Raw genomic sequence first — 113,243 nt, 5'->3', positions numbered from 1 at the left:
CGCCCCGGCAGCCTCACCCGCCGCGGCCGGGCCGGCGCGGCGGGGCGCTCCTGATCCGGTCCACCGTCCGAGCGAGGCGCCGCGCGGCCTCGCGCAGCCGGTCCGGCGGGTGCGCCGCGTAGCCGACGACCAGACCCGGCGGGCCGGGCAGACGGCGGTGCCAGGACAGCGGATGCGTCAGCACCCCCGCGGCCCGCACGCGGTCCGCGAGCTCCGTGTCCGCGACCGTCCCGGCCGCCTCCGGGAACGTGATCAGCAGGTGCAGTCCGGCCGCGATCCCCTGGACGCGCGCGGAGGGCAGCAGCGCGGTCAGCGCGGACAGGAACGCGTCCCGGCGGGCGCGGTACCGGCTTCGCGTGAGCCGCAGATGCCGGTCCAGGTCGCCGCCCGCGATCAGCCGGGCGAGCACCAGCTGCGGCAGCACCGGCGAGCCCAGATCGCTGGCGTGCTTGGCCGCGACCAGTTCGTCCTGCAGCCACCGCGGGGCGATCAGCCAGCCCAGCCGGAAGCCCGGCGCCAGCGTCTTCGAGACGCTGCCCGTGTGCACCACCCGGTCGGGGGCCGACGCCTGGAGCGCGGGCACCGGCGCCCGGTCGTACCGGTGCTCCGCGTCGTAGTCGTCCTCGACGACCAGCCCGCCGGCGGCCGCCCAGGCGAGCAGCTCGCGGCGGCGCTCCGGCGCGAGCACCACCCCGGTCGGGAACTGGTGCGCCGGGGTCAGCAGCGCGGCCGGGACGCCGGTCCGGGTCAACGCGCCGACGTCCAGGCCATGTTCGTCCACGGGGACGGGCACCGGCCGCACGCCCCAGTACTCCAGCGTGTCCACGACGCCCCGTGAGCCGGGGTCCTCCACCGCCGCCTCCGTGACGCCCCTGGCCCGCAGCGCCTGCGCGACCAGGGCGAGCGACTGGGCGACGCCGCCCACCACGAGGATGTCCTCCGGGCCGGCGCGCACGCCCCGGACCCGGCCGAGCCAGCCCACCAGCTCCCGCCGCAGCACGAGCGAGCCGCGCGGATCGCCGTACGCGAACTCGGCGGCCGGCGTCGCGCCGAGCACCTGCCGTTCGGCCCGCAGCCAGGCCGTGCGCGGGAAGGCGGACAGGTCCGGCAGGCCGGGGGAGAGGTCGATGTCCACCGCCGGCGCGAACACCCCGAGCGGCAGCCGCAGTCCGCCTCCCGGGCCCCCGCCGGCCGGCGCCCCGCCGAGCCGCACGGACGGCCCGGGCGCCGGGGAACTGCCGGGCCCCGTGGACGGACCCGGCACCGGGGATCCGCCGGGCCTCGTGGACGGCCCCTGCACCGGCGACCCGCCGAGCCGAACGGCCGGACCCGGCACCAGGGAACCAGGGGCCGGCGCGCCCGCAGCGCCCGTCCCCCGCGGCTCCCACGGCTCGACCGCCGGCATCGCCGTGACCCGCGTGCCGCCGCCCGCGCGCCCGCTGACGAGGCCCTCCTCCGCCAGCCTCCGGTACGCCTCCACGACCACCCCGCGCGACAGCCGCAGGTCCGCCGCCAGCACCCGGGTCGCGGGCAGCCGCGCGCCCGGGCGCAGCCGCCCGTCGGCGATCGCCGCGCGCACCGCGTCCACCAGCCAGCCCGTCAGCCCCGTCGCCGGAGCGGCCGCGCGCCGCAACTGGAGGAAATCCGCGCCCTCTTGGGTCTCTTTGGTCCTGTCCACGAGGCCACCGATGGTACTGGCCGCCGGACCATAGGGAAGATCGAATGGAGCCACGCACCGCACCGAGCACCGCAGTCGTGGAGGTCAGCCCCCGTGAACAGCATCCAATCCGTCGACGCCTTCGACCAGTGGCTCCGGACCGACTTCGTCGCCCTCAACACCCGCCTGGAGGAGGGCTACACGGAACGAACGCCCACCGCGCCCGCGGCCGCCGCGGCCGACGGCCTCGCGCAGCGCCTCGCGCGGGAGGGCGCCGAGCTGATCGGCCGGATCGCCGACGCCGGCCGCGCCGTGCTCGCCGCCGACGACGCCGACCGGTACGAACTCCTCGGGTCGCTCGGCATGTACCTCGCCGCCTGCCGCCGCCACGAGACGGACGGCCCGCCGGCCCCCCGCTCGACGCACGGAGCGCACGGCCCGCAGTCCGCCGCCTGGCCGCTCGCGACCGCCCTCGGCACCTCCCTCGGCGTCGCCCCGCGCTTCGTCTTCGCCCACCAGGCGCAGTACAACCGCGCGGCCGGCGACCGGCTGCGCACCTTCACCTCGCTCGACGACGAGCACACCTTCATCGTCCACAACGCGCTCTCCGCCCTCGCCTACCGCCGCACCGCCACGGCCCTCGGCGGCATCCGGACCCTGGGGCCCTCCAACCCCATGACCGAGTACCTGCTCCGCGAGGCCCTGGCCGGCCTGGACGACGCCATGGACTTCGGGACGACCCTGAGCAAGAACCTCGACGTCGACCGGTTCTTCCTCCACATCAGGCCGTACTTCAAGTCGTACCGCGTCGGCGCGGCCGAGTACCGGGGCGCGAACGCCGGCGACTTCGCGGCGATCAACGCCATCGACCTGCTCCTCGGCCTGTGCTCCGCGCACGACCCCTTCTACCAGGCCGTGCTCGCGGAGAAGCAGCCCTACCTGCCGCCCGAGGACCGGCCCGCCCTGCGCGCGGCGGTGCGCGCCGAGCCGCTGCTCGACGTCTTCCTGCGGGAGGCGGACGAGCGGCCCGTGACGCCCCGGCTGCGCGAGAACGTCCGGCTCCTGCTCGCCCTCTGCGTACGGCACGGCGCCGTGTCCTCGTTCCACCACCACCGGCTCGTCGTCCCCTTCCTCCAGAAGCCGGCCTCGATGCACCCCGAACCCGAGGACCTCACCTCCAGCGGACCGCCCCTCGACGTCGTCGTGGCGCAGCTGGCCCGCCTGGTCGACCTGCGCACGGCACGGCGGCGGGCCGGCGCCTTCGGCGCGCGGGACCGCCTCGACCGGCTGAGGGACGCGGCCGGGCTCTGAGCGGCGTCCGGCACAATGCCCCCATGCACCCTGTGAGCGATGACGACCCGTACCTGTGGCTGGAGGAGGTCTCGGGCGAGGCCGCCCTCGCCTGGGTGGCCGAGCGGAACGCCGAGACCGAGGCGGCGCTCGTCGCCGACCCCGGCTTCGCCGGCCTGAAGACCCGGCTGCGCGAGGTGCGGGACGCCACGGACCGGATCCCCTACACCACGCGGCGCGGCGCGTACCTCTACAACTTCTGGCAGGACGCCGAGCACGTCCGCGGCCTGTGGCGCCGCACGACGCCGGAGCAGTACCGCAAGGACGAGCCCGAGTGGGAGGTGCTGCTCGACGTCGACGCGCTCGCCGAGGCCGAGGGGGAGAAGTGGGTGTGGGCCGGGGCCCGCGTCCGGCACCCCGCGTACGACCGGGCTCTCGTGCTGCTGTCCCGTGACGGCGGCGACGCGGTCGTGGTCCGCGAGTTCGACATGGCCACGCTGACCTTCGTCGAGGACGGCTTCCGCGTCCCGGAGGCCAAGACCAGGATCGGCTGGATCGACGCCGACACCGTCTTCGTCGGCACCGACACCGGCCCGGGCTCGCTCACCGACTCCGGCTACCCGCGCACGGTGCGGCGCTGGCGGCGCGGCACCCCGCTGGAGAAGGCCGAACTGGTCTTCGAGGCGGAGCAGGGCGACGTGGCCGCCTGGGGCATGCGGGACAGCACGCCCGGCTTCGAGCGGGACTTCGTCGGCCGCTCGCTGGACTTCTTCCACAGCGAGACGCATCTGCTGACCGCCGACGGGGAGCTGGTCCGGATCGACGTGCCGGACGACGCCGAGGCGTACGCCCACCGCACCCACCTGATCGTCGAGCTCAAGTCGGAGTGGCTGGGGCACCCGGCGGGCTCCCTGCTCGCCTTCGACTTCGACGCCTTCCTGGCCGGCGACCGCACCGCCGAGGCGCTGTTCACCCCCGACGAGCGCACCGCCCTCGCCGGCCAGTCCTGGACCCGGCGCCATCTGATCCTGGAGATCATGCGCGACGTCAGCACCCGCATCGAGGTGCTGACACCCGGACCGGACGGCTGGACCCGCGAGCCGCTCGCGGACGTGCCGGCGCTGTCCGCGGTGAGCGTCACCGACACCGACCCCGACGTCTCCGACGAGTACTTCCTCGACGTCTCCGGCTTCCTGCAGCCCTCCACGCTGTACCGGGGCGAGATCGGCGCCGGCTCGGAGCAGCTGAAGCAGGCGCCGGCGCGCTTCGACGCCACGGGACTGTCGGTGCGCCAGCACTTCGCCGTCTCGGACGACGGCACCCGCGTCCCGTACTTCGAGATCGGCCCCGACCGTGCCGTCACCGGCCCCGGCCCGGCGCTGCTGTACGGCTACGGCGGCTTCGAGGTCTCCCTCACCCCGTACTACAGCGGAGTCACCGGCCGGGCCTGGCTGGAGCGCGGCGGCACGTACGTGATCGCCAACATCCGGGGCGGCGGCGAGTACGGCCCCGCATGGCACCAGGCCGCGCTCGGCGCGCACCGGCACCGCGCCTTCGAGGACTTCGCGGCCGTCGCCCGGGACCTCGTGGCCCGCGGCGTCACCACCCCGGCGATGCTCGGCGCCGAGGGCGGCAGCAACGGCGGACTGCTCATCGGCGCGATGCTCACCCGGTACCCCGAGCTGTTCGGCGCGCTCGTCGCCGAGATGCCGCTGCTCGACATGGTCCGCTTCCACAAGCTGCTCGCCGGCGCCTCGTGGATCGCCGAGTACGGCGACCCCGACGAGCCGGCCGACCTGCCGCACCTGCGGGACCTGTCCCCGTACCACCACCTCGCCGCGGACCGCCCCTACCCGCCGGTGCTCCTGATGACCTCCACCCGCGACGACCGCGTCCACCCCGGACACGCCCGCAAGACCGCCGCCCGGCTGCGGGAACTCGGACACGAGGTGCTCTTCCACGAGAACACCGGCGGCGGCCACGCGGGCGCCTCGGACAACGAGCAGAACGCCCACAACGACGCGCTCGTGCACACCTTCCTGTGGCAGAGGCTCGCCGGCTGAGAGCCGTATCACGTGGACGAGGCGCCCGGCCGGCGAAACCCGGCCGGGCGCCTTCCGTATGCTCCCTCGAACAAGTCCACGAGATTCTTCGGCGTTTTCCGTTATCCGGCCCGACCGCCGAGGTCTCCCAGACACAGGGAACGACGTCAGGCGCGACAGGCAGGGTGAGTCAGGGATGAGCGGACAGCACGGCACGGAACTGGTCAGGGCGGCACAGGCCGGCGACCCGTGGGCGCGGGACCAGCTCGTCGCCGCGTACCTGCCCCTCGTCTACAACATCGTCGGCAGGGCGCTGCACGGCGGCCACGACGTCGACGACGTCGTGCAGGACACCATGCTCCGGGCCCTCGACGGCCTCTCCTCGCTCCGCGCCCCGGACAGCTTCCGCTCCTGGCTCGTCGCCATCGCCATGAACGCGATCCGCAGCCACTGGCACGCGCAGCAGACCGGCCTGCGCACCGGCGTCCTCGACGAGGCCCGTGACCTGGCGCACCCCGGCGGCGACTTCGTCGACCTGACCGTGGTCCGGCTCAACCTCTCCGGCCAGCGGCGCGAGACCGCCGAGGCCACCCGCTGGCTGGAGCCGGACGACAGCGCGCTGCTCTCGCTGTGGTGGCTGGAGTGCGCGGGCCAGCTCACCCGGTACGAGGTCGCCGTCGCCCTCGACCTGTCTCCCGCGCACACGGCGGTCCGGGTGCAGCGGATGAAGGAGCAGCTGGAGACGGCCCGCGTCGTCGTCCGCGCCCTCGCGCAGAACCCGCCCTGCCCGACGCTCCACTACGAGCTCGGCACCTGGGACGGCCGCCCCTCGGCGCTCTGGCGCAAGCGAATAGCCCGCCACGCCCGCGGCTGCGCCCGCTGCGCCGGCGTGTGGAGCGGCCTCGTCCCGGCGGAGGGCCTCCTGGCGGGCCTGCTGCTGGTCCCCCCGACGGCGGCCCTGCTCGCGGCGGTACGCGAGGGGGCCGGGCTCGGGTACGGGCTCGCGGGGGCGTCGGCATCGGCGTACCAGGCATATGACGCGTACGAGACGTCGGGAACGTACGAGCCTTCCGGGACGTACGTGTCCTCCGCGACGTACGAGCCTTCCGGGATGTACGAGGATTCCGGGACTCACGAGCCTTCCGGGACGTACGAGACACCCGCGTACCACGCGGACCCCGACGCCCGCGACGGCGGAGGCGACGCGACGGAGGAGCCGGCCGCCGTGTCACCGTCCGCGTCCGCCGACGGCGCGGGGGCCCGGGCCGGCCGGGGGGCGCGGCGCAGGCGGCAGCAGGAGCGGCGGAGGCGCGACCGGCGCCGTGCCGTGGTCGCCGCCGGCATAGCCGTGGTCGCGGTCACCGGCGGCACCTTCTACCTGAGCAGCGGCCCCGACGAGGACGTGACCACCGTGGACGCGGCGGACGCGCCCGCCGCCGGGTCGGGCCTGTCGGTCGCCCCCGCCGAGGCGTCCTCCTCCTCGGCCGCGCCGACGTCCCCCACCCCCTCCGCCTCCCCGACGCCCACGAAGAAGCCGTCGCCGAGCGCGACCCCTCCCGCCAGGCCGAAGCGCACGGTCGCGCCGACCGTCCGCCCCACCACGCAGCCGCCGCGGCCCCGCCCCACGCGCGAGGCGACCAGCGGCGGCGGAGGCTCGGCCGCCCAGCAGGTCGTGGCGCTGGTGAACTCCGAGCGGGCGAAGGCCGGTTGCGGCCCGGTGACCGGCCACTCGCTGCTGGACAAGGCCGCCCAGGGGCACTCCGAGGACATGGCGGCCCGGGACTTCTTCGACCACACCAACCCCGACGGCGACGGCCCGGGGGAGCGCATCACGGCCGCCGGGTACCAGTGGTCCACGTACGGCGAGAACATCGCCAAGGGCCAGCGCACCCCCGCCGCCGTGATGGACGCCTGGATGAACAGCCCCGGCCACCGGGCCAACATCCTCAACTGCTCCTTCAAGGAGATCGGCATCGGGATCCACGACGCCGGCGGCCCCTACTGGACGCAGGTGTTCGGCGCGCGCTGACCCGGCGCTTCGTCAGGGGCGGGTGCGGACCGGGTGCTTGCTGAGGATCGACACCCGGTTGAACGCGTTCATCGTGATCGCCACCCACAGCACGGCGGACAGCTCCTCGTCCCCGAACACCTCCCGGCCCTCGGCGTAGGCACGCTCCTGCAGCAGCGCGTCCTCGGGGGAGGTGGCCGCCTCGGCCAGGGCCAGGGCGGCCCGCTCCCGGGCGGTGAACACCTCCGTGTCGCGCCAGGCGGCGAGCACCCCCAGGCGCTGCGTGGTCTCACCGGCCCGCAGCGCCGCCCGGGTGTGCACGTCGAGGCAGTACGCGCAGCCGTTGATCTGCGAGACGCGCAGGTTGACGAGCTCCACCAGGATCCGGTCGAGTCCCGCCGCGGCGGCGGTCGTCCGCACCGCCTCGGCCGTCTGCATCAGCGCGTGGTACGCCGTGGGGCTCTGCTTGTCGAGGTAGACCCGACCCGTCACGGGTGTGCCCGCGGTCTCGCTCACCGTTCACTCCTTCGTCGTCGTCGCCGTCCGCAGCGGATCATACGGACAGGGCTCTCGCCTTCGGGCCCGGAGGGTGGGGCGTCCGGAGGGGCGGGGATCATGGGGAGAACCGTCGACCGAAAGGCACGTCATGACCCAGCAGGCCACCGCCCCCGTCGTCCGCCACGTCGAGGACCGGCACCGTTACGAGATCCTGGTCGGCGGCGAGCGCGCCGGCCTCACGGCCTATCGCGACCGGGACGGGCAGCGCGTCTTCTTCCACACCGAGACCGACGAGGCGTACGCCGGTCAGGGGTTGGCCGGGATCCTCGTCCAGGAGGCGCTGACCGATGTGCGCGCCGCGGGGCTGCGGATCGTGCCCGTGTGCCCGTACGTGGCGAAGTTCCTGAAGAAGCACGAGGAGTTCGCCGACATCACCGATCCGGTGACGCCGGACGTCCTGCAGTGGCTGGACGGCGTGCTGGGGCGCTGACGGCGGCCTCCGCGTTGCGGGCGCCGCGGGGCTCGCGCAGGCTCGACTCGGGGCCGTGACCGGCCCGCCACGCCCTGTCAGGACACGAGAGGCGGCACTCGATGCCTTCGCGACTCAACCCGTACCTCACCTTCGACGGCGACGCCAAGCAGGCCATGGAGTTCTACAAGGAGGTGTTCGGCGGCACGCTCAGGTCGCACACGTACGCCGAATTCGGCGAGCAGGCGCCTCCCGGGTACGCGGACAAGACCATGCACTCCATGCTGGAGACCGACGCCGGCTTCACGCTGATGGGCGCCGACAACCCGCCCGGCAACGAGTTCAAGCCCGGCAACACCCTCTCGATCAGCGTCAGCGGCGAGGACGAGAGCGAGCTGCGCGGCTACTGGGAGCGGCTGTCCGAGGGCGGCACGGTGGCCGTGCCCCTGGAGAAGCAGATGTGGGGCGACGTCTTCGGCATGTGCGTGGACCGCTTCGGCATCACCTGGATGGTGAACATCGGCGAACCGCAGGGCTGACCCTCTCCCCGCCCCTCCGCGCGACCGCACCGGCCGCTCCCGACCTCCGCACCGGAGGCCGGGAGCGGCCGGTGCGTCGTGTTCTCCGCCTTCCTTCGCGGGCGCAGATAGCCACCGCTTGCAAGTAATGCGCGCACGCAAGTATTGTCGTCATCTGTAACTCCCCTGCGCAAGCATTTCTGGAAGGTGCATCGTCATGCCACTCGCGCTCCTGGCCCTGGCCATCGGGGCCTTCGGGATCGGCACCACCGAGTTCGTGATCATGGGCGTGCTGCCCCAGGTCGCCGGCGACTTCGGCGTCTCCATCCCCACCGCCGGCTGGCTGGTCACCGGCTACGCCCTCGGCGTGGTCCTCGGCGCCCCGCTGCTGACCGTCCTGGGCGCCCGGACGTCCCGGAAGAAGATGCTCATGATCCTCATGGGCCTCTTCGTGGTCGGCAACACGCTCTCGGCCCTCGCCCCGACCTTCGGCCTCATGCTGGCCGGCCGGGTCGTCGCCTCGCTGGCCCACGGCGCGTTCTTCGGCATCGGCTCCGTCGTCGCCGCCGGTCTCGTCGCCCCGCAGAAGCGGGCCTCCGCCATCGCCCTGATGTTCACCGGCCTCACCGTCGCCAACATCGTCGGCGTCCCCGGCGGCACGTACATCGGCCAGGCCCTCGGCTGGCGCGTCACCTTCGGCGTCGTCGCCGTCCTCGGCATCGTCGGCCTGCTCGGCGTCGCCCGGCTGGTGCCCGAACAGGGCCGGCCCGAGGCCGCGAACGTCCGCGCCGAGTTCGCCGCCTTCAAGAACGTCCAGGTCCTCCTCGCCATGGCGATGACCGTGCTCGGCTTCGGCGGCGTCTTCGCGGCCATCACGTACATCACGCCGATGATGACCGAGATCGCCGGCTACTCCGAGGGCTCCGTCACCTGGCTGCTGGTCCTGCTCGGCGCCGGCATGTTCCTCGGCAACCTCATCGGCGGGCGCCTCGCCGACCGCGCCCTGATGCCCATGCTGTTCGTGAGCCTGGCCGCCCTCTCCGGCACCCTGCTCGCCTTCACCGCGACCGCGCACAACAAGGTCCTCGCCGCGCTCACCCTCACCCTGATCGGCGCCCTCGGCTTCGCCTCCGTGCCGCCGCTGCAGAAGCGGGTCCTCGACCAGGCCGCGGCCGCCCCGACCCTGGCCTCCGCCGCCAACATCGGCGCCTTCAACCTGGGCAACGCCCTGGCCGCCTGGCTCGGCGGGATCGTGATCGCCGCCGGACTCGGCTACACCGCGCCCAACTGGGTCGGCGCCCTGCTCTCCGGGGCGGCCCTGCTGCTCGCCGTCGTCTCCGCCGCCCTCGACCGCCGCGCCCCGGCCGCCGCCCCCCACGAGCCGGCCGCAGCCCGCGTCCCCGTCACGGCCTCCCACTGACCCCCGCCCCCGCACCCCCCTCCGCACATCCGCAACGCACCAAGGAAGCACCATGACCACCGCCGCCCCCGCCGTCGCCCCCCTGACCGTCCAGGACGCCGAGGCCCTGATCACCGCCGCCCGCACGGCGGCCGAAGCGGCCGGAGTCCCCGTCGCCGTCACCGTCCTCGACGCGGGCGGCCACCTCCTCGCCTTCCGCCGCGACGACCGCGCCGTGCTCATCGCCGGCGAGACCAGCACCCGCAAGGCGTACACGGCGCTGCAGCTGAACGCACCCACGGCCGACCTCGTCGACCTGGTCAAGCCGGACGGCCCGTTCCACAGCCTCCCGACCGCCCTCGACCGCCCCCTGCTCTTCATCGCCGGCGGCGTCCCCGTCCACCGCGACGGCCGGCTGATCGGCGCCCTCGGCATCGGCGGCGGCGCCCCCGCCCAGGACCACGCCTTCGCCACCACCGCCCTCACCACCCTCGCCTGACGGCCCGGCCCGGAGCCCTCTCACTCCCGCGTCGCCCTGCGGTCCTCCCGCAGGGCGACGTACACGGCCCAGGCCACCGACACCAGCGGCACCGCCACCACCGCGCCCACCACCCCGGCCGCGATCGAACCCGCCACCACCGAGACCGCCACCACCAGCGGATGCAGCCGCACCGCCCAGCTCATCACCAGCGGATGCAGCAGATGGCCCTCGATCTGCCCGATGACCACGATCAGGGCCACCACGATCCCCGCCACCACCGGCCCCTTCGACGCCAGCGCCACCACCGCGGCGACCGCCAGCGCGATCGGCGAACCGATCAGCGGCACGAACGCGGCCAGGAACTCCAGGAGCGCCAGCGGCACCGCGAGCGGCACGCCGAGCAGCCACAGCGCGACACCGACCAGCACCGCGTTGACCGCCGCCACCAGCACGATCCCGTGCGTGTACCCGGTGAACGTGCGCCAGGCGGCCCGCCCGCCCACGCCCACCCGCTCGCGCACCGAGGCGGGCAGCTGCCCCGTGAACCACGCCCACTGCCGGTCCCCGGAGTGGACGAAGAACACCGAGCTGAACAGCGCCAGCGCCAGCGTCGTCAGCACCGCCACCAGCCGGTGCGCCCCGCTCAGCGCCTCGCTCAGCACCGTCGAGCGGTGACTCGACAGGAACTGCCCGATCTTCCCCTGGACGTCCGACAACGCCTCCGGGTTCAGGCGGAACGGCGGCCGCTCCAGCCAGTTCTCGATCCGCTCGATCCCCTGCCGGAACTCCCGCACCAGCGTCGTCCGGTCCTCCGCCACCGCCTCCCCGACCAGCGCCAGCACTCCCAGGACCAGCGCGATCCCGCCGAGCAGCGTGAGCCCGACGGCGACCGGGCGCGGCAGCCCGCGGGCGACCACATCGGCCACCGGCCGCAGCAGAGCGGTGATCACCAGGCCCAGGAAGACCGCCACGCCGATCTCGTGGAACCGCCCGAGCACGGCGAAGAGGCTGTACACGAGGGCCCCGACGACCAGCACCCGCCACGCGTAGGCGGCGGCCGTGCGGAGGAACGGGGCGACCGGCGGAGGCGGGGCGGGCTGCATGACCGACGACGTACCACCCGGAGGGCTCCCCGCCACGCTCCGGGCCGCGGATTCGCCCCCATCGGCCCGGGATTCGCCCGACCGGTGCCGTCGCGGGGCGCCGGGGCCCCGGAGCGTCGAGGATCGGGGGATGGGTGTCGTGCTGCCGGTCGTGTTCGCGGTGTTCGCCGCGGTCAGCAACGCGCTCGCGACCGTGCTGCAGCGGCGCGCCGCGCTCACCGTGCCGCAGTCCGACGGCTTCCGGCCCGGACTGATCCTCGACCTCGTGCGCCGCCCCCTCTGGCTCGGCGGCATCCTCGCGGTGATCGCCGCCGGAATCGGGCAGGCCGCCGCGCTGGCGACCGGGCCGCTCTCGCTCGTCCAGCCGCTGTTCGTCCTGGAACTCCCGCTCGCCCTGCTGATCGCCTCCCTGCTCTCCCGGGAGCGGCTGCCCTCCGCGCTCTGGCTCGCCGTGGCCGCGGTCGTCGGCGGGCTCGGCCTCGCCCTGGTCGCCGCAGCGCCCGCCGGGAACCGCACCCACGTGCCCCTGGACCGCTGGGTGCCGGCGCTCGTCGTCTGCTGCGTCGCCGTCGTGGCGCTGGCCGCCGCCGGACTGCGCCGGCCTCCGGGCCGCGCCCGCGCCGGCTGTCTCGGGGCCGCCACGGCGATCTGCTACGCGCTCACCGCCGCCCTGATGAAGACCTCCATGCACATCCTCGACGACCAGGGCCTCACCGGGTTCCTCACGAGCTGGCAGACGTACGCCTTCTGCGCGGCCGGCGTCGCGGCCCTGCTGCTGCTCGAACACGCCATGCAGGGCGGCCCGCTCGTCGCCTCCCAGCCCGCGCTGACCCTCGGCGACGCCACCGTCAGCCTCGCCCTGGGCATCCTGCTGTACGAGGAGCACGTACGCTCCGGCTGGTGGCTGCTGCCCCAGCTGGCCGGCCTCGCCCTGATCGTCCTCGGCGTCCTCGCCCTCGCCCGCCACGGCGCGTCGGCGGCCTGAGGCACGAATGCCCGGTCACAGCGGCGACGGCGCCGCGTGCAGGACGCGCCCGGGGGCGGCGACCTCCGCCGCGTACAGCCGCACCAGCTCGGGCATCCGGAAGACCCGCTCCGTGACCGGCTCCACCAGCTGCGCCTCCACCAGACCGTCCAGGGCGCAGGCCGCCCGGTACGGATCGGTGCCGAGCAGCGCCGCGACGTCGGCCACGTCGAACTCGGCACGGTCGTACAGGCCCAGCAGCTGGAACGCCCGCACGGAGCGGACCCGCGCCGGCAGCGGGGCGCGCAGCAGCTGCCGGTAGCTCTCGGCGATGCAGGCGCGCACCGACACCCCCTCCGCCCGCAGCTCGTCGAGCCGGTGCGCCCGGTCCCGCAGCCGCTCGGCGAAGCAGGCCAGCGACCACTCCGGGCGGGCGACCAGACGCGCGCCCGCGAGGCGCAGCGCCAGCGGCTGCCGGCCGCACAGCCGGGCCAGCTCCACGGCCGCGAGCGGCTCGCGGGCGAACCGCTCGCCCGTGCCGGTCAGCGCGAGCAGCCGCACCGACGCGGCCTCGTCGAGCGTGCCCACGGCGATCCGGGTGGCGAGGAGCGTCGGCAGGCTGGAGCGGCTGGTCGCCACCACGGCGCAGGCCCGGTCGGCGGGGATCAGCGGACGGACCTGGGCGGCGTCCCGGGCGTTGTCGACGACCACCAGGACCCGCCGCCCGGCCACCGCCGAGCGGTAGCGCCGGACGGCCTCGGCGGGGGAGTCGGGGATCTGCGCGGCCGGTACGCCCAGCGCCCGCAGGAAGCCGGCGACCAGGTCGTGCGGGCGCGGCGGCCGGCCGTCCGGAGCGGCCGCGGCCAGATCGGCGTACAGCTGGCCGTCCGGGTACAGCGGCGCCAGCTCGTGCGCCAGCCGCACCGCCAGCGCCGACTTGCCGTACCCGCCCGGCCCGTGCAGGACGACCGTCGGGGCGCTCACCGTCGTGGCCGGGCCGGGGGCGGCCGCCGCCGCCCGCGCGACCGCCAGCTCCCGCTGCCGCCCCACGAACGGGCCGCTCTCCGGGGGTAACTGACGGGGCGGCGCCCAGGAGCCGCCGGCCGGCACGGAACCGGAAGCAGGGACGGGACCAGAAGCGGAAGTGGAAGCCGAGCCGTTGGCCGGCACCGCACCCGCCGCCGGACGCCCGAGCGCCGGGTCCCGGCGCAGCACCGCGCGGTGGATGCGGCACAGCTCCTCGCCGGGATCCATGCCCAGCTCCTCCCGCAGCGTCTCGCGGGCCTCGTCGAACGCGTCGAGCGCCCCGGCCGCGTCCCCGCTGCCGTACAGCGCCAGCATCAGCCGCCCCCGCAGCCGCTCGTTCAGCGGATGCAGCGCGACGACCTGCCGCAGCCGCTGCACGACCCTGCCCTCCCGGCCCAGCGCCGACTCCACCTCGACCAGCTCCTCCACGGCGCTCACGTACGCCTCCGTGAGGTGCTGCGCGAACGCCCGCAGCGCCACGCCCTGGCTGACGTCCTCCAGCGGCGCCCCGCGCCACAGGTCCAGCGCCTGCGCGTACGCCTCCGCCGCCGCCGGCAGCCGCTGCTCGGCCGCCGCCCGGCGCGCCCGCGCCACCCGCGCCCGGAAGCGCGGGACGTCGAACTCGGCGTCGTCGACCCGCAGCACGTACCCCGGGCGCGAGGTGGTCAGCCGTGCCCCCGCCGGGCGCAGGTGCCGGCGCAGCTGCATCACGTACGTGCGCAGATTGGCCACCGCCGAACGCGGCGGCTCGTCGCCCCAGATCTCCCGCAGCAGCGTCGGCACCGGCACCGCGCGGCCGCCGTGCGCGAGCAGCATCGACAGCAGCACCCGCTGCTTGTCCGCGCCGATCTCCACCGGCTCGCCGGCCACCCGCAGTTCGAGCGGCCCGAGCGCGCGGAACGTCACCGTACGGACTCTCGGGCCGTCGCCGTCCGCCGTGTCCTCACCGGCTCCGCTCATGCGGCGGGCGTCCGGCGCTCGCCGAGCCGTCGCACCACGGTCCCCAGCAGTTCGCCGCCGGGGTAGTAGCCGCGGTGCCGGGAGTCGATGCTGTCCGGGTTGTCGCCGCGGACCACCAGCGCGTCCGCCGGCACCCGTTCGCCCGGCGCGGCCCCGGCCGTCCCCTCGGGCGCCGGATCGCCCGGCAGCGCCGTCACCCGCTTCACGTTCCAGCCGGCGCCGTGCCGGTCGGTGCCGTACCCGCCGTCCCGCTCCGACGTCGGCGGCGGCTTCAGCACCACGACGTCGCCGCGGCGCACCCGGGCCAGCGGCCGGCGCCGTACGACCACCCGGTCCCCGTCCCGCAGGGCCGGGGCCATGCTGTCCCCCCGTACCGACACCACCACCACGGACGTGCGGATCCGTACGACCGCGATCGCGGCCCCCACGACGAGCACACCCGCTCCTGCGCACAGCCATCCCCCGCGCAAACTGAAGCCTCCTCAGGGATCTACCTCAGGGATCTTCGAGCGATCAGGCATCCTCCGTCCCTCCCGCCACACGTGTCAATCCCCGTAACAGGGCTCGCCGTTCACCGCTGTATTCCGGCTGTACGCCTCGCTGTACGGCCCGCTGTACGCCCCGTTCGTAGGGTCCTGAGACGCACCGATCCACCTCCCGACGCAATGGAAGGGGCAGACCGTGAAGGCTGTCAGGAACCTCGGGGACAAGATGCTGGAGAAGCTCGCGCCGAGCGCCACCGCTCAGGCCGACACCAGCTTCTACAAGTTCTGCTACTGCAGCGGCATCTACTACTACCGCCGCCTGTGCCACGTCGTCGGCGGCTACACCAGCTGCGGCGCCTGCTACCGCTCGGGCGAGTGCTGAGCGGACACCCACCGAAGCGCTCCGGGGCCCCCGCGGCCCCGGAGCCACGGACCGTACGCCGAGGAGCCGACGCGTGTACTACCTCGGGCTCGCCGCCCGCCTCCTGCTGGTCCTCGTCTTCCTCGCCGCGGTCGTGGGCAAGACCCGGCGGCGCCCGGCCTTCACCGGCTTCGCCGCCTCCCTGGCCGCGCTGCGGCTGTTCCCCCGCGGGCTCGCCACCCCGGTGGCGGCCGCGACCGTCGGCGCGGAGGCGCTGACCGCCGTCCTGCTCGCCGTGCCGGCGACCGCCGCGGCGGGCCTCGGCCTCGCGATCGCGGTGCTCGCCGCGTTCGTCGCCGGCATCCTCGCCGCCCGGCGCGGCGGCCGGCTCGTGCCCTGCCACTGCTTCGGCGCCACCAGCGCCCCGCTCGGCCTGCCGCACGTGATCCGCAACGCCCTCCTCGTCGCCGTCGCGGCCGTGGGCCTCGCCGCCCTGACGGCCGCGCCCGGCGCCGTCCATCCCGGAGGGCTCGCGCTGGCGGCCGGCACGGCGGCGATCGGGGCCCTCATGGTCGTCCGCATGGACGACCTGCTGGCCCTCGTGCCGACCACTCGCTGACTGGAGTCAAGGAAATGGCCTATCTCGTCGTCGCGCTGGTGCTCGTCGCCGCGCTCTGCGTCTTCCAGCTCCTCGTCCTCTTCGCCGTGCTGCGCCGGCTGCGCGAGCACGAGAGCAGGTTCGAGCGGCTGGCCAGGTCCGCCGGCCCGATGGACGCCTACGACCCGAACGAGCTCGTCGGCCGCCGGGTCCCGGAACTCGCCGAGCACACCGGCGGCGCCCCGCGCACCCTCGGCTTCTTCTCCGTCGGCTGCGAGGCCTGCCACGAGCAGGCGCCCGCCTTCGTGACCGCCGCGACGGCCGGGGACGCCACCGCGGTCGTCGTCGGCGCCCACGCCGACGAACTGACCGGACTCCTGGCCGGAGTACCGGAGATCGTCACGGGCGAGGACGGCGACCGGCTGATGAAGGCCGTCGACATCCGGGCCTTCCCGACCTTCCTCCAGGTCGACGCCGAGGGCGTGATCCTCCGGGCCGGAATCGCCGTGGCCGAGCTGCCCGCCCCGGCCCCCGCACGGTGACCCCGGCGCCGGACGGAGCGCCGCCCCGCCGCCCGCGCGTGCTGCGCCACCTGCGCACCGCCTGGGCCGCCTGCTGGGACGCCGCCCCGTGGATCTGGGCCGGACACCTGCCGGTCGCGGTGGCCGCCGGACTCGTCCCGCCGGCCACCGCCTGGCTCACCAAGCTCCTCGTCGACGACCTCACCGGCGACCGCGGCGACCACACCCTCGCGTACGCGGCGGGCCTCGGCGCGGTCGGCCTGTTCGGCGCGCTGCTGCCGCACCTCGCCGAGTACCTGCGCGGCGAACTCGGCCGCCGGATGGACCGGGCGCTGCGGGACCGGCTGCACACCGCCGTCAACGGCTTCCACGGCCTGTCGCGCTTCGAGGACCCCGAGCACCTGGACCGGCTGCGGATGGCCGCCCAGGCGTCCGGGGGCTCCCTGTCGCCGGTCACCGGCGGCATGGCGGAGACCGGGCGCAACGTCGTGGCCCTGCTCGGCCTGCTCGCCACGCTGTTCGTGCTCAGCCCCGTGATGGCGGTGGTCGTGCTGCTGGCCGCCGTGCCGGTGCTCCTCGGACGGCTCGCGCTGTCCCGGCGACGCGTCGGCATGCTGGCGGCCACCTCCTCCGCCATGCGCAAGGAGCTGTTCTACTCCGCCCTGCTGACGGAGGAACAGGCCGCCAAGGAGGTACGGCTCTACGGCCTCGGCGGTTTCTTCAAGGACCGCATGCTGGGCGAACTCGCCACCGTCCAGGGGGCCGAGCGCCGCCTCGACCGCAAGGACGCCGCCGTGCAGGGCGGGCTCGCCGCGCTCTCCGCCGCGGTGGCCGGCGGCGGACTGCTGTGGGCGGTGGGCGCGGCGCTCGCCGGCCGGCTCACCGTCGGCGACGTCACCGCGTTCGTCGCGGCGGTCGCCGGTGTGCAGGCCGCGCTCGTCGGCCTGGTCGCCGGGCTCGCCCAGGCGCACGAGGCGCTGCTGCTGTTCGGGTACCACGTGGAGGTCACCGAACTCCCCGACGACCTGGCCACGGGCGCCGGGGCGCGCGTGCCCGCGCTGCGTCAGGGGATCGAACTGCGCGACGTGTGGTTCCGGTACCACGACGACCACCCGTGGGTGCTCAAGGGCGTCGACCTGTTCATCCCGTCCGGCCGCTCGGTCGCCCTCGTCGGCCTCAACGGCGCCGGCAAGAGCACACTGATCAAACTCCTGTGCCGGTTCTACGACCCGGTGCGCGGCTCGGTCCGCTGGGACGGCACGGACCTGCGGGACCTCGACCCCGAGGAGCTGCGGCGTCGGATGGGCGTGCTGTTCCAGGACTTCATGAACTACGACCTCACCGCCCACGAGAACATCGCCCTCGGGGACCTCGACCTGCTCGACGACCGCGACCGCGTCCGGGGGGCCGCCGAACTGGCCGGCGCCCACGAACTGGTGGCCGCGCTGCCGCAGGGGTACGACACCCTGCTCAGCCGGATCTTCTTCGCCGACGGCCCCGCCGAGGACGACGATCCCACCGCCGGCACCGTGCTCTCCGGCGGCCAGTGGCAGCGGCTCGCCCTCGCCCGCGCGCTGCTGCGGCAGAACCGCGACCTGCTGATCCTGGACGAGCCCAGCGCCGGTCTCGACGCGCGCGCCGAGTACGAGGTGCACGCCCGGCTGCGCGCCCACCGTTCCGGCCGCACCAGCCTGCTGGTCTCCCACCGGCTCAGCGCGGTCCGCGAGGCCGACACGATCGTCGTGCTCGACGACGGCCGCATCACCGAACACGGCACGCACGACGAGCTGATGGCGTCCGGTGGGGTCTACGAGCGGCTGTTCACCGTGCAGGCGGAGGGGTACGTGGACCAGCCGGAGCGGGAGCCCATGGCGGAACCAGACCGGGAAGCGGAACCGGACCGGGAAGGGAAACCGGAACGGGCGACGGAACCAGCATCCGCGGCGGTTCCGGCCGCGACGGCCGGCGGGACACGGCCGCACCCGGCCGGCCGCCCGTAGGGCGTCGCCCCACCGCCCCGGCCGGCACACCGACGGTCCCCGGCCCCGACCGCAGGGGCGGGGCGGCGGGCTCGTACGCTGGCCCGACCGCCCGTGCCGCCCGCACCCGTGAGGAGCCTTCGATGCCGCGTCTGCCCGGACCGCTGGGCCTGCCCCGGATGCTGCGGCACTTCGCGGCGACCGGGGCCGGGCTGCCCGCGGACGACGAGGTGGAGTTCGACGCGCCCGACCCGAGGGTGCGCGAGGCTTGCGAGGCCGTGCGGCAGGGGCGGTTCGAGCCGGCCGAGCGACTGCTCGCCCGCACGCGGGAGTCCGGCAGCTGGGCCCTCCGGGGCGAGGCCGCCGCGGAGCTGGCCGGGACGCTGCTGGAGAGCCCGGGCCGGCTCGAGGACTGGTGGGCCCGCAGGCCCGCGGACCCCGACGTGGCCCTCGTACGCGCCGAGGCGGCCGTCGACCGGGCCTGGGCCGTACGCACCGGCGCGCGCGCCTCGGAGGTGTCCGCCGAGCAGTTCGCCGGGTTCCGCGCGCTGCTCGAGGACGCCGTGCCGGTCCTGGAGGAGGCCGTCGCGCTCAACCAGGGCGACCCCACCCCCTGGGTCGTGGTGCTCGCCCACGACACCGGTTCGCGGGCCTCGCGCGAGGTCTTCGAGGACCACCTCGCGAGCGCCCTGGCCCTCGACCCGCACAACTGGGCCGCGCACACGCGGGCGGTGCAGTACCTGGCCGCCAAGTGGTACGGCTCGCACGAGGAGATGTTCGCCTTCGCCGAGCGCGCGGCGGCCGCGAGCCCGGCCGGCCACCGGCTGCGCGGCCTGCCGGTCGTCGCGCTCTCCGAACTCGCCCTCGACGCACGCCTCGACGGCGACGCCGCCACCAAGTACGGCCCGCTCGCGCGCGAGCGGGTCGACCGCGCCATCGACGGGGCCCGCGCCCTGTCCGCCGCCCGCCCGGCCGGCGACCGGCACCTGGCGGCCGTGCGCAACCACCTCGCGTGGACGATGATCCGCGACGGCCGGCCCGCCGCCGACACCCTCGACGTGTTCCGGGCGATCGGCCGCCACGCCACCGCGTACCCCTGGGCCTACCTCGGCGGCGCCGCCGCGTTCCTGGAGTTCCGTACCGGCGTCCGCGCCAAGGTCGCCGCGGAGACCCCCTTCTTCGGCGGCGCCGTCCGCCCGCCCGCGCCCGGCGCAGCCGAGACGGACGCGGGCGGCGCGCGCCGCGAACTCGCCCTGGTCCCGGCCACGGTGCGCCAGGTCACCGAGGCCGTGGCGCTCACCGGCGTCACGTACCGCATGGCACCGCTCGCGCGCACCGGCATCACGCTCGTCGAGCCCGCCCCCTCGCAGGAGGCGGCCGGCGGGCGGTGGCGGTCCGGTCTGCGCCGGTCGCTGCTCGGCGAGGGCGACCTCGTCCGGCTGGCCCGCTCGTTCACGGCCGGCGAGCCGTGGCCCGTCCTCGTGGTGTCGCGGGTCGCCGACCGCTACGGCCTGAGCCTCGTCCGGGCCCGCACGCTCGTCACGAGCCACTTCTGGGACGGCCCGGACGGCATTCCCTCCCACGACGAGGCCGACGCGGTCGCCGCCGCGCTCGTGGCCGCCTTCCCGAAGGGCGACCGCAAGCGCGTCACCGCCGCCCTCCGGGCCCCCGGCCGGGACCGCGGCCCCCTCGACGCGGTCCTCGCCGCGCTCCGGCTGCCCGCCCTGCCGGAGACGTACGGCGAGGGGTACGAGATCCTGGCGGACCTCCCCGAGGCCAGGCTCGTCGCCCGGCGCGGCCTGGGCTCGGCGCTCCGGAGTTCCCTGAGCGAGGACCCCGCCGACCCCAAGAGCGAACTGCCGCCCCTGGGCCTGTGACCTCGACGCACCGACGGACCGACGCACCGACGGACCGACGCACCGAGGGCCCTGGCGCCGACGTCCGGTGCGGTTCAGTGACCCCGCGGCGCGTACATGATCACGGCCATGCCGGCCAGGCAGACCAGCGCGCCGATCACGTCGTAGCGGTCCGGCCGGTACCCGTCGGCGACCATGCCCCACGCCAGCGAGCCCGCCACGAAGACGCCCCCGTACGCGGCGAGCACGCGCCCGAAGTCCGCGTCGTCCTGGAAGGTGGCGACGACCCCGTACAGACCCAGGGCCACCACCCCCGCGCCGATCCAGATCCAGCCCTTGTGCTCACGGACGCCCTGCCAGACGAGCCAGGCCCCGCCGATCTCGAAGAGGGCGGCGACGGCGAACAGGGCGACGGAACGGACGACGGTCATGATCGGGAGCCTAACCGGGCCGCCGCCGCCGGCTCAGCCGGCCTCGTCGGCCGCTGCCGCGCCGCCGGGCCCGCCCCGCTCCACCGCGACGAGCGCCGCGTCGTCCCCGAGCCGTCCGCCGACGTACGCGGTCAGGTCCTCGGACAGCCGCCGCAGCAGCTCCTCCGGTCCGGCCCCGGCCCACGCCGGGAGCCGCTCCGTGAGCGGGTAGAACGCCCGCGACGCCCGGCCGCGGGCCTCGATCACCCCGTCGGTGTACAGCAGCAGCACGTCGCCGGGGCGGAACGGGAACGACTCGACGACGACGTCCGGGGAGAGGACCGCGCTCAGCCCGAGCGGCGGGCTCGGCGCGGCGCTGCCGAGCGTCACCACTTCGCCCTCCCGCAGGACCAGCGGCGGCGGGTGCCCGCAGTTCGCCACCCGGATCACCGGCTCGTCGTCCGGGACGTCCAGGACCAGCGCGGTCACGAACGCCTCCTCGCGGGCGAACTCCGCCTCCGTCCCCCCTTCGGCCGAACTGTCGGACGGTCCCTGCGCGGTGCCCACGCCCGCCTCCAGGCTCGCCACCAGCTCCGGCAGCTCGGCCGCCCGCCCCGCCGACACCCGGAACGCGCCCATGACCAGCGACGCCTCGCTGATGGCGTCCAGTCCCTTGCCCCGGGCGTCGCCGATGAGCAGCCGGGTGCCGCCGGCCGTACGCGCGGCCGCGTACAGGTCGCCGCCCATCAGCGCCTCCTCCTCCGCGGCCAGGTACAGCGAGGCGATGCGCAGCGGGCCGGCGCGCCGGGGCAGCGGGTGCAGCACCGCGCCCTGGGCGGCCCGGGCGATCGAGCGGAGCCGGGTCACCTTCCGCTCGTGCTCCTCGCGCAGGTGGGCGAAGAAGGTCACCGCCACGGAGATCAGGACGAGGGCCAGGATCTGGTACGTGTGATTGAGGTCCGTCAGGCTCGTCCGGACGACGGCCACGACGACCTGCGCGAGCACCGCCACCGCCCCGACCAGGGCTGTCGTCCGCGCCCCCGCGAAGGAGGCGGTCAGCGCGGGCGCCGCGACCAGGAACGGACCCAGATGGACCTCCGGCGGCGCCAGGATGTCCACCACCGTCACCGTGACGATCAGCGCGAACGAGAACGCCAGGAGCCAGGGCACCGCACGGCGCCGCGGGACGCGCGGGGGGTCGTGTCGCTGCGAGGAGTCCATGTCACCTGGATACAGGAGGCTGGGCGGAGGGGCCCGGCGGAATTCGGCTGCGGGGCGGGCACGGGCCTCCTACGCTGAAGAAGGGGCGTTCGTGGTCCCGTGGGGTCGGAGGAGCAAATGAGACGACGGCATCACTTCCACGTCGACCACGCGGGCCACTCCGTCAGCGTCACCGTCCAGACGGGCCACACGTCCGTCGTGGAGGTGCTCGTCGACGGCAAGGAGACCGGATACGCCACCACCCCGCACGACCGCCCCGTCGTCGTCGACGTCGAGCTGCCCACCGACCCGCCGACCCCCGTCGCCGTCCACGTCACCCCCGGGCCGGGCATGCCCCGCTGCTTCCTCGCCGCCCCACCGGACGCCGAGCCACAGGTGATGTCGCCCCGCCACTACTGACCCGCCCGCACGCCACCAGCCCGAGAGAGACGGTTCACGATCCTGGACGGCACCACGTACGAACCGGTCCGCTCACTCGCCGGGCTGCTGCAGAGGGGCAGGGGGCACGGAGCAGCCCAGGCACTCCGGGACCCCGTGGCGGCCGCGCCGCTCGTCGGCGGGCTCGTCGCCCACGACTGGGCGTGGGACACCGGCGACGACCGCGAGCTCTACACGGCACGGCTGGTCCGCGACCTGCACCTGCCTCTCGACCCGCTGGTCACGCTTCTGTCCGACGCCGACGGGGACGCCTGCGCGCGAGGAGCCGGAATGCTGAGCCTGCTCGCCCGGGGCGGCTCGGCCGAGGCACGCGCGACGCTCCGGACGTACATCGGCGCGGGTGAACACTGGGAGGACGTGCTGACGACGGTCGCCGGCGCCTGGCCCGTCGCGTGGTGGGACGACCTCGCCGACGTCGTGCGGTCCCGGCTCGGCGGAGAGCGGCCGGCCCTGTGGCGCGCGGAACCGTGGAAGCACTGGCGGGACCGCCTCCCCGTCCGGTTCGCGGAGCACCCCGGCCCGCGGCAGGAGGTCGAAGTCGGCCCGCGCACCGACCGGTTGCTCGCGGTGCTCGCCGACCCGTCCGAGGGCGACTCCGCCAAGGGCCGGGCGCTCCATCGGCTGGCCGGGCGGCCGCCCGAGCCGGCACTGCTGCCGCTGGTCCCCGGCCTGGGCTCCGCCGACGGCGAGCGCCCGCTGCCGCTGCTGGGGCGGGTGGTCGAGCGCCTCGGTGCGGTCGCCCTGCGGTACGCGCGGGAGTGGGCGCGCGACGCCCGGCCGTGGCTCCAGTGGACCGGCCTCGACGTGCTCGCCCGGCACGGCGAACGCCGTGACCTGCCGCGGCTGACGGAAGCGCTGGAGCAGGAGTGGCGGGACGGGAATTGGTGCGGGCCCGCCGCCCTCGCCGCGGGCCTCGCCCGCCACGGGTCCGCGGCGGCCGACGCCGTCCCCACGCTGCGGAGGTACTGGTGGCACACCCCCCACTCCTGCGAGCGGCCCGCCTACCTCAAGGCCCTCGCCGCCATCGACCCCGCCGGCCTGGAGTCCGTGCACGTCGAGGTGCTCTGGGACTGCGAGGCCGAGTCCCGGCTGCTCGGCATCGCCTCGGCTCCGGACCTGGCGACCGTGCGGCGGCGGCTCGCGTACCTGGCCGAGGACCCGATGGAGGAGCCGGAGGTGCGCGCGGCCGCCGAGTCCCGCCTGAGCGAGGCTCGTTGAGGGCTCAGCGCTCCTGGTCGGCGATGCGGGACAGGAGCCGGGTGTAGCGGTCGCGGCGGTCCGGGCGGGACCGGGACTCGGCACGCCGCAGCGCCGGGACGGCGGCGGGTCCCAGGTGGACGAGGCCCTCCTCCGCGGCCCGCCGGACGGTCGGGTGCGCGTGGTCGAGCAGCGCGGTCAGCGCGGGGACCACCGTCTGCCGGCCCGCCCGGGACAGGACCCGGACCGCGCCGCGCACGACGTCGGGCTGCGGGTCGTCGAGCAGGACCTCGGTGAATGCGAGATGGGCCTCGCGGTCGAGCAGCGTGCGGGACGTGCGGTGCGCGAGCAGCCGGATGCCGGTGTTCGGGTGGGTCAGCAACTCCCGGAGCAGGCCGACCAGTTCAGGCTGTTCGATGCCCGTCCTGCGCTCGGTGACCTGGGCGAGGGCCCGGCGGATGCGGTCGGGCTCGCCGGACCGGAGCATCAGGACCAGTTCCGCGCGGTCGAGCGGACGGAGCGTCGTCGCCGGGGCGCGCTCGCGCAGCGCCCGCAGCGCGTCCGCGTCCCGCTCCGCGGCGTCCGGGCCGCGCAGCGGGCCGCCCACGAGGACGAGCCCGGCGTCGGGGTGGCGCTCGTGCAGGCGCGTCAGGGCGGCCGTGCGCAGGAGGGGGCGGCCCGCGAGCAGGTCGAGCAGTCCCGTCGCACCCCTGGCGATCCTGTCCTCCACGTGCGGGACGAGCAGGTCCGCCGGCAGACGGCGCAGGGCCGCGGCCGCGTCGGAACGGGCCGTGACCGGCCCGCGCTCCCACAGGTGGAGCAGTACGGGCAGCAGCGGCGTCAGCTCCCGCGCGCCGAGGTCCTGGGCCAGCCGGGCGAACTGCTCGGCCCCCTCCGCGCGGGCGAGCAGAGCCGCCGGATCGGCCTCGGCGAGGGCGCGGCGCAGCGCCGGGAGATGCACGGAGTCGGGCTCGTCCACGCGGCCGCGCAGGTACGCGTCGAGGACCGCGGCGCGCGCGGCCGGCTCGGGCCAGGCCAGCAGGACGCGGGCGGCGGTGTTCCGCTGCTCGGGCAGGTCCGAGCCGAGCAGCGCGCGCAGCCGTTCGTGCTGGGCGGCGGAACGCGGCTGGTCCAGGTCCGCGGGGCTTACGTCGCGGGGCGCGGCGGGTGCCTCGTGCGCCGTCTCCGCGAGGGTCCACGCCGGGAGCCCGAGGGGCTGAAGGTCCGTCATCCAGTCGAGCGCGGCCGCCCGTACGGCCGGCGCGGCGTCGGTCTGGACGTCGATCAGCGCGGCCAGCAGGGCGCGGGAGTCGCGGACGTCCGACCGGTCGCGGAACGCGGCGAGCCCGTCCACGGTCCGGACGGCGGCGGCGAGTTCACCGCGCCAGGAGGCGTGGGCGGACGCGTCGGAGGTCGTGTCGGGGGACGTGTCGGTCACCCCGAAGGTCTCCCGCAGCAGTCGCGTGCGCACCGCCTCGGGCTCGGCGGAGAGGGCGGCCGCCGTCAGTTCGCGGTCGAGGTCCGCGCGGACCACGACCGCGCCGCACAACTGGAGCAGCGGGAGCGTCGAGCGCCGGCCCGGGGGCAGCGGCGGCAGGGCGCGCAGCGCCACGGCGAGACGTCCGGCGGCCGCGCGCGGCAGCTCCGGGGCGACGGCTTCGAGCAGTTCGATCAGCCGGTCCCGGAGCTCGCCCTCCGCCTCCGCGAGACCGTCGAGCAGCACCGTGAGGGACCGCGCGAAGGCGGCCCGCTCGTGCGGCGGCCAGGGGGCGGGGCAGATCTTCGGCAGCAGCCGCAGCACCGCCGACCGCGCCCCGGCCGAACGACCCGCCAGCTCCAGCCAGTCCGAGAGGTACGGGCGCAGCTCGGCGAGCCCCACGGGGTGCCCCCCGGGCAGGTCGGCCAGGGCCAGCGCGAGGTCCGGGTCCCAGCCCCGTTCCGTCAGCCGGCGCAGGTAGGCCGCGCCCGCGTCGGGCGCGGGTCCGCAGGAGAGGGCCGAGAGCAGCCGCGTGCGGACGCGCTCGTCGGACTCGCGCCGCGCGGCGGCCGAGACGGTCGCCGCGCAGGTGTCGCCGAGCAGCGCGCGCAGCGCCGCGACGAGCAGCTCGCGCAGGCCCGGGTTGTCGGTGCGTCCCAGCCCGTGCAGGAGCCGCGGCACGATCGCCGGGGTGCCGGCGGTGGCGAGGGCGCGGGCGGCGGTCTTGCGCACGTTCATGTTCGGGTGGTCGAGGCAGGCGGCGATCCCGCCCGCCGCCCAGCGGGCCCCGGCCTCTCCGAGGGCGGTCACGGTCTGCCGTACGGTCTGCGGATCCTGAGCCGGGCCGGTGAGCGCGAGCAGCCCCGCCGACAGCGCCGCGACCCCGTCGCCGGAGGAGTCCCGGGCGAGCAGTGCGACGACGTGCTTGCGGACGTGGCGGTCGGGGTGCCGCAGCAGCCGGTGCACCCGGGCCCGTACGGTCCGGTGGGGCGCGCGCGGCAGGTGGAGCAGGACCGCGAGCAGGACGGCCTGCTCGGGGGCCGTCACCCCGTCCCGCTCCACCAGACCCAGCACCAGTTCGGCGGCCACCGCCTGCCCCGCGGCCTCGGCGTCGGCGGCGTCCAGCAGCGCCGGCGGCCGGATCCGGCCGCGTGCGTGCAGCCGTCGCCCCAGCCCGCAGAGGGCGTCCACCACGTCCCGCGGCACCGCGTGCTCGCGCCGGTCGGGGTCGTCCGGCTCCGGCACGGCGGCCGGGTCCCCGGCGATGCGCAGCAGGAGGTCGGCGAGGACGGGCAGGGTGCCGGGGCCGCCGTGGTCGGCGAGGCGGCGGAACGCGTCCACCGGCCGGAGCGGGTCCACGTGCGAGGCGAGCACGGCGAGTTCGCGCTCGTCGGGCCCGCCCAGGTCCGCGGCGATCCGCGCGGGGAGCCGGTCCGGGTCCAGGCGGACGAGGACGCGGTGGCGCAGCCCGGGGTCGGTGTTCAGGAGCCAGAGCAGTTCCAGGGCCCGGTCCTGTACGGCGCGCAACTCCGGGGTCACGTCGACCGGTTCGTCCCCGTCGAGGCCCAGGCGCTCGGTCAGGGCTCGTACGGTCAGCTCGCCGCCGACGGCCTCCAGGGCGTCGAGCGCGTCAGCCGGGGCCTTCGGCAGGACGGCGAGCACGGCCGGCTCGGTCCCGGGGTCGCGCAGGGCGCGGAGCGCGCGCAGGAAGGGTCCCGGCGCAGGGACGCCGGGGAGCAGCGCGGCGAGCTCCGCCGCGACCGGGAGCCCCGTCGCGCCCTGTCCGTCCAGGGCCACCAGCAGGTCGAGGCGGCGCTCCCAGCCGGGGTCGTCCGGAGCGGCGTCGAGCAGCAGGCGGAGCAGGGCGTGGCGGCTGGTGTACAGGATCGTCGCCGCGTCGCGCGCCGGGATCGCGTGGTCGGCGAGCGCCAGACCCAGGACGGCGGGGACGTCGGCGTCGGTGGGGAAGTGGCCCCGCCGGTGCATCGCCCGCAGGCAGTCCACCGCCGCCCCGCCCAGCAGCAGCGGGTCCTCGGCGGCGAGCGCGAGGACGGCGGCGACGTCGTCCCGCCGCGCCGTCTCGCCGTACCGCGCGAGCGCCCGCTGCCGCACCCGGCCCGGCCGGTCGCGGTCCTCGGCGGTCCGGCGCAGCAGTTCGCCGTGGCCGTGCGCCTCGGCGGCCGCGAGCGCGGCCTCGGCGGTCAGCGCCGGACCGTCGAGCAGGGCGGTCAGCCGCCCCGCCGGCAGCGGCTCCACCGCCGCCCACGGTTCGCCGAGTTCGGTCAGCGCGCCGGCCACGACGGCCTCGGCGGGCGAGCCGAGCAGGCCGGTGAGCACGTCGCGGACGAAGCGGGGGCCGAGCACGTTCGCCCGCAGGCCCTCGCGGGCCAGCCGCAGCGCCTCGGCCTCCAGGACCGGGTCGCCGCCGGCCGCGAGCCCCTCCACGAGCGCGGCCGGCCGCCGTACCGCGCAGATGTCCGTCGCCCGCACCGCCTGGTACAGCGGCTCCCCGCGCTCCTCGCGCTCCAGGGCCTCCGGGCCGCGTTCGAGCTCCGCGCGCAGCAGCGCGACGCGCACGGCCGGGACCAGTACCTCCGCGGGCCACTTACGCCACTCCGGAAGCGTCTCCGCCGCGCCGTCGGCCACGGCGAGCGCCTGTTCGGGGGAGCCAGGAGGAACGTCGGCGGGCAGCGGGTCCGGAGGCGTGATCACCCCGGGATCGTACGATCACCCGCCCGCCCCGGCCACGCCCTTTTTCCGCCCCGGCGCGCGCTGTTCGCCGCTACGGGGCGGCCTCCCGGCCGACCGCCTCCACCAGGGGCAGCAGCCGGTGCGGGACCCGTTCGCGCAGGGCCATCTCGGTCCGGGTGCGGACCACGCCGGGGAGGTTGATCAGCCGCTGGATCACGTCCTCCAGGTGCTCGTTGTCCCGGGCCACGACCCGGGTCAGCAGATCGCCCCCGCCGGTGATGGAGAACGCCTCGACGATCTCCGGGACGGCCGCGAGGGCGTCGCCGACCTCGTCGAGATGGCCCTGCGTCACCTCGATGTGCACGAAGGCGAGCACCGGATGCCCGAGGGCGGCGGGGGACAGCACGGGCCCGGTGCCGGTGATCACGCCCTCCCGCTCCATGCGGTCGATCCGGGCCTGGAGGGTGCCCCGCGCGACGCCGAGGATCCGCGCGTACTCGCGCACGCTCGTGCGCGGCTGTTCGATCAGCAGCCGCAGGATGCGGGTGTCCAGGGCGTCGACGGCCATGCCGCGCGGTCCTCCTCATGGCCAGGTGTCCGGTCCTTCGACCGTACCAATGGCCCAGTGGGGACGCCGCGCGGACCGGCCCTACCAGCCGAAGCGGCGGTCGATCTCCGTGGCGAACTCCTCGAAGGTCAGCACGTCGTCGCCGTTCTGGTTCGCGGCGTCGAACAACGCGGAGGCGGCGTCCGCGTCCCCGAGACCCCAGAACGGCAGATCACCCTGAGCGGCCAGCGTCGGCCCCTTGGTGCGCAGCGCACTGATCACCTCGAACCGCGTGAGGGTGCCGTCGCTGTCGAGATCCAGCGCGTCGAAGAGCTTCCGTGCCTTCACACTCATCGGGGGTTCCTTTCGGGCCGGGCGGTCACGGGATAGGACGTACCAGGGGCCCCGCGGGTTCAGCCGCCCCCGGCCGCGAACCCCTCGGCGTCCCGTCGCGCCCGCTCGCGCAGCTGGTCGGCGACCTCCGCCCAGGCGTCGCCGGCCGCGCCGGCGAGCGTCAGATCCGCGCGCTGCCGGTGCAGTTCCGCCACGGGGTCGGGGGCGCCCATGGCCACGGTCTGCAGACTTCGCAGCGCCCCGTCCCACGGCCCGCCGGCGCAGGCGCCGGCCGCCTCCACGGCGGCGGTGAAAGCGTCGATCGGCAGCATCGCCGCGTCCTCGGGCAGGACCTCGTCCCCGTCCTCGGGGTCGAGAGCGTCCTCCTCGTACGCCGCGGCCCGCTCCTCGACCGCGTCGCTCAGCGCCCGGATCCGTTCCGGCGCGTCCCCGCCCCAGCACGCGTCCAGCAGTTCGGCGACGGGTCCGCCCTCAGGCCCCAGCACCCCCGCGATCCGCTCGGCCGCCGCGAGCCCCACGAGCACGGCCGCCCCCGGCGCCAGCCGCCCCAGCGCCCCCCGCCACTCCTCGAACTCCCACCGCTCCCCGCTCATGCCCCACCTTTCTTCCACCGCGGACCCTACGTCCCTCTCACCTGGTCTCCGCCGCGACGCCCGCCCGCCGCAGGGCCCGAGCGAGCTGCTCCATCTCCGGGCGGGTACCCGTGAGCCGCCCCGCCAGTGCCCGCTCCAGGGCCTCCCGGACCTCCGCGAGGCCGAGGCCCAACACCGCGCGCAGGACCCGCATGACGGACGCGCGGTGCGCGGACGCCGGTACCCGCAGCGTCGTCGACCCGTTCGCGGCGAGCAGCCGCTCGCGCAGCGCGTCGTCCGGCGTGACACCGCAGATCGCGGCCGCGGAGCCGCACGCCGCGCAGGAGTACTCGGTGTCCCAGCGCGGACGGCCGCTCCACAGCAGGTGGGCGGCGACCCACCGCGCCGCGGCCCCGCAGGCGGGGCAGGCGGCGGCGTACTCGACCGACTGCAGGTGAAATTTGTCGCGCGCCAGCGCCCTACCGGTGTCCACGGCCGAGACACTAGGCGACGCCCCCGCGCGCTTCCCGTTCGGTGCCCGTGATGCGTTCGAGGTCGGTGAGGAGGGCGGTGAGCCAGGAGGTGGCGACGTAGTACGCGGGCGGGGCGTCGCGCGGGTCGCTCGGGGAGGGGGCCGGGTCGCGTGGGGGGACCGGGGCCTCGGGGGTGTCGCCGCCCGGGTCGACGGCGGCCGAGACCAGGAGCATGCGTCCGGCCACCCGGTCGCCCAGGCGCAGGAGTTCCGCGGCGGCCCGTGGGCCCAGGGGCGGGGCCACCACCGGGCCGGCCGGGCCGGCGGGCGGCGGGGGCGGGACCAGCAGCCGGTCCGAGCCCCACAGGGTGTGGTGCCCCATCATCAGCGCCGCCTGCCAGTCCGGTTCGGCCCGGCCGCCGCCCACCCGCAGGACGCCCGGGCCCCGGCCCGCTCCCTCCGGTTCGCTCTGGAACTGGGCGAACGCCGACTCCGCGAAGATCAGCCCGCGCTGCAGCGACCGGTGCCCCGGCGCGGTGGCCCGGTGCTCCCGCACCCCGCCCACGACCACCGCCGCCACCGTGGCCACCACGATCTCCGCCGCCGCACGGATCAGCGCCGCGCCCGAGCGCCGCAGCTCGTCGTGCGCCCCGCGCGGCCATGCCAGCAGCCCGAACACCGCGCCGATCGCGCTGCCCGCCAGCACCTCCAGGAGCCGGAACTCGGCGATCCGCCACGTCTCGTGCGCGAGCTGCGCGAACGCCAGCGACACGACGACCGTGAACAGCCCCTGCGCCCAGCCCACGCCCTTGACCGGCCCCACCGTGAACGCGCCGAGCATCACGAACGGCAGGATCACCGCGTACACCGTCGTGTCGGCGCCCGCCGCGATCAGCAGCCCGGCCGCCGCCAGCGCCCCGACCAGGGTTCCGGCCAGAGCCTGCCGCACCGTCACCCTGGTCTCGGCGACCGTCGTCCGGGTCAGCGTCAGCGTCGCGAGCAGCGCCCAGAAGCCGTGCGGCAGCGTGTCCACCCCGGCGACCAGCCGGGCCGCGGCCAGCGCCAGGCCGATCCGGACCGCGTTCTGGAAGTGGACGGACCGCAGTCCCGCGTTGCCGGCCAGCCGGTGCCACCACAGCCGCGGCGCCGGCAGACCCGCGTACCAGAAGCGGCCCGGCGAGACGACCGCCCCCGCCGCACGCCCGCGCACCGCGAGCGAGGCGGCCATGGACAGGGCCAGCGTGGCGTCGACGATCTCCAGCAGCGAGGCCCGCCGCCGCAGCACGGCCGCGCCGACCGCCGGCCCGGCCGGCTCCGCCGCCAGCGCCGTGCGGACCCGGCCCAGGTCCTCCTGCGGCCTCGGGTCGTCGGCCGGCCCCCGCGTCAGCCGGAGCGCCGTCGCCTCCGTCACCCGCGCCACCGCGTCGAGCTCCCCCTGCCCCGCGCCGGGGCCCGGCGGCGGCCCCAGCAGCGCCAGCCGGCTCAGCACCGCCCGGGCCGCCAGCCCCGCGTGGGCGAGCGCCCGGTCCCGCAGGCCGGGACCGGCCGGCCGGTCCGCCTCCGCCGCCTGCGACGGCCGCAGCTCCCGCGCCGCCGCGTGCGCGGCGCGCACGTCCCGCGCGCTCAGCGCGTACGGCGGCGCCGCGAGCGCCCGCGCGCACCGCCCCGCGAGCCGCGCGGCCGCGGCGACGCGGTCCGCGTACGACGGACCCGGCGCCTCCGGGAACAGCAGCGCCTCGGCCAGGAGCAGCAGCCCGAGCCCCGCCGCCGCCCCGCCGAGCCGCTCCCCGAGCGAGCCGGGATCGTACGGCGGGAAGCACGGCAGGATGTACAGCAGTTGGAGACCGGGCGCCGCCCCGGCCGGCCGGGGCCCGCACACCGCGAGGAAGGCCAGCGCGAACCCGACGACCAGCATCCCGGCCACCGCGGTCCACGTCCGGACCGCGAGGTACGTGCCGAGCGTGACGAGCAGCCACGACCAGGGCGCGGCCCGCAGCATCACGGCGGCCCGCTGCCGCCCGGTGCCGGGGATGCGGGAGAGCCCGCCGAGGGCGATGGGCGCGAACAGCGCGTACGTGGCGGCGGTGGTCGAACCGAAGCCGTACAGGAAGACGTAGAAGCCGCCGCCGGCCGCCGCCGTCACCCGCACCGCCCGCCGGGCCGCCCGGCCGTACCCGGCCGGGATCACGGTCCGGGACGCCCGGGGCGTCCGCGACCCGCTCGGCGCCTTCACGACACCGGCCATGCCACCAGGATCACCCGACCCCCGCCCCCGGCGCGCGGGCGCGACCGCCGGCGGCGCGCCGCCCCGGCCGTCAGTGGTCCTGCCGCGCCCCGTACGTGAGCCGCCGCGTCCCGGGGGTGCGGGTGGCGACGCCCTCCGGCGCCGGCTCCGTCGCGCCCGGCCCGGTCGCGGTCAGCGGGATGGCCAGGCTCTGGCACATCCGCTGGGCGCGGGCGAGGGCGCTGAGCGTCGCGGGGGAGGGCGGGCCCACGGGAAGTTCGACGACGACCGCGCTCGGACGGTGGGCGGACACCAGCGCCTCGATCTGCAGGGCGGCCGCCGCGCGATTCGTGATGTCGAGGTCGCGCAGGATCGTGACGCGCAGCACGCCGTCACCGTCGAAGACATGGCTGATGATCATGGCCCACCTGCCGTTCAGACCCCGGGGGTTCGGCGTCCGTACGCTTCGGCGCGCCGCTCTCTGTCGAGGATAAGCGTGCCCCGCCCCCAGGGGCCCGTACGCGCCGTCGTGCCGCCCGCCCAATCCATTGGCACACCGTCGGCCGAGCCTCCGCCCGTATCCCTGGGCCATTGGCCCAGTGATCCGCGGCTCTGTTGAGCCAGTCGTGTCCGCGCCGTTATCCTTGCAGCATCCAACCACTTCCAGGCGCCGCAGCGCCGGACGGCAACGACGCCGCCTCCGGACCGCGGTGCTTTCGTCGTGTCCGTGCGCGCCCACCACCCCGGGCGGCGACGGCGCGGCGCGCACCACTGCAAGGGGGGCGGCGCACCGCCGTGAAGAAGATGTTCGTGGCCCCGGACCCGGGATATCTGAGACTGCGTACCTCGCTGCGTGCCGTGCTCGGCGTCTGTCTCGCCGTCGCGGCCGCCCAGGCGGCCGGACTGTCGCTGGTCGCCTCCATCGTCGCCGGCCTCGCCGCGCTGCTCGCCCTCTTCACCGTCACCGACGCGAGCGTGCGCGCCCAGGCCGTCACCACCGCGCTGCTGCCGGCGGCGGGCTTCCCCGTCCTGGCCCTGGCCACGACCCTGCACGGGCTGCCGCAGCTGCGCGACGCCGCGTTCGTCCTCGTGGTCTTCTGCGGGGTCTACGCCCGGCGCTGGGGCCCCCGGGGCCACGCCCTCGGGATCTTCGCGTTCATGAACTTCTTCAGCACGCAGTTCCTGCACGCCGTGCCCGCGCAGCTTCCCGAGCTGTACGCGGCGGTGGTCCTCGCCCTGGTCGCCTCCGGTGCGACCCGCTTCGTCCTCTGGCCGATCGAGCGCCGCGTCCCGCCGCCCGCCGCGCCGCCGGCGCTGCCGGGCACGGGCCTCGCCCGGGCGACGACCCGCCAGGCCGTACAGGCGTCGGCCGCCTCCGCCGTCGCCCTGGTGGCCGGACAGTTCCTGTCCGACGAGCGCTGGTACTGGGCCGTCGGCACCGTCTGGTGGATCTTCGTCAACACCACCTCGCGCGGCGAGACCCTGGTCCGCGGCTTCCGCCGGATCCTGGGCACCGTCGTCGGCATCGTGTTCGGCGTGCTGGTGGCGATCCCGCTGCACGGCGCGCCCGGGCCCACGGCCGTGCTCGTCGCGGTCTGCGTGTTCGGGATCTTCTACACGGCGGCCGTGTCGTACTCCTGGATGATGCTCGCCGTCACCGTCATGGCCAGCGCCCTGTACGGACTGCTCGGCGTCCTCGACGCCGGCCTGCTGGTGCTGCGGCTCGCCGAGACCGGAGTCGGCGCGGTCTGTGCCGCCCTCGCGGTGGCGCTGGTGCTGCCGATCACCACGCACGCCACCAACCACGCCTGGATCCAGCGGGCGCTGCACAGCATGCACGCCGCCACCGCCGAGGCGATCGCCCGGCTGGCCGGCGACCGCGAGGGCGACCCGGCGCCGCACGCCGCGGAGCTGGAGCAGCTGCTGGTCCGGGTCCGGATGGCGCTCGCCCCGCTGCTGCACCCGCTGAACCCGTTCCGCGCCCGCAAGGCCCGCGCCCGGCACGTGATCGCCCTGCTCGACGACTGCGCCCGCGAGGTGCGCGGTCTGGTCGCCGTCGCCGCGGACCCCTCCGCCGCGCACGATGCCCGCCTGGCCGCCGCCTGCTGGCGCGTGGAGGAGGCCGTGGAGGCCCTCACCGCCGACGAGCTGGGGTGCTGCCGGGTGGACGACTCCGCCTCCACTGCCGTACCGCAGACCGCGCAGGGGATCGGCGAGCCCGCGCTCGCCCATCTGCACGGACTGGAGAAGGCGCTCGCCGCCCTGGCGACGCCCCTGAAGTCCTCGCCCCGCGACCCGATGGTCTCCGCCTGACCCGTCGGCAGAATCGGCCTCGTCGGCCGAGTCGCCCCCGTTGGTCTAGACCGCCTGCTACCGTCGCGCGCAGACCGAGCGCGCGGAGGGGAGAGGCTGTGACCGAACAGGACGCGGTGGGCGCACCCGACGGAGGCGGGGGACCCGCCGGCACCACAGGAGCGGCCGCGGCGGACCGCCCGGACACCGCGGCGACCGGTGAGGGCGCCCGCCCCGCCGGGAACGCCCTGCGGGCGTACGCCGGCTCGTTCACCGGGGCCGGGGGACGGGGCGTCGTCGCCCTCTCCGTCGACCCGCGCACCGGCGTGCCGACCGTGACCGGGGCGACGGACGCCGTTCCCGAGCCGTCCTTCCTCGCGCCCGCCCGGACCGCCCACGGGCGGCCCGTGCTGTACGCCGTCTCCGAGACCGAGGACGGGGCCGTGGCCGCGTTCGACGTCTCCGGTGACGTTCCGCGCCCGCTCGGCGGGCCCGCGGCCGTGCGCGGCTCCGGACCCACCCACCTGTGCGTCGCCGCCGGCCACGTGCTCACGGCGAACTACACCTCCGGCAGCGTCAGCGCCCTGCCGCTCGCCCCGGACGGCACGCCCCGGGCCGCCGCCGCGGTGCTGCGGCACGAGGGCGCGGGGCCCGTCGCGGACCGGCAGGCCGGTCCGCACGCCCACCAGGTGCTCCCGGACCCGTCCGGGCGCTGGATCCTCTCCGTGGACCTCGGCACGGACTCCGTCCGGGTCTGCGCCCTCGACCCCGAGTCGGGCGCCCTGCGGCTGCACGGCGAGCACGCCCTGCGCCCCGGCAGCGGGCCGCGGCACCTCGCCTTCCACCCCGCCGGCGGCCACGCGTACGTCGTGCACGAACTCGTCCCGATGGTCACCGTCTGCCGCTGGGACGCCGAGGCCGGCGCCCTCGAACCGCTGGGGGAGACCCCGTTGCGTCAGCCGGGCCACCCCTCCGGGATCGTCGTCGCGCCCGACGGGCGTTTCGCCTGGACGGCGGTGCGCGGAGCCGACACCGTCGCTGTCCTCGCGCTGTCCGCGGCCGGGGACGCGGCGGAGCCCGTCGCCGCCGTGCCGTGCGGCGGCCACTGGCCCCGGGACCTGACGCCGGACCCCACCGGACGCCGCCTGTACGTCGCCAACGAGCGCTCCGGCGACGTCACCTGGTTCGACCTGGACCCCGCCACCGGGATCCCCGCCCGTGCGGGCGCGCTCCCGGTCCCCGCGGCGACCTGCGTGGTCTTCGCCTGACCCACGCCGCGGACACTCCGCGGCGCCCGTACCGCGGACAGACGCCGCAGGGCCCGTACCGCGGACAGACGCCGCAGGGCCCGTACCGGAGACTCCGGCGCGGGCCCTGCGGCTGATCGTGCGGTGTACGGGAACGTCAGTGGGCCGGGGACCCCTGCTGCAGCGTGATGCCCTGGACCGCCGCGTACTGCGACAGCACCAGCTTGCCGATCGCCGGGTACGAGCCGAGCGGCTCGGAGGAGGGGCAGCCGGCCTCCTTCGCGGCCTCGTCGAGCAGGCCCTCGGCCAGCTCCGGGCCGACCAGGTACGGGGCCAGCGCCAGCTGCACCGAGCCCGCGCCGCGCAGCTGCTCGGCGACGGAGGCGATCGAGCCCTCCTGGTCGAGCGCGGCGGCGATCACCGGGACGGCGAGGCGCGCGGCCAGCAGCATGCCGGTGATGCCGGCGGCCTGGACGGCCTCCTCGCCGCCGACCGTCGCCAGGATGATGCCGTCGGCGGCCGTGGCCACCGTGAACAGCCGGGCCCGGTCGGCGCGCGCCAGACCGGCCTCGGACAGCCGCACGTGCAGCGCCTCGGCGAGCAGCGGGTGCGGGCCGAGCACATCGGTCAGCTCCGCGCCCGAACCGCTGCTGAGCACGGACTCGCGGATGCGGCGCATCAGCGCGCTCTCCGGGCCGGCGAGCAGCGGGACCACGACCGCCGGAGCGCCCTCGGGGGCGCTGACCTCGCGGCCGGCGGCCACGGCGAGTTCGTAGCGCTCGTTGCGCAGGGCCGTGACGGCCGTCAGCACGGTGCCCAGCGTCGGGTACTCGGTGTCGTCGCCGTCCACGTAGCCGATCGCGGCCTCCAGGCCGGGCAGCTCGGAGCGGGCGATGCTGACGACCTCCTCGGCCAGGGAGCGTATGGCCGGGGTGGGCGTGCCGGGAACCGCCAGGACCAGCGTAGGAGCGCCCTCGGGCGCCGCCACGGGTTCGGGTCGGCGGTGCCGCCCGGTCTGGCGGGGTCGCGGCATTCGTACAGGCAGGCCGGAAGCGGGCCCAGTGGGGGAGCTCATGGCGCCGCATGCTACTGGTTTCGCCCGTCGGACGGTTCGGTGAGGTGCGACTGGGCGTCGGATGCCCGCCTTTGTCCGGCCTGCTCCTTACGTGTTCAATGCTCGGGTACGTACAGCAGCCGGGGGTCCTCCGGCAGCCGGAGCGTCCCGGCGGCCAGCGCGGCGGCGAGCGCCACGGCACCCGCGAGCGGGTCTCCGGCCGCGGCCGCCCGCCGGGCGTGCGGCAGTTGGGCCGCCAGTTCCTCCTCCAGCGGGACGAGCAGGGGGTCCCCGAGCCGGAACAGGCCGCCGGTCAGCGCCACTTCGACGCGCGCCGCGCCCTCCACGCCCGCCGCCGGGCACACCGCGGCCGCGGACTCGGCGATCCGCGCCGCCGCCTGGCGCAGCAGGCGGGACGCCACGCGGTCGCCCTCCTCGGCGCACCGGGCCACCTCGGGCGCGAACGAGGCCAGCACGGCGGGCCGGTCCGTGCGCGGGTACAGCGCGCCCGGCAGCCCCGCCGCCGGGCCGAACCGCTGCTCGGCGGCGGCCAGCAGCGCGCGCGAGCCGCCCCGGCGTCCGTCGTGCGCCCGCAGCGCCGCCTCGAGACCGGCCCGGCCGATCCACGCCCCGCTGCCGCAGTCGCCGAGCAGGTGGCCCCAGCCGTCCGCGCGCCGCCAGCCGGTCAGATCGGTGCCGAGCGCGACCAGTCCCGTCCCGCCGGCCACCACCGCGCCCGGCCGCTGGCCGAGCGCCCCCGCGTACGCGGTGACCGCGTCGGCCGCCAGCGCGAGCCGCCGTACGCCGAGCGCCTGCCGCAGCGCCCCCGGAACCTCGGCGCGCAGCTCGTCGCCGAGCGTCGCCATCCCGGCCGCCCCGACCGCGACCGCGACCATCCGCCCGCCGTGCCGCCCCAGGAACCCGTCCACCGACGGCAGCAACCGTTCGAGCAGATGACCGGCCTCGATCCCGCGCGGCCCGGTGCGCACCGGCTCGCGGGTCGACTCCGTCTCCACCACCCGGCCGCCGGCCGCCTCCGCACAGGCGATCCGCAGCCCGGAGCCGCCCGAATCGACGCCCACGACCCACTCGCCCACCGCAGTCCCGTCCACGTCGCGCACCCTATCCCCGCGGCGGTCGGCGCTGTCGGTGTAGGCCGGTAGAGTGACGCGCCGTGGCAGCACGACCGTTGAGTGAACTGGTGGAGCCCGGCTGGGCTGAGGCGTTGCGTCCCGTCGAGGGCCGTATCGCGGCGATGGGCGACTTCCTGCGCGCGGAGATCGCCGCCGGGCGGAAGTACCTTCCCGCGGGCGAGCACATCCTGAGGGCCTTCCAGCAGCCCTTCGAGGACGTACGGGTGCTGATCGTGGGTCAGGACCCGTACCACACGCCGGGGATGCCGATCGGCCTGAGCTTCGCGGTCGCCCCCGACGTGCGCCGGCTGCCCCCGAGCCTGGAGAACATCTACCGGGAGCTGAACACGGACCTGGGCCTGCCCCGTCCGTCCAACGGCGACCTCACGCCCTGGACCCGCCAGGGCGTCCTGCTCCTCAACAGGTCCCTGACCACCCAGCCGCACAAGGCCAACAGCCACCGCGGCAAGGGCTGGGAAGAGGTCACCGAGCAGGCGATCCGCGCGCTGGCCGCCCGCGGCAAGCCGCTGGTCTCGATCCTCTGGGGCCGCGACGCCCGCAATCTGCGGCCCTTCCTCGGTGAGCTGCCGGCCATCGAGTCGGCGCACCCCTCGCCGATGTCCGCGGACCGCGGCTTCTTCGGCTCGCGCCCGTTCAGCCGCGCCAACGAACTCCTCGCCCGCCAGGGCGCCCAGCCCATCGACTGGCGCCTGCCGTAGGGGGCCCCGGCGGGCGCACGAGCGCCCGCCGCAGGACCTCCGCGGCGCTCAGCCGATCACCGCGGCTCTGACGCAGAGCACGTCGGGCAGGTGCTCGGCCAGGAGCTGCCAGGTGTCGCCGTCGTCCGCGCTGGCGTACACCTCGCCGTTCCGGTTGCCGAAGTAGACGCCGGTCGGGTTCGCGTCGTCGGTGCGCAGGGCGTCGCGCAGCACCGTGCCGTAGTGGTCGCCCTGCGGCAGCCCGGAGGACAGCGGCTCCCAGCTCGCGCCGGCGTCGGTGGTGCGGTAGACCCGGCAGCGCCGGCCGGCCGGGACGCGGTCCTCGTCGGCGTTGATGGGGAAGACGTACGCGGTGTCCCCGCGGTGCGGGTGGGCGGCGACGGCGAAGCCGAACGTGGACGGCAGCCCCGCGCCGATGTCCGTCCAGCTCGCGCCCGCGTCGTCGCTGCGGTACACGCCCCAGTGGTTCTGCAGGTAGAGCCGGTCCTCGTCGACCGCGTCCCGCGCGACCTTGTGGACGCACTGGCCGAACTCCGGGTTGGGGTCGGGCAGGAAGACCGCCGAGACCCCCTTGTTGGACGGGGCCCAGCTCGCGCCGCCGTCCCGGGAGCGGAAGACGCCGGCCGCCGAGACGGCGACCGTCACGGACTCGGGGTCCCGCGGATCGGTGACCACCGTGTGCACGGCCTCACCGCCGCCGCCCGGTGCCCACTTGGCGCGCGTCGGATGCTCCCAGAGCGGCCGGATCAGCTCGAACGACTCACCGCCGTCGACCGACTTGAAGAGCGCGGCCGGCTCCGTCCCCGCGTACACCACGTCGGGCTCGTCGCGGCCCGCCGGGTGCAGCTGCCAGACGCGCTCCAGCGAAGCCCCGGTGTCCTGCGGGAACTTGACGGCCGGCTGTTTCGGCTCGGTCCAGGTGGTGCCCAGATCGTCCGACCGGAAGACCGACGGGCCCCAGTGCGAGCTGTCGCCCCCGACGAGCAGGCGGGGCGTGTCGCGCCGGGTGTCGATCGCGACCGCGTACACGGCCTGCGCGTTGAAGTGGGGGCCGTCGAAGTCCCAGCGGCCGCCGCGCCGGCGGCCGAGGAACAGACCCTTGCGGGTGCCTACGGTGAGCAGTACGTCGGACATGGTCGAAACCTCCGGAACGACGCCGTTGTCGTGGATACGGGCAAGTCTGCACCCGCCCACTGACAACGGCGTCCCGGCCCGGCGTTCCGGCAGGTCGCGGGCGTGTTCAGGCCCGGTGGTAGGGGGCCGGCACGGCGACCTCGCCGCCGAGCTCGCGGGCCGCGTGGCGGGCCCAGTACGGGTTGCGCAGCAGTTCGCGGCCGAGGAGCACCGCGTCGGCCTCGCCGTTGGCGACGATCTTCTCGGCCTGGGCGGGCTCCGTGATCAGGCCGACCGCGGCCACGGGCAGACCGGTCTCCTGGCGGACGCGGGCGGCGAACGGGACCTGGTAGCCCGGGCCCACGGGAATGCGGACGCCCGCCGCGTTGCCGCCGGTGGAGACGTCCAGGAGGTCCACGCCGTGGTCCTTCAGGAGCGCGGCGAAGCGGACGGTGTCGTCGGCGGTCCAGCCGTTCTCCTCCAGCCAGTCGGTGGCCGAGATGCGGAAGAACAGCGGCAGTTCCTCGGGCCAGACGGCGCGGACGGCGTCGACGACCTCGAGCGCGAAGCGGGTGCGGTTCTCGAAGGAGCCGCCGTACGCGTCGGTGCGCGTGTTGGAGTGCGGGGAGAGGAACTCACCGATCAGGTAGCCGTGGGCGCCGTGGATCTCGGCGACCCGGAAGCCGGCGTCCAGGGCGCGGCGGGCGGCGTCGGCGAACCGGCCGACGATGTCCCGGATCCCGTCCGTGGACAGCTCGGTCGGGACCGGGTGGCGCTCGTCGTACGCCACGGGGCTCGGGCCGAGGGGCTGCCAGCCGTCGGCGTCCGGGCCGAGCGGGGCGCCGCCCTTCCACGGGCGGTCGGTCGAGGCCTTGCGGCCGGCGTGCGCGAGCTGGATGCCGGGCACGGTGCCCTGCTGCTCCAGGAAGCCGGTGATGCGGCGCAGCGCGGCGACCTGGGTGTCGTTCCAGATGCCGAGGTCCGCGGGGCTGATCCGTCCCTCGGGGGAGACCGCGGTCGCCTCGACCAGGATCAGGCCGGTGCCGCCGGCGGCGCGGGCGGCGTAGTGGGCGAAGTGCCAGTCGCCGGCCACGCCCGCGTCCGGACCGGTCACCTCCGCCGAGTACTGGCACATCGGGGCCATCCAGACGCGGTTGGGGAAGGTCACCGAACGGAGGGTGTACGGCTCGAACAGGGCGGCGCTCATGGCGGACTCCATCTGCGGGGCGGGACCGGGGGGCCGTCGGACGGGCCCGACGGACTCTTCGTACGATAGCCATCGTAGTACGGCGTCTGTCAAACTACGAAGACTCTCGTACAATGGAACCGTCGCCCGACATCGAAGCAGCACCGTCGCCCCGGACGAACTGGAGACGCCGTGACCGCCGCAGCCGCCCGCGCCCTCGACCACCCCGCGCGGGACGAGATCCGACTGGAGAGCGTGCTCCATGCGCTCGCGGACCCGGTCCGGCTCCGGATCGTGCGCGAACTGGCCGCCTCGGAGTCCGAGTTGAGCTGCTCGTACTTCGTCCTGCCGATCACCAAGTCGACCTGCACCCACCACTTCCGCGTCCTGCGGGAGAGCGGCGTGATCCGGCAGGACTACCGGGGCACGGCGAAGATGAACGGCCTGCGCCGCTCCGACCTCGACGCGCTCTTCCCCGGCCTCCTGGACGGCGTCCTGGCCGCGGCCGCCTCCCAGGACGACCGCGTCCCGCAGGGCGTCGCCGATTAGGAGCCAGCCCCCGCCCTCGCCGCCGTCCGCAGGCCCTCCCAGTCCGGGATTTTCACCGGCGGCCGGCCCAGAGAGCGGCCCAGTTCCGCCTCCGCGCGCTCGATCGCGATCCAGCCCGGCCAGGTCACCGGCTCGTGGCCCAGCTCCCGCAGGGCGGTGACCGGGTCCGCCGCCACCGTCCTCGCCGCCAGGTCCGGGGCGTCCGCGAGCAGCGAGGCGGCGGTCTCCTTCGCGCACGGCCGGTTCGTGCCGATCACCCCGGTCGGGCCGCGCTTGATCCACCCGGCCACGTACTCGCCGGGCGACGCGGCCCCGTCCCGCACCACGCGCCCCGCCAGGTGCGGCACCGTCCCGCGCGTCTCGTCGAACGGCAGCCCCGGCAGCGCGACGCCCCGGTACCCGACCGCCCGCAGCACCAACTGCGCCTCCACGTCCTCGTACGCGCCCGTGCCCCGCACGCCCCCGGAGCCGTCCGGCGCCGTGCGTTCGAACCGCACCCCCGCCACCCGCCCGTCCTCGCCGAGCACCTCCACCGGCCGCAGGAAGAACCGCAGGCCGATGCGCCGTCCGCGGGCGCGCGCGGCCCGGTCCGGCTCGGCCGCCCAGCCGCGTACGACCTCCAGGTTGCGCCGGTTCACCGCCGGCAGCGCCGAGGGGTCGGCGAACGAGGGGTCGAGCGCCAGTTCCGCCGGGTCCACCCAGACCGACGCCCCGGGCAGGGTGCCCAGTTCGCGCAGCTCCTTCGTGGTGAACCGGGCCTGCCCCGGGCCGCGCCGGGCCACCATCTGCACCTCGCGGATCCCGCTGTGCTCCAGCGCGGCGAGCGCGCCCTGCGGCACGTCCGTGGTCCGCAGCTCGTCGGCGCCGCGGGCCAGCATGCGGGTGACGTCGACCGCCACGTTGCCCGCCCCGATCACCACGGCGGAGCGCGCGCCGAGCCCGAAGCCGCTGCCCGCCGCGTCCGGGTGGGCGCTGTACCAGGCGACGAACTCGGTCGCCGACCAGCTTCCGGCGAGGTCCTCGCCGGGCACCCCGAGCCGCCGGTCGCGGGCCGCGCCCACGCAGTACACGACCGCGTGGTAGAGCTCCAGGAGCCGGGCCGGGGTCAGCCCGCGCGCGCCGACCTCGACGTTGCCGAGGAAGCGGATCCGCTCGTCCTCCAGGACGGTGCGCAGGCTGTTCTGCAGCGACTTGATCTTCTCGTGGTCGGGGGCGACCCCGTAGCGCACCAGGCCGTACGGGCACGGCAGCCGGTCCAGGACGTCGACGCGCACCCCGGGGACCCGGTCCTGCTGGACCAGGGACTGCGCGGTGTACACGCCGCTCGGACCCGAGCCGACGACTGCGACGCGAAGCACGGGACGCTCCTTCCCGGGGTTTCCAGCATCGCACCGCGGACCGGCGCCCGGGAGCCGCCGTACGGGGCCCGGCGCGGTCCCTACGGCCGCGCCCGCCGCCCCCGCCGCTACATCGAGCGCATCCGGTTGATCTCGGCCGTCTGCTGCGCGATCACGTCGTTGGCCATCTCCTCGACGAGCACGTTGTTCCCCTCGGACAGCACCTGCGCGGCCATGGTCACCGCCCCCTCGTGGTGGACGATCATCAGCTCCAGGAACAGGTCGTCGAAGGCCCCGCCCTTCGCCGCCTTCAGTCGGGCGAGCTGCGCCTCGGTCGCCATGCCGGGCATCGTCCCGTGGTCGTGGGCGCCGTGGCCTCCCGCGCCACCGTTCGTTTTCAGCCAGCCCTCCATGGCGGCGATCTCCGGCTGCTGCGCCGCCGTGATCCGCGCCGCCAGCTTCTTGACCTGGTCCGATGAGGCCCGTTCCGGCACCAGCGCGGTCATGGTCAGGGCCTGCCGGTGGTGCTCGATCATCATCGTCGCGTACCGGCGGTCCGCGGCGTTCGGCCGCTCGTCGGGGAGGGCGCGCTGCGCCTCCTGCGGGGAGAGCGTCCGGGCCGCCTCGCCGGGCTTGCCCGGCGCGATGACCCCCGCACCCTTGCCGGCCTGCGGCCCCGCGTCGGAGGGGGCCGCGTCGCAGCCGGCGAGGAGGAGCGCGGCGAGCAGACCCGCGGACACGAGGGCTGCGGTGGGGACCGGGCGCTTCGACAAGACGACCTCCGAAGTGGGCGGGACGAGCGGGACGGACGGGGACCGAGGGGGACCAACTCATGTCTGCGTCAGGAGCGTCGGGCAAAAACCTTCATGACGACTGTGTTGCCATCTATTGAGATGTCCATGAAAAGGAAGATACTGCCGGGGTCCAGGAACCGTTCAACTCTGAACGGACACAAGGGAGGACGCGTGACTTCGTTGCGTACCACGCGCGTACGACGCAGACCTCTGGCAGTGGCTACCGCCGCGGCCGGACTGCTCGCCACCCTGCTGGCGGCCGGACCCGCGGCCGCCACGCCCGACCCCGGTGACGCCGCCACCGAGCGCGCCGTCACCGCCGAACAGGCCGCCGGGGCGCGCTCCGCCGTCCGCAGCGGCGAGATACCCGGCGTGGACGAGGTCGTCCACAGCGACAACATCACCCACCTCACCAACATCCCCAAGGACGCCCTGCCGGGCACCAACTCGGACCTGGCCTTCCAGGGCAAGTACGCCTTCGCCGGCAACTACGACGGCTTCCGCGTCTTCGACATCAGCGACCCCAAGGCCCCGAAGACGGTCGCCCAGGTGCTCTGCCCGGGCTCGCAGAACGACATCTCCGTCTCCGGCGACCTGCTCTTCCTGTCCACCGACTCCTCCCGCAGCGACAACTCCTGTGCCAGCACCACCCAGCCGGCCACGGAGAAGTCGTCCTGGGAGGGCATGAAGATCTTCGACATCAGCGACGTGGCCAACCCCAAGTACGTGGCCGCCGTCGAGACCGCCTGCGGTTCCCACACCCACACGCTGGTGCCCAAGCGCAGCGACGTGTACGTCTACGTGTCCTCGTACTCGCCGAACGCGGCCTTCCCCGACTGCCAGCCCCCGCACGACGGCATCTCGGTCATCAAGGTCCCGCGCAAGGCTCCCGAGCAGGCCAGGATCGTCAACTTCCCGGTCCTGTTCCCGGGTGAGGGCCCGGACGGCGGCGGCAACCCGGGCTCGCCCACCAACCCGGGCGTGTCCAAGACCACCGGCTGCCACGACATCACCGTCCTGCCGTCGAAGAACCTGGCCGCCGGCGCCTGCATGGGCGACGGCCTCCTCTTCGACATCACGGACCCGGCGAACCCGAAGATCCTCGACCAGGTCCAGGACAACGTGAACTTCGCGTTCTGGCACTCGGCGACCTTCAACCAGAAGGCGAACAAGGTCGTCTTCACCGACGAGCTCGGCGGCGGCGGCGCCGCGACCTGCAACGCCGTCATCGGGCCGAACCGGGGTGCCGACGGCATCTACGACATCGTCGGCAAGGGCGACAAGCGCAAGCTGGTGTTCCGCAGCTACTTCAAGATCCCGCGCCACCAGGCGAACACCGAGAACTGCGTCGCCCACAACGGCTCGCTGATCCCCGTCAAGGGCAAGGACCTCATGGTCCAGGCCTGGTACCAGGGCGGCGTCTCCGTCTGGGACTTCACCGACTCCGCCAACCCGCACGAGATCGCCTACTTCGAGCGCGGCCCGATCAGCACCGAGGTGCTCCGGGGCGGCGGCTCATGGTCGGCCTACTACTACAACGGCCACATCTTCTCGAACGACATGGCCAAGGGCTTCGACGTGCTGAAGCTCAGCGACCCGCGCACCGACGCGGCGAAGCGGATCCGGATGGACGAGCTCAACGTCCAGACCCAGCCGGACTACTTCGAGGACTTCGAGGACTGACGCACCACGCGCACCGGCGTGCCGTCGGGCGGTTCACCCTCCGGCGGCACGCCCAGCTCCCAGTCCAGCCCGTAGCGCTGGAACAGTTCCGCTCGCAGCCGCGGCAGCGGCATCGGCGCGCCGGGCAGCAGCACCGCCACCACCGCGCCCATCAGCAGCGCCCGCAGCAGCGGGTAGTCGGTGTCCACGTCGGCCGCGCCGTACCGGGACATCGTGTCCCGCAGCAGGAAGGCCAGCCGCTGCTGCTCCGGGCACTGCACGAATCCCTCGGCCTGCAGGATCCCCGCCATGTGCGTCCGCATCAGCCGCGGCCGGTCGCGGGCCAGGCCGAGGATCGCGTCGATGGCCCGGGCCAGCCGCTCGCGGCCGTCCTCGGTGCGCGGCTCGCGCTCCAGCGCCTCCTCCAGCGTCAGGTGCATCAGCCGGTGCACCGCGGACTGCAGCAGCTGGCGCTTGCCGGGGAAGTAGTACGAGACCAGGCCACGGGCCGTGCCGGCCCGGTCGGCGATGTCTCCCAGCGTCGTCGCCTCGTATCCGCGCTCGCCGACGAGTTCGACGGCGGCCTGCAGAATGCGCTCGCGGGATCGCCGCCGAAGCTCTTCATTGACCGCTGGGCTCCGCGGGGACATGCTGGACTCCTGCGTTGACTGGCTCCCAGCCAATATACTCAGACCCGTCCTGCCGACGGGCCGCCGCGCCCGGCCGGCCGGGCGCTGCCGTCTGTTCTGGGCGACGCGGGGGATCGTCCAGGACAGGCGGCCTTGTCCTATTCTCCTACGGTTTGTCCTGTGCCGGGCCGCGGCCGGCCGGACCGGTACGTGAGCACGGTGACGCACACCAGGCACACACCGAGCAGCCAGCCGCCGACCACGTCGGACGGCCAGTGCACCCCCAGGTACACCCGGGTCCAGCCGACGCCGAGCACGGACACCAGCGCCGCCACCGTCACCACGCTCCAGCCGCGCCACCCGTCCCGCCAGTGCAGCGCCAGCACCCACAGCAGCAGTCCGCAGGTCACCGTCGCCGTCATCGCGTGACTCGACGGGAAGGCGTCGAAGCGGGCCGAGTCCACGGGGTCGGGCCAGTACGGGCGGTCCCGCCCGACCAGGGCCTTCACGGCGTGCTGCACGCCCGCGGTGAGCAGGCCCGCCGCACCGGCCCACAGCGCGAGCCGGTGCTCCCGCAGCCGCCACAGCACCAGCACGGTCGCGGCGAGCAGCGCGCGCATCGTCCACGGGTCCCAGACCCAGTCGCTGAGGATCCGGTTCAGCCGCGTGAAGCCCGGTTCGGCGACCGCGCTGCGGTGCAGGGCCACCGCGACCTCCCGGTCCACCGTGACCAGCGGGGCCCAGTGCGCGGCGACGAGCACCAGCAGCAGGACGGACAGCAGACCGGAGACCACGGCGGAGGAGCGCATGACCCGATCTTCGCGGACGGACCCGAACGGCGTCCTCCGCTTCGGCCGGAACGGCGGGGCGTGTCCCGTGCCGGTCAGTTCAGCGCGGCGAGCCCCGGAACCAGGGCGACGACGAGGGGGATCACCGGCAGCAGCGCCGCCGTGGCGGTCAGATGCAGCCGCTGGACCGGCCGGAGCCGGGGCAGCGCGGAGAGGAGCCGGTCCACCCGCTGCGGCAGATGCGCCTCGGACGAGGCGGGCCCGAACACGCCCCGGTCCTCGTTGAGTTCCACCAGCGCCAGCGCCGTCGTGAGCCGGCCGTGCCGGCGCGAGGCCACGTCGTCGGCGGCCAGTTCGACCAGGCGGTGCATCTCGCCGCGGAAGGCGGCGAAGACCGGGATGCCCGGGAAGCCCTCGGCGAGCGCCGCCGAGCAGTGCAGCAGCCAGTCGTGCCGGGCCCGGGCGTGACCCTCCTCGTGGGCCAGGACCGCGTCGAGCTGACGCCCCTTCAGGCGCTGCAGCGCCGCGGTGGTGATGACCAGCTGCGGCGACGGGCCCGGCAGCCACCAGGCGTCCGGGCGCTCGCCCTCCAGGACGACCAGCGGCCCCGCGCCGCGCTCCTCGCCCGGCAACAGCGGCGAGCGCACCAGGAGTTCGCGCCGCCGCTGCCGGCGGCGGGCGCGGGCCCGGCGCACCTCACGGGCGAGCATCGCGAGCGTCCACAGCCCGCCGCAGGCCAGCACCACCGCGAGCGGCGCGGACCAGGGCTGGTGGGCGCCCAGTTCGTACGCCTCCACGACACCGTTCGGCGCGGACGCGAACAGGTGCCCCCGGACGGCCTGCCAGGCCACGGCGGCGCTCAGCGTCATCGCCAGGCCGAAGCTCGTCAGGACGGCGGCCACCACGCACTGCCACACCCACAGCGCCACCACCGGCTCGCGCTCCACCCAGACGGCCTGCGCGAGCAGACGGGGAGCGACGGCCGCGGTCACGACGCCGAGGACGAGCAGCGTGAGAGAGACCACCATGCGGCCAGCCTATGAGGAGGTGCCACCCGGGGGTATGCCCGCGCGCGGCAAGTGACGTACGCCACGGTTTGATTGCGGCGTCCGGCCCGCCCCTCACCCGCCCGCTCCGACCTCACAGCGTCAGCAGCATCGCCAGCATTGCGAGCGCCATCGACAGCCGGCAGGCCGCCGCCAGCTCCGGTCTCGCGGCCCAGCCCGGGGCCGCCGAGGTCCCCCCGGCCGGCGCGGCGACGGATGCCGCCGGCACGAGCCGCGCGCCCGACCGCAGCACGTACACCGTGTAGTAGAGAAGCAACGCGCCGGTCAGCAGCGGCACCCCCGCCGCCTCGCCGTACGCCCCGTAGGCCGCGTGCCCGCCGGCCCCCGTGCCCCCGCCGTGCCCGGCGTGCGCCCCCTGCGCTCCTTGTGCCGGGAGCGCCATCGCGAGCGCCATGTAGACCATGGCCACCGAGCCGACCAGATGGTGCAGATGGTGCCCGCCGCGCCGCGCCGCCCGCAGCGCCCGCAGTGCCGCGCCGCCGAACACCGCCGCGTACACCGCCCAGCTCCAGGCCGGCGGCGCGTACACGGCCGCCGGTACGGCCATCGCCGCCATCCCGAAGCCCATCACGGCCTCGCCACCCGCCGCCCGGCGCTCCTCGCCCGTGCAGCTGCGCGTCCGCAGCAGGCAGTACGCCCCGGACGCCGCGCACAGGGCCACCAGCAGCCAGCCGAGCGTCGCCGGTCCGTGCACGCGCCACCTCCCCCTCGCCGCCACTGCCCGGTGGATGCCCGCGCGCCCGGGCCGCTACGCGAGCGCAGAGGGGTACGGGGGGAGCACGCGACGGCGGCCGCGCAGGCGGGCGTTACGCTCGTGTGAGTCACCGCCGCCGCGAGGAGAGCACCGCCGTCATGGACACCGCACTGCCCCAGGAGACCGGAACGCTCAGCTACCGGACCGCGGTCGAGGCGGACGTCGCCGCCGTCGTCCCGCTGGTCGAGTCGGCCTACCGGGGCGACAGCAGCAGGACCGGCTGGACCACCGAGGCGGACATCCTGCAGGGGCAGCGCACGGACCCCGAGCAGGTGCGCCAGGTCATCACCGCGCCCGGCTCGCGGCTGCTGCTGGTGGAGCGGGACGGCGAGCTGATCGGCTGCTGCCAGCTGGAACACCGCGGCGACGCGGCGTACTTCGGCATGTTCGCGGTCCGGCCCGGTGCACAGGGCGGCGGCCTGGGCCGGCAGATCCTCGCGGAGGCCGAGCGGCAGGCGCGCGCGGACTGGGGGGTGACCGAGATGCACATGACCGTGATCACGGTGCGCGAGGAGCTGATCGCCTACTACGAGCGGCGCGGCTACCGCCGTACGGGACGGACGGCCCCGTTCCCGTACGGCGACGAGCGCTTCGGCCTGCCGCAGCGCGACGACCTCGAGTTCGAGCTGCTGGTGAAGGAACTCGTCTGAGTCCCGCGGCCGCCGGTCAGGCGGTGAAGCGGCCGGTGCGGCGGATCTCCGGGTAGTCGGTCGCCGCGCCGTCCAGCTCCAGCGCCCGGACCAGGCGCAGATGGTCCTGGGTGTTGACCACCCAGCCGATCACCTTCAGCCCCTCGCCGTGCGCCTGCTCGACGGTCTCCAGGGCGAGCCGCCGGATGTTGAGGGACAGGGTCTCCGCCCCGACTGCCTTGGCCCGGTCCACGATGTCCTTGTCCCAGCGGCTCGCGATCAGCGCCGTCCGCACCCCGGGCACCAGCTCCTTGATCTCGGCGAGGGCGGCGTCGTGGAACGACGACACCTCCACCCGGCCCACCAGGTCGCGCCGGAGCATGACCTCGGCCAGGGCCCGCGCCGCCGCCTCGTCCTTGATCTCCGCCTGCAGCGGGGCCCGGACCGCGTCCAGGACCTCGTCGAAGACCGGGATCCGCTCGCCCTGCCCGGCGTCGAGCCCGCGCAGCTCGCCGAGCGTGAGTTCCGCGATCAGCCCCGTGCCGTCCGTGGTGCGGTCGACCTCCGCGTCGTGCATGACGACGAGCGCGCCGTCTTTGCTCAGGTGGAGGTCCAGCTCGATGACGTCCATGCCCGCGTGCTCCGCGCGGACGAAGGACCGCAGGGTGTTCTCGGGTTCGACACCCATGACTCCGCGATGACCGATGGTGAGGAAACTCAAGATCTTCTCGCTTCCGTCGATGGCCGGGCCGTCGAGGTCCGCACGCCCGGGTTCCCGTCCGGGCGCCGTGGCGGCTCTGGCGCAGCCTAACTCCGGGCGCCGACGATGCCATCGGTCGTGCACGGGGCTTCGGAGGCGTTCCTTCCAGGCCTTGCGCGCCCCACGGGGGCGGTACGCCTCACCCACCCGTGGGCGCGTCCGCAGGATCTTGACGGTCCCGCGGGACGCGCGGCCGGTCGGGGGGGCGCCCGGAGTCATTCCGGACTTCCGGGCACAGGAGACCCCCTCCGGCAGGAAAAATGACGGTGACCATGGGGGGTCGGCAGGATAATTTCTTCTCCTCCTCTTGTCTTGAAGAACCTCGGATGGATACGGTGTTTTGACACGAGGTTCTCCTGTGAAGGAAGAGGCATGACGGAAATTCTTGTGCAGGACGCGATCAGCGGGGGCATAGCGGCCGGCGAGCGCGTGGTCGACCACCCCGCCTGGCCCGAGCTCAAGAAGGCCGTGGAGGAGATCCGCACCTGGCAGTCCGCCGACGGATCCATCGACCTCGCGGCCGAGGGCGCGCCCGCCCGCGGCCTCGTCGAGGAGACCGTGGAGCGCGTCGTCGCCTCCGTCGAGACGCTCTCCCCGCTCGTCCCGCACGGTGTCGCGTACCACCGCGCCCTCATCGCCGACCTGCGCAAGTGGGCCCGGGACGGCTTCGGCGTGCCGGACTTCCTGGACTCCCTGATGGAGTTCCACCCCGCCGCCCAGCGCGTCGACGGCCTGCAGCACCTCGTGCTCTTCCCGATGTACACCCAGAACGGCAACCCGGACCGCAACCTCGAGGCGGTCGTCCTGCGCATGGTGTGGCCGGAGTGGCTCTCCGACCTGGAGGCCACCCGCTACGACAACCCGCTGTTCTGCGGCATCACCTTCGAGGACTTCACCGCCGGGTACGACACCAACTCGGCCGTCCTCTTCCCCGAGACCATCGCCGTGCGCGAGGCCCCCGAGCGCTTCACCTGGGGAGGCATCTTCTGCGACCGCGAGGCCGCCCGCTTCCGCAAGGTCACCGAGGCCGCCGTCGACATCCTCGGCATCGAGCTGCCCGAGGACATCGCCGCCATGGTCGAGGACCAGAAGCGCTGCGAGCAGGCCTTCGTGCTCTGGGACATGGTCCACGACCGCACCCACAGCCACGGCGACCTGCCGTTCGACCCGTTCATGATCAAGCAGCGCCAGCCGTTCTGGATGTACGGCCTGGAGGAGCTGCGCTGCGACCTCACCGCCTTCAAGGAGGCCGTGAAGCTGGAGGCCGAGGGCAACGCGCACGGCCGTGACGTCCAGTACGCGGTCCTCTTCGACCGGATGTTCCGCTTCCCGGTCACCGGCGACCGCAACCGCAACTACGACGGTCTCGGCGGCCAGCTGCTCTTCGCGTACCTGCACAAGCACGACGTGATCCGCTGGACCGACAACACGCTGAAGATCGACTGGCAGCGCGCCCCGCAGATCACCAACCAGCTCTGCGCCGAGATCGAGAAGCTGTACCGCGACGGCATCGACCGCCCGAAGCTGGTCCACTGGTTCGCCGCGTACGACCTCGTCTCCACCTACCTCGCCCCGCACCCCGGCTCGAAGTGGGCGAAGGGCCCCGACGCCCTGGACCTGACCCAGCCGCCGCGCAAGCTCGTCGACGACGTGCTTCCGGACGAGTTTCCGCTCAGCATGTTCTATGAGGCCCTTTCCAAGAAGCTCAAGGGTGTGATCGCCGCCACGAAGGGGATCACTGCCAAGAGCGTCGCGGGCTCCGAGCAGGCTGCCGCGTGAGCACTCGTACGGAGAACACGGAGGAGGCGTCGCCCATGAACGGCAACGGAAACGGCGGGTCGCTCGAGGGCGCCGTGGTCGCGGTCGCCGGAGCGGCCGGACCGGCGGGCCGGGCCGCCCTGCTGCGCCTCGCGGAGGCCGGCGCCACGGTCGTGGCGTCCGACGCCGACCCGGCGCGGCTCGCGGAGGCGGTGGACGCCGCCCGGTACGCCCACGGCGGCGCCACGGTCACCGGCGACACGGTCGACCTGCTCGACCTGGACGCCACCAGGGAATGGGCCGCGAAGACCGAGAAGGAGTTCGGCCGGATCGACGGCCTGGTCCACCTCGTCGGCGGCTGGCGCGGCAGCGCCTCCTTCACCGAGACCGAGATCAAGGACTGGGACTTCCTGGAGCGGCTGCTGATCCGCACCGTCCAGCACACCTCCCTCGCCTTCCACGACCCGCTGCTGCGCAGCGACCGGGGCCGCTACGCCCTGGTCAGCCAGTCCGGCGCGCACAAGCCGGTGGCCACCAACGCCGCGTACAACGCCGGCAAGGCGGCGGCCGAGGCCTGGACGCTCGCCATGGCGGACTCCTTCCGCAAGGCGGGGGGCGAGGACGGCCCGCACGCGGCCGCTGCGATCCTGGTGATCAAGGCACTGGTGCACGACGCCATGCGCGCGGAGCGCCCCAATGCGAAGTTCGCGGGCTTCACGGACGTCAAGGAACTGGCCGACGCCATCGCCGGGCTCTGGGACAAGCCCGCCTCGGAAGTGAATGGACAGCGTCTGTGGCTGACCCCCAAGCCGTGACCGGCGGCACCTCCCCGAAGACCGACGCGCGTCGTCACCACGACCCGTCGGTCCGGGGTTTCGCCAGCGACAACTACGCCGGCGTCCACCCGGAGATCCTCGCGGCGATCGCCCTCGCCAACGACGGCCACCAGGTCGCCTACGGCGAGGACGAGTACACCGACCACCTCCAGCGGATCATGCACAGCCACTTCGGCCCGACCGCCGAGGCCTTCCCGGTCTTCAACGGCACCGGCGCGAACGTCACCGCCCTCCAGGCGCTCACCGACCGCTGGGGCGCGGTGATCTGTGCCGAGACCGCCCACATCAACGTGGACGAGGGCGGCGCCCCGGAGCGGATGGGCGGCCTGAAGCTGCTCACCGTGCCCACCCCGGACGGCAAGCTCACCCCCGAGCTGATCGACCGGCAGGCCTGGGGCTGGGAGGACGAGCACCGGGCGATGCCACAGGTCGTCTCGATCACCCAGAACACCGAACTGGGCACCCTCTACACGGTGGAGGAGATCCGCGCGATCGTCGAGCACGCCCATGCCAAGGGCATGAAGGTGCACCTCGACGGGGCCCGCATAGCCAACGCGGCCGCCTCCCTGAACGTGCCGATGCGCGCGTTCACCAACGCGGTCGGCGTCGACGTGATCTCGTACGGCGGCACCAAGAACGGCATGATGTTCGGCGAGGCCGTCGTCGTCCTCAACCCGGACGCGGTCAGCCACATGAAGCACCTGCGCAAGCTGTCCATGCAGCTCGCCTCCAAGATGCGCTTCGTGTCGGTGCAGCTGGAGGCGCTGCTCGCCAAGGACCTGTGGCTGCGCAACGCACGGCACGCCAACGAGATGGCGCAGCGGCTCGCGGCCGGCGTGCGCGAGGTCGACGGGGTGGAGATCCTCTACCCGGTGCAGGCCAACGCGGTCTTCGCCCGGCTGCCGCACGACGTCAGCCGCCGGCTCCAGGAGCGGTTCCGCTTCTACTTCTGGGACGAGGCGGCCGGCGACGTCCGCTGGATGTGCTCCTTCGACACCCGCGAGGACGACGTGGACGCGTTCCTCCAGGCGCTGAAGGAAGAGATGGCGCGCGGCTGAGACCGCGCCCGGGCCCGCCGGAGTCCACCGACTCCGGCGGGCCCGTCCTTGCACGGGTTAGTGCAATGGAGTGCACCGGCCGGTCCGGTAGGATGGACCGCATGCGATTCAACGTCTCCGACGAGGTCCGCGGCCTCGTCCCCGGCTTCACCCATCTCGCCGTCGAGGCGCACGGACTCGTCAACGGGCCGAGCGACGACGCCAGCGCGGCCCTGCTCGACGAGGCCGCCCGCCGGCTGACGGAGCGGCTCGACGGCCGGACCCCGGACCAGGACCCGCACATCGCCGCCTGGCGCGCCGCGTACACCGCCTTCGGCGCCAAGCCGTCCCGCACCCGCAACTCCGCCGAGGCCCTGGCGCGGCGCGCGCTCGCGGACGGCGGACTGCCCCGGATCAACCGGATCGTCGACGCCTACAACGCGATCAGCGTGGCCCACCTGATCCCGGCCGGCGGCGAGGACCTCGACCGGATCAAGGGCGACATGCGCCTCGTACGGGCCACCGGCGACGAGCCGTTCGTGACCACTGCCGGCGGCGAGGAGGTCGTCGAGCACCCGGACGCCGGCGAGATCGTCTGGTGCGACGAGGAGGGCGTCACCTGCCGCCGCTGGAACTGGCGCCAGGGCCCGCGCACCCGCATCGACGACTCCACGGTGAACGCGATCTTCCTGCTGGAGTCGCTGGCGCCGATGACCATGGACGCGCTCGTCGCCGCCGGCGCCGAGCTCGCCGAGGCCCTCGAGAAGCTCAGCCCCGGGGCGCGGATCACCGTGCACAGCCCGGAGTGACCTCGCGTCGGCCCCGGGGGACGGTCGTCAGCCGCGCTCCTTGACCTCTTCCGGCGTCGGCGCGGTGCCGCCGAGGTGCGCGGGCACCCACCAGGTGTCGCCCGCGTCCTTCGGACGCACCGGGTACGCCCGCTGCGCCGCCTCCAGCAGCTCCTGGACGCGTCCGCGCAGCCGCCGGGTGATCGCCCCCGCGTACTGGTCGGCGGGGGCCTCCAGCGGCTCCCCGACCCGGATGGTGACGGGGATGTGGCTGCGCTTGAAGTTGCGCGGCCGGCCCTTGGTCCACAGCCGCTGGGTGCCCCACAGTGCCATCGGGATCAGCGGGACCCCGGCCTCCTGCGCCAGGCGTGCTGCGCCCGACTTGAAGCTCTTGAGCGTGAACGACTGGGAGATGGTCGCCTCGGGGAACACGCCCACGATCTCGCCGGCCTTCAGCGACTCCAGCGCGTGCTGGTACGCGTGCTCGCCCTGCGAGCGGTCCACCGGGATGTGCTTCATGCCGCGCATCAGCGGGCCGGAGATCTTGTGCTTGAAGACCGAGTCCTTCGCCATGAAGCGCACCAGCCGCTTCTGCGGCAGGGCGGCCAGGCCCGTGAAGATGAAGTCCAGATAGCTGATGTGGTTGCTGACCAGCACCGCGCCGCCGGTGCGCGGGATGTTCTCGGAACCCTGGGTGTCGATCTTCAGGTCCAGTGCCTTGAACAGGGTGAGGGCGGCACCGACGACCGGACGATAGACGAGCTCTGCCATCTGGGAGGAACCCCTTCTCTCATGCCTGGGGAGGGTTCTCCCGGCGGAAAGTTACGCGGCCGTAGGTTTTCGGCTTTGGGCAGATCGTGCCCCATGTGGGCCACGGTGACCAGTCCTGACGGCTTCGTACGGGGAGATTCTCGTCACGCCCGGTGGCCGGTGGCGGGAATCCAACGGCCTCGTGGGACGCTGCACGGGGGGCGGCGCACGGCGCCGGCGGCGACACGCGCACAGGAGCGGGAGCGGGGACGACACCGATGCAGGACCGGCCGGGAGTGACCCTGACCAGTGACGAGCTGGGCGTGGAGCTGGGGGAGCGGGCCACGCTGGTGCAGTTCTCCACCGCCTTCTGCCAGCCCTGCCGCGCCACCCGGCGCACCCTCGCCGAGGTCGCCGCGATGGTCGAGGGCGTCGGTCACGTCGAGATCGACGCGGAGGAGCGGCTCGACCTCGTCCGCGCGCTCGGGATCGAGCGCACCCCGACCGTGCTCGTGCTCGACCGCGCCGGCCGGATCGTCCGCCGGGCCTCCGGGCAGCCCCGGAAGGCCGACGTCATCGCCGCCCTGGGTCGCGCGGTCTGACGCCGCGACACGCCTCCCGCGCCGACTCCGTGACACACCTCCCGCGCTGACGCCGTGACATGTCTCCCATATCGCGGTCCGCGCTTGACTCGGCACGTCGGCGATCGTCAGTCTGGCCGGGTGCTGCCCCCAGAACTCCTTCTCCACGGGCGGGCCGACGTCGACCTGGCCCGCAACGCGAGCGCGCGCTGTCCGGGTGTCCGGTAACCCCAGGCCCCGTACGTCTCCCCCGCAGAAGGACAATTCCATGACGGTTTCGCCCGAGCTCCGCACCTCTCGGCAGACCAGCTCCGACCTCCTCCGTTCCGTCTTCCGGCAGCACGCCGCCGGTGTCGCGGTCATCACCGCCCACGGGGACCGCCCCGTCGGCTTCACCGCCACCTCCCTCAACTCCGTGGCCGCCGAGCCCGCGCTGATCTCCTTCGGGGTGGGCACCGGCTCGTCCAGCTGGCCGGTCCTGTCCGAGGCCGAGCACATCGGCGTGCACATACTCGGCGAGCACCAGGCCCCGCTCGCCGCCACCTTCGCCCGCAGCGGTGCCGACCGCTTCGCGCCGCCGACCCGCTGGCGGCCCGGCCCCGAGGGCGTCCCGCTGCTCGACGGCGTGCTCGCCTGGCTGGTGGCCCGCGTGGTGGCGAAGGTCCCGGCCGGCGACCACCGGATCGTCATCGCGGAGGTCGTCGACGGCGACCCGCAGGGCGAGGGCCGCCCGCTCCTGTACCACCAGGGCCGCTTCAACGCGCTGCGCGACTGAGCCGTCCGCGGGCGGTCCGGCCGGCGTGACGTCCGGCGTGACGTCCGGCGTTGGCAAGGTCACACGTCTGAGCGCTTGCTCAGTGGTAACGAACTGGGTGTACTGGCGAGTAATATCCCGTCCGGGGCGTCGGGCGCCCCGACCGGAAAACCCGCCCTTCAGGCGCCTATGCTGCCCATTGACAAGGCAGCTCAGTAATGACGATGCAGTAGGAGAGCCGGCGTGAGCTTGAGGATCGTTGTCTGTGTGAAGTACGTGCCGGACGCCACCGGCGACCGGAAGTTCGCCGACGACCTGACGGTCGACCGCGACGAGGTCGACGGCCTGCTGTCCGAGCTCGACGAGTACGCCGTCGAGCAGGCGCTGCAGATCGCCGAGGAGGCGGACGAGGCCGAGGTCACCGTGCTCACCGTCGGCCCCGAGGACGCCAGGGACGCGCTGCGCAAGGCGCTGTCCATGGGCGCCGACAAGGCCGTCCACGTCGAGGACGAGGACCTGCACGGCTCCGACGTCATGGGCACCTCGCTCGTGCTGGCGAAGGCGATCGAGAAGGTCGGCTACGACGTTGTCATCGCCGGTATGGCCTCCACCGACGGCACCATGGGCGTGCTGCCCGCGATCCTGGCCGAGCGCCTGGGCGTCCCGCAGGTCACCCTGCTCTCCGAGGTCAAGGTCGAGGACGGCAAGGTCACCGGCCGCCGCGACGGCGACACCGCCTCGGAGCAGCTGGAGGCGTCCCTGCCGGCCGTCGTCTCCGTGACGGACCAGTCGGGCGAGGCCCGCTACCCGTCCTTCAAGGGCATCATGGCCGCCAAGAAGAAGCCGGTCGAGGAGCTGGGTCTGGACGACCTGGAGATCGACGCCGACGAGGTCGGCCTCGAGGGCGCCTGGACCGCGGTGGACTCCGCCGCCGAGCGTCCCGCGCGCACCGCGGGCACGATCGTCAAGGACGAGGGCGAGGGCGGCAAGCAGCTGGCCGCCTTCCTTGCGGAGCAGAAGTTCATCTAAAACGCTGCCTCGCGAGCCAGAGGTTCATCCAAGAGGGCTCGCGCGAGCCGCAGCTGAAGTCCGCCCCTTTTTCGTTCGCAGGAGATTGAAGTCCCATGGCTGAGATTCTCGTCTACGTCGACCACGTCGACGGAGCCGTCCGCAAGCCCACCCTGGAGCTGCTGACGCTCGCCCGCCGTCTGGGCGAGCCGGTCGCGGTCGCGCTCGGCAACGGCGCCGCCGACACCGCCGCGGTCCTCGGTGAGCACGGCGCGACCCGCGTCCTGACCGCCGACGCCCCGGAGTTCGCCGACTACCTCGTCGTCCCGAAGGTCGACGCGCTCCAGGCCGCGTACGAGGCCGTGTCCCCGGCCGCCGTCCTGGTCCCGTCCTCCGCGGAGGGCAAGGAGATCGCCGCCCGTCTCGCGGTCCGCATCGGCTCCGGCATCATCACCGACGCCGTGGACCTGGAGGCCGGTGACGAGGGCCCGGTCGCGACGCAGTCCGCGTTCGCCGCGTCCTTCACCACCAAGTCCCGTGTCTCCAAGGGCACCCCGGTCATCACCGTCAAGCCGAACTCGGCCCCGGTCGAGGCCGCCCCGGCCGCCGGCGCCGTCGAGGCCCTGTCGGTGTCCTTCGGCGAGCTGGCCACCGGCACCAAGGTGACCGCGCGCACCCCGCGCGAGTCGACCGGCCGCCCGGAGCTGACCGAGGCCGCGATCGTGGTCTCGGGTGGCCGCGGCGTCAACGGCGCCGAGAACTTCGCGCTCATCGAGGCCCTCGCCGACTCGCTCGGCGCGGCCGTCGGCGCCTCGCGCGCCGCGGTGGACGCGGGCTGGTACCCGCACTCCAACCAGGTCGGCCAGACCGGCAAGTCCGTGTCGCCGCAGCTGTACATCGCCTCCGGCATCTCCGGCGCGATCCAGCACCGCGCCGGCATGCAGACCTCGAAGACGATCGTCGCGATCAACAAGGACGCCGAGGCGCCCATCTTCGAGCTCGTGGACTACGGCGTGGTGGGCGACCTCTTCGACGTCGTCCCGCAGCTGACCGAGGAGATCAAGACCCGCAAGGGCTGATCGCTCCTCTCCGCGGTCCGGGGGCCGCGCGGCGCACGTCGCCGCGCGGCCCCCGGCCGTTTCGGGCAACCATTGACGCAGGTCCGGCGGACTACTAACTTCACTATACGGATTGTTGATTCCGTGTGGCGGAAAACAGGAGGATGCAGGATGGGTCAGCAGGAGAAGGTGTCGACGAGCCTCGCCGGAGCGGTCAGCGAGGACATCAGCGCCTCCCTCGCAGCGGTGGACGCCGAGCTCGACCGGCGCTACCCGGGCGACCCCGGCACCCGCCAGCCCGTCCACACCGTCTACGTCCCCGGCAACGTCTTCGCCGCCGACACCGTCCGCTCCTGGGGCGACCAGGCCCTCGCCGCCCTCGACGAGCACGCCCCCGACGCCGCCGTCTTCGCCCGCGTGCTCGGCCTGTCCGAGGCCCTCGCCGAGGACGTGTACGGCCGCGTCCGCGCCAAGCTGGAGCGCGAGCCGATCGAGGACCTCCGCGTCGACTTCGAGGACGGCTACGCCGGGCAGGACGAGGACGCCGACGCGGCCCGCGCCGCCCGCCTGATCGCCGAGGCGTACCGGAACGGCACGGCCGCCCCGTACATGGGCATCCGCATGAAGTGCATGGAGGCCGCCGTACGCGACCGCGGCATCCGCACCACCGACGTCTTCCTCACCGGCCTCATGGAGCACGGCGGCCTGCCCGACGGCCTCGTGCTCACCCTGCCCAAGGTCACCTACCCCGAGCAGGTCTCCGCCTTCGTCCGCCTCCTGGAGGCCTTCGAGAAGGCCCACGGCCTCGACGCCGGCCGCCTCGGCTTCGAGATCCAGATCGAGACCAGCCAGGCCATCCTCGCCGCCGACGGCACCGCCACCGTCGCCCGCATGATCGACGCCGCCGAGGGCCGCGCCACCGGCCTGCACTACGGCACCTTCGACTACAGCGCCTGCCTCGGCGTCTCCGCCGCGTACCAGGCCAGCGACCACCCCGCCGCCGACCACGCCAAGGCGATCATGCAGGTCGCCGCCGCCGGCACCGGCGTACGCGTCTCCGACGGCTCCACCAACGTCCTCCCGGTCGGCTCGACCGAGCACGTCCACGAGGCGTGGCGGCTGCACTTCGGCCTCACCCGCCGCGCGCTCGCCCGCGCCTACTACCAGGGCTGGGACATGCACCCCGGCCACATCCCCACCCGCTACGCCGCCGTCTTCGCCTTCTACCGCGAGGGCTTCGAGGCCGCCGCCAAGCGCCTGTCCGCGTACGCCAACCACGCCGGCGGCGACGTCATGGACGAGCCCGCCACTGCCAAGGCCCTCAGCTCGTACCTGCTGCGCGGCATCGACTGCGGCGCCCTCGACACCGCCGAGGTCGACGCCCTCACCGGTCTGACCCGCGCCGACCTCGACCGCTTCGCCGCCCCGCGGCGCGGCGACCTGACGGCCACGGCTCAGTAACAGCCGTCCGGGCGCGCCATCCGGGCCCCGTACTCTGTACGCGTTCATCACACGCCACAGGGAACGGGGCATCGGTGTCTTCGGGGGAGAACGAGCGGCTCGCGGGCCGCTACCGGGTCGTGCGGCAACTCGGCCGCGGCGGCATGGGCGTCGTCTGGCGCGCCGTCGACGAGGTCCTCGGCCGCGAGGTGGCGGTCAAGGAACTGCGCACCTACAACGACTCGTCCGGCCAGGAGCTGGCCGACCTGCACCTGCGGATGCAGCGCGAGGCGCGCGCGGCCGCCCGCGTCCGCCACCCCGGGGTCGTCGCCGTCCACGACGTCGCCGAGCACGAGGGCCGGCCCGTCATCGTCATGGAGCTCATCGACGGCCCCTCGCTCGGCGACGTGCTCGCCGAGCGCGGCGGCCTCGAGCCGCGGGAGGCCGCCGGCATCGGCGCGGCCGTCCTGGAGGCGCTCGCCGCCGCCCACGAGGCCGGCGTGCTCCACCGCGACGTGAAGCCGGGCAACATCCTGCTCGACCGCGGCGGCCGCGTCGTGCTCACCGACTTCGGCATCGCGGCCATGGAGGATCCCGGCGACGGGGCCGCCACCCAGCTCACCCGCAGCGGCGAGATCGTCGGCTCCCTGGACTACCTCGCTCCCGAGCGCGCCCAGGGGCAGCAGCCCGGACCCGCCTCCGACGTCTGGGCGGTCGGTGCGACGCTGTACGCCGCGGTCGAGGGAGACTCGCCGTTCCGCCGTACGTCGACCTGGTCGACGCTCAATGCCATCGTGGTCGAGCCGCTGCCCGAGCCGCGCCGGGCCGGCGTCCTGGCGCCCGTGCTCCGGCAGCTGATGGACAAGGACCCCGCCCGGCGCCCGGACGCCCGCACGGCGGCGCGGCTGCTGGCCGAGGTCGCCCAGGGCGGGGGACCGGCCGGAGCGCCGGTGCCCCCGGCGCCGGCCACGGGAGCCGCGCCGGTGCCGACGGAGATCGACACCATGCCGCGGCCGCCGGCCGGCTTCGGCCCCGCGATGCCGGTGGCCCCGGCGGGCGGCTTCCCGTCCGCCGCTGTGCCGGCCGGGTCCTCCTTCGGTCCGCCTCCCGGCCCGCCCGCCGGTGCACAGCCGGTGACCGCGCCCCAGGGCCCGCGGCGCCAGGCGCGCCGCAAGCGTGCCGCGGTGCCCGTCGCCGCGGCCGTCGCCGCCGTGGTGCTGGCCGGCGGCGGCATCACGTACGCCCTGGTCCAGCGCGACTCCGGCGCCCGGCAGGAGCAGGTGACGGCGGATCCGGCGCGCCCCGGCGACCCCGGTCAGGCGCTCGACCCCGGCGCCTCGGACGCGCCGGCGAGCGCCGCGCCGACCGGTACGCCGTCCAAGGCCCCGGCCCGGCCCTCCACGAAGCCGAGGCCGTCGACGAGCTCCCCGGCCCCCAGGCCGGGCGGCGCGGGCGGTACGGGCGACAGCGGCGGGTCCACCGGAGGCTCGCGCACGGACGGCGGCACCACGGCCACCGGCGGTGGCGGCGACGGCGGGACGACGGCCACGACGGGCGGCGGCGGCGGGACGAGCCCGCAGCCCGCGCCGGCCTGCTTCCCGCGCGGCGGCGGAAAGTACGACTGCGACGTGTGGCGGACCGAGAAGACCTACCGCCACGACGGCGGTGAGGCGGGCATCCTCAACGCCGGCACCAACTACTTCTACTGCCAGGCCAACCTGGGCCGCCGCGAGACCTACGGCCAGTGGACCAACGTCTGGTGGGCCCGTACCGACGACGACAGCGGCAACACCAACGTGTACTTCAGCGCCGTGTACATCAAGGGCGGCGACAACGACGGCCCGATCCCCGGCCTGCCCGTCTGCTGACCGGCCCGCGCCGACGTGCCCGGGTCAGGCGGGCGGGATCTCGCCCGATCCCCGCGGGATCAGGGTGGGCGTCAACACGATCCGGGCCGGCGGCTCCTCCGCGCCGTCGAGCCGGCGGAACAGCCGCTCGGCGGCGGTACGGCCCAGGGCGGCGGCGTCCTGGGCGACGACCGTGATGCCGAGCAGATCGGCCAGCTCGATGTCGTCGAAGCCCACCAGGGCCACCGGCGCGGGCCGTTCGGCGAGCAGGCGGACGGCGGTGACGGTGACGCGGTTGTTCCCCGCGAACAGGGCGGTCACCGGCGTCGGTCCGCTGAGCATCCCGGTGACGGCGGAGCGGACGTGGCCGGGGTCGGTGGGGCCGAGCGCCACCCACGCCTCGTCGACGGGCAGCCCCGCCTCCTCCATGGCCGCCCGGTAGCCGCGCAGCCGCTCGGTGGCGGTGTGGATGTGCGGCCGGTCGCCGACGAAGCCGATGCGCCGGTGGCCGTGGGCGATCAGATGCGCCACGCCCTCGCGCGCCCCGCCGAAGCTGTCGGAGAGCACGGCGTCCGCGCGGATGCCGCCGGCCGGCCGGTCCACGAACACCGTGGCGACGCCCGCGCGGATCTCGGGCTCCAGATACCGGTGGTCGGAACCGGCCGGGATCACGATCAGACCGTCGACCCGCCGGGCGCACAGCGCGAGCGCCAACTCCCGCTCGCGGTCCGGGTCCTCGGCGCTGGAACCGTTGATGAGCAGGGCGCCGTGGCTCCGGGCGGCCTCTTCGACGGCGCGGCTCAGCGGCCCGTAGAACGGATCCGCCAGATCCTCCAGGACCAGGCCGACCGAGGCGGTGCGGCCCTTGCGGAGCACCCGCGCGCTGTCGTTGCGGCGGAAACCGAGCGAGTCGATGGCCTCCTGCACCCGGCGCTCCGTGTCGGGGGTGACGCCCGGCTCGCCGTTGACCACCCGGGATACCGTCTTGAGTCCCACCCCGGCCCGCGCGGCCACGTCCTTCATGGTGGGCCGGATGCCGTAGCGGTGGGTGGAGCGGCGGGCGGAGTCGGCCACGGTGCGCTGTTCCTCTGTTCCTCGGTGCGGCGGGAGTTCACGGGGGACGATGTCGAGGATAGGGCCTGGACAACGTTGTCAGCGGCGGGGAGACTGGATCTCGACCGTTCGTCCCCTCGCGCCCTCCCGGAGATCCCGCAGCATGCATACGGAGCTCGTCGCCGCGCTCGACATCGGCGGCACCAAGATCGCCGGCGCCCTGGTGGACGGCGGCGGCGCGATCCTCACCCGGGCGCAGCGCCCCACGCCGGCGCGGGAGGACGGCGAGACGGTGATGCGCGCGGTCGAGGCGGTGCTCGCGGACCTCGCCGTCGGGCCGCTCTGGGCTTCGGTCCGCGCGGTCGGCGTCGGCAGCGCCGGACCGGTGGACGCGGCGCGCGGCGCCGTCAGCCCCGTCAACATCCCCGGCTGGCGCGACTATCCGCTGGTCGAGCGGGTGCACCGGGCGTCCGGCGGCCGTCCCGTCACGCTGGTCGGCGACGGCGTCGCCATGACCGCGGCCGAGCACTGGCAGGGCGCGGCCCAGGGGTACGACAACGCGCTCTGCCTCGTGGTCTCCACGGGTGTCGGCGGCGGTCTCGTCCTCGGCGGCCGCCTCCACACCGGCCCCACGGGGAACGCCGGTCACATCGGCCACATCAGTGTCGACCTGGACGGCGACCCCTGCGCCTGCGGGTCGCGCGGCTGCGTCGAACGCATCGCCAGCGGCCCGCACCTCGCCCGCCGCGCCCTCGACGAGGGCTGGCGGCCCGGCCCGGACGGCGACGTCTCCGCCGCCGCGGTCGCCGCCGCTGCCCGCGCCGGCGACCCGGTCGCCACGGCGTCGTTCGAGCGGGCCGCGCGCGCCCTGGCCGCCGGGATCGCCGCCACGGCCCACCTCGTCGAGCTCGACATCGCCGTGGTCGGCGGGGGAGTGGCCGGCGCGGGCGAGGTGCTGTTCGCGCCGCTGCGGCGCAGCCTGGCCGCGTACGCCACCCTGTCCTTCGTCCGCGACCTCACCGTCGTCCCGGCGCTGACCGGCACGGACGCGGGCCTCCTGGGCGCCGCCGCGGCGGCGTGCGAGGGGCTGGCCGACGCGAAGGCGGACGCCCTGACCGGCGAGTGACGGAAGGCTCCACACGCCTCAGGCCGCCGCCGGTTCCGCCGCCGTCCTCCGCTCGCCCGTGGGCTGCTGCGGCACGACGACGAGGAAGGCGTCCGACTCCAGGTCCATCACGACCTCCGCCGCCAGTCCCTCGTCGCGACGCGCCCGCGCGTACTCCTCGGCCGGCCAACTGCCCCGCGGGCCGCCCGCGGGAAACCGTTCCAACACCGTGCGCATGTTCCGCACCCCCTAGTCATTGCCTGATCCAACGAGGCTCCGCTGCGAAGTGTCACGCCTCAAAGGCCCGTGCGGCCGCGGCCGTGAGACGACTCACACCCCGGCGTCGGTCATGGCAGGGTGGTGGGTCCAACCCATCGAGGGGCTACACAAAGGGGGCACTGTGATCGTCTGGATCAACGGAACGTTCAGCGCGGGAAAGACCAGCACCGCGCGCGAACTGCTCGAGCTGATCCCGCACAGCACCTTGTACGACCCCGAACTCACCGGCTTCGGCCTGCGCCACCTGCTGCCGCCGAAGCGCCTCGCCGAGGTCGACGACTTCCAGGACCTGCCGATCTGGCGGCGCATGGTCGTGAACACCGCCGCGGCCCTGCTCGCGGAGGTCGGCGGCACGCTCGTCGTCCCGATGACCCTGCTCCGGCAGGAGTACCGGGACGAGATCTTCGGCGGACTGGCGGCCCGCCGCATAGACGTCCGGCATGTGCTGCTCGCACCTGACGAAACGATCCTGCGGTCACGCATAGCCGGCCGCGAGGAGTACGCCGACGACCCCGAGGGCAACGAGCGCGTCCGCCGCTGGGCGTACGACCACATCGACCCGTACCTCGCCGCGCTGGGCGGCTGGCTCGGCGAGGACGCGCACGTCGTCGACAACTCCCGCCTGACCCCCGCCGCCACCGCCGAGGCCGTCGCCGAGGCGCTCCGCAACGGCGCGGCCCGGCCCTGCGGGATCGTGCAGACCCCCGAACCCACCGGCGAGACCGTGGCCTCGGGGGTCCTGCTCTTCGACGAGCAGGACCGGGTGCTGCTCGTCGACCCCACCTACAAGGCCGGCTGGGAGTTCCCCGGCGGCGTCGTCGAGGCGGGCGAGTCGCCCGCGCGGGCGGGCGTCCGGGAGGTCGCGGAGGAGCTCGGGCTGCGGCTCGACGCCCCGCCGTGCCTCCTCGTGGTCGACTGGGAGCAGCCCCAGCCGCCCGGATACGGCGGACTGCGCTTCCTCTTCGACGGCGGCACGCTCCCCGACGGGGCCGCCGACGACCTGCTGCTGCCCGGAGCCGAACTGCGCGGCTGGCGCTTCGTCACCGAGGCGGAGGCCGCCGAGCTGCTGCCACCGGTCCGCTACCGGCGGCTGCGCTGGGCGCTGCGCGCCCGCGAACACGGCACGGTGCTCAACCTGGAGGGCGGCGTCCCGGTCGGCTGACGCCCGGGGGCGGGGGCGCACCTGTCGGCGTGCGGCGCGCCCCCCCCGGCTCAGGCCGCCTCCGCCGCCGCCTTGAGGAGGGCCGCGGCGTTCTCCGTCAGGGGGACGCCGTGGCCGAAGCACACCACCGACGGGGCGAGTTCCGCGAGCCGCCGCATGGCGGCCCGGGCCCCCTCGCGGTCCGTGTGGAAGACGCCCAGCGTCACGCCCTCGACGGCGGCCACGGTGTCGCCGGTGAACAGCACGCCGTGCCGGGGCAGATGGACGGCGATCGAGCCGTCCGTGTGGCCGGGGGTGTGCACGACCACCGCCCCGTCGCCGAAGCCGAGTGCGTCGCCGTCCTCCACCTCCCGGTCCACCCGGGTCGGCGGCGCGACGGGGACGACGGTGATCCCGCGCTCGTACAGCGGCGCCTCCCAGTCCAGGAGGACCGGGTCCGGGACCGGCGCCTCGCCGCGCACCACCGGCGCGTCCAGGCGGTGGGCGACGATCTCGGCGCCGTGCCGTTCCGCCAGCTCCTGGGCGCAGCCGACGTGGTCGCGGTGGGCGTGGGTGAGCACGATCCGGCGCAGCCGGGCGGGGTCGAGGCCCGCCGAGCGGATCGCCGCGTCGACCTCGTCGGCCGCGCCCGCCCAGCCGGCGTCGATCAGCGTCGACTCCTCGCCGTCGCGCCAGAGATACGCCTGGCCGATGGAGAAGTCCAGCTGGTGAAGGCGGGGAGTGATCTCGGTGAGGGTGAGAGCCATGCGGCGAACGTACGGTTCCGCGCGCGTCCGCCGCATGTTTCTCTGCCCACGGCCGAAACGGACGGAAGTCCGTCATCGGCCGTGAGCCCGCGAAGCCGTCGCGGCGTCAGTTCTTCTTCGAGCGGGCGTAGTTGAGCAGGAAGTGGGCCTCGGCGATCGACAGCCGCTCCAGCTCCTGCGGCGACACCGACTCGTTCACCGCGTGGATCTGCGCCTCCGGCTCGCTCAGACCGATCAGCAGGATCTCCGCCTCCGGGTACAGCGCGGCCAGCGTGTTGCACAGCGGGATCGAGCCGCCCATGCCGGACGCCTGCATCTCCTGCCCGGGGTAGGCGAGCTTCATCGCCTCGGCCATGGAGGTGTACGCCGGGCTGGTCACGTCGGCGCTGAACGGCTGGCCCTGGCCGATCTGCTCGAAGCTGACCCGGGCGTTCCACGGCACGCGCTTCTCGATGTGCGCGAACAGCAGCTCGGTCGCCTCGGCGGCGTCCTGGCCGGGCGGCACCCGCAGGCTGATCTGGGCGCGGGCGGTCCGCGGGATGGACGGCGTGGCGCCGGCCACCGGGTGGCAGTCGATGCCGACGACGGTCACGGCCGGGCGGGCCCAGATGCGGTCCGCCACCGTGCCGTTGCCCGGGAGCCCCACCCCGTCCAGGACGCGGGCGTCCTTGCGGAAGTCCTCCTCCGGGTACTGCAGTCCCTCCCAGACCGCGTCCGCGGGCAGGCCGTCGATCACCGTGGAGCCGTCCTCGGCGCGCAGGGTGTCGAGGACGCGGATCAGCGCGGCCAGCGCGTCCGGCGCGGCGCCGCCGAACATGCCGGAGTGCAGGTTGCCCTCCAGCGTGTCGATCTGCACGCGGATCATGGTCATCCCGCGCAGCGTGGCCGTGACGGTCGGCAGCCCGAGCCGGAAGTTTCCGGTGTCGCCGATCACGATGGCGTCCGCGGTCAGCAGCTCCGGGTGCGCCTCGGCGTACCGCTCCAGGCCGCCGGTGCCCTGCTCCTCCGAGCCCTCGACGATCACCTTCACCGTCACCGGCACCCCGCCGTTGGCCTTCAGGGCCCGCAGCGCCAGCAGGTGCATGATGAAGCCGCCCTTGCAGTCGGCCGCGCCACGCCCGTACCAGCGGCCGTCGCGCTCCGTCAGCTCGAACGCCGGGGAGATCCACGCCGACGGGTCCAGCTGCGGCTGCACGTCGTAGTGCGCGTACAGGAGGACCGTCGGCGCGCCGGCCGGGCCGGGCAGCACGCCGTACACGGACTGCGAGCCGTCGGGGGTGTCGAGCAGCGCGACGTCCTGGAAGTCCTCCGCGCGCAGCGCGTCGGCCACCCAGTTCGCGGCGGCCTCGCACTCGCTGCGCGGGGCCACGGCCTCGTCCGCCACCGACTGGAAGGCCACCAGTTCCGCGAGCTCCGCCTTCGCGCGGGGCATCAGGGAGGCGACGGTCTCGGCGATCGGATGGGCGGTCATGGGCACGCTCCTGGTGGGTGCGACGTTGTAGAGGACGGACGCCGTGTCGGTTGTACGGCGAACGCATGGCCGATCCTACGGCGCGGCCTCGCGGAGGCTGCGCCGTAGGATGCCGAGAAGAGCAGGCACCACCGGTCGGATCAGGAGCAGAAGCACATCGTGAGCAGCGAGAACGCAGACGCCGGAGCGGCAGAGGCGGGCGCGGCGAAGGCCGCGGCGGACAGCGTCCGGGCAGGCGAGCCGGAGGCGCCGGACCCCGCCGCGGAGCCCGGATCCGGCGCCGAGCCGGAACGGGCCGGAGAGCCCGAGGGCGTGTGGGACGTCGTCGTGGTGGGGGCCGGTCCCGCGGGCGCCTCGGCGGCGTACGCGGCGGCCGTCGCCGGGCGGCGCGTGCTGCTCCTGGAGAAGGCGGAGCTGCCCCGGTACAAGACGTGCGGCGGCGGCATCATCGGCCCGTCCCGCGACGCGCTGCCGCCCGGTTTCGAACTGCCGCTGCTGGACCGGGTGCACGCGGTCACCTTCTCGATGAACGGCCGCTTCGCCCGCACCCGCCGCTCCCGCCGGATGCTCTTCGGGCTCGTCAACCGACCGGAGTTCGACGCCGGCCTGGTCGAGCAGGCGCAGAAGGCCGGTGCGGAGCTGCGCACCGGCGCCGCCGTCGCCCGGGTGGAGCAGCACGGCCCCGCGGTCCCGGACCGGCGCACGGTCGCGGTGGTGCTCGCCGACGGCGAGACGGTGCTGGCGCGCGCGGTGGTCGGCGCGGACGGCAGCGCCGGCCGGATAGGAGCACATGTCGGGGTGAAGCTCGACCAGGTCGACCTGGGCCTGGAGGCGGAGATCCCGGTGCCGGCGACGGTCGCCGAGGACTGGAAGGGCCGGGTGCTCATCGACTGGGGCCCGATGCCCGGCAGTTACGGCTGGGTCTTCCCGAAGGGCGACACGCTGACGGTGGGCGTGATCTCGGCGCGCGGCGAGGGCGCCGCCACCAAGCGGTACCTGGAGGACTTCATCGCCCGGCTCGGGCTCGCGGGCTTCGAACCGGAGATCTCCTCCGGGCATCTGACGCGCTGCCGCAGCGACGACTCGCCGCTGTCCCGGGGCCGCGTCCTGGTCTGCGGCGACGCGGCGGGGCTGCTGGAGCCGTGGACCCGCGAGGGCATCTCGTACGCGCTGCGCTCGGGCCGGCTCGCGGGGGAGTGGGCGGTCCGGATCGCCGAGGCGAACGACGCGGTGGACGCGCGCCGCCAGGCGCTGAACTACGCCTTCGCGATCAAGGCGGGGCTCGGCGTGGAGATGGCCGTGGGGCGGCGGATGCTCGCGATGTTCGAGCGCCGGCCGGGGCTGCTGCACGCCACGATCACCGGCCTGCGGCCGGCCTGGAACGCCTTCGCGGACATCACGCGCGGGGTAACCTCGCTCGCCGGCATCGTCCGCACGCGCGGGGTGGCGCGGCGCGCGCTCGACCTTCTGGACCGTCAGCTGGCCCAGGGGCCCGGCCCGAGCCGGGGCGTGACGCAGCGGCCGGGGGCGGCCGAGGAGTCCTGACGCAGTCCTGGCAGAGGTAGAGGAGTACCGCGGTAGAGCGGTACAGCGGTACCGAGGCAGACAGGTGCGGCGGCGGTCCGTTCCGGGCGAGGGGTCCGGCCGGGCCGCCGTTGCCGTGTCCCCGCCTGGGCGGACATGGCTCATACCGCGGTGGTGATGCGGAAGACGGGGTGCTTGGGAGCGGCGGCGCGCAGCTCCTCGTCCGTGGAGTCCGGACCCACCCCGCCGAAGAAGACGCCGACCTCGGCCTTCCAGGGCTTCAGGTAGGCGCGCAGCAGCGCGGGCTTCTCGTCGTCGCCCACCTCGACGGCGCTGAACGGCGTGACCTGCCGGCCCAGGTGCAGTTCGCCCCCGCCGGCCGCGCGCATGTTGTGGGTCCACTGGACGTGCCCGCGGGGGGCCACGAGGTACTGGTCGCCCTCGAAGGTCATCAGGTTGACGGGGGTGCGCCGCCACTCGCCGGTCTTGCGGCCGCGGACGGCGAGGACGCGGGAGCCCCAGACGCTGATGCCCCGACGGGTCATCCAGGCGACGGCCCGGTTGAGGACCTGGACGGTGAACCAGCCCGGCTTCATGACGTGCGCCGAGGTCTGCGCGGCCGGCTGGGACGGGGACTGCGGCGACGGCTGGGACGGCTGGGACGAGGTGGGCATCGGAACCTCCTGCATCGGACTGTGAGCACTGCTCTCGCTTGAGATCAGTGTGCACGGATCGCCGCACCAAAGCAAGAGCGATGCTCCCGTTTGTGTGCAGTGCTCCGAATCGATGGCAGAATGGCCCCATGACCAGCGTTCAAGGAGCCCGCGCCCGTGCGCGCGTCGAGATCACCGCCGCCATCAAGGACGAGGCCCGCCGGCAGCTCGCCGCCGAAGGCGCCGCCAAGCTCTCCCTGCGGGCCGTCGCCCGTGAGGTCGGCATGGTCTCCTCCGCCCTGTACCGCTACTTCCCGAGCCGCGACGACCTCCTCACCGCGCTGATCGTCGACGCGTACGACGCCGTCGGCGAGGCCGCCGAGACCGCCCTCGCCGCCGCCCCGCCCGAGGCCGACCACCTCGCCCGCTGGACCGCCGTCTGCCGCGCCGTCCGCGCCTGGGCCCTCGCCCACCCCCACGAGTACGCCCTCATCTACGGCTCCCCGGTCCCCGGCTACCGCGCCCCCCAGGACACCGTCGGCCCGGCGGCCCGCGTCGGCCTCGTCCTGATCGGGATCGTCCGCGAGGCGTACACCTCCGACCGCATCGCGCTGCCGCCGCTGGACGCCCGGCTGCGCCCCGAGGCCGAGCGGATCGCCGCCGACATCGCCCCCGACCTGCCGCCCGCCGTCGCCGTCACCCTCGTCGCCGTGTGGGCGCAGCTCTTCGGCACGATCTCCTTCGAGGTCTTCGGCCAGTTCCACCGGGTCGTCGAGGACCGTGACGCCTTCTTCGACGACGCGGCCGCCCGGCTCGGCCGCGAGGCCGGCCTGCTGCCGCGGCCCTGACGCCGCCGGAACGCCCGCCGGCCTGCCGCCGGATCGCCCGCCGGACGCCCGCGTACTCCTGCGGGAGTACGCGGGACCACCACGCGCGGCGGACGCCGTCGCCCGCCCGCCGCGTCTAGCGTGGCCGTATGGACGCACCGCACCGCGCCGCCGGTCCGCCGTGGCTGCGCCAGTGGGCCGAGGCGGAGCCCGGCACCGGACTGCCCTGGCGGTCCACCCTGCTCATCGCCGTGTTCGTCCTCGTCGGCTCCGGCTTCGCCGCCCGCAACCAGCTCGACCGGCAGCCCCTCGACGTGTACGCGCGGATCCTGCTGCTGGCCGGACCGGCGCTGCTGCTGTTCCGGCACCGCCGCCCCGTTCCGGTCGTCCTCGGCGTGGCCGCCACCGCGCTCGCGTACCTCGCCGCCGGCTACCCGTACGGCCCGGTCTTCGTCACTGTCGCCGTCGCCTGCCACGCCGCGATCGTGCACGGCCACCGGTACGCCGCCTGGTGGGCGCTCGGCCTGCTCTGGCTGGGGCACGTCCTGGCCGGCCACTGGCTGTACCCGCATCTGCCGCCCGCCGGGGACGGGCCGGCCCCCTGGGGCCAGGAAGTGCCGGTCGCCGGCTTCGTCGTCGCGATCCTCGCCGCCTCCGAACTCGTCCGGGTGCGCCGCGAGCAGTGGGCGCAGCAGCGGGCCGAGCGCGCCGCCGCCGAACGCCGCCGCGCCGACGAGGAGCGGCTGCGCATCGCCCGCGAACTCCACGACGTCCTCGCGCACTCCCTGTCCGTCATCAACGTCCAGGCGGGTGTGGGCCTCGCGCTCCTCGACGGCGACCCGGAGCAGGCCCGTACCGCGCTCACCACCATCAAGGCCGCCAGCAAGGAGGCGCTCGGGGAGGTACGACAGGTCCTGAGCACCCTCCGCGCCCCCGGCGACGCCCCGCGCACCCCCGCCCCCGGCCTCGACCGGCTCCCCGAACTCGTCGAACAGGCCGCGGCCGCCGGGCTCGCCGTCGAGGTCACCCGCACCGGAACGGCGGCCCCCGTCCCGCCCGGCGCGGACCTCGCCGCCTTCCGGATCGTCCAGGAGGCGCTGACGAACGTCGTCCGCCACTCCGGCTCCCGCACCGCACGGGTCCGCGTCGACCGGGCCCCCGACGCCCTGGAACTGCGGATCGACGACGACGGCCCGGCCACCGGCGACGACGCGGGCGGCAGCGGCCACGGGCTGGCCGGAATGCGGGAGCGGGCCGCCGCGCTCGGTGGCACCATCGACGCGGGCGCCCGGCCCGACGGCGGGTTCCGGGTGCGCGCCACGATCCCCCTGCGGCAGAAGGAGACCCCGTGATCCGTGTGCTGCTCGCCGACGACCAGTCCCTGGTCCGGGCCGGTTTCCGGGCCCTGCTCGACGCCCAGCCGGACATCGAGGTGACCGGGGAGGCGGCGGACGGCGACGAGGCCGTGGCGCTGGTCCGCGAACTGCGGCCGGACGTCGTCCTGATGGACATCCGGATGCCCCGCCTCGACGGCCTCGCCGCGACCCGCGCGATCACGGAGGACGCGTCCCTGGCCGACGTCAGGGTGGTCATGCTGACGACGTTCGAACTCGACGAGTACGTCTTCGAGGCGATCCGCGCCGGCGCGTCCGGCTTCCTCGTCAAGGACACCGAGCCGGCGGAACTGCTGCGGGCCGTGCGGGCCGTCGTCGACGGCGACGCGCTGCTGTCGCCCGGCGTCACGCGCCGTCTCATCGAGGAGTTCGCGGCCCGCTCGAAGGGCCCCGCGGGCCCGCACGGCCTCGACGAACTCACCGAGCGGGAGCGGGAGGTGATGGCCCTGGTCGGCATCGGCCTGTCCAACGAGGAGATCGCCCGCCGCCTGGTCGTCAGCCCGCTGACCGCCAAGACGCACGTCAGCCGCACGATGGTGAAGCTCGGTGCCCGCGACCGCGCCCAACTGGTCGTCCGCGCCTACGAGTCGGGTCTCGTACGACCGGGCTGGCTCGGCTGACGCGTCGACAGGAGCCGCACGCGCCGACAGGAGCCGGCCGCGTCGACAGGAGCCGCACGCGCCGACAGGAGCCGTACGCGGACGCGGACGCGGGGCCGGACCGGGCGCGCAAGCCGGACGTGGACGGGGGCGGCCGCGCGCGGCGGCCGCCCCCTCCTTCCGTGCCCGCCCCCGTGCGGGCACGGCGGTCAGTCGCGGACGCCGACCGGCTCCTCGGCCGGCGCGGCGGCGGACTTCGCCACCACCAGCGACTCCGGGCGGCGCCGCGTCCGCAGCCCCGGCAGGGTGATCAGCAGACCCGCGAGCGCGATCACGGTCACCACGGCCAGACCGGGCCGGAAGCTGTCCAGGACCGCCTGGGGCGAACCGCTCGCCTCGCCGCCCGCCGTGATCACGGCGGTGACGACGGCCAGGAAGATCGCGCCGCCGACCTGGATGGACGTGTTCAGCAGGCCGGAGACCATGCCCTGCTCGTCGTCCGCCACACCGTTGGTGGCCTGGATGTTGAGCGAGGGGAAGACCAGGGCGCAGGCAGCGCCGAGGAGCAGCATCGACGGCAGGATCACCGCTGCGTACTGCGGGGTGAGCGAGATCCGCAGGAAGAGCGCGTAGCTGACGACGAGCAGCGTGAAGCCGATGGCGATGACCCGCGGGGTGCCGAACCGGTCCACGACCCCGCCGATCTTCGTCGACGACAGGGCCACCAGCAGGCCGGCGGGCAGGAACGCGAGCGCGGTCTGCAGGGCCGACCAGCCGAGCAGGGACTGCATGTACTGGGTCACGATGAACTGGAAGGCCACGTACGAGCCGAAGAAGGTGGCCGCACCCAGCTGGGCCCGGACCTGCGGGCCCGAGCGCAGCACCCCGAGCCGGACCAGCGGGCTCGCGCTGCGCCGCTCGATCGCCACGAAGGCGGCGAGCAGGACCGCGGCGGCGAGGAAGGACAGCAGCGTACGGGCGGATCCCCAGCCGGCCTCGGGGGCCTGGACGACCGTGAAGACCAGCAGCAGCATCGCGGCCGTGCCGGTGACGGCGCCCGGCAGGTCGTAGCCGCCGCGGCCCTCTTCACGGGCGCTGTGCGGGATCAGCTTCAGGGCGAAGACCAGCGCGATCAGGGCGACCGGCGCGGGCAGCAGCATCGTCCAGCGCCAGCTGAGCTCGGTCAGCAGGCCGGAGAGCACCAGGCCCATGGAGAAGCCGGTGGCGGCGCAGGTGGTGTAGATGGACAGGGCCCGGTTGCGCTGCGGGCCCTCCTTGAAGGTCGTGGTGATGATCGAGAGGCCGGCGGGCGCGGTGAACGCGGCGCTCAGACCCTTGATGAAGCGGCTGGCGATCAGCAGCGGGCCGGAGTCCACGAGTCCGCCGAGCAGCGAGGCGAGCGCGAAGACGGCGAGCGCGATCAGGAACACCCGGCGGCGGCCCAGGAGATCGGCCGCGCGGCCGCCGAGGAGCAGCAGTCCGCCGTAGCCGAGGATGTAGCCGCTGACGATCCACTGGAGCGTGGCCGTGGACAGGCCCAGGTCGGTGGCGATGGAGGGCAGCGCGACGCCGACCATCGAGACGTCGAGCGCGTCGAGGAACATCGCGGCGCACAGCACGAGCAGGGTGCCCCAGAGGCGGGGGCTCCATCGTTCTTGTGACACAGGGGAGTTGAGCGGAGAGGTCATGGGCAGCACAGTACATGCACATGCATTGAATGCGCGCGCATTTAATTCCGATGCAACAATGGGCGGCGTCTCTGCTAACGTGCGGTCATGGTGGTGAAGAAGTCCGAGGGGGCGCTCGTCCAGGAGTGGCGGGACGTCCTCGCCCTGCATGCCCGGACCACCTGCGAACTCGACCGCGCGCTGCACGGTCAGGGGATCGGCGCCAGCGACTTCGAGGTGCTGGACGTGCTCGCCGAGGGCTCGCCCCAGGACGGCGAATCGTTCCGCGTGCAGGAGTTGGCGGCCCAGGTCCATCTGAGCCAGAGCGCGCTGTCGCGGCTGGTGGCCCGGCTCGAGAAGAGCGGGCTCGTCGTGCGCGGGATGTGCGGGGAGGACCGGCGCGGCGTGCGCGTGAAGCTCACCGAGGCCGGCCGGCGGCGGCACGCCGAGGCCCGCCCGCTGCACCGTGCGGTGCTGAAGCGGATGCTGGACGCCGGCGCGACGGAGACCTGAAACGGCCGACGCCCGCGCCGGTGCGCGGGCGTCGATCGATTCGTGCCGGGGCGGCTACGACCAGGTGATTCCCGAGTGCTCGCGCCACAGCGCGGCGAGCGAGGCGTCCCCGGACACGTCCACGGCGTCGGCGGGCAGCCGGTTCCAGAGCGTCAGGTAGAGCCGCGAGACGGGCCCGGAGAGCGTGCAGTCGGCGGGTCCGTCGTCCGTGCGCGTGGTGTGCGGGGCGTCCTGCGAGAGCCGTACGGTCCACACGTCGCCGGTGTCCGTGGCGCGGATCCGCAGCACCCGGGGCGACTCGGTGCGGACGCGGCTGCGGTCCCGGGCGTGGAAGGCGTGCAGCAACTCGTCGACGCCGTCGACCGCGAGGGCCGCGTCGACCGGGCGCGGCCCTCGCGGCAGTGCCGACTCGGCGTCCGCGCGGTGCACTTCGGTCTCGTGCGCCTGGCGCCGCGCCCAGAACGCCAGCGGCGAGGGCGCGGGCAGGAACGTCCAGCACTCCAGGTCCTTCGGCGCCTTGGCCAGCGCGTCGACCAGCGCGGCGTGCCCCTCCCGGTAGTGCGCGAGCAACTCCTCCCCGTCCAGCTGCGGTTCGCCCCCGTCGGGGTGGTACGACGTGTGCCCCTCGGCCACGAACGCGGTGGCCCAGCGGTGCACCATCGTGGTGTGCCGCAGCAGATCCCGCACCCGCCACCCGGGGCAGGTCGGCACCACCGCGTCCGTCCCGGCCTTCGCGGCCGCGTCCGCGAGCGCGCGCCCCGACGCGTCCAGTGCGGTGAGGTGCTCGGCGATGCTCAGATTCGGCTCCATGGGCCGGATTCTGCCAGGCCGGCCCGTCGCCCTGCTGATCGGGCATCAATCCGGTATCCCAGGCTCCACTTTCGACCGGCCACACGGTAGGTTCACCTGGTCTTCACAGAAGCATCACAGGGAGGGGGCCTTCATGACTCAGCAGCCCGGATGGGGCCCGCAGCAGCCCGGCCGGCCGCCCTACGGCCATCCTCAGCAGCCGGGTGGGCCCACTCCGTACGGTCAGCCCGGCCCGTACGGCGCGCCGCCTCCGCCGCAGAAGAAGGGCATCGGTGTGGGCGGGGGCATCGCGATCGGCTGTGGCGCGCTCCTCGTCCTCGGTCTGATCTTCATGGTGATCGGCCTGCTCGCGTACGACGGCGGCAGCGGCGACGACAAGGGCGCCCGGAAGGCGGCGCCGACCGCGGCCGCGGAGCAGCCCGCCGCCGAGCCGTCCGCCGAGGCCCCGGCGGCCGATGAGCCGAAGGCCCAGAGCCAGGCCGACCAGTTCAAGGCGTTCGTCGCGAAGAACGGCACCGACGCCGAGAAGGCCGCGATCAAGCACGTGACCAAGGTGCAGGGCGCGGACAAGCAGAACGACATCCTCGACACGGCCGACGTCTACACCGACTTCGAGGGCGGGATCATGAGCAAGGACGCCAGCCGGGCGAAGCTCATCGCGTCCGCCTTCGCGGACTGGAAGACGTCGAAGAACGGTCTCGTGACGATCTACGGCGCGGACGGCAGGCTCATCGCCAACGGCAACTACTGACCGGACGCAGGCTCGGCTGCCCGCCCGCCGCCCGCCGTGGCGTTGCGGGCGAGGTACCCGATCAGGGCCGCGCCCGCCGCGAGGGCGGCGACCGTGGTGAGGGCCAGGGGGAGCGAGAACCAGTCGGCCAGGAAGCCGATCGACGGGGGGCCGAGGAGCATGCCGCCGTAGCCGAGCGTGGAGGCGGTCGCGACGCCGCTCGGGCCGGCGAGGGCGCCCGCCCGGGCCACCGCGACGGGGAAGATGTTCGCCAGGCCCAGGCCCGTGATCGCGAAGCCGAGCAGCGCGGCCCAGACGTTCGGGGCGAGCGAGCCGAGCAGCATGCCGGCCGAGGCCGTCGCGCCGCCCGCGACCAACGTGCGCGTCTGGCCGAGGCGTTCGAGGAGCGCGGTGCCGGAGAGCCGGCCGGCGGTCATGGTCAGCGCGAACACGGAGTACCCGGCCGCCGCGACGCCCGGGTGGGCGTGCAGGTCCTGCTCCAGGTGCAGCGCGCCCCAGTCGGCCAGCGCACCTTCGCCGTACGCCGTGCACAGTGCGATCACGCCGAAGACGAGGACCGCACGGCGCGCCCCCGCCGGGGCGGGTCCCCGGCGCGCCTCGCGAGCGGCGGGCGCCGGCGGCGCGGGGGACGGGTGGCGCAGGAGGACCGGGCCGGCCAGGGCGGTGAGGAGCAGGCCGGCGGCGGTGAGCCCGAGCAGGTGCGCGGCGGGCGCGACGGAGCCGGCGACCAGGCCGCCGAGCCCCGCGCCGAGCATGCCGCCGAGGCTGAAGGCCGCGTGGAAGCTCGGCATCACCGGCCGGCGCAGGGCGGCGACCAGGTCGACCGCCGCGCTGTTCATCGCCACGTTGATCCCGCCGTACGCGGCCCCGAACACGAGCAGGACGAGCCCCAGTGCGAGCGGCGAGTGCGTGAGGGCCGGCAGCGCGATGCTCAGCGAGAGCAGGACACCGGTGGCGACGGTGACGGCGTGACTGCCGTACCGCCGGCAGAGCCGGCCGGTCAGGGTCATGGTGACGACCGCGCCCGCGGACACACCGAGCAGCGCGAGCCCGAGGTCGCCGGCGGAGGCGCCGGTCTGCTGCTTGATGGCGGGGATGCGGACGACCCAGCCGGCGAAGAGGAAGCCGTCGAGGGCGAAGAAGAGGGTCAGGGCGAGACGGAGACGGGACAGGGAACGCACGGCGGGGTCTCCGCCGGGGGCTCCCGGAACGGCCGTCGCTAGTTTGTTTAGTAGCGGCACAAACTCAGGATAGGGGCCGAAGGGGTCGGGCATCAAGCCGGCCGCGGCGCCTACAGTCGCCCCATGCGACGGTGTGCACGGTGGGCGGTGGGCGGGGCGGTGGCCGGGGCGGCGGTCCTGGTCTGGGGCGAGTGGGCGAACGGGCGCTGGTCACGCGCGCTCGTCGGCGACGGCGGGGGAGACGGCTCCGAGGCCGTCGTCGTCCTGGGTTTCCGCAACCCACGGCCGCCGGTGAACTTCGTCAACCGCTGGCGCGTCCGCGCCGCCCTGCGTTCCCTGCCCACCGCCGACGGACGCCTCGTCTTCAGTGGCGGCGCGCCGGCCGGAGGCATCCCGGAGGCCCGGCTCATGGCCGACCACGCGCGGCGGGCGCACGGGTACGACGGCGTCGTGCGGCTGGAGGACAGGAGCGCGACCACCTGGGAGAACATCACGAACGTGATCCCGCTCGTCGAGGACGCCGACCGCATCAAGATCGTCTCCCAGCCGGCCCACGCCCTCAAGGCCCGCGCCTACCTGCGGCGGCAACGGCCCGACCTCGCCGAACGGCTCGTCCGCGCCGACGACTACCGCCCCGGCGAGTGGCTGCTCCTCAAGCCCGTGCTCGCCCTCTACGGCCTGTGGACCCTCCGCTCGCTCACCCCCGAGGAGCGCAAGCTCCTCGGTTAGAGGCCGGGTCAGTCCTGCGGCTTTCCGTGGTCCAGGGAGGTGCGGACCAGCGCCGCCGCCAGGGAGGGGAGCTGCTTCTTCGGGACCAGGGCGGCCAGTTCGGCCGGGTCCGTCGGCAGGTCCAGCTTCCTGGCGCCCTCCAGCGTGCGATCGTCCAGGACGGGGGCGAACTCCGGCCAGATGCCCTGCACCTCGCGCAGGAAGATGTCCGCACCCGCAGGGCCGATGCCCGGCGAACCGCGCAGGGCCTCGCGCAGGGCGTCCGCGTCGCCGTCGGCGGCCCTCCGCATGCGCCGCAGGTCCCCGCCGTACTCGTCGAGGACGAGCTCCGCCTCGCGGCCCAGCTGGGTCGCCGTCCTCTCGTCGTACCGCCGGTAGCCGCCCTCGCCGAGCGCGTCCACCCGCTGCTGCCAGGTCGCGTCCCGCATCCGCTCCGGCGTGTTCATCCCCGCCGCGAACAGCGCGCGGGCCGCCGCCACGGCCGTCGACGCGCGGATCCGCGCGCTCAGCAGGTGCGCCAGGACGAGCAGCTCGTACAGCGGCTGCGGGGTGTCCTTCAGCCGGATCCCCGCCTCCTCCGCGTACGTCTCTCCCCGCTCGGCGAGCAGCTCCTCGACGCTCGCCCGCGTGCCGGTGCCAGGCATCTCGCCTCCCAGGGGAAGCCCCCGCCGCTCGCCCCCGCCTCTCACCCGCCCGGTACCCCTCGGACCGCCCCCGAAACGGCGCCCGCGAGGCCCTCGCGGCGGTCCCGGAGCCGCCCCCGCACCACCCCCGGAGCCGCCCCGGCACCGGCCCTCCGCCGCCCGTACGGGAACCGAGGCGGCCGATCATGGGAGACTCGCCCCCATGAACGGCAAGGCGACCACGACCCGGACACGGCTGGACAGGGGCCGCAGCGCACTCGGGCCCGCGCTGGAACTCGTGCACACCGGACGCGCCCCCACCCGCGCCGTGCTCACCGCCGAGCTGGGCGTCACCCGCGCCACCGCCGGGGCCGTGGCCGCCGAACTGGAGGCGCTCGGCCTCATCCGCGTCGACTCCAACCCGGGCGCCGCCGCCGGCTCCCAGGGCCGGCCCTCGCACCGCCTCTCCGTCGACGACAACGGACCCGTCGCGCTCGCCGCCCAGGTCCACGCGGACGGCTTCCGCGCGGCCCTCGTCGGCCTCGGCGGCCGGATCGTCGCCACCGCCCCCGGCTGCGTCACCGTCTCCGAGGACCCGGCGCAGGTCCTGGGCGAGGTCGTCGACGCCGGCGCCGCGCTGCTCCGCGACAGCGGCCGCCGCTGCGTGGGGGCCGGGCTCGCCGCGCCCTCCGCCGTCGCCGAACCCGAGGGCACCGCCCTCAACCCGCTCCACCTGGCCTGGCCCGCCGGCGCCCCGGTCCGCGAGATCTTCGCCGAGCGGGTCCGTGCCGCCGGCATCGAGGGCCCCGCCTTCACCGGCAACGACGTCAACCTCGCCGCCCTCGCCGAGCACCGCCACGGCGCGGGCCGCGGGGCGCAGCACCTGCTGTGCGTCGCCACCGGCCACCGCGGCGTGGGCGGCGCGCTGGTCCTGGACGGCCGCCTGCACACGGGCAGTTCCGGGCTCGCCCTGGAGGTCGGACACCTCACCGTGAACCCCGAGGGACGCCCCTGCTACTGCGGCAGCCGCGGCTGCCTGGACGTCGAGACCGATCCGCTGGCCTTCCTCGTCGCCGCCGGCCGCGACCCGGGCCCGGAGGTCTCGCTGCTCGCCCAGTCCCGCGAACTGCTGCGCACCCGCCCGGACGACCCGGGCGTCCGGGCGGCCACCGAGGAGCTGATCGACCGCCTGGGCCTCGGGCTCGCCGGCCTGGTCAACATCCTCAACCCCGACCGCATCATCCTCGGCGGCCTGCACCGCGAGCTCCTCGACGCCGACCCCGAGCGGCTGCGCGCGGTCGTCGCCGACCGCAGCCTGTGGGGCCGCAGCGGCGGCGTGCCGATCCTCCCCTGCACCCTGGACCACAACAGCCTCGTCGGCGCCGCCGAACTCGCCTGGCAGCCGGTCCTCGACGACCCGATCGGAGCCCTGGGCGCGCACAAGGAGTCATGAGACGGGAAGGGGCGGTGTCGGGCCGGACCTGGGCCGGTTCCGCAATTCGGTGGCCCGTGCCTCCGCGCCCCGCTAGGTTCCGCCCATGACCGCAAACGATCTTCCGCCGCGTCTCGGCAGCCTCACCTTCCACGGCCCGCTCTCGGAGCAGCGCTCCGCCCGCATGATCGAGCGGCTGGCCGGCGCCTCGCCCGCCACCGTCCTGGACATCGGCTGCGGCTGGGGCGAGCTGCTGCTCCGCGTGCTGGACGCCGTGCCCGGGGCCACCGGCGTCGGGCTCGACATCAACGCCGAGGACCTGGCACGCGGCCGGCTCCTCGCGAAGGAGCGCGGACTGTCCGAACGGGTCGAGTTCGTCGAGGAGTCCGCGCTCGGCACCACCCGCGGACCCGTCGACGCGATCCTCTGCCTCGGCTCCAGCCAGGCGCTGTGCGACCCCGAACAGCCGCACGACCCCGCGGCCGCGCTGCGCGAACTCCGCCGCCTCGTGCGCCCCGGTGGGCGGGTCGTGCTCGGCGAGGGCTTCTGGGAGCGCACCCCGACCGAGGCCGAGCTGGCCGGGATGTGGCCGGGGGCCACGGCCGCCGACCACTTCCTCCTCCCCGAGCTCGTGGACCTGGCGGTCGAGGCCGGGTTCCGGCCCGCCTGGATCGAGACCGCGAACCAGGACGAGTGGGAGCAGTTCGAGTCCGGCTACCGCCACGACACCGAACTCTGGCTCGCCACCCACCCCGACCACCCGCTCGCCGAGGAGACCCGCGCCCGCGTCGACCGCCAGCGCGGCGGCTGGCTGCACTACCGGAACGTCCTCGGGATCGCGTACCTCACGCTCGTCCCCGTCGGCTGAGCCGCGGCCGGCTCACCACTGCCGGCCGCGCACCAGCTCCCCGCGCCCCGGCGCCGACACGTGCAGCACCTGGAACCGCTCGCCCGCGTCCGCCGGGGCCTCCGCCTCGCGCGCCCACAGCGTGAACGTCAGCAGTTCCCAGTGGCGCGGGTCGATCGCGAGCGCGCTCGCCACCACGCCCTCGGCCCGTGCCCCCTCCTTGTGGCGCTCCAGTGCCGCCGCGACGGCCTCGCCGGGTGCCGCACCCTCCGCGAGGGGGTCGCGGCGGCGCGTCGCGGCGACCGGAGCCCGCGCGGCGGCGGGCCCCTCCGCGTACCCGAGCACCGCCCAGTGCTGCACCGCCGGCCGGCCGAAGTCGTTCACGATCCCCTGGAAACCCGGGCCCCAGAGAAAGGAGTTCATCCCCTCCGGCGCCGCCCACAGGTAGAACGGCGCGTACTGGTCGACCGGCGAGCCGTCCGCCCGCTCGCGCATCAGATACGCCTTGAGACCGAGCCCCGGGTACGCGTCGAGCAGATGCCCCCGGGTCGCGACCCGTTCGCGGATGATCCTCATGTCGTAGCCGGCGGGCAGGGTGATCTCGTACTGCATGGCGTGCACGTGCTGGACTCCCTTCGATGCGGCCTTGGTCCGGACCGGCCTACTCCGAACGGCCTTGTTCCGCAGGGACCTTGTGGGCCGACAGCAGCAGGAGCAGTCCGTCGACGGCCGTCGCGAAGGCCGCCGCCGAACCCGACGACCGGGCCAGCACATAGCCGCCCTGCACGGTCGCCACGACCGTCGCGGCCACCGCCTCCGGATCCAGCGGCCCGGTCAACTCCCCACGCTCCAGGCCCTCCTGGAGGATTCCGGCGAGCCGGCCGCGCAGCCAGTCCAGCGTCTCGTCGACCGGCGCCCGCAGCTGAGGGCTCGCCATCACGTCCGGGTCCATCGTCAGCCGGCCCACCGGGCAGCCCCGCAGCACGTCCCGCTCGCGCCGCAGGTACGCCTCGACGCGGTCGTACGCGGAACCCTCGCCGCCCAGCGCCGCCTCGGCCGCCGCCCGCAGCTCCTGCGCGGTGCGCCGGATCGCGGCCAGCGCCAGGTCCGGCTTCCCGGCGAAGTGGTGGTACATGCTGCCCTGGCCGGCCCCGGCGGCCTGCTGGATCGCCTTCGGGCTGGTGCCCACGTACCCGCGCTCCCAGAGCAGTTCGCGCGTGGCCTCGACGAGTCGGTCCCGAGTGCTCATGAGCCGAGTGTACATACCAGTAGGTACAGAATCCGTACTCCCCACGGCGTACGTGCGAAGCCGCTGGCCGTACGACGACCCGGCCCCCCTTCGCGCGGGACTCTCGGCAGTACCGCACCGGAACCGAACCGCAAGGAGCCGATCGAGATGAACACCCTCGCCCACGCAGGTCCCGGCCCCTGGGTCCTTCTCTTCCCGCTCGTCTGGGCCGCCGTGATCGTCACCGTCCTCACCGTCCTGCGCCGCACCGTGTGGCGCGGCCGCCGCGGGCCCGCCTGGGCGCGCCCGGCGCACGACGCGGCCGCCTACGACGAGAACTCGCCGATCGCCCTCCTCGGGCACCGCTTCGCCGCCGGAGAGATCGACGAGGACGAGTACTGGCGCCGCCTGACCGTGCTGGAGGAGCAGTTCGGCCGCGTCACGCGCCCCAAGGGCGGTGCGGCATGACCGCCCCGGCCGACACCGCCACCGGCCTGCGCGCCGGTCTCGCCGCCCGGGTCGTCGACGCCGTGAAGGTCTAGGGCGTCGGCGACACCGAAGTACGGGCCCTGGACGGGGTGAGCGTCGGCTTCCCGGCCGGCCGGGCGGCCCGGGAGGGTCCGCGGCCGTCAGCCGGCGACCGCGGACCTGGTCGTGTGGGCCCGGGGCGACTCGCCGGTCACGCCGAACGGGACGTCGTCGGGGACGAAGGCGGCCGGGGCGAACGGCCCGTCCGTTGTCGCGCCGTGCACCGCGTGCGGACGCGGGGGCGCGGTCACGGCCAGGGAGGGGGCCGGAAGAGTGAACCAGATGACCTTCCCGGTGCCCTTCGGCCGCACGCCCCAGCTCTCGCTGACGGCCTCGACGATCGCGAGACCGCGCCCGGAGGTGGCGTACGGATCGGACGCCTCGCCGTCGCCGGAGTCGGCGCCGGCCGTGTCGGACGGCAGCCTCGGGTCGTGGTCCTGGACGGACACGGTGAGCCGGTCCATCAGGAGCTCGACCTCGACGGTGCACTTCTTGTCCGGCTGGGCGTGCCGGTGCACATTCGTCAGCAGCTCGGTCAGGCCGAGCGCCGCATGGTCTATCAACGCGTCCAGGTGCCAGTAGCGCAGATGCGCCGACACGATTCTGCGGACCTGACCGATCCGCGACGGCAGAGCCTGGAACTCCACCGTGCAGTGCCTGCTCGGTTCGCTGATCACGGCTGCGACTCCCCGAAAGTGGTCCGGAAGAAGACGAGGATCGGATCCAGCAGTCAGCTGCCTGCTGTTCGTGCAGAGCGGGGGCTGGGTCACAGCGTCACCGCTCATGAACCCTGAGTGATTGCCACCAGCCTGAACCAGCCGTCACGGCCCCGCAACTCGCGGCGACCGCCGGCCGTCCCCGAGAGGGGCCCGGATCAGGGACGTCAGTCCTGGTCCACGTCGTCCGCCGCGCGCCTCAGCGCCTCCAGGAAGCCCCCCGAACGCGCGGGTTCCATCGTGAGCCGGTACCGCGTGCCGTTCACCGTCGCCACGGCCGCGTCCGGGCCCGCGAACCACGACCGGCCCGCCCGTACGGCCTTCACCGGAGCGCTGTCGATCTCCCGGCCGTAACTGGTCAGCAGCGCCAGCCGGCCGTCCTCGATCCGCACCTCGCCGGCCCGCGTCAACGACCGCGGCCAGCGCTCGATCCGCACTCCCCGGGCACTGAACTCGGGCTTCGCCATGGCACACCGCCCCCTTCACGCCTGGTCCTCCCGTCCAGTCTTGCGGAGGAACAGCTCCGGCACCAGACCCGCCGCCGCCGTGCGTCACCTCGGCGGCGACCGGCCTCCCAAGGGACTCCTATGGCTCCCCAAAGCGATCGTTTGCGCAGGTGAGGGGGTTATCGTCGGGAGTGGAACAGGACGAGGAGAGCACCCCATGAGCACCGCCACCATCGACGTGGACCGCAGCGACCCGGCGTACCGAGCCTGGCTCAAGGAGGCCGTGCGCAAGGTGCAGGCCGACGCCAACCGCTCGGCCGACACGCACCTGCTGCGCTTCCCGCTGCCCGAGGAATGGGGCATCGACCTCTACCTGAAGGACGAGTCGACGCATCCGACCGGCAGCCTCAAGCACCGGCTGGCCCGTTCGCTGTTCCTCTACGCGCTGTGCAACGGCTGGATCCGGCCGGGCAAGCCCGTCATCGAGGCGTCCAGCGGCTCGACCGCCGTCTCGGAGGCGTACTTCGCCAAGCTGATCGGCGTCCCGTTCGTCGCCGTGATGCCCCGCACCACCAGCCACGAGAAGTGCCGGCTCATCGAATTCCACGGCGGCACCTGCCACTTCGTCGACGACCCGCGCTCCATGTACGCGGAGTCCGCCGCGCTCGCCGAGCGCACCGGCGGCCACTACATGGACCAGTTCACCTACGCGGAGCGGGCCACCGACTGGCGCGGCAACAACAACATCGCCGAGTCCATCTACCAGCAGCTGCGCCTGGAGCGGTACCCCGAACCGGCCTGGATCGTGGCCACCGCGGGCACGGGCGGCACCTCGGCGACCATCGCCCGCTACGTGCACTACATGCAGCACGACACCCGGGTCTGCGTCGCCGACCCGGAGAACTCCTGCTTCTTCGACGGCTGGACGCACGGCGACCCGGAGGCCACCGCCGACTGCGGCTCACGCATCGAGGGCATCGGCCGGCCGCGCATGGAGCCGAGCTTCGTCCCGGGCGCGATCGACCGGATGATGAAGGTGCCCGACGCGGCGAGCGTCGCCGCCGTGCGCGCCCTGGAGACCGCGATCGGCCGCAAGGCGGGCGGCTCGACCGGGACCGGGCTGTGGAGCGCGCTGAAGCTCGTCGCCGAGATGGTCGCCCAGGGCCGCACCGGCAGCGTCGTCACGCTGATGTGCGACCCGGGCGAGCGCTACCTCGACAAGTACTACTCCGACGACTGGCTCGCCGGACAGGGCCTGGACATCGCCCCGTACGCACGCGCGATCAAGAGCTTCCTGGCCACGGGCGACTGGCCGGAGTGACGGCCCTGACGGGCGACGGGCGGAGGCACGCCCTACGGGCGACGGGCCGGAGTGACGCCCTTACGGGCGACGGCCGGAGCGACGCCTCTACACGCGACGGGCCGGAGTGACGCTCCTACGGGCGACCGGCCGCAGTGAGCCGCCGGTCCAGGCTGCGCATCGCGTCCCGGAACGATCGGCCCACCCCCGGCCGGGCGAGGCGGAACGCGAGCCGGCAGGCGGCCGGGCCGTCGACCGCCATCGTCCAGTCGACCCGGGTGCCCGCTCCGGCGGGGGAGAGGACCCAGTCCTCCAGCATCGCGGCGACGCCCGGGGCGTTGGTCTCGTCGATCCGGTAGGCGTACCGGGCCCCCGGCTCGGCCGCCATGATCGTCTCCCGGAACCGCACCCCGCCGCGCAGGTGGACCGTGCGCCCCGCGCCGTCGCCGGTCGGCGTCGCGGCCGTCACCGCGGCGAACCACGCCGGCATGGACTCCACCTCCTCGGCCAGCGAGCGGTACACCGCGCCGGGCGGAGCGGCCAGTTCGGCCGTGAACGACAGACGGACGGGCGCGCTCGCGACGAAGTCGAGCTCCACGAGCCGGAGTCGGCGGGGCATGGACCGTACCTCCCGAGGGGCGGGGTCGAGGTGCGCACACGATAGCTGACGCTCCGTCAGTTTCCCAGGGCGCGGATCAGCGCTCCGCGCGGAGGAGCCCGGCCATCGCCCGGCCGAACACCAGCCGGCCCGCCGCTGCCAGGAGCGGGTCGGCCGCCCGCGGCAGGCCGCGCAGGCGCAGGTCCTCGCTCCACACGACGCGGCAGCCGCCGCCCGCCGACGGGCTCACCTCGATCTCCGCCCAGCCGAGCACCACGCGGCCCCGCTTCTCCAGCCGGCAGGTCCCCGGCCGGTCCGCCGTCGGCGGCTCCCAGCGGACGATCTCCATCGGGTCGTCGAACGCCAGCCGCCCCACGCCCGTACGGGCCGCGAACCGGGTGCCCACCCCCGTCGGCCTGGCGGTCAGCACGCGGGTACGAGTGAACGGCACCCGCGCGCCGTGCGCCGGCCAGTCCGTCAGCCGCCGCCACGCCTCCGCCGGCGACAGCGGCGAGCCGCGCACGATCCGGAACACGCTCATCCGTCCGCCCCGGACTCCTCCACCACGCCGCCCGGCCCCGCCACGACCAGACCCGGCAGATGCTCCGCCATCTCCGCCCGGACCGCCGCCGACACGCCCCGGTCCGTCACCAGCGTGTCCACCTCGTCCAGACCCGCGAACGAACTCAGGCCCACCGTCCCCCACTTGGTGTGGTCCGCGACCACCACCACCCGGCGCGCCGACCGCATCAGCCGCCGATTCGTCTCCGCCTCCGCCAGGTTCGGCGTCGACAGCCCCGCCTCCACCGAGATGCCGTGCACCCCGAGGAACAGCACGTCGAAGTGGAGCGAGGCGATCGCCCGGTCCGCCACCGGCCCCACCAGCGCGTCCGAAGGCGTCCGCACCCCGCCGGTCAGCACCACCGTCGCCGCGCCCGGCCGTGCCGCGCCCGACGGGCCCGGCGGCTGCGCGGCGTGGAACACGTCCGCGACCCGCACCGAGTTGGTCACCACCGTCAGGTCCGGCACCTCGACCAGCTGCTGCGCCAGCGCGTACGTCGTCGTCCCGCCCGAGAGCGCGATCGCGCTGCCCGGCGCCGCCATCGCCGCCGCCGCCCGCGCGATGTCCTCCTTCGCGCCCGGCTCCAGCGTCGACTTGGCCTCGAACCCCGGCTCGTGGGTGGCCGGCTCGGCCACCGGCACCGCCCCGCCGTGCACCTTCTCCACCAGACCCTGCCGGGCCAGCGCGTCGAGGTCCCGGCGCACGGTCATGTCCGAGACGCTGAGCCGCCGGGTCAGTTCGTTGACCCGCACGCCTCCCCGCCGCCGTACCTCGTCCAGGATCAGGGCACGCCGCTGCTCCGCGAGGAGATTCTGAGTGTCGCTCACCGCCGGGGCCGGTCCTTCCAGAGGGGACGGGGTGCGGATTGTGTGCGACCCCTGCCCCGGGCCGCACCCATCCGCGATTCTGTACGTGCCGTCGAATCCTCCCACTCAGAGAGTGAGTCACCGAAGTGTCCCCTGCCACACCGGCCCCGCAGAGCGGGGGCGCGGCACTCGAACTGCTCGTCCACGGCGTCGGAGGAGCAACCCCGCAGGACATGCTCGACGACCCCCGGACCATACGGGTCACCGGCGACGCCACCGCGGCCATGCACCGCCGCGGCGCCGACCTGGACGCCGAGGACCACCCCGAGCGCTACGCCGAGCGGCCGGTGCCGGAGGCGTACTGCTGGTCCAACCTCACCTCCGGCAACGGCACCCGGGCCCTGTGGCTGCTGCTCCTGCCGTTCATGGTCGTCAACCTCGCGCACTGGATGCGCCCGCCCGCCGGGGGCCGCCGCCGCAGCGTGCGCTTCTACGGCGTCCTGGTACGGCTGCTCGCTCTCACTCTCACGGTGCTGCTGACCGCCGCCGCCTGCGAGGTCGCCCTCGATCTGACGGCCTGGCAGTGCGCCGGCTCCGCCGCGTGCGCCGCGGACCGTTCCTGGCTCGGCTTCCTCGCCGCCGACCGGGGCGGCTGGTGGTCCCAGCCCGGCCGCCGGCTCGCGCTCGCCGCGCTCGTCCCGGCGGCCCTCGTCGCCCTGCTCTGGTACCTGTCCAACCGGACCTGGAGCGCGTACGAGGCCCAGCGCCCGCCCACCGGCTACGACGACGTCGCCACGCCGCCGCCCGGCGAGCCGGAGGCGGAGGACTCGGAGGCGGAGGACTCGGAGGCGGAGGACTCGGAGGCGGAGGAATCCGACGCGGCGGACGGCGCCGACGAGCCCGGCGCCGGGAACCACGGGCGGGTCCGGCCCGCCCTCGGCCGGCCCGGGTTCTGGTACGGCCGCCGGCTCGTCGCCCGGCTGCGCGCCGCGCACACCGCCGCCGGTTTCCTCACCGTCGCCGCCGCCGTCTGCGGCGCGGCCGCCCGCCACGACCGGGCCGCCGGCGGCGCCGGAGCCCTCGTCGGCTCGGGCCTCGAGGCCGCGCTGGCCGCCACCACCGCGGTCTGCGTGGTCGTCGTCGTCCGGCGCGGCCGCAGCGAGAAGCGCCTCGACCACGTCGTCGACCGCACGCTCGTCGCCTGGCTGCCGGCCGCCTCGCTCACCCTGCTCGCCGCCGCCCTGATGTACGCCGGCTGGTCCCGGCCGGGCTGGACGTCCTCCGGCACGCTGCCCGGCGACACCACCTTCGGCGTGCTCACCCTCGCGCAGGGGATGCTGGTCGTCGCCCTCGGCGTGGTCGCCCTCTCCCTGTACCGCAGCGCCCCGCAGGCGCGGACCGCGATGTACGGCCTCGGCGGCCCCGCCACCGCCATGCTCGCCTGCGCCCTCGGCGGCGTCATGACCGGCGGCGTCGCCCAGCGGGTCGCCGACTGGCTGGACGGCCCCGGCACGCCCGGCGCCGGGGGCGGGCGGATCGTCGGCCCCCCGGTGTTGCTCAGCTGGCAGGCGTCCGTGATCCCCGTGCTGCTGCTCGTGCTCGTCGTGCCCTGCGCCGTGCTGGCGGCCCGTACCGCCCTGACGGTCCGTCGGCTCGCTGCCGCCGTGGACGCCGACTACGACGTGGCCGTCCCGGACCCCGTCCGCACCCGCCGCATCGCCTCCACCCGCGCCGCCGCCGGCCTCACCGACGCCGCCCCCACCCTCATCGGCATCGTCTCCGGCGCCACCCTCCTGCTCGGAGCGGGCGCCGTGGCCGGGGCCTGGAGCAGCGGGAACGTGCCCGGCCGGGCCTTCGAGGGCGCCCACGACGTGATCGCCGCGGCCGCCGACACCGCCCAGGCCACCGGCTCCTGGCTCGTCGGCTTCGGCTTCATACTCTTCGTCACCTGGGGCCGGCGCGCCTACAAGGACGCCTCCGCCCGCCGCACCATCGGCATCCTGTGGGACGTCGGCACCTTCTGGCCGCGCGCCGCCCACCCGTTCGCCCCGCCCTGCTACGCGGAGCGAGCCGTGCCCGACCTGACCTGGCGGATGTGCTCCTGGACCCGTACCACCGGCGGACGGCTGGTCATCTCCGGGCACTCGCAGGGCAGCGTGCTCGCCGCCGCCGCGGTCTGGCAGCTGCCCGAGCAGACCCGGCACCGGGTCGCCCTGCTCACCTACGGCTCGCCACTGGAACGGCTCTACGGCCGCTGGTTCCCCGCCTACTTCGGCCCCGGGCAGCTGGCCGCGCTCCACGGCGAGCTGCACTGCTGGCGCAACCTGTGGCGGGCCACCGATCCCATCGGCGGCCCCGTCCGGGTCCCTGCCGACGGCGACAAACCGGCCGTCGACCGGGACGCCCTGCTCGACCCGCTGGTCTACGGCCGGGACCACGACCACCCGCTGCCCGAGCCCGTCCTCGGCCACTCCGACTACCAGGCCGACCCGGCGTTCGCCGCCGAACGGGCCAAGCTCCTGGACCGGTTGCCGCCCGCGCTGCCCCGGCAGCGCGTGGACGCGTGCACGGCCGGTCCGCGCGCCGAGGCCGGCGCGGTGGACTCCGGCGCGGCCGGTCAGGGCAGCTCGGGCAGGTCCTCCGGGTAGAGCAGGGTCAGGTCGTCCGTGCTCGCCTCGGCGAACGCGGCGACCCGGCCCGCATGACGCTCCACCATCGACTCGAAGGTCTGGCGCGCGGTACGGCCGTTGCCGAACGCCGGACCCTTCGGCAGCTCCGTGAAGTACTTCAGGAGCGCCGCCTCCGTGCCGTCGGCCAGCCGGTACTCGTGCTCGTCCGCCTGCTGGCCGACGATCCGCAGCAGCTCCTCCGGTACGTAGTCGTCGAAGGTGATGGTCCGTGAGAAACGGGACGCCACACCGGGGTTCACGGTCAGGAACCGCTCCATCTCCGCCGTGTACCCCGCGACGATCACGACCACCGCGTCCCGGTGGTCCTCCATCAGCTTCACCAGCGTGTCGATCGCCTCACGGCCGAAGTCCCGGCCCGAGTCCTCCGGGGACAGCGCGTACGCCTCGTCGACGAACAGCACGCCGCCGCGCGCCCGGTCGAACGCCTCCTGGGTGCGGATCGCCGTCGAGCCGATGTGCTCGCCGACCAGGTCGACCCGCGACACCTCGACCAGATGACCGCGCTCCAGGACGCCGAGCGAGGCGAGGATCTCGCCGTACAGCCGGGCCACCGTCGTCTTGCCCGTGCCCGGGTTGCCGGTGAACACCAGATGGCGGCGGACCGAGGCCGCCTTCAGGCCGGCCTCCTGACGCCGGCGGCCCACCTCGATCATGTTGGTGAGCGTGCGCACCTCGTGCTTGACGCTCTCCAGGCCCACCAGCGCGTCCAGTGCGCCGAGCACGTCCTGCGCCGACCGCGCCTCGCGCGCCGGCTCGGCGACGGCCGCCGTCTGCACCGGGTCGGGGGCGGGCGGGGCGGAGGAGCGGGGGGCCGGGACGGAGCCGATGAGTCCGGTCGTCTGCGTCGCCGTCAGCACGGGCCCGGCGCCGACGGCCGCCGCCGTGCGCACCCCGCTCTCGTCGCTGGTGCAGTCCTCCGCCGTCGGCCCGTCCTGCGCGAACTCGTAGCCGCCGCGGGCGCACCGCTCCGTACGGCACTTGCGCAGCGTGGTCCGGCAGCCGTCCATCACATGGAAGCCGTAGCCGCCGCTGCCGGTCACCCGGCAGCCGAGGAACGAGCCGCGGCCCTCCGCCGACACGTAGAAACCGGCCTCCGCCGGGGAGGCCACGGTGACCCGGTCGATCGTCGGGTCGGCGCCCTTGGTGACGATGACGCCGGTCTGCACGCTGTCGATGGTGCAGCCGGCGAGGGTGCCGCCGCTGCCGTGGTCCCGGAACCAGGCGCCGGTCGACGCCTCCCGGATCCGGCAGTCGTCGAGCTGCGCCGACGCGCCGTCGCTCACCGACACGGCCGTGTTGCGCACCTGCGAGAGGTCGCTGTCGACGACGTCGACCCGCGAGCCGCGGTCGAGCACGAACAGCGCGTCGGGCACGTCGTGCACCCGGCAGGACTCCAGGACGGCGGTCGCCCCGTCGCTGACCCACACGGCCGGGTAGTCGCCCGTGCTGTCGTGGATCTCGCACTGGTTGGCGTCCACCCGCGTGCCCGGGTCCCACACCGACAGCCCGTTGCGCCCGAAGCGGCGCACGGTCGAGCGGGTCAGCGTCAGGACCGAACGGGACCGCAGGTCGATCGCGTTCTCGGGGATGTCGTGGATGTCGCAGTCGGCCAGGTTCAGCACCGCGTCGGTGTCCAGGGTGATGCCGTCCGCCGACGTGCGGTGCACCGACGAGTCCGTGAGGTGGGCCGTGCCGCGCCCGGTGACCTGCAGGCCGGTGCCCTTGATCTCGTACACCTCGCAGCCGATGCCCTCCAGGGCGCTGCCCTCGCCGGTCACGGCGAGCCCCGCGCCCGAGGCGTGGTGGATCCGGCAGCGCTCCAGCCGCGGATGGGCGGCCCCGCGCACCGAGACGCCCGCCTGCCCGGCGGAGACCACCTCGCACTCCTCGAACACGCCCCCCGCGCCGTCGAGCACGGCGATGCCGACGCCCGCCGGGTTGTCGACGGTCAGCCGCCGCACGGTCGGCCGCGCGGCCCCGCGCACCTCGAGCCCGGCGGCGGAGCGCGTGACGATCCGCAGGTCGAGCAGTTCCGGCGTGCCGTCCTCGACGAGCAGCGCCGGAGCGGCCGTGTCCTGGCCCTCGACGTGGATGTCCTGGACGGTGGCCGAGGCCCGCACGGTCAGCGGGACGCCGTCGGCCGGCGCGATGCGCACCGAGCCCTGGCCGCCGTCCGGGCCGCGCAGGGTGACGGCCCGTCGGATCACCAGGTTCTCCCGGTACGTGCCGGGCGCGACGGTGAGGACGTCGCCGTCCCCTGCGGCCTCCAGGGCCGCCGCGAGGGAGGCGTACTCACCCGTGCGGCGCCGCCACCGCGACGTGCCGGTGTGCGTCACCTGGACCGTGCCCTGTGCCATGGGTGTGTCTTGCCCCCGCCTCATGCCTCGCTGCTGATCCGATGCCCCACCGTAGCGCGCGCCGGGCGGGCGGGTTGACGACTCGTCGCCGCCGCCCCCGCGGCTCAGCTTCCGGTGCCGGTACGCCCCCAGTCGGGTCCGGTCCGGGCCCATGCCCGGTCCAGGGCGGCGTACCGCCGGCGTATCAGTCCGCGTACGACGGCCCGCCGGGACGCCTCGGTCGAGACCGCCACCGCTCCGGCCGCGCACAGGCCCGCGAACACGGCGTGGGCGCGGGCCGTTCCGGCCCGCAGCGGCGCCGTGACGGGTCGTCCGTCGGCGTCCGTCCATATGCGGAAGGCGTCCCCGGGCCGAGGATCGCGGTGCGTCGTGTGGACCGTGCCGGAGCGGGGGAGGCCGTCCGGCGCGGACCAGCGGGCCACGACCGCCGTGCGCACCCGGGTCTCGCCGGCCGCGTCCGGCTGGTGCGGCGTCGGCTCCGGCGGTTCGGCCTCGCGCACCACGCGCGCCAGGGCGGGCCGGCGCTCCGCCTGCTGGGCGCGCGCGGCCTGCTGCAGCGCGTCGTCGGCGCGGAGCCCGGCCCACAGGCCGGTCGCGGGCGCGCCGAGCACGAGCAGCAGGACGGCGGCGCACGCGATCCATGCCTCGACCAGATCCGTGGTCCGGCGCAGGGGATTGTGCCGCCAGCGCCAGAGCCCGGTGAACGTCCCCACGGTCCGCACCCCCTCGGCTCGCTGTTCCTGCAACGAGTGTGCACCGGAGGGAGGTTCCGTGCGCGTCGGTCGTCCAGGTTGTGGACAACCCGTGCGCGCGGGCCCGGTTGTGGAAAAGAGGTTCCCGGAGCGGACGCCCGGCCCGCGGCTCAGTCGAGGATCTTGACCTCGTCGCCGACCCGTACGGTGCCGGTGTGCTCGGGCACCAGGTTCTGACCGAACACCAGCTTGTTGCCCTGCCTGCGGTGCGTGCCGAGGGTGCGCAGCGGCTCCTTGCCCCGCTCGCCGGTGAGCTGGTCGGTGGTCGTCACCACGCAGCGGCCGGACGGCTTCGCGACACGGAAGGTCACCTCGCCGACCGCGAGCCGGGTCCAGCCGTCCTCCGCCCACGGCCCGGTGCCGTCCACGACGAGGTTGGGCCGGAAGCGGTTCATCGGCAGCGGGCCCTCGTCGGCGTGGTCGCCCTGCGCGATCAGGGAGTTGAGGGCGTCCAGGGACGCGGTGGCGGTGACGAGCAGCGGGTACCCGTCGGCGAACGACACCGTCTCGCCCGGCAGCGCGTACTTCGGGTCCACCGGCCGCCGGACCGCCGGGTCGTCCATGTGCACCAGCCGCACGTCGGCGTCCAGGTAGTCGCTGAACCAGGCGTCGGCCGCGCCGCCCGCCGGGACCGCCTCGACCGGGGTGCCGAAGACCTCCACGCGGACCGTGCCCGCGGGTTCGGGGACCGCCACCGTCAGCGGCTCGAGTCCGGGCGCGGACAGGCGTATGTCCCCGTCGGGCAGAAGCTCCGCGGCGGCCAACGCCATCCGCGGATGCTTCCGTTGGGTCACGACCTCGCCCGAGCCGTCCACCACGGTCCAGCGGCGGTCACCGGCCAGTCCCCAGGGCTGGACCTCCGCCTCGGCGGGCGCGAACCCGCGCATCGCCTTGACCGGGTGGATGTGGACGGAGCGCAGCACAGGATTCGACATACGGCCATCCTGCCAGTCGCCCCGTCCGCCCGGACGAACGGACGATCAGTATCCGCCGCCCTGGTAGGGGCGGTTGTACGGGTCGTCGTACGGCGCGGGCGCCGGGACCGGCCGCGGGGCCGCCGCCGGGCGCATCGCCTCGTAGCCGGTGGCCATCGGCCGGGGCGGCTGCGGGGCCTGCGGGCCGGGGTAGCCGCGGGGGCCGGCGGGCTGCTGGGGGATGTACGGCGCCGGAGCGTGCTGCAGAGGCGCGGGGGCGACCTGCTGCATCTGCTGCGGGTAGCCGTACGAGCCCCCGTGGTAGGCCGGGGGCGGCGTCGGGCTGGGGGCCGCCGGCAGGGCGGGCAGGGCCGCGGGGAGCGCCGGCAGGTAGCTGTGGCCGGTGTCGTACGCGGAAGGCACTCGGATCGGCGCGATCTGAGGGGTGCCCCGTTCAGCGACCAGGGAGTCGTAGATCGGGGTGTCGGGGAACGACGAGGCGGAGTGGTAACCGCCGCCATAGGTGGCCCGGGGGGAGGTCATGGCACATAAGTTAAGCCCACGATGTGCTGGTGGGTAGCCCGATAAGCGGGTTGTTTGACGAGTTCTGAGTGACGGCCGATTCCCCAATGGGAGCGAACGTGACAAAAACGGGCGGCGGCGAAGGTGATGATCACGAAAAGCCCGAGCTGAGGAGGGGTTACCCGCGGGTCTCCCGCTGACCTTCCGGAGGGCCTTCCGCGGCACTTCCGCCCCGCGAGAACGTGCTTCGGAATAGGTTGGCGTACGAAATCGCGGTGCACGCGGACTCTCGATGGGGGCGATCATGTCCATGCTTAAAGGAGCCAATGTTCCGGTGCCGGCGCGAAGCGTCCGCGTCGAATTGGGCTGGCGTTCATCGGCGGGCGGCCCCGACGTCGACGCCTCGGCGCTACTCCTCGTATCGGGGAAAGTGCGCTCCGACGCCGACTTCGTCTTCTACAACCAGCCCGTGCACGCCTCCGGTTCGGTGCGGCACGAGGGCAAGCGCCCCGCCGCCGGCTCCGTCACCGACATCCTGAGCGTCGACCTGGAGCGCGTCGAGCCCGCCATCGAACGGATCGTGCTCGCCGCCTCGGCGGACGGCGGAACGTTCGGCCGCGTGCCCGGACTGTACGTACGGGTCCTCGACGCGGCCTCCGGCGCCGAACTCGCCCGCTTCGACAGCGCGGACGCCACCGTCGAGACCGCCTTCATCCTCGGCGAGCTCTACCGCAGACAGGGCGCCTGGAAGTTCCGCGCCGTCGGCCAGGGGTACGACTCCGGCCTGGCCGGCCTCGCCACCGACTTCGGCATCACCGTCGACGAACCCCAGCGCCCCGCCGCCCCGGCCCCGAGCCCCGCGCCGCACTCCTCCTTCCCGCCGCCGCACGCCGCGGCCCCGCCGCCGCACGCCGCGGCCGTGGCCGGCGAACCCACCCTGCCCTCGATGCCCACGGCGTCGTTCACCCCGACCTTCACCCCGCCCCCGGCCCCGATGCCGCCCGTGCCGCCCGCCCCCGCGCCGCCGCAGCCCGTGCGCCTCACGAAAGTCACCCTCACGAAGGAGGCGCCGGTCGTCTCCCTCGCCAAGCAGGGCGGCACCTCCGGCGCGATGCGGGTGAACCTCAACTGGGAGGTCCGCAGACAGTTCTCCGGCTGGGGCTCCAAGCTGGGCCGCCCCGTCGCCCAGCACTCCGACCTCGACCTGGACCTCTGCGCCCTGTACGAGCTGTCCGACGGCCGCAAGGGCGTCGTCCAGGCCCTCGGCAACGCCTTCGGCGCCCTGCACCAGCCCCCGTACATCCACCTCGACGGCGACGACCGGACCGGCGCGGTCGCCGCCGGCGAGAACCTCACCGTCAACCTCGACCACCGCGACGAACTCCGCCGCGTCCTCGTCTTCGTCACCATCTACGCCGGCGCGCGCAGCTTCGCCGACCTGCACGCCACCGTCACCCTCCAGCCGCAGCACGGCGCGCCGATCGACTTCTCGCTCGACGAGTGCACCGTCCCCTCCACCGTCTGCGCGCTCGCGCTGCTCACCAACCACGGAGGCGACCTCGTCGTCCAGCGCGAGGCCCGCTACCTGGTCCCCGCCCGCGGCGTCAGCCCCCAGCGCACCGTCGACCAGGCGTACGGCTGGGGCATGAACTGGACGCCGGGACGGAAGTGACGCGGTACCACGCAGGGGGTTCAGCGGTCCGGCGCGGCCTCGGGACGGGCGTACGTACGCCCCTTCCAGGCCGCGCCCCGCCCCCGGTAGTGCTGCACCGCCGAATCCACCGTCATGCACAGATAGAGGAGCGCCGTGAACGGCAGCAGCGGGGCGAGCCACAGCGGCTGCCGGTAGTAACGAAGCATCGGCACGTACGTGCCCACCATCACCGCCCACGCGAGCGCCCCCGCCCACGCGGCCGGCCCGTCGCCGGTCAGCAGCCCGGCCGCGAGCGCCACCGGCGGCGCCAGATAGACGAGGGCGAGACCCAGGACGGTGCCCGCGAGGACCAGCGGGCTGTGCCGCAGCTGCGCGTACGCGCTGCGCGACACCATCCGCCACAGATCCCCCAGCCGCGGGTACGGCCGCACGCTGTCCACCCGCTCGGCCAGGCCCAGCCAGATCCGGCCGCCCGAACGCCGCACCGCCCGCGCCAGCGACACGTCGTCGATCACCGCACCGCGGATCCCCTCCGGCACCCCCGCGCGCACCGCCGCCTCGGTCCGCAGCAGCACGCAGCCGCCGGCCGCGGCGGCGGTGCGCGCGCGAGGCGCGTTGATCCAGCGGAACGGATAGAGCTGCGCGAAGAAGTAGACGAACGCCGGCACGATCAGCCGCTCCCAGGCGGTCGCCACCCGCAATCGCGCCATCTGCGACACCAGGTCGAGGCCGTTCGTCTCCGCCGCGGCCACCAGCCTGCGCAGACTGTCCGGCTCGTGCGCGATGTCGGCGTCCGTGAGCAGCAGGTACTCCGGACCGCCGTGCGGCGGATGGCCGGCGGCCCGGGCGAGCGTCGGATCGTCCGGCTCCGGACAGCCCCGGCGGGCGCGGGCGATGCCGTGCTTCAGCGCCCACAGCTTGCCCGTCCAGCCCGGATCGGGCTCCCCGGGGGAGACCACCACCAGCGGCAGTCCCGTGAACCGGTCCGCCAGCTCGCGTGCCAGCTTCCCCGTCCCGTCCGTGCTGCCGTCGTCGACCAGCACGACCTCCGCCGGTCCCGGATAGTCCTGGGTCAGCAGCGACGGCAGGCTCACCGGCAGCACCTCGGCCTCGTCGCGGGCCGGCACGACGACGGCCACCCGCGGCCACACGGGCGGATCCATCCGGGCGGGCAGCCGCTGGTCGGTCCGCCAGAAGAACCCCTGACCGAACAGCAGCCACCCCCAGGCGGCCAGCGAACCCACGGCGATCCAGGCAATGGCGCTCATTCCGCGCAGTCTGCCCCAGATCGCCGGGAGCGCAAGGCCGGTCGGATAGGGTGACCGGGTGAAGATCGCCCTCATGGATTCCGGAACGGGCCTCCTTGCCGCGGCGGCCGCGGTGCGCCGGCTGCGGCCGGACGCCGACCTGGTGCTCTCCTCCGACCCCGACGGCATGCCCTGGGGCCCCCGCAGCGCCGACGACATCGTCGAGCGCGCCCTCGCCACGGCCCGCGCCGCCGTCGCCCACGGGCCGGACGCGCTGATCGTCGCCTGCAACACCGCCTCCGTGAACGCCCTGCCCGCCCTGCGCGCCGAGCTTGAGCCCGCCGTCCCGGTGATCGGCACCGTCCCGGCGATCAAGCCCGCCGCTGCCGCGGGCGGACCCGTCGCGATCTGGGCCACCCCGGCCACCACCGGCAGCCCGTACCAGCGCGGGCTCATCGACGAGTTCGCCGCGGACGTCGACGTCGCCGCGGTGCCCTGCCCCGGCCTCGCCGACGCCGTGGAGGCCGCGGACTCCGCCGCCGTCGAGAAGGCCGTCGCCGCGGCCGCCGCGCTCACTCCGCGTGACGTCCGCGCGATCGTCCTCGGCTGCACCCACTACGAACTCGTCGCCGAACTCATCCGGACGGCCGTACGGCCCACCGGCCTTCCGCCCCTCGTTTTGCACGGCTCCGCGGGGGCAGTCGCCGCACAGGCGCTGCGCCGCATCGGCGCGGACCCCGCGCCCGAACTGGCCCCCACCGGCGGACTGACCGTGCTGCACAGCGGCCGCCCGGCCGAGCTGCCGCCGGCCGCCCTGGCCTACCCCGAGGGCCGGCTGCTCCGGACCGTCGCACCCGCTCGCTGAGCGTCACGGCCGTACGGCCGGCCGAGTGTCCCGACGGAGCTCGGCACAGCGCCGTACGAGCACAACGTGAGTAGGCTGCGACCCATGAGGGACCACTCCCGAGACGAGCGGCGCGGAGAAGGCTCCGAGCCCGAGATCTGGACCGGTCGGGCGACCAACCGTGTGCAGTGGGTGCTCGCGGCCCTCGGCGCCGGCTTCATGGCGCTCGGCATCGAACTGGCCGTCGACCGTCCCTGGACGTCCGGCGTCGTCGCCCTCGCCATGTCCGTGATCGGCTGTGTGCTCGCCGGACTGCTGATGATCTTCGGCACCCTCGCGTTCGTCCATGTCGCGGTGCGGGTCGACTCGCGGGCGATGGAGGTGCGCTGCGGCCACATGGGCCTCCCGCGCCGCCGCATCCCGCTCTCCCACATCGTCGGTGCGGACTTCGACCCCCGCGTGGACCCGCGCCAGTGGGGCGGCTGGGGATACCGGTGGCGGCCCGAGAAGGGCACGGCCGTGGTGGTGCGCCGGGGCGAGGGCCTGGTCGTCACCCTCGGCGACGGGCGCAGTTTCACGGTCACCGTCGACGACGCGGCGACGGCCGTCCGCGTGATCCGCGGCCACCTGCGCCGCGCGACCCCGACGGCCGGGGTCTAGAAGGATTCTGGAAGCTTCCGTCGGGTCGACCACGGCCGGCGGTCTAGGAGTTCCCGGGCTCATGGCCGGTGCCGGCTGCCGGCGTGGTGCCGGCCGTGGCGAGGCCCGCGAGAAGACCGGCGGCCGCCGTGACGGGGGTGAAGCTCAGGGCGTCCCCGAACGAGGCCAGCGCCGCGAGCCCGGTGAGCGCCGCACCCGCGGTGAGCGCCACCGGCGTGGGGCGGGGCGAGCGCGCGAGACCGCAGAGCAGCCAGCCGTACGCCGCGCCCAGCAGCACCACCCCCGGCAGACCCTGCTCCGCGGCCTGCTGGAGCGGGGCCGAGTGCGGTGCGCGGTCCGCGTACGGCGCCTGTTGCGCCGTCGCACTCAGCTCCCCGAACCGGTCCGGGCCCACACCGCGCACCGGGTGCTCCCGCACCATCCCCGCCGCGTCCCGCCACAGCCCCACCCGGTGACCGGTCAGCAGTTCCCCGGCGGAGGCCGCCGGGGCGTCCGGCAGGGCGTCGTCGGCGACCGCCCAGGAGCCGCCCGCCACCAGGCCCGCCGCCAGCGCCAGCCCGGCCAGGCCGACGAGACGCCGTCGCATCCGGGCGGCGGCCAGCGAGCACAGCAGGACGCCGACCGAGGCGAGCACTCCCACGGGGGGGCCGAGCACGGCGGCCGTCGCGGCGACGCCCCCGGCCAGCGCCCACAGGGCCGAGCGCAACGGGCCCGGCCCGGCGGCCGAGGCCGCGCAGCAGGCCGCACCCGACGCCAGGACGAGCAGCGCCGCGGACGCTCCCGCACGCCCCAGCGGAACCGCGGCATCCGCGGCGGCTCCGTCCCCGGCGACGAGGACGGCGCCGTCGCCGGCGAAGGGGACAGCGCCGTCCCCGGCGAACAGGACCGCCCCGTCGCCGGGGGCCAGCACGAGGAGCAGCAGGCCCAGCGCCGCCGCGGTCGCCGCGGCGACCGGCAGCAGGGAGCCGGCGATGCGCCCCGCCGCGTACCCGGCGGCCACCGCGAGGACGGCGAGGACCACCCCCTCGGGCCGGGCCTCCCGCCCCGCGGCGCTGATCAGCGACCAGAGCACGCAGGCGCCCAGGACCAGCACCCCCGCCACGTCGGTGGCGTGCCCCCGCTCGCGCACGGCAGGCCGTTCGGCCATTCGCGCAGTCATCCCCGTCGACCCCCCGACTGTGACGGCACGGCGCGCACGCCGAACGGGCCGCGCGCCGGAGCCGCCGCCACGGTAACGGGCGGAGCGGGCAGAGGGGGAGACCTTGTGAAGGAACGTTGCGGCAATGAAGGAGAACGCGGTCGATCCCGTCGGTTCGGGCGGCCCGGCCGGGGGCGTGCGCCGCGGTGGTGCCGGGCCGCGGGCGGCCCGACCGTCCTGCTCCGAGCGAGGTCACCCCCCGTAGACTCCGCTGTGTGAGCACCACCATGACTCCCGTCGACGCGTCCGGGCCCGACGTGCCATCCGGCTCGGCCACCTCCTCGGGTGGCGCATCAGCGGCCGCCCTCTGGCGCGGACGGGCCCGGCGTCTGGCGCGGCCGGCCGCCGCCGTCCTGTCCGGTGCGCTGCTCTACCTCAGCTTCCCGCCCCGCCCCTTGTGGTGGCTGGCGCTGCCGGCCTTCGCGCTCCTCGGCTGGACGCTGCGCGGCCGGCGGCTGCGCGCCGGTTTCGGCCTCGGCTACCTCGCCGGCCTCGGTTTCCTCGCCCCGCTGCTCGTGTGGACCGGCTCCTTCGTCGGCGCCGGGCCCTGGCTCGCCCTGGTCGCGGCCGAGGCGGTGTTCGTCGGGGCCGCCGGTCTCGGCATCGCCGCCGTCTCCAGACTCCCGGGCTGGCCGCTGTGGGCGGCGGCCGTGTGGATCGCGGCCGAGGCCGCGCGCGCCCGTGCCCCGTTCGGCGGCTTCCCGTGGGGCAAGATCGCCTTCGGGCAGGCGGACGGGATCTTCCTGCCGCTCGCCGCCGTGGGCGGCACCCCCGTCCTCGGCTTCGCCGTCGCGCTGTGCGGCTTCGGCCTGTACGAGGCGCTGCGCCGCGCCGTCGCGTACCGCCGCACCGGCAGGCTGCCGCGCGTCCCGGTCACCGCGGCCGTGGCGGCGGTCCTCGTCCCCGTGGCCGGGGCCGGCGCGGCCCTGCCGCTGGTCGACGCCGGTGCCGAGACCGGCACCGCGACCGTCGCCGCGATCCAGGGCAACGTGCCCCGCCTCGGACTGGACTTCAACGCCCAGCGCCGCGCGGTCCTCGACAACCACGCCGACCGCACGGTCCAGCTGGCCGAGGACGTGGCCCGCGGCACGGTGAAGCAGCCCGACTTCGTGCTCTGGCCGGAGAACTCCTCCGACATCGACCCGTACGCCAACCCCGACGCGTACGACGTCATCGACAAGGCCGTGAAGAAGATCGGCGCGCCGACCGTGATCGGCGCGGTGATCGCTCCCCAGACCGGCAAGCTCCGCAACACGCTCATCGAGTGGGACCCGCGGCGCGGACCGGTCGACACCTACGACAAGCGGCACGTGCAGCCCTTCGGCGAGTACATCCCCCTGCGCCCCGTGGTGCGCCTCTTCAACAGCAACGTGGACCGGGTCAGCCGCGACTTCGGCCCCGGCAGCCGGATCGGCGTCTTCGACCTGGCCGGGACCCGCGTGGGCCTCGCCACCTGCTACGAGGCGGCCTTCGACTGGGCGGTCCGCGACACCGTCACCCACGGCGCCCAGCTCATCGCCGTGCCCAGCAACAACGCCACCTTCGGGCGCAGCGAGATGACCTACCAGCAGCTCGCGATGTCCCGGGTCCGGGCGGTCGAGCACAGCCGTGCCGTGGTCGTGCCGGTCACCAGCGGCGTCAGCGCGATCATCCGGCCGGACGGACAGGTCGTCCGGAAGACCGCGATGTTCACCCCGGACGCCCTGGTCGACGAGGTGCCGCTGCGCACCTCGCAGACCCCCGCCACCCGGTTCGGCATCGCCCCCGAACTGCTGCTGCTCGGCGTCGCCGCCGGGGGCCTCGGCTGGGCGGCGGTGCGCGCCCGGGCGCGGAGGACGGGTACCGCCGGCACGGCCTGACGCCGATGATCCACAAGGCCGTAGGGTCGGAGGCATGGGTACTCCCGATTACATCCGCCGCCTGCGCGAGACCGCCGGTCACCAACTGCTCTTCCTGCCCGGCGTGAGCGCCGTCGTCTTCGACGAACGGGGACGCGTGCTGCTCGGCCGCCGCGCCGACAACGGCATGTGGGCGATCGTCGGCGGCATCGTGGAACCGGGCGAGCAGCCCGCCGCCTGCGCGGTCCGCGAGGTGTACGAGGAGACCGGCGTGCACTGCGTCGCCGAACGGGTCGTGCTCGTCCAGACGCTGCGCAAGCCCGTCGTCTACCCCAACGGCGACCAGTGCCAGTTCATGGACGTGACGTTCCGCTGCCGGGCCGTCGGCGGCGAGGCCCGGGTCAACGACGAGGAGTCGACGGACGTCGGCTGGTTCGAGGTGGACGCCCTGCCGCAGATGAAGCGCTTCTCGCACTTCCGGATCGAGCAGGCCCTCGCCGACGAACCGACGTGGTTCGACGCCATGCCTCCTCAGTGAACTATGGGTGCGGACCACATCGGTCAGCGGTGGGGCCGTTCATAGGGTGCGGAGCATGACCGCCCCCATCGCACCGGGCCCCGCACCCGCGGCCGCCCCCGGTACCGTCACCGTCGACCTCGCCGGCCGCACCGCCCTCGTCACGGGGGCGGCCGGCGGCATCGGCCGCGCCTGCGCGCTGCGGCTCGCCGCCGCCGGGGCCCGGGTCAGAGCCGTGGACCGGGCGGCCGAGGGGCTCGACGCCCTGGCCGAGCAGGCCGCCGGACTGCCCGGGGCCGTCACGCCGCAGCTCCTCGACCTCACCGACCTCGACGCCGCCGAGGCGGCCGCCGCGGGCACGGACATCCTCGTCAACAACGCCGGGCTGCAACTGGTCCGCCCCATCGAGGAGTTCCCGCCCGACGTCTTCCACACCGTACTCACCGTGATGCTCGAAGCACCGTTCCGGCTGATCCGCGGCGCGCTGCCGCACATGTACGGGCGGGGCTGGGGCCGGATCGTCAACGTCTCCTCGGTGCACGGGCTGCGGGCCTCTGCCTACAAGTCCGCCTATGTGGCCGCCAAACACGGTCTCGAAGGGCTCTCCAAGACCGCAGCCCTGGAGGGCGCGCCCCACGGCGTGACCTCGAACTGTGTGAACCCCGGCTATGTCCGCACCCCGCTCGTCGAGCGGCAGCTCGCCGACCAGGCCGCGGCGCACGGCATCCCGCCGGAGCGCGTGCTCACCGACGTCCTGCTCAAGGACTCGGCGCTCAAGCGGCTCATCGAGCCCGAGGAGGTCGCCGAGGCCGTGCTCTACCTCTGCTCGCCCCACGCGTCCTTCGTCACCGGCACCTCCCTCACCCTCGACGGCGGCTGGACCGCCCACTGACGGTTGTCCCTCCCCCAGACTCCGTCCGGGGGGACCCCCAGGGCTGGTGCGAACGCCCGTACGGCAGGTATCCCTGTGTCCATGTCCCACGAACAGGCCTCCTACCTGGAGCTCCTCGCCCGCGGAGCGGCGACCGAGGCGTACGACCGGCCCGTGCTGCTCGCCCGTGCGAGCGGTGCGGGCCCCGAGGCGCTGGCCGGGCTCGAGGAGGCCAAGCAGCTCGCCCTGCGCGTCCGGGCCGAGCTGGAGGGCCGGCGCCGCCGCGAGGCCGAGCTCTCCGCCCTCTTCGAGACCGCCCACGATCTCGCCGGGCTGCGCGACCTCGACGCGGTGCTGCGCGCCATCGTCCAGCGCGCCCGCTCCCTCCTCGGCACCGAGGTCGCCTACCTCAGCCTGAACGACCCGGCCGCCGGGGACACCTACATGCGGGTCACCGAGGGCTCCGTGTCCGCCCGCTTCCAGCAGCTCAGACTCGGCATGGGCGAGGGCCTCGGCGGCCTCGTCGCCCAGACCGCCCGCCCCTACGTCACCGACGACTACTTCGACGACGACCGCTTCCAGCACACCCGGACCATCGACACCGCCGTACGGGACGAGGGCCTCGTCGCCATCCTCGGCGTGCCGCTCACCCTCGGCAGCCAGGTCATCGGCGTGCTCTTCGCCGCCGACCGGCGCGCCAGGGTCTTCGAACGCGAACAGGTCGCGCTGCTCGGCTCCTTCGCCGCGCACGCCGCCGTCGCCATCGACACCGCCAACCTGCTCGCCGAGACCCGCTCGGCCCTCGCCGAACTGGAGCGGGCCAACGACATCATCCGCGAGCACAGCGCCCTCATCGAGCGCGCCTCCGAGGTCCACGACCGGCTCACCGAACTGGTGCTGCACGGCGGCGGCGTCCACGACGTGGCCGACGCGGTCGCCGAAGTGCTCGGCGGCACCGTCGCGTTCACCGAGGAGCCGCCCGCCCCCGCCCGCCTCGCCGGCGGCCACGCCGTCCGGGACGGCGACCGGTGGATCGCGGCGGTCTCGGCCGGCGGCGAGGTCTTCGGCGCCCTGGTGCTCAGCGGACAGCCCGACCTGGACCCGGTGGACCAGCGCACCCTGGAACGCGCCGCCCTCGTCACCTCCCTGCTGCTGCTCGCCCGCCGCTCCGCCGGCGAGGCCGAACAGCGGGTCCGCGGCGAGCTCCTCGACGACCTCATCGACGCCCCCGACCGCGACCGCCGGCTGCTGCGCGAGCGCGCCGCCCGTCTCCGTACCGACGTCGACGCGCCCCATGTGGTCCTCGCGGCCCGCATCGACCGGGCCGGCACGGCCACGGAACCCGCGGGCGGCGGGCGCGAGAGCGCCGACCGCCAGCGCCTGTGGTCGGCCGCCTCGCACCTGGCCGCCACCCGCCACGGACTCGCCTCCGCCCGCGACGGCGGCACGGTCCTGCTGCTGCCCCTCGGCCCCGGAGACACCGCCGCCGACCTGGCCCGGCAGACCGCCCGGCACCTGGGCGGCGCCCTGCGCGAGCCGGTCACGGTCGGCGCCTCCGCTCCCGTCGAGGCCCCGGCCGCCGCGCCGGGCGCCGTGGCGCTCGCGTACGAGGAGGCCCGCCGCTGTTTGGACGCCCTCCGGCTCCTGGGCCGGTCCGGCGACGGCGCGGCGGCCGAGGACCTGGGCTTCCTCGGTCTGCTGCTCGCCGACACCCGGGACATCGAGGGCTTCGTCGCGCGCACGATCGGCGAGGTCGTCGCGTACGACAACAGGCGCGGCACGGACCTGGTGCGCACCATGGAGGCGTACTTCGCCAGCGGGATGAGCCCCGCCCGCACCAAGGACGACCTGCACGTCCACGTGAACACGGTGGCGCAGCGGATCGAGCGGATCGGCCGTCTGCTGGGCCCCGACTGGCAATCCCCCGCCCGCACCCTGGAGATCCAGCTCGCGCTGCGGCTGCACGCCCTGTCCGGCGCGGTGGCGCGCTGACGTCACGACGAAGGCGCCGGGCCTCGGGGCCCGGCGCCTTGCTCGTAGGTCGTGCGGATCAGGCGTGCTCGGCCCGCACCGCGCCCGAGCCGGGAGAGGCGGCGGCCGTCGCGTCCTCCAGGGTGTCGAGGTCCCGGTGACGGGTCTCCTTGGCGCAGGCGATCGCCACGGCGGTGAGCAGCGCGGCGGCGATCACGTACAGGGCGATCGGCGTCGAACTGCCGTAGTCCGCGAGCAGGGCGGTCGCGATGAGCGGCGCCGGGGCGCCGGCGGCGACGGAGGAGAACTGCGCGCCGATGGAGGCGCCGGAGTACCGCATCCGGGTCGCGAACATCTCCGAGAAGAACGCCGCCTGCGGCGCGTACATCGCCCCGTGCAGCACCAGGCCGACGGTGACGGCGAGCAGCAGGCTGCCGAAGCTCTTGGAGTCGATCAGCGCGAAGAACGGGAACATCCAGGCGCCGACGCCGAGCGCGCCGATCAGGTACACCGGCCGCCGGCCGATCCGGTCGGACAGCGCGCCCCAGACGGGGATGACCGCGAAGTGGACGGCGGAGGCGATGAGCACGGCGTTGAGCGCGCTCTGCTTGGACATGCCGGCCTCGGAGACCGCGTAGACGAGGATGAAGGCCGTGATCACGTAGTAGCTGATGTTCTCGGCCATGCGCGCGCCCATGGCGATGAGCACGTCCCGCCAGTGGTGCCGCAGCACGGCGACCAGCGGCAGCTTCTCGACCTGGGCGGACTCGGCCTTGCGCTGCTCGGCGGCGGCGAGGGCGGCCTTGAACACCGGCGATTCGTCGACGGAGAGACGGATCCACAGGCCGACGAGCACGAGCACGCCGGAGAGCAGGAACGGCACCCGCCAGCCCCACGACAGGAAGGCGGCGTCGGAGAGCGTGGCGGTCAGCACGGCGAGCACGCCGGTCGCCAGCAACTGGCCGGCCGGGGCGCCGGTCTGCGGCCAGGACGCCCAGAACCCGCGCCGTTCGGCGTCGCCGTGCTCGGAGACCAGCAGCACGGCCCCGCCCCACTCGCCGCCGAGCGCGAAGCCCTGCACCAGCCGGAGCACGGTGAGCAGGACGGGCGCGGCGCTGCCGATCGCCGCGTGGGTGGGCAGCAGACCGATCGCGAACGTGGCCCCGCCCATCATCAGCAGGCTCAGTACCAGCAGCTTCTTCCGCCCGAGCCGGTCGCCGTAGTGCCCGAAGACCAGCGCGCCCAGCGGCCGCGCCGCGAACCCGACGGCGTACGTCAGGAACGACAGCAGGGTGCCGACCAGCGGGTCGGACTCCGGAAAGAACAGCTTGTTGAACACCAGCGCGGCGGCCGACCCGTACAGGAAGAAGTCGTACCACTCGATGGTCGTCCCGATGAGACTCGCGGCGACGATCCGCTTGAGGCTGGCGGGAGTTGGGGGAGCGGTCGCAGGGGAGGACATCGGCACCACTTCCAGGCGTTCGACGGGGACGTTTACGTGTCGCCACACCGTAGAAACGCCCAGGTCACCCGCGTATGTGCTGGGACACCATAGTTCGGGGCAGGGGAGTGCGCGCGACCACCATGGGACCGGTGCCGGGGCTTCGGCGCGAGCCTGCGCGAGGCCGCCGAGGTGTATGCCCGAGTTGACCTTTTCGGGCACGATTTGGCGATGCCGTGCTGGCTCTGTGCCGATTACGTAGTCACTGTGTTGAATCGGGCACCTGCGGCGTCGGATTCACCGCCCTAGCGCTATGGGCGGGGTTTCCTGCAGCCGGCGAGCCGGCCCTTGAGGGATCCGTCGCCGAGGCCAGAGCTGACTCCAACGCCTGGGTCCTTGCGGCCGGCGGAGCTTTGGCCGCGACCGGAGGTGGGGGGCACTGGCGTGTGTCGCTCCAAACCGCTTGCCGACTATCAGCGTTTCGTCACTACTGGTGGTGACCACTAGTCACCGCTTCTTGGTGCCTGTCACGTGTGACCCGGCGGCCCGGAATCAGCCCGCCCCGACTGTTGCAGGCGGGTTCAGTTGTTTGCGGGCATGGACGTGACTGAGCCGATGCCGACTGCGCAGCGATCGTCACGTCAATCCTCGATGGATAAGTGTCCCATTCGCTCCGGTCACTCGCTGGTTGGAGCCTTCGTCGCGGTAATCGATCATATGTCGATGGAATTTGCGTGCGAGACGTGAGGGTCCTATAAAGATCTCCACTGTGGATCTTCGTAGGGGTGGGGTTTCCGTGCGTCCGTCGCGATCGCTCATTGTTTCTGTCGCCTTCGTGATGGCCGCGCTCACGGGAGTCCAGGACGCTGCGCTCGCTCTGGCGCAGAACGTGGTGCCTGCTGTAGGCGACGCACCTGACCAGCGTTGGGGTTCCGCCAACGGCCGCAGCCACCAGGCGGGCTCTGCCAGCACTGACGCCGCAGCTGCCGGAGGCAGCAGTACTGCCCTGAAGGCTCCGGGCCAAATGCCCTCAGAGCAGGGGGTGGCCGCGATCGACATGCCGGCACCCGTTCGTCCGTCGATTGGTTCCGTTCAGAGGGTCCTCGCGCCCCCGGCGACCGCGACTGCCGGGTTTGACGAAAAGTCGAGCAAGGAGTTGACCGGGCAGCGCGCGGAGCGCGCTCGCACGTTCCTTAACCGTGACGGCTCCTACACGACACGCTCCTACAATGAGCCGGTCAACTTCCTTACTTCTAAGGGTGCTTGGCAGAAGATCGATACGAGACTTGCCAAGCCGACGGGCCTGCGGGGCATGAGTGGGTCGGGAGAAACCTACGAGCCGCTGTCCACGCAAACGCCGGTCTCAATCTCCGAGTTCGCCGACTCTTCTCCTCTGACCCGGATGCAGGTGACGGAGGAAACGGCGGTCGGCTACGCGGTCGAGGGTGCCTCCCATGTGCCGGGGGCAGTCAACGGCGACAAGATCACCTACCGCGATCTGCGTCCGGCGGCAGACCTCGAACTCCACGCGGGCAACGAGTCGGTCAAGGAGGTGATCGTTCTCAAGGGGGCGGAAGCGCCGTCCGAATGGCGTTTCCCGCTGGAGCTGGACGGTCTCACTGCTCGGCTCGATGCCCAGGGCGGAGTGGAGTTCGCTGACGCGTCCGGTGCGGTCCGCGCAAGGATGCCGCGCGGCTGGATGGAGGACTCCAAGGTCGGGGCCCAGTCCAACGACGGCGCGATCTCGGACGGCGTGACGTACCGTCTCACCGAAGAAGACGGAAGGCAGATCCTCGTCGTCACTTTGGACGCAGCGTGGTTGGCCGATGAAGATCGCGTCTTCCCTGTGCGAGTCGACCCGTCACTTACCTCCATAGCCGCCACCTCCGGCACCTTCGTCCAGTCCCCGTACAACACCGACTTCTCGTCCGATACCGTGCTGAAGGTGGGCACGTACGATGGTGGCGGTCACAAGGCAGCCTCGTTCCTGCGGTTCTCGGGGTTGGAGACGACCCTCAAGAACGCCTGGGTCCTGAGCGCCAACCTCGCCCTCTACAACACCTGGTCCTACTCCTGCACCGCCCGTCCCGTGACGATTCACCCGATCACGTCGAACTGGTCGGAGAGCACCACCACGCAGTACCCGGGCCCCGCAACCGGTGCGTCCCTCGCTTCCAAGAGCTTCGCCCACGGATGGCGGCCGGAGGGTCAGACCTCGTACCCGTGTGGGGGTGCCGCCTGGGAGACGATCAAGCTGGGTTCCGCCGGCCGCCAGCTGGTCGACGACTGGACGCATGGACGGAAGAAGAACTACGGCCTTGCGGTCAAGGCGTCCACGACGGACTCGGCAGCCTGGAAGCAGTTCGGATCGGACGACTATCCCAACGGCAAGCCCAGCTTGGACGTCACCTGGACGAAGTACGGTGCGACGTACCTGATGGGGCAGTTCCTGACCCCGGTGACGGCCACGGCCGAGAGCGAGATGCGGGTCACCGTCACCAATCGCGGTCAGCAGACCTGGCCGAAGGCCGGTAACTTCAAGCTCCGGTACAACCTCTTCGACGCGGCGGGCAAGGAGATCACTGACTCGACGAAGATTCGCTGGACCCCCATGCCGGTCGACATCGTTCCGGGCGCGAGTGTGAGCCTTGACGCGAAGGTCGCGCCTCTCCCGCCGGGCACGTACACGCTGCAGTGGACGATGGACGACGTCGGCATCGCCCGATTCACCAGTCAGGGCATCCCTGGGCCAGCCGTCAAGTTTTCCTCTGTGAACATCCCGCCGCAGCTGACCGCCGAGTCCCCCGCCAGCGGCGTGGTTCAGGACACCCTCACGCCGACCCTGTGGGCTGCCGGCGCTGACGAGGACCGCTACCCCCAGGCTCTGCAGTACCAGTTCGAGATCTGCGAGGTCGAGGGCAAAGACAACCGCAAGAACTGCCGTTTGGGCACGCGCAGCGCGAACCAGCAGTGGGCTGTGCCTGCCGGATGGCTGTCGTGGGGCAAGACCTACGCCTGGTACGCCTACGCCTACGACGGCTCCGCAACCTCTCTCCGGCCCGGTCCCGCCCTGTTCACCACGGAGGTGCCGCAGCCGGGTATCACCAGTCACCTCGGTGGTGCCGACTCGGGACGCGGGTTCGGGGCTCGAGCCGGCAATTTCACCACGTCGGCCACTGACGCAGCCGTCTCCACCGTCGGCCCGGAACTGTCGGTGACGCGCACGTACAACTCACTCGACCCTCGCACCGACGGTGCCTTCGGCGCGGGCTGGTCCTCACGTTGGGACATGCAACTGCGTGAGGAACCGCAGCGCGGGACCGTACTCATCACGACCGGCGATGGCTCCCAGGCCCGCTTCGGCCAGAACCCTGACGGGACCTACGCCGGGCCCTCCGGATCCACGAGCAAGTTGGTGCGCCACTTCGACGGGTGGATCCTGAAGGAACGGTCCGGCAGCAAGTTCTCCTTCAACCACAGCGGATTCCTTGTTGGCATCGTCGACGGTGTCGGGCGGGCGCAGGCTCTGAAGCGCGCCCAGGAGGACGGCGGACCGCTCACCCAGGTTGTGGACGTTCTTTCCGGCCGAAGTATTTCTTTCACCTGGACCGGAAACCACGTCACTTCCGTGACGACCAGCGCCATCGGGCCCAACGCTCCTGGCCTTTCCTGGACCTATACCTACACGGGTGACCGGCTGACGAAGGTCTGCCCCCCGTCGTCCACCACTGCGTGCACGACCTACTCCTACCAAGAGGGTTCTCTCTACCGTGCCACCGTGCTGGACGCCAACCCCATGTCCTACTGGCGGCTGGGCGAGTCCCAGGGGTCTGTGGTCCACAGCGAGTCGCCTTCCCGTACGGGCCTGAACGAGGCTGTCTACCGTGACGTCACTCTCGGTGCGTCGCCGGCCGTCATGGGAACCAGCGACACGGCAGCGACGTTCGACGGAACGGACTCCGTCATCGAACTTCCCGACAGCACGCTGAAGGTGTCGGCGTTCGCATCTGTGGAGATGTGGTTCAAGACCACCAAGCCCGGTGTGCTGGCTTCGCTTCAGAACGCCCAGGCGGGCCAGCAGCCCAGCCGGTTCAGTCCCTACCTCAACGTCGACGGGGCAGGGAAGCTGCGCGGCCAGTTCTTCACCACGGAGCACATCGGCACCAAGCCGATCGTGTCCACGCAGACCGTCACCGACAACGCCTGGCACCACGTCGTGCTCACCAGCTCCGCGACCACGCAGAGCCTCTACCTGGACGGCGCGCACGTCGGCAGCCTCACCGGAACGGTCCAGGCCCGGGACGACCAGTACGCATACATCGGCAGTGGCTGGGGCAACGAGGGCTGGATGGGGGTGCCCGCCGGCACCTACCCGTTCCAGGGCTCGATCGACGACGTCGCCGTCTACAGCGACGCTCTGGATGCCGCCACGATCGCCGAGCACTACGCGGCCCGTACGGCTTCGGGCCTGATGACCAAGGTCGTACTCCCGTCCGGCCGCACGCACGCGACGGTGCAGTACGACCCCACGACCGCACGTCTGAGCAGCACGACCGACGAGAACGGCGGAACCTGGAAGGTCTCGGCAGAGACCTACAGCAGCGGTTCCGCCGCATACGCGGACGCAGTCCGCGCCTCCTCACCGGCCGGCTACTGGCGCCTGGGTGAACGCAGTGGCGCCGTACTGAGAGGTGAGACCGGTGAGGAGACCGACGGCACCTACGCCGGCGGCGTCGACCTTGGGATGCCTGGCGCCTTCGCCGACGGTGACGACACCTCTGTGGGCTTCGGCCAGGGCAATTACGCCGAGATTCCACAGGAGATTCTTCACAGCAGCACCAACCTCGCGGTAGAGCTGTGGTTCCGCGGCAGCAAGCCGGGCGTGCTGATCGGCGACCAGGCCGCCGAACTCGACGGAGCCACCACGTCAACCGGCGGCTGGACACCGGTGCTGTACATCGGCTCGGACAACAAGCTGCACGGCCGCTTCTACACGACCAATGCCACAGCTGTTCTCGCCTCCACGGGCACGGTGACCGACAACGAGTGGCACCACGCGGTGATCTCGGCATCCGGCACGACGCAAACCCTCTACCTGGACGGCGTCGCGCAGGGCACTCTCGCCGGTGCAGTCAATCACCAGACGAACAAGTTCACCTACATCGGCGGCGGCTTCGCCAATGGCGCCTGGCCGGCCACCCCCGGCGACATCAGCTACTTCCCGGGGCAGATCGACGAGGTCGCCATCTACGCCCAGCCCCTCCCCGCGGCGTCTGTGACCAAGCACTACCGCGCTCGGACCGGCATGGTGGCCGGCAACGGTGCGCAGTACCGTGGATCCGTCACCAGTGACGGGCCGACTGCCTATTGGCGGCTCGACGAATCGTCCGGCAGCACCGCGCACAGCGCCATGGCCGGAGGCGCGGCCAACGGCACATACACCAATGTGGCCCTTGGACGGACTGGCGTATTCGGCACTGGCGACAACCCGTCCGCGAACTTCACTGGCGCGGCCAGCGTGGCGATCCCGTACGCCCCCATGGAAGGCGACAGCAGCCTCTCCGTGGAGCTGTGGTTCCGCACGACGCAGACCGGCGGCGCCCTGGCAGCCGTCCAGAACACGCCGATCGGCTACCGCCCGACGCAGTTCAGCCCGTACCTGAGCGTCGACGGCGCCGGCAAGCTGCGAGGCCAGTTCTTTACCACCGAATATGTCGGCACGAGCCCCATCGTGTCCGCCCAGATGGTCAACGACAACGAATGGCACCACGCCGTCCTCACCAGCGACGGCTCGAAGCAGACGCTGTACCTGGACGGTGTCGTGGTCGGCAGTCTCACCGGCACGGTCCAGATGAGGCCCGGACAGTACGCTTACCTCGGCGCCGGCTGGGGCAACCAGGGGTGGATGGGCGTCACCGACCGCCACGCCTATTTCCAGGGCGACCTCGACGAGGCCGCACTGTACGACCGACCGCTCACGGCTGAGCAGGTCGCCGCGCACTACAGCGCCCGCGCACTCAGCACCAGCTCGGCACTTGCCTCCACCGTCACCGTCACCAACCCTCTCGGGCAGGCGACGAGGAACTCCTACGACGCTCTGCGCGGCAAGCGGCTGCTCTCGACCACCGACCCCGCCGGCGGCATCACGACACGCACGTACGACACGGGCGGCTTCCTGCACACCGTGACCGACCCGAACGGACACTCCGTCATCACCGGCCACGACGCCCGAGGCAACACGGTCTCGCGTACCACGTGCCGTGACGTCGACTCGTGCTGGACCTCGTTCGCCACACACGAGCACATCGCGTCCGACCCGCTGGACCCCCGCAACGGAAAGCTTCTCACCGAGGCGGACGCCCGTTCCACGAGCAGCGGCGACACTCGTTACCGCACCACGCACACCTACAACACCATCGGGCTGCGCACCTCGACCAAGCTTTCCGATGGACGCACCAGCACCACGACGTACACCACCGGCACCGAAGCAGCCATCGGAGGCGGGACCACGCCGGCGGGGCTGGTCGCAACGGAGACCTCGCCGGCCGGCGCCGTGACGAGTAACGCCTACTACGCAAGCGGCTCCCTGGCGCAGGTCACCTCCCCTTCCGGCCTCATCACGAAGTTCACCTACGACGGCCTGGGCCGCAAGGTGTCGGAGACCCAGATCTCGGACACCTACCCAGGTGGCGTCACAACCACCTACGCCTACAACGACCAGTCGAAGGTGGTGAGCGAAACAGGCGTCGGTGTGAGGAACGAGATCACCGGTGCCACGCACACAGCCAAGGTGAGCCGCACCTTCGACGCGGATGGCGCGCTGCTGACC

At 74.3% G+C, this 113,243-nt stretch carries 103 protein-coding genes (2 of these 103 only partly in view); 54 read left to right on the top strand and 49 right to left on the bottom strand.

Features of this window, described 5'->3' with window-relative positions; genetic code table 11:
• Positions 1-54, top strand: the 3' end of a protein-coding gene (locus ACNJ93_RS02840; protein WP_418955709.1) for an Lrp/AsnC family transcriptional regulator. 447 nt of this gene lie to the left of the window's left edge; the window shows 54 of its 501 coding nt (coding positions 448-501); its start codon lies beyond the left edge, outside the window; it ends in the stop codon at positions 52-54.
• Here the strand turns inward: ACNJ93_RS02840 and ACNJ93_RS02835 are convergent.
• Complete coding sequence (locus ACNJ93_RS02835; protein WP_418955708.1) at positions 14-1,678, bottom strand: PLP-dependent aminotransferase family protein; 1,665 nt, start codon at positions 1,676-1,678, stop codon at positions 14-16. The genes ACNJ93_RS02840 and ACNJ93_RS02835 overlap by 41 nt on opposite strands.
• Before the next feature lie 93 nt (positions 1,679-1,771).
• On the opposite strand from ACNJ93_RS02835, the gene ACNJ93_RS02830 reads away from it, so the two are divergent.
• The 3 genes from ACNJ93_RS02830 (at position 1,772) to ACNJ93_RS02820 (ending at position 7,018) form a co-directional block, all read left to right on the top strand.
• Entirely contained in the window at positions 1,772-2,968 is a 1,197-nt protein-coding gene (locus tag ACNJ93_RS02830; RefSeq protein WP_418955707.1) for a monodechloroaminopyrrolnitrin synthase PrnB family protein, read from the top strand.
• Between the two features lie 23 nt (positions 2,969-2,991).
• Positions 2,992-5,010, top strand: coding sequence for a prolyl oligopeptidase family serine peptidase (locus ACNJ93_RS02825; protein ID WP_418955706.1), 2,019 nt, complete (start codon positions 2,992-2,994; stop codon positions 5,008-5,010).
• A gap of 175 nt (positions 5,011-5,185) precedes the next feature.
• Positions 5,186-7,018, top strand: coding sequence for a sigma-70 family RNA polymerase sigma factor (locus tag ACNJ93_RS02820; protein WP_418955705.1), 1,833 nt, complete (start codon positions 5,186-5,188; stop codon positions 7,016-7,018).
• 12 nt (positions 7,019-7,030) lie between these two features.
• Here the strand turns inward: ACNJ93_RS02820 and ACNJ93_RS02815 are convergent, their stop codons facing one another.
• On the bottom strand, positions 7,031-7,513 hold the full coding sequence (locus tag ACNJ93_RS02815; RefSeq protein WP_418955704.1) for a carboxymuconolactone decarboxylase family protein: 483 nt from the start codon (positions 7,511-7,513) through the stop codon (positions 7,031-7,033).
• Positions 7,514-7,643: 130 nt separating this feature from the next.
• Between ACNJ93_RS02815 and ACNJ93_RS02810 the strand changes: the two genes are divergently transcribed.
• From ACNJ93_RS02810 to ACNJ93_RS02795, 4 genes are all read left to right on the top strand, one after another.
• Entirely contained in the window at positions 7,644-7,985 is a 342-nt protein-coding gene (locus ACNJ93_RS02810) for a GNAT family N-acetyltransferase (RefSeq protein WP_418955703.1), read from the top strand.
• A gap of 101 nt (positions 7,986-8,086) precedes the next feature.
• Positions 8,087-8,503 (top strand): VOC family protein, encoded by a 417-nt coding sequence (locus tag ACNJ93_RS02805; protein ID WP_418955702.1) that lies wholly within the window; start codon positions 8,087-8,089, stop codon positions 8,501-8,503.
• 196 nt (positions 8,504-8,699) lie between these two features.
• A complete protein-coding gene (locus tag ACNJ93_RS02800) occupies positions 8,700-9,902 on the top strand; it encodes an MFS transporter (protein ID WP_418955701.1) in 1,203 nt (400 codons plus the stop codon).
• Positions 9,903-9,954: 52 nt separating this feature from the next.
• Positions 9,955-10,380 (top strand): GlcG/HbpS family heme-binding protein, encoded by a 426-nt coding sequence (locus tag ACNJ93_RS02795; protein ID WP_418955700.1) that lies wholly within the window; start codon positions 9,955-9,957, stop codon positions 10,378-10,380.
• A 20-nt stretch (positions 10,381-10,400) separates the two neighbouring features.
• Here ACNJ93_RS02795 and ACNJ93_RS02790 read toward each other — a convergent pair whose 3' ends face one another.
• Positions 10,401-11,465: an AI-2E family transporter gene (locus ACNJ93_RS02790; RefSeq protein WP_418955699.1), complete on the bottom strand. Its 1,065-nt coding sequence runs from the start codon at positions 11,463-11,465 to the stop codon at positions 10,401-10,403.
• A gap of 130 nt (positions 11,466-11,595) precedes the next feature.
• Here ACNJ93_RS02790 and ACNJ93_RS02785 point away from each other — a divergent pair, with 130 nt between their 5' ends.
• Positions 11,596-12,450 (top strand): DMT family transporter, encoded by an 855-nt coding sequence (locus ACNJ93_RS02785; RefSeq protein WP_418955698.1) that lies wholly within the window; start codon positions 11,596-11,598, stop codon positions 12,448-12,450.
• A gap of 15 nt (positions 12,451-12,465) precedes the next feature.
• Here the strand turns inward: ACNJ93_RS02785 and ACNJ93_RS02780 are convergent, their stop codons facing one another.
• A complete protein-coding gene (locus tag ACNJ93_RS02780; RefSeq protein WP_418955697.1) occupies positions 12,466-14,415 on the bottom strand; it encodes a BTAD domain-containing putative transcriptional regulator in 1,950 nt (649 codons plus the stop codon).
• The gene (locus tag ACNJ93_RS02775) at positions 14,412-14,852 is read right to left on the bottom strand and encodes a S26 family signal peptidase (protein WP_418955696.1); all 441 of its coding nucleotides are present in this window, start codon (positions 14,850-14,852) and stop codon (positions 14,412-14,414) included. Before ACNJ93_RS02775 ends, ACNJ93_RS02780 begins: the two co-directional genes overlap by 4 nt.
• Positions 14,853-15,096: 244 nt before the next feature.
• Between ACNJ93_RS02775 and ACNJ93_RS02770 the strand changes: the two genes are divergently transcribed.
• From ACNJ93_RS02770 to ACNJ93_RS02750, 5 genes are all read left to right on the top strand, one after another.
• Positions 15,097-15,282: a hypothetical protein gene (locus ACNJ93_RS02770; protein ID WP_418955695.1), complete on the top strand. Its 186-nt coding sequence runs from the start codon at positions 15,097-15,099 to the stop codon at positions 15,280-15,282.
• A gap of 73 nt (positions 15,283-15,355) precedes the next feature.
• Entirely contained in the window at positions 15,356-15,880 is a 525-nt protein-coding gene (locus tag ACNJ93_RS02765) for a MauE/DoxX family redox-associated membrane protein (RefSeq protein ID WP_418955694.1), read from the top strand.
• A gap of 14 nt (positions 15,881-15,894) precedes the next feature.
• A complete protein-coding gene (locus ACNJ93_RS02760) occupies positions 15,895-16,401 on the top strand; it encodes a hypothetical protein (RefSeq protein ID WP_418955693.1) in 507 nt (168 codons plus the stop codon).
• A complete protein-coding gene (locus tag ACNJ93_RS02755) occupies positions 16,398-18,380 on the top strand; it encodes an ABC transporter ATP-binding protein (RefSeq protein ID WP_418955692.1) in 1,983 nt (660 codons plus the stop codon). The genes ACNJ93_RS02760 and ACNJ93_RS02755 overlap by 4 nt, the downstream gene beginning before the upstream one ends.
• A 122-nt stretch (positions 18,381-18,502) precedes the next feature.
• Complete coding sequence (locus ACNJ93_RS02750) at positions 18,503-20,236, top strand: hypothetical protein (RefSeq protein ID WP_418955691.1); 1,734 nt, start codon at positions 18,503-18,505, stop codon at positions 20,234-20,236.
• Positions 20,237-20,310: 74 nt separating this feature from the next.
• On the opposite strand, the gene ACNJ93_RS02745 is transcribed toward ACNJ93_RS02750, so the two are convergent.
• Together ACNJ93_RS02745 and ACNJ93_RS02740 are read right to left on the bottom strand one after the other, a co-directional pair.
• Entirely contained in the window at positions 20,311-20,646 is a 336-nt protein-coding gene (locus ACNJ93_RS02745) for a YnfA family protein (protein WP_418955690.1), read from the bottom strand.
• Between the two features lie 33 nt (positions 20,647-20,679).
• A complete protein-coding gene (locus ACNJ93_RS02740; protein ID WP_418955689.1) occupies positions 20,680-21,846 on the bottom strand; it encodes a PP2C family protein-serine/threonine phosphatase in 1,167 nt (388 codons plus the stop codon).
• Between the two features lie 117 nt (positions 21,847-21,963).
• Between ACNJ93_RS02740 and ACNJ93_RS02735 the strand changes: the two genes are divergently transcribed.
• Positions 21,964-22,245 carry a hypothetical protein gene (locus ACNJ93_RS02735; protein ID WP_418955688.1) on the top strand — a complete coding sequence of 94 codons (282 nt, stop codon included), beginning with the start codon at positions 21,964-21,966 and terminating at the stop codon, positions 22,243-22,245.
• A gap of 135 nt (positions 22,246-22,380) precedes the next feature.
• On the top strand, positions 22,381-23,502 hold the full coding sequence (locus tag ACNJ93_RS02730; RefSeq protein ID WP_418955687.1) for a hypothetical protein: 1,122 nt from the start codon (positions 22,381-22,383) through the stop codon (positions 23,500-23,502).
• 4 nt (positions 23,503-23,506) lie between these two features.
• On the opposite strand, the gene ACNJ93_RS02725 is transcribed toward ACNJ93_RS02730, so the two are convergent.
• The 7 genes from ACNJ93_RS02725 to ACNJ93_RS02695 all read right to left on the bottom strand — a co-directional run bounded on the left by ACNJ93_RS02725 (position 23,507) and on the right by ACNJ93_RS02695 (position 32,239).
• Positions 23,507-27,670, bottom strand: a complete 4,164-nt coding sequence (locus ACNJ93_RS02725; RefSeq protein WP_418955686.1) for a HEAT repeat domain-containing protein — start codon at positions 27,668-27,670, stop codon at positions 23,507-23,509.
• A 70-nt stretch (positions 27,671-27,740) separates the two neighbouring features.
• The gene (locus tag ACNJ93_RS02720) at positions 27,741-28,217 is read right to left on the bottom strand and encodes an Lrp/AsnC family transcriptional regulator (protein WP_418955685.1); all 477 of its coding nucleotides are present in this window, start codon (positions 28,215-28,217) and stop codon (positions 27,741-27,743) included.
• 81 nt (positions 28,218-28,298) lie between these two features.
• Positions 28,299-28,550, bottom strand: a complete 252-nt coding sequence (locus tag ACNJ93_RS02715) for an EF-hand domain-containing protein (protein ID WP_418955684.1) — start codon at positions 28,548-28,550, stop codon at positions 28,299-28,301.
• Positions 28,551-28,609: 59 nt separating this feature from the next.
• The gene (locus tag ACNJ93_RS02710; RefSeq protein ID WP_418955683.1) at positions 28,610-29,143 is read right to left on the bottom strand and encodes a hypothetical protein; all 534 of its coding nucleotides are present in this window, start codon (positions 29,141-29,143) and stop codon (positions 28,610-28,612) included.
• Between the two features lie 37 nt (positions 29,144-29,180).
• Entirely contained in the window at positions 29,181-29,615 is a 435-nt protein-coding gene (locus ACNJ93_RS02705) for a hypothetical protein (protein WP_418955682.1), read from the bottom strand.
• Between the two features lie 10 nt (positions 29,616-29,625).
• The gene (locus ACNJ93_RS02700; protein ID WP_418955681.1) at positions 29,626-31,839 is read right to left on the bottom strand and encodes an FUSC family protein; all 2,214 of its coding nucleotides are present in this window, start codon (positions 31,837-31,839) and stop codon (positions 29,626-29,628) included.
• Positions 31,840-31,909: 70 nt separating this feature from the next.
• On the bottom strand, positions 31,910-32,239 hold the full coding sequence (locus ACNJ93_RS02695) for a hypothetical protein (RefSeq protein WP_418955680.1): 330 nt from the start codon (positions 32,237-32,239) through the stop codon (positions 31,910-31,912).
• A gap of 383 nt (positions 32,240-32,622) precedes the next feature.
• Between ACNJ93_RS02695 and ACNJ93_RS02690 the strand changes: the two genes are divergently transcribed.
• The gene (locus ACNJ93_RS02690) at positions 32,623-34,131 is read left to right on the top strand and encodes an FUSC family protein (RefSeq protein ID WP_418961293.1); all 1,509 of its coding nucleotides are present in this window, start codon (positions 32,623-32,625) and stop codon (positions 34,129-34,131) included.
• Positions 34,132-34,358: 227 nt separating this feature from the next.
• Complete coding sequence (locus ACNJ93_RS02685; RefSeq protein WP_418961292.1) at positions 34,359-35,378, top strand: lactonase family protein; 1,020 nt, start codon at positions 34,359-34,361, stop codon at positions 35,376-35,378.
• Between the two features lie 136 nt (positions 35,379-35,514).
• On the opposite strand, the gene ACNJ93_RS02680 is transcribed toward ACNJ93_RS02685, so the two are convergent.
• Together ACNJ93_RS02680 and ACNJ93_RS02675 are read right to left on the bottom strand one after the other, a co-directional pair.
• Entirely contained in the window at positions 35,515-36,432 is a 918-nt protein-coding gene (locus ACNJ93_RS02680; protein ID WP_418955679.1) for a sirohydrochlorin chelatase, read from the bottom strand.
• A 95-nt stretch (positions 36,433-36,527) separates the two neighbouring features.
• Entirely contained in the window at positions 36,528-37,523 is a 996-nt protein-coding gene (locus tag ACNJ93_RS02675) for an N-acetylglucosamine kinase (RefSeq protein WP_418955678.1), read from the bottom strand.
• Positions 37,524-37,585: 62 nt separating this feature from the next.
• Here ACNJ93_RS02675 and ACNJ93_RS02670 point away from each other — a divergent pair, with 62 nt between their 5' ends.
• Positions 37,586-38,263: a uracil-DNA glycosylase gene (locus ACNJ93_RS02670; protein ID WP_418955677.1), complete on the top strand. Its 678-nt coding sequence runs from the start codon at positions 37,586-37,588 to the stop codon at positions 38,261-38,263.
• Positions 38,264-38,311: 48 nt separating this feature from the next.
• On the opposite strand, the gene ACNJ93_RS02665 is transcribed toward ACNJ93_RS02670, so the two are convergent.
• Positions 38,312-39,397, bottom strand: a complete 1,086-nt coding sequence (locus ACNJ93_RS02665) for a WD40/YVTN/BNR-like repeat-containing protein (protein ID WP_418955676.1) — start codon at positions 39,395-39,397, stop codon at positions 38,312-38,314.
• Between the two features lie 106 nt (positions 39,398-39,503).
• Complete coding sequence (locus tag ACNJ93_RS02660) at positions 39,504-40,595, bottom strand: NADH:flavin oxidoreductase/NADH oxidase (RefSeq protein ID WP_418955675.1); 1,092 nt, start codon at positions 40,593-40,595, stop codon at positions 39,504-39,506.
• Between the two features lie 159 nt (positions 40,596-40,754).
• Here ACNJ93_RS02660 and ACNJ93_RS02655 point away from each other — a divergent pair, with 159 nt between their 5' ends.
• Positions 40,755-41,111, top strand: a complete 357-nt coding sequence (locus ACNJ93_RS02655) for an ArsR/SmtB family transcription factor (protein WP_418955674.1) — start codon at positions 40,755-40,757, stop codon at positions 41,109-41,111.
• On the opposite strand, the gene ACNJ93_RS02650 is transcribed toward ACNJ93_RS02655, so the two are convergent.
• Positions 41,108-42,469 (bottom strand): FAD-dependent oxidoreductase, encoded by a 1,362-nt coding sequence (locus ACNJ93_RS02650; RefSeq protein ID WP_418955673.1) that lies wholly within the window; start codon positions 42,467-42,469, stop codon positions 41,108-41,110. The genes ACNJ93_RS02655 and ACNJ93_RS02650 overlap by 4 nt on opposite strands.
• Before the next feature lie 107 nt (positions 42,470-42,576).
• Positions 42,577-43,221 (bottom strand): DUF305 domain-containing protein, encoded by a 645-nt coding sequence (locus ACNJ93_RS02645; RefSeq protein ID WP_418955672.1) that lies wholly within the window; start codon positions 43,219-43,221, stop codon positions 42,577-42,579.
• Positions 43,222-43,413: 192 nt separating this feature from the next.
• Here ACNJ93_RS02645 and ACNJ93_RS02640 point away from each other — a divergent pair, with 192 nt between their 5' ends.
• Positions 43,414-44,925, top strand: coding sequence for an LVIVD repeat-containing protein (locus ACNJ93_RS02640; RefSeq protein ID WP_418955671.1), 1,512 nt, complete (start codon positions 43,414-43,416; stop codon positions 44,923-44,925).
• Here ACNJ93_RS02640 and ACNJ93_RS02635 read toward each other — a convergent pair.
• The 4 genes from ACNJ93_RS02635 to ACNJ93_RS02620 form a co-directional block, all read right to left on the bottom strand.
• Positions 44,901-45,554, bottom strand: coding sequence for a TetR/AcrR family transcriptional regulator (locus ACNJ93_RS02635; RefSeq protein ID WP_418955670.1), 654 nt, complete (start codon positions 45,552-45,554; stop codon positions 44,901-44,903). The two genes, ACNJ93_RS02640 and ACNJ93_RS02635, sit on opposite strands and share 25 nt — an antisense overlap.
• A gap of 137 nt (positions 45,555-45,691) precedes the next feature.
• Positions 45,692-46,342: a phosphatase PAP2 family protein gene (locus ACNJ93_RS02630; protein WP_418955669.1), complete on the bottom strand. Its 651-nt coding sequence runs from the start codon at positions 46,340-46,342 to the stop codon at positions 45,692-45,694.
• Positions 46,343-46,416: 74 nt separating this feature from the next.
• Positions 46,417-47,349: a M56 family metallopeptidase gene (locus ACNJ93_RS02625; protein ID WP_418955668.1), complete on the bottom strand. Its 933-nt coding sequence runs from the start codon at positions 47,347-47,349 to the stop codon at positions 46,417-46,419.
• 112 nt (positions 47,350-47,461) lie between these two features.
• Positions 47,462-48,082: a DUF5134 domain-containing protein gene (locus ACNJ93_RS02620; RefSeq protein ID WP_418955667.1), complete on the bottom strand. Its 621-nt coding sequence runs from the start codon at positions 48,080-48,082 to the stop codon at positions 47,462-47,464.
• A 158-nt stretch (positions 48,083-48,240) separates the two neighbouring features.
• On the opposite strand from ACNJ93_RS02620, the gene ACNJ93_RS02615 reads away from it, so the two are divergent.
• Positions 48,241-48,792, top strand: a complete 552-nt coding sequence (locus ACNJ93_RS02615; RefSeq protein ID WP_418955666.1) for a GNAT family N-acetyltransferase — start codon at positions 48,241-48,243, stop codon at positions 48,790-48,792.
• A gap of 16 nt (positions 48,793-48,808) precedes the next feature.
• Here the strand turns inward: ACNJ93_RS02615 and ACNJ93_RS02610 are convergent, their stop codons facing one another.
• Complete coding sequence (locus ACNJ93_RS02610; protein ID WP_418955665.1) at positions 48,809-49,492, bottom strand: glycerophosphodiester phosphodiesterase; 684 nt, start codon at positions 49,490-49,492, stop codon at positions 48,809-48,811.
• Positions 49,493-49,903: 411 nt separating this feature from the next.
• On the opposite strand from ACNJ93_RS02610, the gene ACNJ93_RS02605 reads away from it, so the two are divergent.
• The 4 genes from ACNJ93_RS02605 (at position 49,904) to ACNJ93_RS02590 (ending at position 53,971) form a co-directional block, all read left to right on the top strand.
• Positions 49,904-51,310: a DUF6421 family protein gene (locus ACNJ93_RS02605; RefSeq protein WP_418955664.1), complete on the top strand. Its 1,407-nt coding sequence runs from the start codon at positions 49,904-49,906 to the stop codon at positions 51,308-51,310.
• A 35-nt stretch (positions 51,311-51,345) separates the two neighbouring features.
• Positions 51,346-52,104, top strand: coding sequence for an SDR family NAD(P)-dependent oxidoreductase (locus tag ACNJ93_RS02600; RefSeq protein ID WP_418955663.1), 759 nt, complete (start codon positions 51,346-51,348; stop codon positions 52,102-52,104).
• A complete protein-coding gene (locus ACNJ93_RS02595) occupies positions 52,083-53,183 on the top strand; it encodes a threonine aldolase family protein (protein ID WP_418955662.1) in 1,101 nt (366 codons plus the stop codon). The genes ACNJ93_RS02600 and ACNJ93_RS02595 overlap by 22 nt, the downstream gene beginning before the upstream one ends.
• A 101-nt stretch (positions 53,184-53,284) precedes the next feature.
• Positions 53,285-53,971 (top strand): B3/4 domain-containing protein, encoded by a 687-nt coding sequence (locus ACNJ93_RS02590; RefSeq protein ID WP_418955661.1) that lies wholly within the window; start codon positions 53,285-53,287, stop codon positions 53,969-53,971.
• A gap of 27 nt (positions 53,972-53,998) precedes the next feature.
• On the opposite strand, the gene ACNJ93_RS02585 is transcribed toward ACNJ93_RS02590, so the two are convergent.
• Positions 53,999-54,721 (bottom strand): lysophospholipid acyltransferase family protein, encoded by a 723-nt coding sequence (locus ACNJ93_RS02585; protein WP_418955660.1) that lies wholly within the window; start codon positions 54,719-54,721, stop codon positions 53,999-54,001.
• 257 nt (positions 54,722-54,978) lie between these two features.
• Here ACNJ93_RS02585 and ACNJ93_RS02580 point away from each other — a divergent pair, with 257 nt between their 5' ends.
• The 6 genes from ACNJ93_RS02580 to ACNJ93_RS02555 all read left to right on the top strand — a co-directional run bounded on the left by ACNJ93_RS02580 (position 54,979) and on the right by ACNJ93_RS02555 (position 61,409).
• Positions 54,979-55,302 carry a TlpA family protein disulfide reductase gene (locus ACNJ93_RS02580; RefSeq protein WP_418955659.1) on the top strand — a complete coding sequence of 108 codons (324 nt, stop codon included), beginning with the start codon at positions 54,979-54,981 and terminating at the stop codon, positions 55,300-55,302.
• A gap of 247 nt (positions 55,303-55,549) precedes the next feature.
• Complete coding sequence (locus tag ACNJ93_RS02575) at positions 55,550-56,056, top strand: flavin reductase family protein (RefSeq protein WP_418955658.1); 507 nt, start codon at positions 55,550-55,552, stop codon at positions 56,054-56,056.
• A gap of 222 nt (positions 56,057-56,278) precedes the next feature.
• Entirely contained in the window at positions 56,279-57,064 is a 786-nt protein-coding gene (locus ACNJ93_RS02570) for an electron transfer flavoprotein subunit beta/FixA family protein (RefSeq protein WP_418955657.1), read from the top strand.
• Between the two features lie 95 nt (positions 57,065-57,159).
• Positions 57,160-58,122, top strand: coding sequence for an electron transfer flavoprotein subunit alpha/FixB family protein (locus tag ACNJ93_RS02565; protein WP_418955656.1), 963 nt, complete (start codon positions 57,160-57,162; stop codon positions 58,120-58,122).
• 150 nt (positions 58,123-58,272) lie between these two features.
• Positions 58,273-59,562: a DUF6986 family protein gene (locus ACNJ93_RS02560; RefSeq protein WP_418955655.1), complete on the top strand. Its 1,290-nt coding sequence runs from the start codon at positions 58,273-58,275 to the stop codon at positions 59,560-59,562.
• Positions 59,563-59,636: 74 nt separating this feature from the next.
• Positions 59,637-61,409, top strand: a complete 1,773-nt coding sequence (locus tag ACNJ93_RS02555) for a serine/threonine-protein kinase (RefSeq protein WP_418955654.1) — start codon at positions 59,637-59,639, stop codon at positions 61,407-61,409.
• Positions 61,410-61,433: 24 nt separating this feature from the next.
• Here the strand turns inward: ACNJ93_RS02555 and ACNJ93_RS02550 are convergent, their stop codons facing one another.
• The gene (locus ACNJ93_RS02550) at positions 61,434-62,411 is read right to left on the bottom strand and encodes a LacI family DNA-binding transcriptional regulator (protein WP_418961291.1); all 978 of its coding nucleotides are present in this window, start codon (positions 62,409-62,411) and stop codon (positions 61,434-61,436) included.
• A gap of 193 nt (positions 62,412-62,604) precedes the next feature.
• Here ACNJ93_RS02550 and ACNJ93_RS02545 point away from each other — a divergent pair, with 193 nt between their 5' ends.
• Positions 62,605-63,567, top strand: a complete 963-nt coding sequence (locus ACNJ93_RS02545; RefSeq protein WP_418955653.1) for an ROK family protein — start codon at positions 62,605-62,607, stop codon at positions 63,565-63,567.
• Positions 63,568-63,585: 18 nt separating this feature from the next.
• On the opposite strand, the gene ACNJ93_RS02540 is transcribed toward ACNJ93_RS02545, so the two are convergent.
• Positions 63,586-63,783: a hypothetical protein gene (locus ACNJ93_RS02540; protein WP_418955652.1), complete on the bottom strand. Its 198-nt coding sequence runs from the start codon at positions 63,781-63,783 to the stop codon at positions 63,586-63,588.
• Between the two features lie 163 nt (positions 63,784-63,946).
• Here ACNJ93_RS02540 and ACNJ93_RS02535 point away from each other — a divergent pair, with 163 nt between their 5' ends.
• Positions 63,947-64,987, top strand: a complete 1,041-nt coding sequence (locus ACNJ93_RS02535) for an NUDIX domain-containing protein (protein ID WP_418955651.1) — start codon at positions 63,947-63,949, stop codon at positions 64,985-64,987.
• A gap of 50 nt (positions 64,988-65,037) precedes the next feature.
• Here ACNJ93_RS02535 and ACNJ93_RS02530 read toward each other — a convergent pair whose 3' ends face one another.
• Together ACNJ93_RS02530 and ACNJ93_RS02525 are read right to left on the bottom strand one after the other, a co-directional pair.
• Entirely contained in the window at positions 65,038-65,769 is a 732-nt protein-coding gene (locus ACNJ93_RS02530) for an MBL fold metallo-hydrolase (RefSeq protein ID WP_418955650.1), read from the bottom strand.
• A 70-nt stretch (positions 65,770-65,839) separates the two neighbouring features.
• Complete coding sequence (locus ACNJ93_RS02525) at positions 65,840-67,204, bottom strand: dipeptidase (RefSeq protein ID WP_418955649.1); 1,365 nt, start codon at positions 67,202-67,204, stop codon at positions 65,840-65,842.
• A 159-nt stretch (positions 67,205-67,363) separates the two neighbouring features.
• On the opposite strand from ACNJ93_RS02525, the gene ACNJ93_RS02520 reads away from it, so the two are divergent.
• Positions 67,364-68,749, top strand: coding sequence for a geranylgeranyl reductase family protein (locus ACNJ93_RS02520; protein WP_418955648.1), 1,386 nt, complete (start codon positions 67,364-67,366; stop codon positions 68,747-68,749).
• Positions 68,750-68,889: 140 nt separating this feature from the next.
• Here ACNJ93_RS02520 and ACNJ93_RS02515 read toward each other — a convergent pair whose 3' ends face one another.
• Positions 68,890-69,324: a nitroreductase family deazaflavin-dependent oxidoreductase gene (locus ACNJ93_RS02515; protein WP_418961290.1), complete on the bottom strand. Its 435-nt coding sequence runs from the start codon at positions 69,322-69,324 to the stop codon at positions 68,890-68,892.
• 206 nt (positions 69,325-69,530) lie between these two features.
• Between ACNJ93_RS02515 and ACNJ93_RS02510 the strand changes: the two genes are divergently transcribed.
• From ACNJ93_RS02510 to ACNJ93_RS02500, 3 genes are all read left to right on the top strand, one after another.
• Complete coding sequence (locus ACNJ93_RS02510) at positions 69,531-70,229, top strand: TetR/AcrR family transcriptional regulator (protein WP_418955647.1); 699 nt, start codon at positions 69,531-69,533, stop codon at positions 70,227-70,229.
• 128 nt (positions 70,230-70,357) lie between these two features.
• A complete protein-coding gene (locus ACNJ93_RS02505; RefSeq protein ID WP_418955646.1) occupies positions 70,358-71,560 on the top strand; it encodes a sensor histidine kinase in 1,203 nt (400 codons plus the stop codon).
• Positions 71,557-72,222 (top strand): response regulator, encoded by a 666-nt coding sequence (locus ACNJ93_RS02500; RefSeq protein WP_418955645.1) that lies wholly within the window; start codon positions 71,557-71,559, stop codon positions 72,220-72,222. The genes ACNJ93_RS02505 and ACNJ93_RS02500 overlap by 4 nt, the downstream gene beginning before the upstream one ends.
• A 188-nt stretch (positions 72,223-72,410) precedes the next feature.
• Here the strand turns inward: ACNJ93_RS02500 and ACNJ93_RS02495 are convergent, their stop codons facing one another.
• The gene (locus ACNJ93_RS02495) at positions 72,411-73,889 is read right to left on the bottom strand and encodes an MFS transporter (protein ID WP_418955644.1); all 1,479 of its coding nucleotides are present in this window, start codon (positions 73,887-73,889) and stop codon (positions 72,411-72,413) included.
• 87 nt (positions 73,890-73,976) lie between these two features.
• On the opposite strand from ACNJ93_RS02495, the gene ACNJ93_RS02490 reads away from it, so the two are divergent.
• The gene (locus ACNJ93_RS02490; protein ID WP_418955643.1) at positions 73,977-74,381 is read left to right on the top strand and encodes a MarR family winged helix-turn-helix transcriptional regulator; all 405 of its coding nucleotides are present in this window, start codon (positions 73,977-73,979) and stop codon (positions 74,379-74,381) included.
• Between the two features lie 54 nt (positions 74,382-74,435).
• On the opposite strand, the gene ACNJ93_RS02485 is transcribed toward ACNJ93_RS02490, so the two are convergent.
• Positions 74,436-75,179, bottom strand: coding sequence for a maleylpyruvate isomerase family mycothiol-dependent enzyme (locus ACNJ93_RS02485; protein WP_418961289.1), 744 nt, complete (start codon positions 75,177-75,179; stop codon positions 74,436-74,438).
• A 145-nt stretch (positions 75,180-75,324) separates the two neighbouring features.
• Between ACNJ93_RS02485 and ACNJ93_RS02480 the strand changes: the two genes are divergently transcribed.
• Positions 75,325-75,942 (top strand): hypothetical protein, encoded by a 618-nt coding sequence (locus ACNJ93_RS02480; protein ID WP_418955642.1) that lies wholly within the window; start codon positions 75,325-75,327, stop codon positions 75,940-75,942.
• Here ACNJ93_RS02480 and ACNJ93_RS02475 read toward each other — a convergent pair.
• Positions 75,936-77,183 (bottom strand): MFS transporter, encoded by a 1,248-nt coding sequence (locus ACNJ93_RS02475; RefSeq protein WP_418961288.1) that lies wholly within the window; start codon positions 77,181-77,183, stop codon positions 75,936-75,938. The genes ACNJ93_RS02480 and ACNJ93_RS02475 overlap by 7 nt on opposite strands.
• Positions 77,184-77,246: 63 nt before the next feature.
• On the opposite strand from ACNJ93_RS02475, the gene ACNJ93_RS02470 reads away from it, so the two are divergent.
• The gene (locus ACNJ93_RS02470) at positions 77,247-77,852 is read left to right on the top strand and encodes a YdcF family protein (RefSeq protein WP_418955641.1); all 606 of its coding nucleotides are present in this window, start codon (positions 77,247-77,249) and stop codon (positions 77,850-77,852) included.
• A gap of 8 nt (positions 77,853-77,860) precedes the next feature.
• On the opposite strand, the gene ACNJ93_RS02465 is transcribed toward ACNJ93_RS02470, so the two are convergent.
• Positions 77,861-78,496 carry an endonuclease gene (locus ACNJ93_RS02465; protein ID WP_418955640.1) on the bottom strand — a complete coding sequence of 212 codons (636 nt, stop codon included), beginning with the start codon at positions 78,494-78,496 and terminating at the stop codon, positions 77,861-77,863.
• Between the two features lie 202 nt (positions 78,497-78,698).
• Here ACNJ93_RS02465 and ACNJ93_RS02460 point away from each other — a divergent pair, with 202 nt between their 5' ends.
• Together ACNJ93_RS02460 and ACNJ93_RS02455 are read left to right on the top strand one after the other, a co-directional pair.
• On the top strand, positions 78,699-79,928 hold the full coding sequence (locus tag ACNJ93_RS02460) for an ROK family protein (protein ID WP_418955639.1): 1,230 nt from the start codon (positions 78,699-78,701) through the stop codon (positions 79,926-79,928).
• Positions 79,929-80,013: 85 nt separating this feature from the next.
• The gene (locus tag ACNJ93_RS02455) at positions 80,014-80,775 is read left to right on the top strand and encodes an SAM-dependent methyltransferase (protein WP_418955638.1); all 762 of its coding nucleotides are present in this window, start codon (positions 80,014-80,016) and stop codon (positions 80,773-80,775) included.
• 12 nt (positions 80,776-80,787) lie between these two features.
• On the opposite strand, the gene ACNJ93_RS02450 is transcribed toward ACNJ93_RS02455, so the two are convergent.
• Together ACNJ93_RS02450 and ACNJ93_RS02445 are read right to left on the bottom strand one after the other, a co-directional pair.
• Positions 80,788-81,375, bottom strand: a complete 588-nt coding sequence (locus ACNJ93_RS02450) for a DUF4865 family protein (RefSeq protein ID WP_418955637.1) — start codon at positions 81,373-81,375, stop codon at positions 80,788-80,790.
• A 40-nt stretch (positions 81,376-81,415) separates the two neighbouring features.
• The gene (locus ACNJ93_RS02445; RefSeq protein ID WP_418955636.1) at positions 81,416-82,018 is read right to left on the bottom strand and encodes a TetR/AcrR family transcriptional regulator; all 603 of its coding nucleotides are present in this window, start codon (positions 82,016-82,018) and stop codon (positions 81,416-81,418) included.
• A 132-nt stretch (positions 82,019-82,150) separates the two neighbouring features.
• On the opposite strand from ACNJ93_RS02445, the gene ACNJ93_RS02440 reads away from it, so the two are divergent.
• On the top strand, positions 82,151-82,450 hold the full coding sequence (locus ACNJ93_RS02440; RefSeq protein WP_418955635.1) for an SHOCT domain-containing protein: 300 nt from the start codon (positions 82,151-82,153) through the stop codon (positions 82,448-82,450).
• 161 nt (positions 82,451-82,611) lie between these two features.
• Here ACNJ93_RS02440 and ACNJ93_RS02435 read toward each other — a convergent pair whose 3' ends face one another.
• Positions 82,612-83,187: an ATP-binding protein gene (locus tag ACNJ93_RS02435; RefSeq protein ID WP_418955634.1), complete on the bottom strand. Its 576-nt coding sequence runs from the start codon at positions 83,185-83,187 to the stop codon at positions 82,612-82,614.
• A gap of 206 nt (positions 83,188-83,393) precedes the next feature.
• Complete coding sequence (locus ACNJ93_RS02430; protein WP_418955633.1) at positions 83,394-83,693, bottom strand: hypothetical protein; 300 nt, start codon at positions 83,691-83,693, stop codon at positions 83,394-83,396.
• Between the two features lie 196 nt (positions 83,694-83,889).
• Between ACNJ93_RS02430 and ACNJ93_RS02425 the strand changes: the two genes are divergently transcribed.
• Positions 83,890-84,993 carry a PLP-dependent cysteine synthase family protein gene (locus ACNJ93_RS02425; RefSeq protein WP_418955632.1) on the top strand — a complete coding sequence of 368 codons (1,104 nt, stop codon included), beginning with the start codon at positions 83,890-83,892 and terminating at the stop codon, positions 84,991-84,993.
• A 115-nt stretch (positions 84,994-85,108) separates the two neighbouring features.
• Here the strand turns inward: ACNJ93_RS02425 and ACNJ93_RS02420 are convergent, their stop codons facing one another.
• The 3 genes from ACNJ93_RS02420 to ACNJ93_RS02410 all read right to left on the bottom strand — a co-directional run bounded on the left by ACNJ93_RS02420 (position 85,109) and on the right by ACNJ93_RS02410 (position 86,959).
• Complete coding sequence (locus ACNJ93_RS02420) at positions 85,109-85,591, bottom strand: SRPBCC family protein (RefSeq protein ID WP_418955631.1); 483 nt, start codon at positions 85,589-85,591, stop codon at positions 85,109-85,111.
• A gap of 76 nt (positions 85,592-85,667) precedes the next feature.
• Positions 85,668-86,111 (bottom strand): SRPBCC family protein, encoded by a 444-nt coding sequence (locus tag ACNJ93_RS02415; RefSeq protein WP_418955630.1) that lies wholly within the window; start codon positions 86,109-86,111, stop codon positions 85,668-85,670.
• Entirely contained in the window at positions 86,108-86,959 is an 852-nt protein-coding gene (locus ACNJ93_RS02410) for a DeoR/GlpR family DNA-binding transcription regulator (RefSeq protein WP_418955629.1), read from the bottom strand. Before ACNJ93_RS02410 ends, ACNJ93_RS02415 begins: the two co-directional genes overlap by 4 nt.
• A gap of 125 nt (positions 86,960-87,084) precedes the next feature.
• Between ACNJ93_RS02410 and ACNJ93_RS02405 the strand changes: the two genes are divergently transcribed.
• On the top strand, positions 87,085-89,586 hold the full coding sequence (locus tag ACNJ93_RS02405; protein ID WP_418955628.1) for a hypothetical protein: 2,502 nt from the start codon (positions 87,085-87,087) through the stop codon (positions 89,584-89,586).
• Here the strand turns inward: ACNJ93_RS02405 and ACNJ93_RS02400 are convergent.
• From ACNJ93_RS02400 to ACNJ93_RS02385, 4 genes are all read right to left on the bottom strand, one after another.
• Complete coding sequence (locus ACNJ93_RS02400) at positions 89,556-91,985, bottom strand: right-handed parallel beta-helix repeat-containing protein (protein WP_418955627.1); 2,430 nt, start codon at positions 91,983-91,985, stop codon at positions 89,556-89,558. The genes ACNJ93_RS02405 and ACNJ93_RS02400 overlap by 31 nt on opposite strands.
• 104 nt (positions 91,986-92,089) lie before the next feature.
• A complete protein-coding gene (locus ACNJ93_RS02395) occupies positions 92,090-92,698 on the bottom strand; it encodes a hypothetical protein (RefSeq protein ID WP_418955626.1) in 609 nt (202 codons plus the stop codon).
• A 149-nt stretch (positions 92,699-92,847) separates the two neighbouring features.
• Entirely contained in the window at positions 92,848-93,672 is an 825-nt protein-coding gene (locus tag ACNJ93_RS02390; protein WP_418955625.1) for an MOSC domain-containing protein, read from the bottom strand.
• A 45-nt stretch (positions 93,673-93,717) separates the two neighbouring features.
• Positions 93,718-94,194 (bottom strand): DUF6643 family protein, encoded by a 477-nt coding sequence (locus ACNJ93_RS02385; RefSeq protein WP_418955624.1) that lies wholly within the window; start codon positions 94,192-94,194, stop codon positions 93,718-93,720.
• Between the two features lie 271 nt (positions 94,195-94,465).
• Here ACNJ93_RS02385 and ACNJ93_RS02380 point away from each other — a divergent pair, with 271 nt between their 5' ends.
• The gene (locus ACNJ93_RS02380; protein WP_418955623.1) at positions 94,466-95,845 is read left to right on the top strand and encodes a TerD family protein; all 1,380 of its coding nucleotides are present in this window, start codon (positions 94,466-94,468) and stop codon (positions 95,843-95,845) included.
• A 20-nt stretch (positions 95,846-95,865) separates the two neighbouring features.
• Here the strand turns inward: ACNJ93_RS02380 and ACNJ93_RS02375 are convergent, their stop codons facing one another.
• Entirely contained in the window at positions 95,866-97,095 is a 1,230-nt protein-coding gene (locus ACNJ93_RS02375) for a glycosyltransferase (protein WP_418955622.1), read from the bottom strand.
• Between the two features lie 58 nt (positions 97,096-97,153).
• Here ACNJ93_RS02375 and ACNJ93_RS02370 point away from each other — a divergent pair, with 58 nt between their 5' ends.
• Both ACNJ93_RS02370 and ACNJ93_RS02365 read left to right on the top strand, forming a co-directional pair.
• Positions 97,154-97,939 (top strand): glutamate racemase, encoded by a 786-nt coding sequence (locus tag ACNJ93_RS02370; protein WP_418955621.1) that lies wholly within the window; start codon positions 97,154-97,156, stop codon positions 97,937-97,939.
• Between the two features lie 84 nt (positions 97,940-98,023).
• The gene (locus ACNJ93_RS02365) at positions 98,024-98,578 is read left to right on the top strand and encodes a hypothetical protein (RefSeq protein WP_418955620.1); all 555 of its coding nucleotides are present in this window, start codon (positions 98,024-98,026) and stop codon (positions 98,576-98,578) included.
• 43 nt (positions 98,579-98,621) lie between these two features.
• Here the strand turns inward: ACNJ93_RS02365 and ACNJ93_RS02360 are convergent, their stop codons facing one another.
• Positions 98,622-99,725 (bottom strand): O-antigen ligase family protein, encoded by a 1,104-nt coding sequence (locus ACNJ93_RS02360; protein WP_418955619.1) that lies wholly within the window; start codon positions 99,723-99,725, stop codon positions 98,622-98,624.
• 266 nt (positions 99,726-99,991) lie between these two features.
• Between ACNJ93_RS02360 and lnt the strand changes: the two genes are divergently transcribed.
• The 4 genes from lnt (at position 99,992) to ACNJ93_RS02340 (ending at position 104,994) form a co-directional block, all read left to right on the top strand.
• The gene (lnt, locus tag ACNJ93_RS02355; RefSeq protein WP_418955618.1) at positions 99,992-101,635 is read left to right on the top strand and encodes an apolipoprotein N-acyltransferase; all 1,644 of its coding nucleotides are present in this window, start codon (positions 99,992-99,994) and stop codon (positions 101,633-101,635) included.
• A gap of 34 nt (positions 101,636-101,669) precedes the next feature.
• On the top strand, positions 101,670-102,152 hold the full coding sequence (locus ACNJ93_RS02350; protein ID WP_418955617.1) for an NUDIX hydrolase: 483 nt from the start codon (positions 101,670-101,672) through the stop codon (positions 102,150-102,152).
• 55 nt (positions 102,153-102,207) lie between these two features.
• Entirely contained in the window at positions 102,208-103,023 is an 816-nt protein-coding gene (locus ACNJ93_RS02345; RefSeq protein ID WP_418955616.1) for a 3-hydroxybutyrate dehydrogenase, read from the top strand.
• A gap of 81 nt (positions 103,024-103,104) precedes the next feature.
• Positions 103,105-104,994 (top strand): helix-turn-helix domain-containing protein, encoded by a 1,890-nt coding sequence (locus ACNJ93_RS02340; protein ID WP_418955615.1) that lies wholly within the window; start codon positions 103,105-103,107, stop codon positions 104,992-104,994.
• Positions 104,995-105,052: 58 nt separating this feature from the next.
• On the opposite strand, the gene ACNJ93_RS02335 is transcribed toward ACNJ93_RS02340, so the two are convergent.
• Positions 105,053-106,435: an MFS transporter gene (locus ACNJ93_RS02335; RefSeq protein WP_418955614.1), complete on the bottom strand. Its 1,383-nt coding sequence runs from the start codon at positions 106,433-106,435 to the stop codon at positions 105,053-105,055.
• A gap of 817 nt (positions 106,436-107,252) precedes the next feature.
• On the opposite strand from ACNJ93_RS02335, the gene ACNJ93_RS02330 reads away from it, so the two are divergent.
• Positions 107,253-113,243 carry the 5' portion of a LamG-like jellyroll fold domain-containing protein gene (locus ACNJ93_RS02330; RefSeq protein ID WP_418961287.1) on the top strand. 4,509 nt of this gene lie beyond the right edge of the window, so the window shows 5,991 of its 10,500 coding nt (coding positions 1-5,991); the start codon lies at positions 107,253-107,255; its stop codon lies beyond the right edge, outside the window.

The organism is Streptomyces tritici (genome assembly GCF_048500665.1).
In the GTDB taxonomy this organism is placed as follows: domain Bacteria; phylum Actinomycetota; class Actinomycetes; order Streptomycetales; family Streptomycetaceae; genus Streptomyces; species Streptomyces tritici.
This window is presented reverse-complemented; position numbering and strand designations above follow the sequence as displayed.

Coding starts and splice junctions, on each gene's coding strand:
- ACNJ93_RS02825 (WP_418955706.1), top strand. CDS start 2,992: ATGCACCCTGTGAGCGATGACGACCCGTACCTGTGGCTGGAGGAGGTC.
- ACNJ93_RS02820 (WP_418955705.1), top strand. CDS start 5,186: ATGAGCGGACAGCACGGCACGGAACTGGTCAGGGCGGCACAGGCCGGC.
- ACNJ93_RS02810 (WP_418955703.1), top strand. CDS start 7,644: ATGACCCAGCAGGCCACCGCCCCCGTCGTCCGCCACGTCGAGGACCGG.
- ACNJ93_RS02805 (WP_418955702.1), top strand. CDS start 8,087: ATGCCTTCGCGACTCAACCCGTACCTCACCTTCGACGGCGACGCCAAG.
- ACNJ93_RS02800 (WP_418955701.1), top strand. CDS start 8,700: ATGCCACTCGCGCTCCTGGCCCTGGCCATCGGGGCCTTCGGGATCGGC.
- ACNJ93_RS02795 (WP_418955700.1), top strand. CDS start 9,955: ATGACCACCGCCGCCCCCGCCGTCGCCCCCCTGACCGTCCAGGACGCC.
- ACNJ93_RS02790 (WP_418955699.1), bottom strand. CDS start 11,465: ATGCAGCCCGCCCCGCCTCCGCCGGTCGCCCCGTTCCTCCGCACGGCC.
- ACNJ93_RS02785 (WP_418955698.1), top strand. CDS start 11,596: ATGGGTGTCGTGCTGCCGGTCGTGTTCGCGGTGTTCGCCGCGGTCAGC.
- ACNJ93_RS02780 (WP_418955697.1), bottom strand. CDS start 14,415: ATGAGCGGAGCCGGTGAGGACACGGCGGACGGCGACGGCCCGAGAGTC.
- ACNJ93_RS02760 (WP_418955693.1), top strand. CDS start 15,895: ATGGCCTATCTCGTCGTCGCGCTGGTGCTCGTCGCCGCGCTCTGCGTC.
- ACNJ93_RS02750 (WP_418955691.1), top strand. CDS start 18,503: ATGCCGCGTCTGCCCGGACCGCTGGGCCTGCCCCGGATGCTGCGGCAC.
- ACNJ93_RS02745 (WP_418955690.1), bottom strand. CDS start 20,646: ATGACCGTCGTCCGTTCCGTCGCCCTGTTCGCCGTCGCCGCCCTCTTC.
- ACNJ93_RS02740 (WP_418955689.1), bottom strand. CDS start 21,846: ATGGACTCCTCGCAGCGACACGACCCCCCGCGCGTCCCGCGGCGCCGT.
- ACNJ93_RS02735 (WP_418955688.1), top strand. CDS start 21,964: ATGAGACGACGGCATCACTTCCACGTCGACCACGCGGGCCACTCCGTC.
- ACNJ93_RS02720 (WP_418955685.1), bottom strand. CDS start 28,217: ATGGCCGTCGACGCCCTGGACACCCGCATCCTGCGGCTGCTGATCGAA.
- ACNJ93_RS02715 (WP_418955684.1), bottom strand. CDS start 28,550: ATGAGTGTGAAGGCACGGAAGCTCTTCGACGCGCTGGATCTCGACAGC.
- ACNJ93_RS02710 (WP_418955683.1), bottom strand. CDS start 29,143: ATGAGCGGGGAGCGGTGGGAGTTCGAGGAGTGGCGGGGGGCGCTGGGG.
- ACNJ93_RS02700 (WP_418955681.1), bottom strand. CDS start 31,839: ATGGCCGGTGTCGTGAAGGCGCCGAGCGGGTCGCGGACGCCCCGGGCG.
- ACNJ93_RS02695 (WP_418955680.1), bottom strand. CDS start 32,239: ATGATCATCAGCCATGTCTTCGACGGTGACGGCGTGCTGCGCGTCACG.
- ACNJ93_RS02690 (WP_418961293.1), top strand. CDS start 32,623: ATGTTCGTGGCCCCGGACCCGGGATATCTGAGACTGCGTACCTCGCTG.
- ACNJ93_RS02680 (WP_418955679.1), bottom strand. CDS start 36,432: ATGAGCTCCCCCACTGGGCCCGCTTCCGGCCTGCCTGTACGAATGCCG.
- ACNJ93_RS02665 (WP_418955676.1), bottom strand. CDS start 39,397: ATGTCCGACGTACTGCTCACCGTAGGCACCCGCAAGGGTCTGTTCCTC.
- ACNJ93_RS02660 (WP_418955675.1), bottom strand. CDS start 40,595: ATGGAGTCCGCCATGAGCGCCGCCCTGTTCGAGCCGTACACCCTCCGT.
- ACNJ93_RS02635 (WP_418955670.1), bottom strand. CDS start 45,554: ATGTCCCCGCGGAGCCCAGCGGTCAATGAAGAGCTTCGGCGGCGATCC.
- ACNJ93_RS02630 (WP_418955669.1), bottom strand. CDS start 46,342: ATGCGCTCCTCCGCCGTGGTCTCCGGTCTGCTGTCCGTCCTGCTGCTG.
- ACNJ93_RS02625 (WP_418955668.1), bottom strand. CDS start 47,349: ATGGTGGTCTCTCTCACGCTGCTCGTCCTCGGCGTCGTGACCGCGGCC.
- ACNJ93_RS02615 (WP_418955666.1), top strand. CDS start 48,241: ATGGACACCGCACTGCCCCAGGAGACCGGAACGCTCAGCTACCGGACC.
- ACNJ93_RS02605 (WP_418955664.1), top strand. CDS start 49,904: ATGACGGAAATTCTTGTGCAGGACGCGATCAGCGGGGGCATAGCGGCC.
- ACNJ93_RS02600 (WP_418955663.1), top strand. CDS start 51,346: ATGAACGGCAACGGAAACGGCGGGTCGCTCGAGGGCGCCGTGGTCGCG.
- ACNJ93_RS02590 (WP_418955661.1), top strand. CDS start 53,285: ATGCGATTCAACGTCTCCGACGAGGTCCGCGGCCTCGTCCCCGGCTTC.
- ACNJ93_RS02585 (WP_418955660.1), bottom strand. CDS start 54,721: ATGGCAGAGCTCGTCTATCGTCCGGTCGTCGGTGCCGCCCTCACCCTG.
- ACNJ93_RS02580 (WP_418955659.1), top strand. CDS start 54,979: ATGCAGGACCGGCCGGGAGTGACCCTGACCAGTGACGAGCTGGGCGTG.
- ACNJ93_RS02575 (WP_418955658.1), top strand. CDS start 55,550: ATGACGGTTTCGCCCGAGCTCCGCACCTCTCGGCAGACCAGCTCCGAC.
- ACNJ93_RS02565 (WP_418955656.1), top strand. CDS start 57,160: ATGGCTGAGATTCTCGTCTACGTCGACCACGTCGACGGAGCCGTCCGC.
- ACNJ93_RS02560 (WP_418955655.1), top strand. CDS start 58,273: ATGGGTCAGCAGGAGAAGGTGTCGACGAGCCTCGCCGGAGCGGTCAGC.
- ACNJ93_RS02550 (WP_418961291.1), bottom strand. CDS start 62,411: ATGAAGGACGTGGCCGCGCGGGCCGGGGTGGGACTCAAGACGGTATCC.
- ACNJ93_RS02545 (WP_418955653.1), top strand. CDS start 62,605: ATGCATACGGAGCTCGTCGCCGCGCTCGACATCGGCGGCACCAAGATC.
- ACNJ93_RS02540 (WP_418955652.1), bottom strand. CDS start 63,783: ATGCGCACGGTGTTGGAACGGTTTCCCGCGGGCGGCCCGCGGGGCAGT.
- ACNJ93_RS02530 (WP_418955650.1), bottom strand. CDS start 65,769: ATGCGGCGGACGCGCGCGGAACCGTACGTTCGCCGCATGGCTCTCACC.
- ACNJ93_RS02525 (WP_418955649.1), bottom strand. CDS start 67,204: ATGACCGCCCATCCGATCGCCGAGACCGTCGCCTCCCTGATGCCCCGC.
- ACNJ93_RS02515 (WP_418961290.1), bottom strand. CDS start 69,324: ATGAAGCCGGGCTGGTTCACCGTCCAGGTCCTCAACCGGGCCGTCGCC.
- ACNJ93_RS02510 (WP_418955647.1), top strand. CDS start 69,531: ATGACCAGCGTTCAAGGAGCCCGCGCCCGTGCGCGCGTCGAGATCACC.
- ACNJ93_RS02505 (WP_418955646.1), top strand. CDS start 70,358: ATGGACGCACCGCACCGCGCCGCCGGTCCGCCGTGGCTGCGCCAGTGG.
- ACNJ93_RS02495 (WP_418955644.1), bottom strand. CDS start 73,889: ATGACCTCTCCGCTCAACTCCCCTGTGTCACAAGAACGATGGAGCCCC.
- ACNJ93_RS02490 (WP_418955643.1), top strand. CDS start 73,977: ATGGTGGTGAAGAAGTCCGAGGGGGCGCTCGTCCAGGAGTGGCGGGAC.
- ACNJ93_RS02480 (WP_418955642.1), top strand. CDS start 75,325: ATGACTCAGCAGCCCGGATGGGGCCCGCAGCAGCCCGGCCGGCCGCCC.
- ACNJ93_RS02470 (WP_418955641.1), top strand. CDS start 77,247: ATGCGACGGTGTGCACGGTGGGCGGTGGGCGGGGCGGTGGCCGGGGCG.
- ACNJ93_RS02465 (WP_418955640.1), bottom strand. CDS start 78,496: ATGCCTGGCACCGGCACGCGGGCGAGCGTCGAGGAGCTGCTCGCCGAG.
- ACNJ93_RS02460 (WP_418955639.1), top strand. CDS start 78,699: ATGAACGGCAAGGCGACCACGACCCGGACACGGCTGGACAGGGGCCGC.
- ACNJ93_RS02455 (WP_418955638.1), top strand. CDS start 80,014: ATGACCGCAAACGATCTTCCGCCGCGTCTCGGCAGCCTCACCTTCCAC.
- ACNJ93_RS02445 (WP_418955636.1), bottom strand. CDS start 82,018: ATGTACACTCGGCTCATGAGCACTCGGGACCGACTCGTCGAGGCCACG.
- ACNJ93_RS02440 (WP_418955635.1), top strand. CDS start 82,151: ATGAACACCCTCGCCCACGCAGGTCCCGGCCCCTGGGTCCTTCTCTTC.
- ACNJ93_RS02430 (WP_418955633.1), bottom strand. CDS start 83,693: ATGGCGAAGCCCGAGTTCAGTGCCCGGGGAGTGCGGATCGAGCGCTGG.
- ACNJ93_RS02425 (WP_418955632.1), top strand. CDS start 83,890: ATGAGCACCGCCACCATCGACGTGGACCGCAGCGACCCGGCGTACCGA.
- ACNJ93_RS02420 (WP_418955631.1), bottom strand. CDS start 85,591: ATGCCCCGCCGACTCCGGCTCGTGGAGCTCGACTTCGTCGCGAGCGCG.
- ACNJ93_RS02415 (WP_418955630.1), bottom strand. CDS start 86,111: ATGAGCGTGTTCCGGATCGTGCGCGGCTCGCCGCTGTCGCCGGCGGAG.
- ACNJ93_RS02400 (WP_418955627.1), bottom strand. CDS start 91,985: ATGGCACAGGGCACGGTCCAGGTGACGCACACCGGCACGTCGCGGTGG.
- ACNJ93_RS02390 (WP_418955625.1), bottom strand. CDS start 93,672: ATGTCGAATCCTGTGCTGCGCTCCGTCCACATCCACCCGGTCAAGGCG.
- ACNJ93_RS02385 (WP_418955624.1), bottom strand. CDS start 94,194: ATGACCTCCCCCCGGGCCACCTATGGCGGCGGTTACCACTCCGCCTCG.
- ACNJ93_RS02380 (WP_418955623.1), top strand. CDS start 94,466: ATGGGGGCGATCATGTCCATGCTTAAAGGAGCCAATGTTCCGGTGCCG.
- ACNJ93_RS02375 (WP_418955622.1), bottom strand. CDS start 97,095: ATGAGCGCCATTGCCTGGATCGCCGTGGGTTCGCTGGCCGCCTGGGGG.
- ACNJ93_RS02365 (WP_418955620.1), top strand. CDS start 98,024: ATGAGGGACCACTCCCGAGACGAGCGGCGCGGAGAAGGCTCCGAGCCC.
- ACNJ93_RS02360 (WP_418955619.1), bottom strand. CDS start 99,725: ATGGCCGAACGGCCTGCCGTGCGCGAGCGGGGGCACGCCACCGACGTG.
- ACNJ93_RS02350 (WP_418955617.1), top strand. CDS start 101,670: ATGGGTACTCCCGATTACATCCGCCGCCTGCGCGAGACCGCCGGTCAC.
- ACNJ93_RS02345 (WP_418955616.1), top strand. CDS start 102,208: ATGACCGCCCCCATCGCACCGGGCCCCGCACCCGCGGCCGCCCCCGGT.
- ACNJ93_RS02340 (WP_418955615.1), top strand. CDS start 103,105: ATGTCCCACGAACAGGCCTCCTACCTGGAGCTCCTCGCCCGCGGAGCG.
- ACNJ93_RS02335 (WP_418955614.1), bottom strand. CDS start 106,435: ATGTCCTCCCCTGCGACCGCTCCCCCAACTCCCGCCAGCCTCAAGCGG.